Here is a 109,636-nt window from a genome sequence, read left to right as displayed (position 1 = left end):
CATGCAGGCGCTGTGAGCGTCTGACCGGGTTCCTCGATACGGTCAAACGCAAACACCCCGCCTACCATTGCGCGCCGGTCGCTCCCTTTGGTGCGCGGCGAGCCCGCCTGCTTGTAGTTGGTCTGGCCCCCGGCATGCATGGCGCCAATGCCAGCGGGCGTCCCTTCACCGGAGACTATGCGGGCATACTCCTTTACCGCTGCCTGCATCGGCATGGCTTTTCGAATATGGCCGAGGTCACTGGACCGGATGATGGCCTGATCTTGCAAGATTGCCGCATTACTAATGCGGTCAAGTGCCTGCCGCCCGAAAACAAACCCACGGGCGGGGAGGTTGCGACCTGCAATGCCTATCTTGCTGCGGAGCTGCAGGCGCTGCCTCCGCGAGCGCTGATACTGGTGTTGGGTGGCGTAGCGCACAAGGCCACGATCCGTGCGCTCGGATTGAGGCAGGCGGAATACCCGTTTGCCCACGCTGCGGAATACGACCTGCCTGACGACCGGCACTTGCTCGCCTCCTACCATTGCAGCCGCTACAACACGCAGACGCGACGTTTGACCGAATCGATGTTCGATGCCGTCGTGCAGCGGGCGCGCGACTACCTCGATGGACAAGCCTGATCAGCCGGTTTTCGACGCCGCCCGCTTCCTCAAGAGCCTGACCCACCGGCCGGGCGTCTATCGCATGATGGGGGCCGACCAGCAATTGCTCTATGTCGGCAAGGCCAAGGATCTCAAGAAGCGCGTTTCCAGCTATTTCCGCGGGCGCGTGGCCAGCCCCCGTATCCGTGCGATGGTCGCACAAATACAGAGCATGGAGGTCACGGTCACCCACACCGAGGCCGAAGCGCTCCTGCTCGAAAACAATCTCATCAAGGCGCATCGGCCTCGCTACAACGTATTGCTTCGCGACGACAAGAGTTACCCCTATATCTTCGTATCCAAGGATGAAGATTATCCGCGGATCGGTTTTCACCGCGGCCCCAAAAAAGCACCGGGCCGTTACTTCGGGCCTTATCCCTCCGCGCAGGCCGTCCGGGAGACATTGGGCACGCTACAGCGCCTGTTTCGCGTCAGGCAGTGCGAAGACAGCTTTTTCGCCAATCGTACGCGTCCATGTCTTCAGTACCAGATCAAGCGGTGTACCGCGCCCTGTGTCGGCTATGTCGCCCCGGTTGACTACCAGTCGGACATCAACCGGGCCGTGCGCTTTCTCGAAGGCCATTCAGGCGAGTTGATCGAGGAGCTGGTCGGTGAAATGACGCGCGCTTCCGCCGAGTTGGCATTCGAGCGGGCGGCGCGCTACCGCGACCAGATCGATACGCTTAGGCAGATCAGCGAACGCCAGTACGTCAGTTCGGAGAAAGGTGGAGACGTCGACCTGGTCGCGCTCGCACGTGCAGGCGAACATGCCTGCGTTCAGGTGTTCTGCATAAGAGGAGGCCGCAATCTGGGCAACAAGGCGCTGTATCCGAAAATCCCGGCCGATATGGAGGCCGCCGAAGCGATGCAGGGTTTTCTGGAGCAGTATTACCTGGACCGCGAGACGCCGTCGGAGATCATTGCTGCACCGTCACCGGAGGACCCGGCTGTACTGGCCGAGGTGCTTTCCGCGCAGACATCGCGACGCGTCAGCATCACTGGCGCCGTGCGTGGGCAGCGGGCACGTTGGCTTGGGTTGGCGGCGCAGAATGCCGAGCAGGCATTGCTCGCGCGACAGGCGGGGCGCGCCAACGTTTCCAAGCGTCTGGAAGCGCTCCAGTCGGTGTTGGCGTTGGATCAGCCACCCGCGCGCATCGAATGTTTCGATATCAGTCATACGCGTGGAGAGGCCGCCGTCGCTTCGTGCGTGGTATTCGGCCTGGAAGGTCCGATCAAGTCGGATTATCGCCGCTTCAACATCGAGGGGATTACGCCGGGCGACGATTATGCCGCAATGCGTCAGGCGCTCACACGTCGCTACTCCCGCCTCAAATCGAGCGACGGGGCGATGCCCGACGTGCTGCTGATCGATGGCGGAAGAGGTCAGGTACACGAAGCCGAGCGCGTGCTTGAGGAACTCCAGGTTGCCGACACGGCGATCGTCGGCGTGACCAAGGGGGAAGGCCGCCGCCCCGAGCTCGACACGCTCACCTTGAGTCGTCATGGCGCGCCCGTTAGACTGCCTTCGCACCACCTGGCACTGCATCTCGTGCAACAGATCCGCGACGAAGCGCATCGGTTCGCCATCAGCGGTCACCGCCAGCGGCGCGCCAAGGCCCGCACCACTTCACCCCTGCAGTCGATCCCCGGCCTGGGAGTCAAACGCCGTCAACAGCTATTGATGCATTTTGGCGGCATGCGTGGCATCGAGCGAGCGGGGGTCGAGGAACTGGCCAAGGTGCCAGGCATCAGTCTGCACCTGGCCGAGCAGATATATGAACATTTTCATGGCGATACTGGATGATCTTCAACATTCCCATCATGCTTACACTGCTGCGGATTGCGTTGATCCCGGTATTCATTCTGGTGTTCTATCTGCCATGGCATTGGGCGCCGCCCGTGAGCGCGCTGATATTCACGCTCGCGGGCATCACGGACTGGGCTGATGGCTACCTCGCGCGTCGCTGGAATCAGACTTCTCGCTTCGGCGCGTTTCTGGACCCGGTTGCAGACAAATTGATGGTGACCGCGGCACTGGTGATGTTGGTGGAGCAATATGCATCGCCCTGGCTGACCATTCCGGCGATCGTTATCATCGGGCGCGAAATCACCGTATCGGCATTGCGTGAGTGGATGGCGGAGGTCGGTGAGCGCCGCAAGGTCGCGGTCGCCTTCGTTGGCAAATTGAAAACCGCCACTCAGATGGGGGCCTTGGTGCTGCTGCTTTACCAGTGGCCGCTCTTCGGTATCGACATTCGTCAGCTCGGCCTGGTGCTATTGTATGTCGCGGCCTTTTTCACGTTGATCTCGATGATCAAATACCTGACGGCGGCCTTCAGGCCGTGAGCGTCAATGCCGGGTCGTCGCGATCCGATACGCGTAAACCGTTGACGGCTTGATTCGAATGACATATAAATGCGGCCCCGCCACCGAACGACCGGACAGGCTATGTGGCGGGGTCGACGAGGTCTCCGAAACCTGGTTGACATAAAAATACCGGGCCGATAGGATTGTCGCCCTTCGCGGGAATAGCTCAGTTGGTAGAGCACAACCTTGCCAAGGTTGGGGTCGCGAGTTCGAGTCTCGTTTCCCGCTCCAGATTCTCTTAAAACCCCGGCATCGCCGGGGTTTTTCGTGTCGGCGCCGATGATGCTATCATCCGGCGCAACCCAAGGCTGGGTGGCAGAGTGGTTATGCAGCGGCCTGCAAAGCCGTGTACGCCGGTTCGATTCCGACCCCAGCCTCCATTCCCTGAATCATGCATATGCCGGCCCGGATGGCGAAACTGGTAGACGCAGGGGACTTAAAATCCCCCGGCCTTGGCCTTGCCGGTTCGAGTCCGGCTCCGGGCACCACCCCAGTCGGGCTTGCGGCGCATCGATCCGTTTTCCGAGGGCGTTAGGATGGGGCTTGGCCCGGTCATGCTCGATATCGACGGTCCGACGTTGACCGCTGAGGCGCGCCGGAGTCTTACGCACCCGCGTACGGGCGGCGTGATTCTCTTTACCCGCAACTTCGAAAACGTCGCCCAGCTGAGTGAGCTGACGGCCGAAATCCATGCCTTGCGCGATCCGCATCTGCTGATCGCGGTGGATCACGAAGGCGGGCGTGTGCAGCGTTTCCGCGACGGCTTCACGCGCCTGCCGCCTGCCGCCGCTTTGGGCCGCGTGTACGATCGGGACCGCGACCAGGGCCTGCAGCTTGCCGAGCGCGCCGGTTGGTTGATGGCGGCAGAATTGCGCGCCGTAGGCGTGGATTTCAGCTTCGCACCGGTGCTTGATCTGGCGCATGGCTTGAGCGGCGTGATCGGCGACCGGGCGTTTCACCGTCAGCCGGCGGCCGTGATCGCCCTGGCGCAGGCCTATGTCCGCGGCATGCGCGGCGCCGGCATGCAGGCGGTGGGCAAACATTTTCCGGGGCACGGCGGCGTGCGTGAGGATTCGCATCTCACGCTGCCGGTGGATGCGCGCGAGTTCGAGGAAATCGAGGCGCACGACTTGCGACCGTTCGCGCAGCTAATGGATGGCACGTTGGCCGGGATCATGCCCGCGCATGTGCAATACAGCCAGGTTGATCCATTACCGGCCGGCTTCTCTCGGTTCTGGCTGCAAACCGTATTGCGCGAACGCCTGAGCTTCTCGGGCGCGATTTTCAGCGACGATCTCAGCATGGCCGGGGCCGAACACGTCGGTGGATATGCGGCACGTGCCGAGGCGGCGCTCTCGGCCGGCTGCGATATGCTGCTGGTCTGCAATCACCCCGAGGGCGCTGCCGAGATGCTTGAGGCGCTGGAGACACGCGAGCCCGACCCGGTAGCGCAGGTTCGATTGGCTCGGATGCACGGCCAGGGCTCAGCGATGGGGTTGTCTCGCCTGCGGTCGCGACCCGAATGGTCGGCAGCCGTCGCGGTTCTGTCGCCCCTGTTGACGTCGTCCTCGGCAGAGCTCAACGTCTGAATCGTCCTGATCCAAGGGCAAGGGAGTCGCATGGATTGGCATCAAATCGTGCAAATGGCGTCGTCGTTCATGCAACGGCACGACATGGCAGGTTGGGTGTTGCAGGTGTTTCTGGTCGTGTTTGCGGCGGTCACGGCCAACATGCTCGTCGGACGCCTGCTCGACCGGCTGGGTCGGCAGACGGCCAAGACCCGCAATATCTGGGATGACGCGCTGGTCAATGCAGCCAGGAGGCCGCTGCGTCTGCTGGTGTGGGTAATTGGCATCGGCTTCGCCGGCGATATCATTCTCCACGATACCGGCGCCACATTGTTTACCGCCGTCAATCCGCTGCGTACGGTCGGCGTGATCGGATCGCTGGTCTGGTTCGTGGTGCGCTTTGCACAGGAAATAGAGCTGGGGTTGGTGGAACACCGGCAGGCACGCGGCGAGCCGGTCGATCTGACCACGGTCAAGGCCATGGGCCGACTGGTGCGGGCGTCGGTGCTGATCACCGGCGCACTGATCGCCCTGCAAAGCCTTGGGTTCAGTGTTTCCGGGGTATTGGCGTTCGGCGGCATCGGCGGTATCGCCATCGGTTTTGCCGCGCGCGACATCCTGGCGAATTTCTTCGGCGGCCTGATGTTGTACCTCGATCGTCCGTTCGCGGTCGGCGACTGGATCAGTTCGCCCGATCGCGACATCGAGGGCACGGTGGAAGACATCGGCTGGCGGCTGACGCGGATCAGGCGTTTCGACAAGCGTCCCGTGTATGTGCCGAATTCGATGTTCGCCAGCATGGCCGTGGTCAATCCGTCGCGCATGAGCCACCGCCGCATTTATGAGACCATCGGCATTCGCTACGACGACCTTGCTGCAATGGGGCCGATCGTGGCGGAGGTCGAGTCGATGCTGCGCGCACGCGACGATATCGACACCACGCAGACGCTGATGGTCTATTTCAGCGCCTTCAATCAGTCGTCTTGCGATTTCATGGTCTACTGCTTCACGCGCACCACGGCCTGGGCGGAATATCTCGCCGTCAAGCAGGACGTTTTGCTGAAAATTGCTGACATCGTGGACACGCATGGCGCGCAGATCGCATTCCCGACCCGAACGCTGCATCTCGCCAGTGCACCCGCTGGTGTACCGGTAGGGAGCGGAGCGTGAAGCGCCCGCGCATCGGCCTCGCACTGGGCAGCGGTTCGGCACGCGGTTGGGCGCATATCGGCATCATCCGTGCGCTCAAGGCGCGTGGCATCGAGCCGGACGTGGTGACGGGAACCTCCATCGGCGCGCTGGTCGGCGCAGCCTACGTCACCGGCATGCTCGATCCTTTCGGCGAATGGGTGGAGCGATTGACATGGCGGGAGATGGTGAGCCTGCTCGATGTCCGTTTCAATGGCGGCCTGATCGATGGCGCGCGCCTGCTGGATGCCCTTGAGTCGCTGATTCCAGAGCACGAGATCGCCACCTGCCGAGTGCCGTACGGGGCGATTGCCACCGACCTGACCAGCGGCAACGAGGTATGGCTGCGCGAAGGGTCGATTCTCGCCGCTGTCCGGGCCTCGATCGCCTTGCCAGGCCTGTTTTCGCCGATTCAGCGCGAGGGACGCTGGCTGGTCGACGGCGGCCTGGTCAATCCGGTGCCCGTGTCCCTGTGCCGTGCGCTGGGCGCCGATATAGTCATCGCCGTGGACCTGAACTCCGACCTGCTGCGTCGGCACGAAATTCCCGATCCTGAGGCGCCCGATCCGCCACCGCTCGAAACCCAGGTGGAAGAGGGCGCGCTGACCGCCAGTCCATGGATGCGCTGGTTGACACGGCTTGTTCGGCGCTCAGGCGACAAGCGGGAGGTGGAATGGCCGTCGATACTCGAAGTCGTCGCCCGCAGCCTCAACATCATGTCGGTGCGGATCACCCGAAGCCGCATGGCGGGCGACCCGCCGGACGTGCTGCTCGCGCCCAGGCTGGCGCACATCGGTCTGATGGAATTCCATCGCGCGGAAGAGGCCATCGGAGCCGGACTCGAGGAGGTGGAGCGCAATGGCGCAGAGCTCGATGCGCTCTTGGGGCATGCTCCTCGGGATTGAGTGCGCGTCGGTTTGCTTGACGACCCGAAATATTAGTGAGTGCTAAAGGTGGCAAAGCCCAGGGCGCATGCCTATAATGCCGCCTCCTTTCGATGCACTATGGAGTGATCCCATGGCTGACAAGCTGTTGATCGTGATGGTGAACACCGATCCCGCCAATCCCTCTGAGCTGGGTGCGCCCTTCTTCCAGGCCACGGTGGCCGCGGCGATGGAATACGAAGTTGAAGTGATCCTGACCGCCCGTGCCGGCGAGCTGGCCAAGACCGGCGTTGCGGAAAAGCTGTTCGTTCAGGAAGGCAGCGAGAAGTCGGTCTACGATTTCATCAAGGACGCTCACGAGGCCGGTGTGTCCTTCAAGGTTTGCACCCCGACCCTGGATCTGTGGGGCAACGACCTGATCCCGGAGATCGAGGAAACCGTCGGCGGCGCCTACGTGATCAGCGAGGCGATGGACGACGACACCGTCACCTTCACCTACTAAGGAGACGACGATGGGCGGCACTCACTCCGATGAACGGACCGTGCCGTCCGTTGGGCCGGGTCCCGACGACGCGGCCCGCGTTTTGCGCGAAGCCGACTGCCTGCACAGCGCCGAGGAGGTGGAGCGGGCGATCGACGCGCTGGCGGCTTCGGTGAGCCAGGCCTATGGCTCACTGAACCCCTTGCTGCTGGTGGTGATGACGGGCGGATTCGTGTTTGCCGGCCAGCTGCTGACCCGTCTTAACTTCCCCCTGCAGGTCGATTACCTGCATGCGACACGCTATCGAAGCGGCACCCAGGGGCACGACGTGCAATGGCGGGTGCATCCCAAGATTCCGCTCGATGGTCGCCATGTCCTGGTCATCGACGACATTCTCGACGAAGGACACACCCTGCACGCGGTCATCGAGAGCTGCCGCGCGGCGGGTGCCCAGAGCGTGGGCACGGCCGTGCTCGTCGACAAGCAGCATGATCGCAAGTTTCGAGACATCAAGGCCGACTTCGCCGGCCTCGCGGTGGCCGACCGCTACGTGTTCGGCTACGGACTCGACTATCACGAATTTCTGCGCAATGCGCCCGGCATCTATGCCGTGGCCGAAGCCGAGCATTTGGCATGAGCGCGATCGCCATCATCGGCGGCACCGGCCTGACCAGGCTCGGCAGTCTCGAGATCGCCCGCCGAGAGGTGATTCACACGCCCTACGGCGAACCTTCCGGCCCGGTAACCCATGGACATCTGTTCGGGCGCGAGGTGGCCTTCCTCCCGCGTCACGGACCCGGTCACACCATCCCGCCTCACCAGGTGAATTACCGTGCCAATCTCTGGGCACTGCACCACATCGGTGTCGAGCAGGTGATTGCCGTTGCTGCGGTCGGCGGCATCACCGAGCGGATGAAACCGGCTTGTCTGGTGATTCCAGACCAGATCATCGATTACACCTGGTCCCGCGCGCATACCTTTTATGAGGGCAGCCTCAAGCAGGTCACGCACGTGGATTTCACGGAACCCTACAGCCTCGAACTGCGCCACGCCATGATTGCCGCGTGCGCGGCGGCCGGGATTGGGCATGTGGATCGCGGCACCTATGGCGCCACCCAGGGTCCCCGCCTGGAATCCACTGCCGAGATCGACCGCATGGCGCGCGATGGCTGCGATCTTGTCGGCATGACCGGCATGCCGGAGGCGGGACTCGCACGCGAGCTCGGTCTGAGTTATGCGACCTGCGCGGTGGTGGCCAACTGGGCGGCCGGGCGCGGCACGGGTGAAATCACCATGGAAGAGGTGGGGCAGAATCTGGACATCGGCATGCGCGATGTCGCCCGCATGCTTGAGGCCTTAATGCCGCTGCTCTAGCCGCCGGGGCGATCCGTGCCCGCGGGCTTGTCCGACCGTGACGCGATTCCGCCGCGTGGCCCGCCCGTATCCATGTCTCGCCCCATGCCGGGCTGCCAGACATCCGCATGTAGCTGCTCGTCCAACACCCAGCGTCCCGGGCCAGGCTGGCCGCAATAGGCGTCGAGCAACCGCGCAAATGCGCGACGCGCTATTGGGCGCGCGCCGAAGCGCGCGAGATGGGCGGTATCCTGCTGACAATCGATCAGGGGAAATCCCCAGGCATCCAGCTGGCAGGCGAGGGTGGTCAAGGCGATTTTGGAGGCGTCGTTGACCCGGCTGAACATCGATTCGCCGAAAAACACACGCCCGATGGCGACGCCGTACAGTCCTCCGACGAGCACGCCTTGCGCATCACGAACCTCGACCGAGTGCGCGTGCCCGAGCGTATGCAGCCGAATATATGCGCGTTGCATCTCACGAGTGATCCAAGTGCCGCGGGTGTCGCCGCGAGGTGCCGCGCACGCGCCCACGACCGCTGCGAAATCGGTATCGAGGTCGACCGAGAAACCTTTGTTGCGCAAGGCTTTGCGCAGGCTGCGGTGAAGCTTGAATTCATTCAGAAACAGCACCGCGCGCGGATCAGGCGACCACCATAGGATCGGCTGGCCGGTTTCGTACCAAGGGAATATCCCCTGGCGATAGGCGCTGAGCAAGCGCGAAGGTTCAAGCCCGCCACCGGCTGCGAGCAGCCCGTCGGGCTCCTTCAGGGCGGCCTCCAGCGGCGGAAAGGGCTGTTCGGGATCGGCCGGATTCAGCCAGGCCAGTTCACTCATGCCGTGGGATCCGCGTCTACACGATACGGCGAGAGGCTCATCAGTGATTCGCACTCGCGACTCATGGCGGTTTCTTCGCGGCGGCAGAAGGCCTCGAGATGAGGTCTGAAACCGGCATCGGCGATCCAGTGAGCCGACCAGGTGCGGGTCGGCAGGAAACCGCGCGCGATCTTGTGCTCGCCCTGCGCGCCGGGTTCGAAACGCTGCAGGCCCTCGGCAATACAGTAATCGATCCCCTGGTAATAGCAGGCCTCGAAATGCAGATCCTCGATCGTTTCCCGGCAGCCCCAGTAGCGTCCATACAGGGTGTCGTCGCCGCGAAAGTTCACCGCGCCAGCAATCCATTCGCCCCCACGTCTGGCCATGACCAGCACGAAGCGACGTCCCAGCGAATGTGCGATCTTGCGGAAGAAATCGAGGGTCAGCGTCGGCACGCCCATGTGCCGTTCGAAGGTGTTCAGGTAAAAATCGTGGAAGGTTGCGATCAGCGTTTCGTCCACTTCGTCGCCGTGCAGCACATGCAGCGTGACGCCCTGCTCGGATACCCGTCGCCGTTCGCGGTTAACCTTCTTGCGCTTGCGCGAACTGAACGTGCCGACGAAGTCGTCGAAGCTGCCGTAGCCGCGGTTTTCCCAGTGGTACTGGCAGCCGAGCCGGCGCATCAGACCATGGTGTTGCAGGCGTTCGGTTTCGTCCTCCTGCGTGAAAAGCCAGTGCGCGCCCGACAGGCCATTGCGCCGGGCGAACTCGATCGTCTGCTCGATCATGAGGTCGACTAGGGCTTCGGGTTGCGGGGCGTCGGGAGCGATCAGCAGCCGCCTTCCCGTTGCCGGGGTGTAGGGGACGGCGGCGACCAGTTTGGGGTAATAGGACAGACCGTTGCGTTCGTAGGCGCCGGCCCAAGACCAGTCGAAGACGAACTCGCCGTAGGAATTAGTTTTGGCGTACAGCGGGGTGGCCGCGACCAGGCGCCCGTCGTCATGGACGAGCAGGTGATGAGGGTGCCAGCCGTAGGGCTGCAGGCATTCGGTGTTTTCGAGTGCGTGCAGGAAGGCGTGGCTCAGAAAGGGGTCGCGCGCGCCGCCCAGTGCATCCCAGGCTTCGGGGGCGATCTCCCCCAGTCCCTGATGAATGCTGACCTCAAGCGCCACGCGCGCGACTCCCGCCGGGTCTGCCGGTCCTCAGTCTTCCGTATTGCGATGCGCCAGCCGATCCAGATAGCGTTCAGCATCGAGCGCCGCCATGCACCCGGTACCAGCGGAGGTGATCGCCTGCCGGTAGACGTGATCCATGACGTCGCCGGCGGCGAACACGCCGGGCACGCTGGTGGCCGTCGCCTCGCCGTCGAGTCCGGATTTGACGCGGATATAGCCATTGTTCATGTTGAGCTGTCCTTCGAACAGGCTCGTGTTCGGTTGATGGCCAATGGCGATGAACACGCCCATGACGGCGATGTCTTCGTGGCTGCCGTCCTCGGTGTGCCGCAGGCGCAGCCCAGTCACGCCGCTGTCGTCGCCGAGCACTTCGTCGATTTCGCGGTGCCAGAGCAGCCGGACGTTGCCGCTGCGGGCCTTCTCGAACAGGTGCTCCTGCATGATCTTCTCGGCACGCAGGCTGTCGCGGCGGTGGATCAGGGTGACCTCGGCGGCGATGTTGGACAGATACAGCGCCTCTTCGACCGCGGTATTGCCGCCGCCGACGACGGCAACCTTCTGGTTGCGATAGAAGAAGCCGTCGCAGGTGGCGCAAGCGGACACGCCCTTGCCCTTGAAGCTGTCCTCGGAGGGCAAGCCAAGATATTTGGCCGAGGCGCCGGTGGCGATGATCAGCGCGTCGCAGGTATAGGTGCCGGAATCGCCGATCAGGGTGAAGGGGCGTTGCTCCAGCTTCACGGTATGGATGTGGTCGAACACGCATTCGGTGCCGAAGCGCTCGGCGTGCTTGCGCATGCGTTCCATGAGATCCGGACCCTGGACGCCTTCGTCGTCGCCGGGCCAGTTGTCGACGTCGGTCGTGGTCATCAGCTGACCACCCTGTTCGAGGCCGGTGATCAGCAGCGGCTGCAGATTGGCGCGTGCGGCGTAGACCGCCGCGGTGTAGCCGGCCGGTCCGGAACCCAGGATCAGCAGACGGCTGTGACGAGGATCGCTCATGTATAATCCTTGCGTGGTCGAGTGGGTGGGCCGGGTCATCAAAGGTGGGGGCGATCACCTCGGCTTTCAATCGCGCGGATGGTAGCTTGAAACCACCCGCATCGGCAAAACGTGTCAGATTGGGAGGCGCGCAGTGCGCTGCTACGTCGTCTGACGCGGATTTGAAATAAAATGTCCGATCTATCAAACTCATAGAAAGGATATTTCATTCAGGGTATAAAGTTCTTGGTCGATTCCTCCACTTCGAGGCGCAGCTGGCTGCGCGCACTCAATGTCAGCCGCGCACGCGGGCTGCGCGAGGGGGCGCTGTTCGTGTTCGGAGCGGCCGGTCTGTACCTGTTGCTCGCGCTGCTCAGCTACCATGCTGGAGACCCCGGTTGGTCGCAGACCGGTACGGGGCGGCCAGTGGCGAATCTGGCCGGTCGAGCAGGGGCCTGGTTCGCCGATTTCTTCCTCTATTTTTTCGGCTATATGGCCTATCTCGCGCCGCTGATGGTGATCTACAGCGGCTATCTGGTGTTCAGAGGCCGCCCGAGCGACGGCGAATTCGATCCGGCGGCTTTCGCCTTGCGTTGGCTGGGCTTCGCCGTCACGGTGACTTCGGGCTGCGGCCTTGCCTCCGAGCACTTCGCGCCGGGCTACCTGCCGCTGGATGCAGGGGGGGTGCTGGGCGACCTGGTCAGCGGGCGCCTAGTGCCGGTGGTGGGCGGGCTGGGTTCCACCCTCATGCTGCTGGGCGTCTTCCTGGCGGGCGTGACGTTGTCCACCGGGCTGTCGTGGCTGCGCCTGATGGATCTGACCGGCCGGCTGGCGGTCGCCATCGGGCGGGCCATCAGTCGCAGACTTGCGGTCTGGCGCGAGCGCCGCGAAGCGAATCGGGCGCGGCAGACGCGCGAAACCGCCGTCAAGGTGAAAACGGTGAAGCGGGCGCAATTGCCCAAGCCCAAGATCGAGCCGAAGCTGGTCAAACCCCAGATCAGTGCACGCGTCGAGCGCGAACGCCAGATACAGCTCTTCGATGCGGCCGCCGAAGGCGGGCTGCCCTCGCTGTCGCTGCTCGACCCGCCGCAGGCGTCGGATGCCGGGTACTCGGAGGAGGCGCTGGCAGCGATGTCGCGGCTGGTCGAGCTCAAATTGGCCGATTTCGGCATCGAGGTTGCTGTGGTCGCGGTGCATCCCGGTCCGGTGATCACGCGCTTCGAATTGCAGCCGGCTGCCGGCATCAAGGTGAGCCGCATCACCAATCTCGCCAAGGATCTGGCGCGCGCGCTGGCGGTGGTAAGCGTGCGCATCGTCGAGGTCATCCCCGGCAAGTCGGTGATCGGACTGGAGATTCCCAACGAGCACCGGGAAGTGGTCGCACTTTCCGAAATGCTGCGTTCCAAGGCCTACGACGACTCCAAGTCTCATCTGACGCTGGCGCTCGGCAAGGATATCGCAGGTATCCCGGTGGTGGCCGATCTTGCGCGCATGCCGCACCTGCTGGTGGCCGGCACCACCGGTTCCGGCAAGTCCGTGGCCGTCAACGCCATGCTGCTCAGCCTGCTGTACAAGGCGAGCGCGCGGGACGTGCGCATGATCCTGATCGATCCGAAGATGCTGGAACTGAGCGTTTACGACGATATTCCGCACCTGCTCACGCCGGTGGTCACCGACATGAAGGACGCGGCCAACGCATTGCGCTGGTGCGTGGCCGAGATGGAGCGCCGATACAAGCTGATGTCCATGCTCGGCGTGCGCAATCTGGCCGGATTCAATCGCAAGGTTCAGGACGCGATCGACCAGGGACAGCCGCTTGCCGATCCACTTTATAATGCCGCCGCCGCGTTCGATCCGGAAGCTCCGACACCCACCCTCGAAACACTGCCCTACATCGTCGTGGTAGTGGACGAATTCGCCGACATGATGATGGTGGTTGGCAAGAAGGTGGAAGAACTGATCGCTCGTCTCGCGCAAAAGGCGCGTGCGGCTGGTATCCATCTGATTCTGGCTACCCAGCGTCCCTCGGTCGACGTGATCACAGGCCTGATCAAGGCGAACATCCCGACCCGCATCGCATTCCAGGTCTCATCGCGCATCGACTCGCGGACCATCCTCGACCAGATGGGGGCGGAGCAGCTGCTCGGCTATGGCGACATGCTCTATCTGCCGCCCGGCCGCGCACTGCCGGACCGCATACATGGCGCCTTCGTGGCCGATCAGGAGGTGCATCGGGTCGTTGAGGCGCTCAAGCGCAGCGGACGTCCGGATTACATCGAGTCCATCGTCAACGACCCATTGCCCGGCGACGGCATTCCCGGTCTGGAGCAGGGTGGCGACGAAGGGCGTGAAACCGACGCCCTTTACGATCAGGCCGTCGCCATTGTCACCGAGTCGCGCAAGGCTTCGATCTCCTATGTGCAGCGTCGCTTGAAGATCGGCTACAACCGCGCCGCGCGCATGATCGAGGATATGGAGGCAGCAGGCATCGTCAGCCCGGTGCAGTCCAACGGCAACCGGGAAGTCATTGCCGCGCCCCCGCCGGAAGCCTGAACCGACCGGCTCTCCCCGACAGCGCCCGGCGCGGTTAAGATGAGCGCCGGCCTGTCGACTTCCCAATCATCCCACTGGAGCCTTTGACCATGTTGCCTCGTTTTCTGCGGCTGATGCTATTGTCTTGCGGGTTGCTCTGCGGCTTGCCGGCCCATGCCGATGCCATCGCGCAACTGGAGCACTTCTTCCAGCAGGCACACAGCCTCAAGGGGCAGTTCGTGCAGCGTGTCTATGAAACGCAGGGACCGTTGTTGCGCACCACCTCGGGTACGTTCGAACTGGCCCGTCCGGACCGTTTCAACTGGACCTACGCCAAGCCGCACGAGCAGCAGATCGTCTCCGACGGCAAGAAGATGTGGATATACGACAAGGACCTGGCGCAGGCCACGGTCAGTCCGGTTGCCAAGAAGCTCGGCCAGGCCCCGATTGCATTGCTCGGCGGCGGCACGCCCCTGAGCGAATCCTTCAAACTGAGCGATGATGGCGCCCGCGAAGGCCTCGACTGGGTGGAACTGATACCGAAACAACAACGGAACGCGCAATTCGATCGCATCCTGCTGGGCTTGAGTGCCGGTCTGGTTCGCCAGATGGTGCTCTACGATCAGTTCGGTCACCGCACCGTGATCCAGCTGACGCACATCGCACTCAATCCTGCATTGCCGGCGTCCGATTTCAGTTTCTCCGCGCCGCCCGGCGTGGATGTCGTCGACGGCATGTAGCGTCAGCGAATCGATGGCGGATCTGCTCGACAATGCATTCGCGGACCACCGGCCGCTGGCAGACCGCATGCGCCCGGTCGATCTTGGGTCGTTCATCGGACAGCGGCACTTGCTGGCGCCCGGCAAGCCGTTGTGGCGGGCGATCGCCGAAGGTCGCTTGCACTCGATGGTGCTCTGGGGGCCGCCGGGCACGGGCAAGACCACACTGGCGCGCCTGCTGGCGCGCCAGGGCGATGCGCAGTTCCTGAGTCTTTCGGCGGTGCTTTCGGGGGTCAAGGACATACGCGAGGCCGTGTCACAGGCACGTGCCGCACGCGTGGCTTCGCAGCGCGCGACCGTGTTGTTCGTCGACGAGGTCCACCGTTTCAACAAGGCTCAGCAAGATGCCTTTTTGCCGCATGTTGAAGACGGCACCGTTTTCTTCGTGGGCGCGACGACGGAAAATCCTTCCTTCGAACTGAACAACGCCTTGCTGTCCCGGGTTCGCACCTATGTGCTGCGGGCGCTCGATGCCGAGGATATCGGCGATGTGCTGCGCCAGGCACTGGACGACACGCAGCGAGGGCTGGGCGGGCAGGGGCTCGTGATCGCCGACGAAGCCCTTGCGATGCTCGTCGCCGCCGCGGACGGCGATGCGCGTCGTGCGCTCAATCTGCTCGAACTCGCGGCGGATCTGGCGGGCGACGCGGCAAGGCGGGGCTGCATCGACGAAGACGTGGTGCGCGAGGCGGCGAGCCAGTCGCTACGTCGCTTCGACAAGGGCGGCGAGTATTTTTACGATCAGATTTCCGCGCTTCACAAGTCGATCAGAGGATCGAGTCCGGATGCCGCCTTGTATTGGTTCTGCCGCATGATCGATGGCGGCTGCGATCCTCTGTACATTGCGCGACGCTTGCTGCGCATGGCGAGCGAGGATATCGGCAACGCGGACCCGCGCGCGCTGGAAATGGCGCGTGCAGCCTGGGACGCCTATGAGCGCCTGGGCAGCCCGGAGGGGGAGCTGGCGCTGGCCCACACGGTGGTGTATCTCGCCGCGGTGCCCAAGAGCAATGCGGTGTATACCGCCTACAAGGCCGCCATGGCTTCGGTGCGGGCCCATGGCACGCTGGAGGTGCCGCTGCATCTGCGCAATGCCCCGACCGGCCTGATGCGTTCCCTCGATTACGGCAAGGATTATCGCTACGCGCACGACGAGGAGGATGCCTACGCCGCCGGCGAGCGCTATTTCCCCGACGGCATGGCGGAAGAACATTATTACGAACCGAGCACGCGAGGCCTGGAAGCCAAAATTCGTGCCCGCCTGGAAGATCTGCGCGCGCGCGACCAGGCGGCGCGCAGGGCATCGGAAGAGTGAGCGTGCCGGCCGTTCAGGTTGCCGGCGGCGCGACCAGCCCGAGATGGGTGGGCGAAAGCGGCGCGCCGGCGCGTGGGCGCGACGGCAGCCTGATGGGCGCCGCTTTGTCGTCCGCGTGTGTCTGGCCGGCTTCGAGATGCATCCATGCCGCGTCCAGCGCCGCGTAGGCATACGGCAGCAGAGGCAGATAACGCGCCGCCAATGCCGGCCAGCCGAGCAAGGCGTCGAAATGCTGCACGTGTGGCACGTGCCAGCAGATCGGGTGGCGCCCGTGCGCGTGCAGCCAGGCATGGTAGGGCAGGCTGCTGAAGGCCGGAGGAATGAGCCCGTCGTCTTCGCCATGAACGATCCACAGGGGCAGGTCCGCATGCGGTAGCGCAGCCGCAGTGGCGTCGATACCGTTACGTAGCGCGCAGGCATCGGCATCGTCACCGGTTGCCAGGGCCTGCAAGCGCAGAACGGATTCGATCAACGGTTGCCCGGCGACCAGGCTAGTGGGCACCACACCCAGGCTGGGCGGTAATCCGGGGGCGTCCGGCCACCAGCTGGCGCGCAGGGCCGCCCCGCCCGAGTGCAGGCGGCCCTGCGCATCGGGCACCAGCGCTTCGAAACGTTCGTCGCCCGGCAAGCCGCCGGCCGGGCAACGCAGATAAGCGCCGGCATAGGCGGCACCCGCCCCGCGCCAGGTTTCGATATCCCCGGTGAGCAGCGCCGCCTGCAGCGCGGCGGGGGGCCAACCGGCCGCGAGCAGACGTTCCAGCGCCTCTTGCGATCGCGCCTCGGGCGAGGCGGAGGATAGATGGCCGGCATCCGCCAGCGTTTCGCTCCAGGCGAGGTCATCCGGCAGGTTATTGCCATGGCGGGCCTTCGCGACTTCGATCAACGATGGCGAGCCGAGGGCGCTGCCCAGCCACAGGGCGATTTCGCAGGTGTAATCGTAAAAGGCGCGGCCGCCGTCCGCCACCAGGACGTTGGGCGCCGCCGCCACCACTGCATCGAATGCCTGACGCACATCGGCGCCGGCGGCGCGCAGCACGGCCGAGGCGCCGTTGGACAGGCCCGTGGCGATGATGCGGGTGTTTGCCGGGGTGAACGGCGCTGCGTCGGGATAGGCGCGATCAAGCATTGCGAGACCGAAATCCATGGCCTGCAGCACGTGGTCGCCCCATCGGGCCTCTGGATTGTCGCCCGAATGCGCATGCTTGATGGCGATGCCCGCATCCGTTCCGTCCACAGTAGGGGCGAATTCGAGTGCCGCTTCGCCGGCGATCGCGCGGGTACCGTCGAGACGGACGCCGGTGCCGCTTTTGGCATCGAAGTAGCCGCTGCCCGCGCCTTTGTCGGTGTAGACAACGGCGCATCCGCGTGGCAAGGCCCAGGCGCCGGCGAGCGCGATTCCGCCGTAGATCCCGCGTGAACCGGGCGAGGCGGTGACAACCAGGCAGCGCCGTTTATGGTCGAAGTGGTCCGGCGCCTGCAGCAGCACGCGATGACAGGCGCGTGCGCCGGGCAGGCTGGCAAAGGCGTGGTATTCCCGGCCGGGGATATCTGGAACCGTCCCGTAAACGCTGCCGAAACCCCCGTCCGGATCCAGGTCCGCACTCGATCGCCAGCTGGCATGTATCGCGCGCCGGCGTAATTCGCGAGGCGTGGGGCGGGATGGATCGTCGACCGCCGGCTTGCGCGCCTGTCGTAGACCGGCCAGGCCCAAGCCGGCGGTGAGCAGATCGTCGCCCTGGCGGTGATGGGATTCCCGAATGTCGCCCGGTAGTGGGTAATCGTGCATCCAGCCCTCCCCCGTTATCGCCAAAAAATATCTTTTATATACAGCAAGATATAATTATATAGTAATAATTGACATTAGAGTCGATATTTAGCGGCTATCGCCTATGGGCCAGATCTCGAACAGAATTCCGAGCAGAGGCTGGTCGACGTAGTTGAGCACGCGGCTCCGGGTACGGCGGTGTTCGACGATGTGCACGCCGGTCAAGGTGCCGCCGGAAGCAGGCTGTGCGGACGGCTTGTCGATCACGGCGGTATCCTCGACCCAGCGCGTTTGCCCGTCGGGACCGACCAGGGGCTGGCTGGGAACCTGGAGGATCATATCGGTGTACAGGTGAAGGTAGCGACTGAGCACGATCTTGACGGTGCCGGACAGCCGGTAGAGATGCTGCTGCCCGGGTACCTCGATCGACCGTCCGCCCTGGGTGACGTAGCGCGGCGCGGTCAGCGTCGGATACAAGGGCGCGTAATCACGGCCCGCCGTGATGGTGATGGGCACCGCCTGGTTCATCGGCAAGCCGGGCTGCTCCCAGGCCACATGCGCGAGGACCGTATAACGTCCGCTCGCCTGCAACCGCTGCGCAGCCTTGTCCAGCCGGTAGTCGGTGCTCGGCAGCACCTTGAAGCCCGGTGCGTCCTGGCCGGCAAACAGCGCGAGCGCGTGCTGCGTATCGGGGGCGGGCAGATCCTGCGGCCACTGTTCCTGGGTGAAATTGTCGGGATCATCGATCGCGAATAGGATCATTTCGACCCGATAGCGGTTCTGGGTCGTGCCGTCAGCGGCAAAGGCCGGCACCGACACGAGCCCGGCCCAGACCAGCAGGGCGACGGCGAACAGGGTGGGGCGGGCGGCTTTGTTCATGGAAACTCCGTGGTTAATGTCGCGTGACGGCCTCGCCTAGACGCTCGACCAAGGCGTCGATCGCGTCGATTCTTTCCGCCACGCCGGGCAATTCCTGCTGTACGCGCAGCTTGAACTGGCCGTCCAGCCGGTAGCGCTGCGGATCCGATTGCAGCAGTGCGATCAGGCGCGCGGGATCGATCACGGTCTGTTCGGAGAATATCAGGCGCAGGCCCTGCGGGCCCGCCTCCAACTTGCGTACGCCCAGCGTTGCCAGGCTCAGCTTGAGGCGAGTCATTTCGAACAGCGTTTTTGCCGGCCCGGGCAGCAGCCCGAACCGGTCGATCAATTCGACCTGAAGTTCGCGCAGTTCGTTCTCGTTGCCCGCGCTGGCAATGCGTTTGTAAAGAATAAGACGTGTGTGCACGTCGCTGACGTAATCGTCCGGCAGCAGGGCGGGTGCGGCGAGGTCGACTTCGGCGCCATGATCGAGCGGGCGTTCGAGCTCAGGCAGCTTGCCCGCCTTGAGCGCGATTACTGCACGTTCCAGCAGTTCGTTGTAAAGCGTGAAACCGATCTCTTGGATCTGGCCGCTCTGATCTTCGCCCAGCAGTTCGCCGGCCCCCCGGATCTCGAGATCGTGGGTCGCCAGGCTGAAGCCGACGCCGAGCTCGCCTAGCGATTCGATCGCTTCGAGCCGCTTGGTCGCGTCGGCCGTCATCGCCTTGGGAGGCGGCGTGATGAGGTAGGCATAGGCTCGGTGGTGCGAACGCCCCACGCGGCCGCGCAGCTGATGCAGCTGGGCAAGCCCCAGCCGGTCGGCGCGGTCGATGATGATGGTGTTGGCATTGGGGACGTCGATGCCGCTCTCGATGATGGTGGTACAGACAAGTACGTCGTAACGCCGATGATAGAAGTCGAGCATCACCTGTTCCAGTTCGCGTTCGCGCATCTGGCCGTGAGCCACGCCGATGCGGGCCTCGGGCAGCAAGGCGCGCAAACGCACCACGGCGCGCTCGATGCTCTTTACTTCATTGTGCAGGAAGTAAACCTGGCCGCCACGGCTCAGCTCGCGGGCGCAGGCCTCGCTGATCAGGGTATCGCTCCATTCGTGCACGAAGGTCTTGATGGTATGCCGGCGTGGGGGTGGCGTCGCGATGATCGAGAGATCGCGCAAGCCGGCCAACGACATGTTCAGCGTGCGCGGTATCGGCGTCGCGGTCAGCGTCAGCAGGTCGACCTCGGCACGCAGCTGCTTGAGGCGCTCCTTGTGGCGTACGCCGAAGCGGTGTTCCTCGTCGATGATCGCGAGTCCGAGACGCTTGAACCTGATCTCCGGCCCCAGCAGCTTGTGGGTGCCGATGACGATATCCACAGTGCCCTCGGCCAAGGCCTCGAGTACCGAGTCCTGATCCTTTTTGCTGCGGAAGCGGGACAGCGATTCAATGCGGAACGGCCAGTCCGCGAAACGATCGCGAAAATTGCTCAGGTGCTGTTCCGCGAGCAGGGTGGTCGGTACGAGAATCGCCACCTGATAGCCGTTGTGGGCGACCGCGAAGGCCGCGCGCATGGCCACTTCCGTCTTGCCGAAGCCGACATCGCCACACACCACCCGGTCCATCGGTCTCGGCGCCGCCAGATCGGCCAGTACGGCTTCGATCGCCGTGTACTGGTCGGGCGTTTCCTCGAATGGGAAAGCGCCCGCGAAGGCGGCATACTCTTCGCCGTTCAGCGCGAAGGACTGCCCTTGCCGGGCGGCGCGGCGAGCGTTGATTTCCAGCAGTTCGGCGGCGGCATCGGAGGCCTTTTCGGCGGCACGACGGCGCAGACGCTGCCACTGATCGCCGCCGAGCTTGTGCAGCGGTGCCTCGTCGGGGCTGGCGCCGGTATAGCGACTGATGAGATGCAGGGACGTCACCGGCACGTAGAGCCGGTCGCCGCCGGCGTATTCGAGTACCAGGAATTCGGCCTCGATGTCGCCGACGTTCAGCCGGCTCAGACCCTGGTAGCGACCGACCCCATGTTCCTCGTGCACGACGGGTGCCCCCGGATTGAGGTCGGTCAGATTGCGGATCACGGCATCCGCGTCGCGGGTCTGGCGACGCCGGCGGCGGTGTTGTTGCGCGCGCTGGCCGAACAGAGCCTGTTCGTCGATCAGCGTCAGCCCGCGTCCTGGCAAGCGCACGCCGGCTTCCAGTGGCGCCACGCAAAGCGCGAGTGCGTCATTGCCTTCGAGAAAAGCGCTCCAGCCATCGACCACCTTGGGGCGCAGGCCGTGGCTGCGCAGCAGTTCCGCCAGCGCCTCGCGGCGGCCGGCGGATTCGGCGGTGAACAGTACCCGGCCGGGCTGTCCGCGCAGAAAACGCTGCAATGCCGCGGCCGGCTCCGTCGCGCGCGCCTCCAGGCGCAGCGGCGGCAGTGCCTCGGTGTCGGCGCGGACGGCACCCGCGTCCGGCCGCGCGAGAGCCGACCTGTGCAGTTCGAGACAGGGATGAGCGGCCATGGCCTCGCGCAGCTGCCCGATGTCGAGATACAGCTCCTCCGGATCGAGCAAGGGCCGTTCGATATCGTGCCGGCGCTGCTCGTGCCGTTCCGCGACGAGCGTGCGCTGGCGTTCGGCCGCCGGCCACACATCGCCCGCGAGCAGAATCAGCGTATGTCCCGCAAGATAGTCGAATAGCGTGGCGGTGCGTTCGAAAAACAAGGGCAGGTAATACTCGATCCCGCCGGGCGGGTTGCCCTGACTCACGCCACGGTAGATGGCACTGTTTTGCGGATCGCCCTCAAAACGTTCGCGGTAGCGGCGTCTGAAGGTCTTGATGCCTTCGTCGCTCAGCGGGAACTCGTGCCCGGGCATGAGTTCGATGCGCGAGACCCGGTCGCCGGAGCGCTGGGTTTCCGGGTCGAAGTCGCGAATGCTTTCGATCTCGTCGTCGAACAGGTCGAGACGGTATGGGTGCGGGCTGCCCATCGGGAAAAGGTCGAGTATCTCCCCGCGTATTGCGAATTCGCCGTGCGCCATCACCTGGTTGACAGCGCGGTAGCCGCCGGCCTCCAGGGCCTGGCGAAAATCGTCCACGTCCAGACGCTGAGCTTCGGCGTAGCTCAGGCTGTGCCCCTGAACATATTCCTGCGGCGCCAGGCGCAGCATCAGTGTCTGTATCGGCACGACCAGCACGCCACGCTTGAGCTTCGGCAGCCGGCTGAGAACGCCCAGGCGCTGGGATACGATGTCGTCGTGCGGCGAGAAAACGTCGTAGGGTAGGGTTTCCCAGTCTTCCAGGTGGAGCACATCGACCGTCTGCGGCAGGAAGAAACGTAGTGTCTGCTCCAGTTGCCAGGCGGATTGCGTGTCGGGCACGACGAGCATCGCCGGCCCGTCGTGGACGGCCGCGGCCGCTGCGGCGGCCATCGCTAGGGCGGCGCCTTGCAGGTTGTAAAGGGTGGCGGGCGCATCCGGCGACCCGGGCATCAGCGGTTGCAGGGGGTCGATCAGGCCGGCAGCGTGCAGAGGAGGGGCAGCGGGGGATTCGGGCATCGGTTACGCGCGATCAGGACTCAATGGCGCGCCATTCTCCCATAGCTCGCCGCGATCTGCAGCGGCCGATCGCGGCGAGCGGCAAAACTCTAGTCAGCTTTGTTTGTCGAGCGGACAGGTACGGATGCCGAGCAGGGTGTACAGGCCGCACCAGCCGACCACGCCGGTGGCGAGGGGAATGAGGCCGATCCAGCCCCAGGGCGTGTGCAGGCCGACGAACACCTGCGAGATGAGCGCGAGGCCGATGATGACGCGCAGGGCCCGGTCGATATTGCCGACGTTCATGTGCATGGCGGACTCCTCTGTCGGATGGGCGAGCCGCGTTCGCTGTCGCGGCACAGAGAAGATAGCCCATGGAGCCGGCAATGCGGTGCCGCCGGCCTTAATCCATGCCGACGAGGCTGCCGGCGGGGAGTTGCATGGTGACGCAGTGCAGGCTGCCGTACTGCTGGATCAGGGGTACACAGCCGATGCCGATGATTTCGCGGTCTGGGAAGGCTTCGGCCAGGGTGCCCAGTGCGCGCGCATCCGCGCTGGAGTCCTCGTAGGTCGGCACCAGGACCGCGCCGTTGATAATCAGGAAATTGGCATAGGTGGCCGGCAGTCTCTGGCCGGTAGCGTCATGGTGGGCACGCGGCAGCGGTAGCGGTAGCAGTCGATAGGGGGCGCCGCTGGGTTGCCTTAGCGCACGCAGTTCTTCGGCCATGGCCGCCAAGCCCGCGAAGTGCTCGTCGTCGGGATCATCGCAGCTCGCGTAGGCGATGGTGCCGGGATCGCAGAAGCGGGCGAGGGTATCGATGTGACCGTCGGTGTCGTCCCCCGCCAATTCGCCATGGCTGAGCCAAAGTATCCGGGATACGCCGAACAGGGCACGCAGCCGCGCTTCGATGGCGGCTTCGTCGAGTGTCGCATTGCGAGTCGGGGTCATCAGGCAGTGCCGCGTGGTCAGCAGGCTGCCCGCGCCATCGCTGTCGATCGCGCCGCCTTCGAGAATGAAATCGACATGCTCCATTGGGGCGGCAAAGCATCCGGCTTCGGCCAGGTGCGCGTTGATGGCATCGTCGAGTACATAGGCGTGCTTGCCGCCCCAGCCGTTGAATACGAAATCGAGCAGCCGCGGTCGGTCGCGTTCGTAAACGCCGATCGGTCCGTGATCGCGTGCCCAGGTGTCGTTGCTGGGCGCCAGCGCGAAACGGACATGTTCGACGCCATGCGCCTTCAGGCGCCCCGCAATTCCTTCACGGTGCGCCTCGTCGCGGCAGACGACCAGCAGGGATTCGTGGCGGGTGATCGCCTGTGCCAGTTCGGTGTAGACCTGCTCAACCGCGGCCAACTGGGGCGCCCACGCGGTACCCGGATGGGGCCAGGTGAGCATGACGGCATCCTGCGGCGCCCATTCTGCGGGTAGCCGCCTCGTGTTAGGTATGGACATGGATGATGCTTGGGGTCGGTGGACTCGGGAAGCCGTTTCGTTCAGGGCGTCAGGTGGGCGCCGGGGTGTACCACGGTATGAATCACGTAATGATCCTCGAAATAAACCGTGTAGTGGGCATAGACCCAGCGGGTAATCGGCGGATGGTCCACCGGCGCCAGCCGCTCCATCGGCTGACCGAATCGCTTAAGCACCTGCCGCATCGTCATGCCGCGGTGAGGTTGTTCAGGCAGCCGCGCGGCTTCCGGGCGACCGTTGGGCATGATCAGCACCTCGGCCATGGCCGGTGCGGCGTAACCGCCGGCAAGCATCAGGCTCAGCACCAACAACGTGCGGGACATCATGGCGAACTCCAGCATGATCGATAGACCGCACTATAGCATCGGCCCTCGCATGGCGAGAAGTCATGGAGCCGTTCCACTGTCGTGTCCGGGTGTGGTTTAATCCCGCCATGTTTCATCCCCTCGAACTCTTTGTCGGGCTGCGCTATACCCGCGCCAAGCGCCGCAACCATTTCATTTCCTTCATTACCCTGATCTCCATGCTCGGTATCGCGCTCGGCGTGACCGCGCTGATCACGGTGCTGTCGGTCATGAACGGCTTCGAGCGCGAATTGCAGCAGCGCATTCTCGGCATGGCTTCCGACGTCACCATCTCGCCGTTCGAGGGTGGGCTGCGGGATTGGGCGTCTCTCGAAAAGCGCGTTGCCGGCGCGCCCGGCGTGACCGGGGTCGCGCCTTACGTGCAGGGAGAGGCGATGGTCACAGCCGGGCGCGCGGTCAGCGGTGTGCTGCTGCAGGGCATCGTGCCCGCACAGCAGGGGCAGGTGTCCGATGTCGGCAGCCACATGGTATCGGGACACCTGAGCGCGCTCAAGCCGGGCCAGTTCGGCATCGTTCTGGGACGCGATCTTGCGGCCTACCTGGGCGTTGGGCCGGGCGACCATGTCACCGTGATCACGCCCGATACCACGGTCACGCCGGCAGGCATCCTGCCGCGTTTCCGGCGTTTTACCGTCGTCGGTGTGTTTTCGGTGGGCATGTATCAATACGATCGGAGCATGGCCTTCATCGACATGCAGGATGCGTCGCGGCTGTTCCGTCTGAACGGCGTAACCGGGCTGCGGCTGAAGCTCCAGCACGTGATGGCGGCGCCTCAGGTCGCGGCTTCGCTGAGCCGGCAGCTCGGCTCCAAGTACTGGGTGAGCGACTGGACTCAGGAAAACGCCAACTTCTTCCATGCCGTCAAGACCGAAAAGACCGTGATGTTCGTGATCCTGTTCCTGATCGTGGCGGTCGGTGTGTTCAACATCGTTTCCACGCTGGTCATGGTGGTGACGGACAAGCAGTCGGACATCGCCATTTTGCGCACGCTGGGTTTGTCGCCCGGCCGCGTGATGCGCATCTTCATGATCCAGGGGACGATCATCGGTTTCATCGGCGTGCTGATCGGTATTCTCGGCGGTGTCATGCTTTCTCTCAACGTCGAGACCATCGTGCCGGCGATCGAAAAACTTTTTCACGTCCAGTTTCTGTCGCCGAAGGTGTACTACATCAGCCAGCTGCCCTCGCATCTGGAATGGCGAGACGTGCTGCACATTGGCGTCATTGCCTTCGTGCTGTCGATTCTGGCCACGATCTATCCGGCCTGGCGCGCGGCGCGCACCCAGCCGGCCGAGGCCTTGCGCTATGACTGAAGGGGGCGGTTTCAGGTGTTGAGCGACCTGCAAACCGGCGAGCCGGTCCTGCAATGCCGCAGCTTGCGGAAAACCTTCCGCGACAACGGCCTGCAGGTCGAGGTGCTGCGCAATATCGATCTCACGGTGATGCCGGGTGAAAAGCTCGCCATAGTCGGCAGTTCCGGCAGCGGCAAGAGTACGCTCCTCCATCTGCTGGGCGGGCTGGAAACGCCGAGCCAGGGCGAGGTGAGCGTCTGTGGGCGCGACATGGGGCGGCTGGCGGACAACCTGCGCGGTCGTCTGCGCAACGAAGCCCTGGGCTTCGTGTATCAGTTCCACCATCTTCTGCCCGAGTTCACGGCGCTTGAAAACGTGGCCATGCCGTTGTTGATACGCGGCGCACATCCCGCGCAGGCCACGCAGCGGGCCCGCATGTTGCTGGAGCGCGTCGGCTTGCTCGGGCGCATCAAGCACAAACCGGCTGAATTATCGGGCGGCGAGCGGCAACGCGTGGCCATCGCGCGTGCCGTGATCACCGAGCCCAAGGCCGTGTTGGCGGACGAGCCGACCGGCAATCTGGATCGCAAGAACGCCGACCAGATCTATCAGTTGCTGCTCAGGCTGAACCAGGAACTGGGAACCGCCCTGGTCATCGTGACCCACGACGCCCTGCTGACGCGCCGCATGGACCGCGTGCTCAGGCTGGATGACGGCGTGCTGATCGGCGGTGGCTGAGCGCGCGCGCGCCGTTCAGGATTTGTGTTCCGCCCGGTGACGGCGCATACGCTGCTGCCAGCGACGCACCACGTGCATCCGCCAGAATAGGCGTATCCCGAAATACCCCAATACCGAAAGACTGCTGCCGACCACGAAACTGCCCAGGAGCAGGGGGCGCCAGATACGGCTAAACTCGTCCTGGAACCAGGCCGCCGTCAAATGAAAATTGGCCGGATGATGGGCCGGCGCACCAAGCAGCCAGTTGCCGACCAGGTAGGCGAAATAAAACATCGGGGGGATGGTCACGGGGTTGGTCAGCCAGACCAGGGCGACGGAGATCGCGAGATTGACGCGAAAGGCGACCGCCAGCAGCGCGGCGCCGACCATCTGGGCGGGGAAGGGGACGAAGGCCATGAACAGGCCGACCGCGAACGCACCGGCCACCGAGCGCCGGTTGAGATGCCACAGACTCGGGTCGTGCAGCCAATTGCCGAGAAACCGCAAGGCCTTGTGTTCCTTGACGGCATGACGGTTGGGAAACAGGCGTTGGATGATGCGTTTGGCCATCGTGCGCGACCTGATCGAATCTGACGGGCTGGAAATTCGAATGATTATGCCGCGTTTTTCGGGCGCCCGCCTGCACATTTCCATGACAGTGCGGATACGCCGCAGGGCAGGGGTATGAGCCTGACGGGCGCGCTGGCCTTCCTGCTCGGCATTCTGGCCCTGGGTGCCCTGCCGACGTTGCCATCGATGTTCGTGTGGTTGCCTGTCGCACTGTTGCTGGCGGTTTTCTGGCGAGTGCGCCGCCGTTGTCCGTCCGCGCTGGCGTTCGCCTGCTGGTTTGTCCTCGGCTTCGCTTGGGCGTTGACGCGGGCCGATGCCTTGCTCGATCAGCGCTGGTCCGCTGATGACATGCATCGCGATGTGGTGTTGACCGGCGTGGTACGTGGCGTGCCTGAGCGTCAAGACCATTCGACCCGGTTCGAATTTGCCGTGGAGGCGGCCCGTTTGGGAGACCGCCTGCTCACGCAGCCTCCCGCCCGCGTCCGCCTGGGTTGGTACGGTCGCCGCCCCGATCTGCGTCCGGGCGAACGCTGGCGTCTGACGGCGCGTCTAAAGCCCGCACACGGCCATCTCAATCCCGGTGGATTCGACTACGAGGGTTGGCTGTTCTCGCGCGGGATACGCGCGACCGGCTATGTGCGCGAGGGCGGGAAGGCAAGGCGCCTGGGGCAGGCATCCGACCCGGTCAGCCTGGTGGACCGATGGCGCCAGACGCTCGATCGCAGGTTGCATGCCGCGCTAGAAGGCACACCCAACGCGGGCGTGATTTCCGCGTTGGTGCTGGGCATGCGCAGTGGCATTCCGGAGGATCGCTGGCGCGTCCTGCTTGAGACCGGCACAAATCACCTGATCGCCATTTCCGGGTTGCACATTGGCCTCATCGCTGGGCTGGTCTTCGCCCTGGTGCGGCGATTCTGGGCCTTTGTGCCCGCGCTCGCCTTGAGGTTGAGCGCACCGCAGGCCGCCGCCGGCATGGCGCTGGTCGCGGCGGCCCTATATGCCCTGATGGCCGGCCTGTCGATCCCCACGCAGCGCGCTCTGGTCATGCTGGCCGTTGCCTTAGGCGGTATCATGCTCAAGCGGCACTTGAGGCCCTCTCACGCCCTGGCGCTTGCTTTGGTGGGTGTGCTGCTGCTCGATCCGTTCGCCGTGCACAATGCAGGATTCTGGCTTTCGTTCTCGGCAGTCGCCTTCATCCTCTATGCGCTGATCGGCCGCGAACGTCCGCGCCGCGGCGGCACCTGGACCCACTGGCTGCGCGTGCAATGGGCTCTGACCCTCGGATTGCTGCCCTTGAGTATCGCGCTGTTTCAACGCGCCGCGCCGGTCGCACCGTTGGCCAATCTGATCGCGGTGCCTTGGGTGGGGCTGCTGGTGGTGCCGTTGTCTCTGTCCGGCACGTTGCTGCTGAGTGTGTGGCCCGCCGGCGGCGCGGCGGTTCTGCGTCTTGCATCCGGGTTGCTGAATGCCCTGTGGCCACTGCTGGACTGGCTGGCGGAATTGCCGTGGGCTCATTTGCGATTGGGGCTGAGCGATATCTGGGTGTTGCCGGTCGCCCTCGCGGGGGTATTGATCGTGCTCGCGCCGCGTGCGTGGCCGGCGCGCTGGGTGGGGCTGATCCTGGTGGCGCCGGTCTTCGTGCCGGCGGGCGACACGCCAAGACCCGGAGACTGGCGGCTGACCCTGCTCGATGTGGGGCAAGGCCTTGCCGCCACGGTCCAGACCGCGCGCCATGTGCTGGTTTTCGATGCCGGGCCGCGCTATCGGTCGGGTTTCGACGCAGGGGAAGCCATTGTGGCGCCGTATCTGCGCACCCAGGGCGTGACGCATATCGATCGCCTGATCGTTTCGCATCCGGACATGGACCACCGCGGCGGCGCGGCCTCGCTGGCGGCGGCCTTGCCCGTGCATATGCGTATCGACGCCGTCGGACCGAACGCCTGTCGGGCAGGCCAGAGCTGGCATTGGGACGGGATCGACTTCATGTTTTTATATCCTGCGCCCGGAGAGACCGGCTCGCGCAACAACCGCAGCTGCGTGCTCAAGGTTTCCGGGCCCGGCGGCAGCGCGCTCTTGATCGCGGATATCGAACGCGGCGGCGAGCGGCGGCTGGTCAATCGCGGACGCCGCATACTGGCGAGCGACCTGATGCTGGTGCCGCACCACGGCAGCCTGACGTCTTCCAGCAGCGGACTCATCGATGCGGTCGGGCCGCGTATCGCCCTGATCAGCAGTGGTTTCGGCAACCGTTTCGGATTCCCGCGCGCGGCCGTGCTGCAGCGCTACCGCGCGCGCGGCGTCGCTGTTTACGATACGGCCAGCGCCGGCGCGATCCGGGTCGATTTCATTGCCGACGCGCAGGCGGGCATCGAGGTGAAGGCGTATCGTCATAGCCATCGGCGTTTTTGGCAATATTCGGCCGCGGAGCCCGCTGGCGCTCAAAATCGGATTGAACCTATTGGGTTCGGGATGTTCAATAACGCTAACAATAATGATTAACATCTACAGTACGAGGGCGCATGAATAAACCGACCGATGGCGCAAGCCTGACGGCGCGCGTCGAGCCGACACGTACGCCGGGGCGCTGGCGATTGGCCATGATGGTGTTCGGGCCGGGCTTGGTGGTCATGCTCGCGGATACCGATGTCGGCAGTATCATCACCGCCGCGCAGAGCGGCGCTCAGTGGGGCTACCATCTGCTGCCGCTGCAGCTGCTGCTGATTCCGATCCTGTACGTGGTGCAGGAATTGACGGTACGGCTGGGGTTGATCACCGGCAAGGGTCATGGCGAGCTGATCCGGGAGACCTTCGGCCAGGGTTGGGCCTGGCTGTCCGTATCCACCCTGGTGGTCGCTTGCGTGGGTGCCTTGCTGACCGAGTTTTCCGGGGTCGCCAGCGTCGGCCGCCTGTATGGCGTGCCCGGCAGTGTCAGCCTGAGCCTTGCCGCGGGATTTCTGATCCTGGTGGTCTGGACCGGCAGCTATCGCCGGGTGGAGCGCGTCGCCATGCTGATGGGGGGCTTCGAGCTCGCGTTTTTCTGGGTGGCCGCTCGGGCTCACCCGGATGCCGAATCGGCCTTGGCGGGTATCCGCCATATCCCGCTCAACGACACGGGTTATCTATATCTGGTGGCCGCGAACATCGGCGCGGTCATCATGCCTTGGATGGTTTTCTATCAGCAGTCGGCGATCGCCGACAAAGGCCTGCGGCCGCAGGCCCTGCGTTATGCGCGTCTCGATACCGCTGTGGGCGCCGTGGTGACGCAGCTGGTGATGGCCGCCGTGTTGATTGCGGCAGCAGCCACCCTGGGTACGCACCCAGGCGGCCCGCCGCTGGATACGGTGGAGGAGATCGCGGATGCGATGACGCCCTACCTGGGGGCCGGCGCCGGTCGCCTGATATTTTCGATCGGCATTCTCGGCGCCGGCATGGTCGCGGCGATCGTGGTCTCGCTCGCCGCCGCCTGGGGACTCGGCGAGGTGGCGGGTTATCGCCGCTCGCTGCAGGACAGCCCGCAGCGGGCGCCCTGGTTCTATGCGGTATATTCGCTGGTGGTCGCGGTCGGTGCGGTGGTGGTCGGCCTCGCCCACGATCTGGTCGCGCTGAGCGTGGCGGTCGAGGTCATGAATGCCCTACTGCTGCCGCTGGTGCTCGGCTTTCTGTTTTTGCTCGGTCGGCATGCGTTGCCACCGGAGCACCGGCTGCGTGGAGGCTACGCCTGGCTGGTGGCCATCACGATCGTCCTGACCTCGTGTCTCGGCTTGTATGGGGGGCTTTCCTGGCTGTTCGGCGGTCATTGACGGACCGGCGCGCTTAACCTCGTTTGGCGCTAACGTGTATGATTCGGCATCGTTTGCGAACAGCATCACATTACGGGGCATCGACACGTGTTCGAGATCGTCAAGGCGGGCGGTTGGGTCATGGCGCCGATCATCGGCGCATCCATTCTCGCGCTCGCGATCATTCTGGAGCGCTTCTGGTCGCTGAGACGGGCGCGCATCATGCCGGGCGGCCTGCTCGACACCGTGGTCGAGGAACTGCGCCGCGGCGATCTGGCCGCCGACCGTATCCAGGCCATCGCTGCCGGCTCGCCGCTGGGGCGCATTCTCGCCGTCGGACTTGCCAACCGCCGTCAGCCGCACGAGCTGATCAAGGAACGCATTGAGGAGACCGGCCGCCAGGTGGTGCACGAACTCGAACGCTTCCTCAATACGCTGGGTACCATCGCCACGATCTCGCCGCTGATGGGGCTGCTGGGCACCGTGTTCGGCATGATCCAGGTCTTCGGCGTGATCACCTCGGTCGGCGTGGGCAATCCGCACATTTTGGCGGGAGGCATCGCCAAGGCCCTGATCACCACGGCGGCCGGTCTGCTGGTGGCGATTCCCGCGCACATTTTCTACCGTTATTTCCGCGGCTACGTGGACGCGCTCACCGTCGAGATGGAGGACCAGTCCATCCAGCTCGTGGACAGCCTGCGCACCCTCTCGACCACCACGGCGACGGTGCGCAAGTCGAGAACCGGCACATGAATTTCAGCCGCCACGCGCGCGCCAGCCGCCACGGGGAGGGCTCGGGCATCGACATGACGCCGATGGTCGATACGGTGCTGACCCTGCTGATCTTCTTCATGGTCACCACGACCTTCAGCCGCCAGTCCGAGCTCAAGATCCAGCTGCCCAAAGCCGAAAGCGCGGCGACCGTGGCCAAACAAAGCCCGCTGGTACTCTCGATAGACGCGCGCGGCCACTATTATCTGAACGGCCGCGAACTGGTGAATTCGCGTTTCGATACGTTGTTCCGGGCCCTACAGCAGGCCAAGGGCGCGGACGGCGACAAAATGCCCCTGGTGATCCGCGCCGACGTCAAGACCCCCTATCAGGCCGTGGTCACGGCGATGGACGTCGCCGGCCAGCTCGGTCTTTCCCGCCTGTCGATCGCCACCGACAAAACCGCGCCCAGCGGCCGCTGAAATGGCAGGCAAGTCGCAGCCAGTCTCCGGTATCGGGGTCTATCGACGCCTGCTGCGCGAATCGTTGCAGCACTGGCCCTATCTGTTGCTTGCCATCGTGGGCATGACACTCACGGCCGCCACGCAACCGGCCATGGCCGCGCTGATGAAACCCTTGCTCAACGGCGGTTTCGTCGAACGCGACATGCATGCGATCACATGGATTCCGCTGGCATTGGTCGGACTGTATTTCGTGCGTGGCGTGGCAAGTTACGTGTCAGCCTACTTCATGGCCTTCGTGGGTACGCGAGTGGTCATGGATCTGCGCGAACGCATGTTCGATCGCCTGTTGCACATGCCCGTGACCTTTTTCGACAACGCCTCGTCCGGAGAGCTGCTGGCCAAGCTCACCTATAACGTGGAACAGGTGGCCGGCGCCTCGACCAGCAGCTTCACCATCCTGGTGCGCGACAGCATTACCGCCATCGGCCTGATGATCTGGGTGGTATATCTCAGTTGGCAGCTGAGCCTGGTGTTTTTGGTGCTGATACCGGTGATCGCGCTGATCGTAAAGTCGGTTTCGGGCGTATTCAGGCGTTTGAGTCACGGCATTCAGGATGTGGTGGGCGAGGTGACCCATGTTTCCGAGGAAATGATCGAAGGCCACCGCGTGGTCAAACTGTTCGGCGGCATCGATTACGAGACCCGCCGTTTCGGCGAGGTCAACCATCGCAGCCGCTGGCTGCAGCTGCGCTCCACTGCGGCCCAGGCGGCGAGTCTGCCGGTAATGGAGTTCATCGCCTCGATCGGCATCGCCTTCATCATCTATCTCGCCACCTCGGGTACCCTGCTCGAATCGATGAACGTGGGCAGCTTCGTGTCCTTCGTGACCGCAGTGCTGATGCTGATGGAGCCGTTACGCCGCCTCGCCCAGATCAATCCGACGCTGCAAAAGGGCATCGCCGCCGGGGAGACCATATTCGAGCTGATCGACATGCCGCCCGAGCGGGATAGCGGCACGCGTCGGCTCGAGCGGGCAGCAGGCCGCATCGAATACCGTAACGTCAGCTTCCGCTACGATGCGCACAAGGGCGATGTGCTCAAGGGCATCGACCTGCACATCGCCCCGGGCGAAACCGTGGCGCTGGTCGGTCGTTCGGGCAGCGGCAAGAGCACCCTGGTCAATCTGCTGCCGCGTTTTTACGAACTCGAACAAGGCGAAATACTGCTCGACGGCATCCCCATCGGCGAATTGGTGCTCGACAGCCTGCGCCAGCAGATCACCTACGTGGGCCAGCAGGTCACGCTGTTCAATGACACCATCGCCGCCAATATCGCCTATGGCGCACAAGGCGGCGCCTCGCGCGAACGGATCATCGAGGCCGCGCGGGCCGCACATGCTTGGGAATTCATCGAGCAGTTGCCAAGCGGCCTCGACACCCTGGTCGGGGAGAATGGCGTGCTGCTTTCCGGCGGCCAGCGCCAGCGGCTCGCCATCGCTCGGGCGCTGCTCAAGGACGCGCCCATCCTGATCCTCGACGAAGCGACTTCCGCGCTCGATACCGAATCCGAACGACACATTCAGGCGGCCCTGGAGGTGTTGGTCAGGGGGCGGACCACGCTCGTGATCGCCCATCGGCTGTCGACCATCGAGAGCGCGGACCGCATCGTGGTCATGCACCAGGGCGAGATCGTCGAAATCGGCAACCATCGGGAGCTGATCGCACGCGACGGCGTGTATGCCCGGCTACATCGCATGCAGTTCCGCGACGAACCCGTGTCCGATCCGACTGAGGCGGGGCAGGATGCCGCCGGTTGACGCGCAGGGCTATGGCGGCGCCTGGTGGCCGGTGCTGCGCGCGAACTGGCGCGACCGGCGAGCCGGTCGGCAGGCAGCGGCGGCCGCCAGGCTCGGTTATCTGCGACCGCCGCGCGGCGAGGGCAGGGTGGTGTGGATCAAGGCCGGCGGCAGCCCCGAATCCGTACATCTGGCCTGCGAGCTGCTGGGTGCTCTGCGTGAGCGCCGCCTGGATATCCGGCTCGCACTGACATTCGAGCACGATTACCCCGAAATCATCGAACCGCGCGTACGCGGGCTGCGCAAGATCGGCCTCGGCTACGGCCCGAGCGACCGGCCCGCCGCCGTCCGGCGGGTGATGACGCGCCTCAAGCCTTTCGGATTGGTGCTGGTCGATACGCAGCCGCACCCGAACCTGTTGCGCGCGGCTTGCGCCGCCGGCACCCACGTGATCGCCTTCAACACCGGCCCCGCGCCGCTGGCGGTGGAGGCTGCTTATCCCAATGATGCCGATCAGGCGAACGCGTGGAGGGCGGACGACCACGCCACGCCACTGGCGGAACCCGCCGACCCAATGGCGCTGTTCGTGGAGGCGCAGGCCGACACGACCCTGCGCAGCCTGGCGGCCGCTGGCCATGACGGGCTGCACCTTTGGTGGTGGCACGACGACAGCGGCAAGACGCATGCGGACGCCATTGCGCACTGGCGCCAGTCTGGCTTCGTCGATGACGGGATTCTGTTCGTCTCGGGCCAGCCCGATGCGCCGGCCCGGCGGCAGGCCGACCTGACGATCGGCGACTGGGACCGCAGCCCGCTGCCGCCCGGGCGCGTCGTCTGGGTCGACGATTCGCGCTGGTTCGCCGCCGTCGCCAGCGCCGCGACGGCGGGCTATCTCGATACTCAGGTTCGTGCCACGCTCTGGCAGGCGTTGGCCGGCGGCTGCGCACTCGCGCTCGGCGCGGCCACCCGCCGGATGCGTCCGACACTGCCGTTTCTGGACGATGCGCCTTCGCGGCCCGATGACGTATGGGCGGACTGGCGAACGCTGAAGACGGAAACGCTTGCGGCCCGCCGTCGCGGCGATCTTGGACGGCGTTATTTTTGGGACGAGCGCAGGCGGGTGCAAGGCGTGATGGATGATTTTCTTCAGCGTGTATTCGACTGGTAAAACATGGCCTTACAGCAATATATTGAGGCTTTTTGGCACTCGGACGGCCTTGTCTCCCGCCTCATGTTGCCGCTGTCGCGCCTCTATGCCGGCGTGGCTCGCCAACGTCGACAGCGCGCGCTTGAAGCACCGCCGCCGCGCTGGCCTGTGCCGGTGATCGTGGTGGGCAATATCACGGTTGGCGGCACCGGCAAGACGCCGATGGTGATCTGGCTGGTCGAGTGGCTACGGGCGCAAGGCCTGCGGGCGGGCGTGGTCAGCCGGGGCTATGGCGGGCGGGCCGGCCGCCACGATCCTCACCGGGTCATGAACACTGACGATCCCGGAGAGGTCGGAGACGAACCGCTATTGATCGCCACGCGTACGAATGTACCAGTGGTTGTCGGGCGCGCACGCGCGAAGGCCGTGCGCATGCTGCTCTCCGGCGACGCATGCGATGTGGTGGTCAGCGACGACGGCCTGCAGCACTATGCTCTCGCGCGCGATATCGAAATCGCCATGCTCGACGGCCGCCGGCGCCTCGGCAATGGCCGCTGCCTGCCGGCTGGGCCCTTGCGGGAACCCGAAGACCGACTCCAAACGGTCGACTGGGTGGTGGTCAGCGACGGCGCCGCCCAGGCAGGCGAATACGCGATGATGCTGAAGCTGGGCGATGCCAGGCGCATCGATCCATCATCCGATGAAACGCGCGCGCTGGCGGCATTTCGCGGGCAAACCGTGCATGCGCTGGCCGGCATCGGCAACCCGCAGCGTTTTTTCTCCGCGCTTGAGGGCGCCGGTCTGAACATCATTCGCCATCCCTTGCCGGATCATCACCGGATTGCCCCCTCCGATCTCGATTTCGGAGACACACGGCCGATACTCATGACCGAGAAGGATGCCGTAAAATGCCGCACATTCGCATCGAAGCGGGCTTGGGCCGTACCGGTTGACGCCGTGCCGGATCCGGAGTTCGTCGATGCCCTAAGCGAACGCCTCAGGAGTGTCTGATGGACAAGAAATTGCTCGACATCCTCGTCTGCCCGGTCACCAAGGGGCCGCTCATCTACGACAAGAAACATCAGGAGCTGATTTCGCGTTCCGCGCGGCTGGCCTATCCCATTCGCGATGGCATCCCGGTCATGCTGGAGGACGAGGCGCGCCCGTTGACACAGGAGGAAGTGGAAGCGCTGTGACGTCATCGGCCTGTCCTCCCGACCTTGCGCCGCCAGGGTCACGCCCATGAGCTTTCGAGTCGTCATTCCCGCGCGCCACGCCTCCACGCGGCTGCCTGGCAAACCGCTGCTGCCTCTGGCGGGCCGGCCGCTGATCGCGCATGTCTACGATTGCGCGCGCGCGTCGGGCGCGGCGGAAATTCTGATCGCCACCGACGACGCACGCATTGCCGAGGCCTGCACGGGCTTTGGCGCATCGGTCGTCATGACCTCGGCCTCCCACCGCTCCGGCAGCGAGCGGCTGGCCGAGGTGGTGGCCCTGCAGGGCTGGCCCGACGACGAAATCGTGGTCAATCTCCAGGGCGACGAACCGCTGACGCCGTCCTCGGCAATCCGTCAGGTGGCCGAAGACCTGATCGCCTTCCCGGAGGCGAGCGTCTCGACGCTGTGCGCGCCGATCCATTCCGCCGCGCAACTCAACGATCCGCACACCGTCAAGGTTGTGCGCGACGTCGCCGGATACGCGCTTTATTTCAGTCGCGCGCCGATTCCATGGGAGCGGGACGTGATCGGCGCCGAGGCACGGGAGGCGCCGATCGGCTGGCGTCATGTCGGCATGTACGCCTACCGGGCCGGTTATCTGCGTCGCTACGTGGCGTTGCCCGCTTGCGAGCTCGAACACATCGAAAAGCTCGAGCAATTGCGCGTGCTTTGGCATGGCGCGCGCATTCACGTGGCCGAAGCGCTGGAGGTGCCGGGGCACGGCGTCGATACTCCGGAGGATCTCGCGCTGGTGGCAGCACTGCTGGCGCAACGCGACGCAAATGATAAATAACCTTAAAATATATTAGTAATTATTTGATTATATGGTGTATTTGCGCGGGGCTGGTCGCGGCAGGCGTGACCCGGTGCCCGCCGCGACCAGCGTCAAGACCTAATGCGCGGCCTTTTTGAGCAGGCTGTGCATGGCGAGCGCCACATCATGTGCCGCCGCGGCGTCGTCGATGGTCACCCCGACGCTGGCAAGCCGTTCGACCTGATCGAGCAGCTTGCGTTTGGAAGCCGAGGTTTCGTCGTTGATTGCGCCGTTGCCAAGCCCCTTGCAGGGGTTCATGGCATGCGCATCGTAACCCTTGCCGTGTTCTCCCACCATGCAATTGAGTATGTGATGCATATGCATGTGCATGTGGTTCAGGCTATCGGCCTTGATCAGAAAATCCGCATGCATCAGCGCTTTGTCGATCTCCTCGCGGGCGTTGCCTGCCGCTGCACTGGTGCCGGCGGACATCAATCCGAACGCAAACAGCATAAACGACGCCAATACCTTGATTTTTTTCATGGTTTTGTCCTCCGTCTTGGTGGTCCCGAATGGATGCCGTGCTCGGGAGCACTAATCATAGACGCGAAAAACAGGTGCGGTTGCCCTGATTGGGGACCTTCGTCGCGGCGCGTGTCCCGCATGCGGCCGGAGTGAACCCCGCGGCGTTTATCGGGTCCAATCGGTTCGCGTGATGATCCACGCGCAAGTCGAGGCGGAAGGGCAGGGAGGCATGAGACGCGATCAAAACCGCGGTACGCGCGAGGAAGGCCGTTTTTGGCGTATCACGGGGCAGGTGGTGTTGCTGGTCGTCGTGGTCGGCGGCCTGGGTGTCGGCTCCTGGCTGACCTACCTGTGGCAGACACTGCCCTCGGTGGCGGAACTCAAACACTGGAAGCCCGCCACGCCTCTGCGCATCTACGCCGCCAACGGCCAGCTACTGTCCGTCGACGGCCCCCGGCTGCGCGACACCCTGCAGTCGCAGCAGATCCCGGAACAGCTGCGCAATGCCTTCGTCTCGGCCGAGAACGGCCATTTCTGGAGCAACAACCCGCTCTACTACCCGGTCAGTTTCCCCGGCATCCTGCGTGCCGCCTGGATCGACCTGATTCACTTCGCGCCGGTGCAGGGTGCGAGCACGATCCCCGAGCAGGTTGCGCGCAATTTCTATCTTTCGCCGAAAAAGACCATCACCCGCAAGGTGCGCGAAATCCTGTTGGCCTACAAGCTGGCCCGCCATTTCAGTCATCGCGACATCCTCGATCTGTACCTGAACAAGATCTATCTTGGCAATGGCGCCTACGGTGTCGGCGCGGCGGCGCAGATCTATTACGGCAAACCGGTTGACGAGTTGACGCTGCCGCAGATGGCGATGTTGGCGGGCCTGCCGGCGGCGCCGGAATACTTCAATCCGCTGGCCAATCCCAAGGATGCGCGCTCGCGCAGGAACTACGTGATCGGACGCATGCTTGCGCACGGTTACATCACCGCGCAGCAGGCGCGTGAGGCCGAAGCCGCGCCATTGAGCGCCCAATATCACAACGAAGGGCGCAACATTGCCCGCTACGCAACCCAGTGGATCGAACGCTGGCTGGTGTCGCAGTACGGCGCGGACATGACCTACCGCAGTGGACTGCAGGTCTACACGACCATCGTCCCGCGATTGCAGACGGCGGCCAACGAATCCGTGGCCATCGGCCTCGAGAACTACTCGATGGGTCTCGACAGCCTCGATCCCAAGCATTACCGGGGGCCGGTGGGGCATCTCGACAAAGCGCAGATCGAGCAGGCGCTCAACGGCGTGAGGCCGAAGTTGCTACCGCCACAGGATCCCGCGAACCTGCGCTGGGGACTGGTGCTGTCCGCCGATCATGCTCATGCCCAGGTGTCGCTGGAAGGGCAGGAAACCGTCACCCTCGGCCAGCGTGCCGTCGCCTGGACCGCCGGCACGCCCGGCAGCAATGGCGAACAGCATCCCGTCGACATGGGGCGCTTGCTCAAGCGCGGCGATGTCGTCTGGCTGCGCCATTACGTCGACCCGGGCTGGCCCGCGAACGGAGAGGACTGGCGCACCGCCGTGTGGAAGACGCCGGCTCCCGGCGCGGCCGGCTGGCAGCTGACGCAGATTCCGAAAGTGCAGGGCGCGCTGGTGGGTATGGACAACGCCACCGGGGCCATCGTGTCGCTGGCCGGCGGCTTCAGCTACTCACTCAGCCATTTCGACCGCGCGCTGTACGCCTATCGCCAGCCCGGCTCGTCGTTCAAGCCCTTCGTCTATGCCGCCGCCCTGGATGGTCCCGAGCTGCTGGCGCACGGCAAATCGAACTACCTGACGCCGGTCTCGCTGATCGCGGACACGCCGCTCAAGATCAAATTGCCCAACGGTACTTACTACAAGCCGACCAACTACGAAAAAACCTTCTCCAACACGCCGATCCCGCTGTGGAAGGATCTGGCCGACTCGATCAACGTGCCCAGTGTGCGCATCCTGATGCACGTCGGCATCCCATACGCCATCGACTACGCCAAACAGTTCGGCTTCAAGAAATCGCAGTTGCCGCCCGTACCCTCGCTGGTGCTCGGCGCCGCCGACGTTACGCCGCTACAGATGACGCGCGCCTACGCCGTTTTCTCCAACGGCGGCTTCCTGGTCAAGCCCTACCTGATCACCAAGGTCGTCAAGGCCGATGGCGATACGCTGCCGCTCAAGAACTGCGCCCTCTGCGTGACCCAGCCGCCCGCCAAGCCCGCGATCACGCCGGGCGTTGCCTATCTCATGACCCGCATGCTGCAGCGCGTCATCCAGGACGGCACCGGTATCGCGGCCAAGCCGTTGGGTCATTTCCTCGCCGGCAAGACGGGTACCACCAACGACGAGAAAAATGCTTGGTTCGTGGGCTACGGACGGCATTACATCGCCTCGACCTGGGTCGGTTTCGACAACAACCAGCCCATGGGCCATTGGGCGGCCGGTGCCCGCGAGGCACTACCGATCTGGATCCATTACATGAAGACCGCACTGGCGGACGAGGGCAGCTACCCCTTCTTTCGCCCCCAGGACATCACCCAGGCGAGCATCAATCCCAAGACCGGTACGCTGGAGTCGGACGGCGGCGAGACCTTCGATTTTCTTTCCGGATTCCTGCCTCCGGCCAGCGCGCCCGAGATTCCGCTGTTCGGGCCGGGCACCAGCATCGAAATGCCGGCGAACGCAACCACGCCGAGCGCCAGCGGCAACGGCAACGGCGGCAACAGCTTCCTGCAACAGTTCGGCAACTCGCCGCTGCACAATCCACCTGGCAACAACGGCAATGGCGCCAATGGCGGCCAAAATGGGGGCAACGGGCCGCTGTTTTGAGCATGGGCATCCAAATCACGGGCCGACCACTGCCAGTGCCTGAACAGCCTGGGTGTGCCTTCCGGGTCGCGAGTCGCACGCGCGGAAGACCCGGGCCGATGGGCATTTTCAATCCGGAAGGATTGGCTTGGCTTATCTAAAACTCCTTTTAGGTCAAGCGCATGCGAGGTGTTGCCGCCCCATTTGGCGGGCTGTGCTGACGCTGACAGGCGACACATTGCCCCGCCATCGAAAATCCCTAGCATGACTCCAGGAAAGCGACGGCCCGCACCCCGCGGGCCGCACCCACCGCCCTGGGAGGCACCCGATGGCCATCCGTCCCTACGTCGAACTGTCCGGCAGCCACAAGCCCGAACCCGCCGCAAGGCGCATCGCCCACGTTCCCGCAGACGAGATCGTCGAGATCAGCATCTATCTCAAGCCGCACCCTGACGAGGCGGCAGCGGCTGCGCCCGAAGCGCGCCAGGACATGGATCAGCGCCGCACGCATATCTACCGCGCCGAGTTGGAATGCGTGCTCGCCTTTGCCCATGAAACCGGGTTGAGTGTCGTCGCCGTGGAGCCTGGGCGGCGACGGGTACGGTTGTCGGCACCCGCCGAGCGCATGGAAGCCGCGTTCCGCACCCGGCTCGATCATTACCACGATGGCCGGCGGCTGTTCCGTGGGCGTAGCGGCACGCTGCATGTGCCAGAGGACGTGGCCGCCGTGGCGGAAGCGGTACTCGGCCTCGACACCCGGCCGATCGCCGAGCCGCGGCATGTGGTCCCGTTGCTCGATGCGGCCGCCATGCCGGGGCATCTGCCCAACCAGGTCGCCCGATTGTACGACTTCCCGACCGACACCACCGGCGCCGGACAGTGCATCGGGCTGATCGAACTCGGCGGCGGCTACCTCGATACGGATACGCAAACCGCCTTCCAGACGATGGGGCTCAATCCGCCGCAGGTGACCGCGGTCTCGGTCGACGGCGCGATCAACCAGCCGAATCCGAACCAGGGGGCCGACGGAGAAGTGGCGCTCGACATCCAGGTTGCCGGAGGTGCGGCGCCCGGCGCGCGTATCGCCGTCTATTTCGCGCCCAACACCGACGCCGGTTTCGTCGATGCGATCGGCGCCGCCGCTCATGATCGCGGCAACGCGCCGTCCGTGCTCTCCATCAGTTGGGGCAGCCCTGAAAGCACCTGGACACACCAGGCCTTGCAGGCCATGAATCATGCGCTCGCCGACGCCGCACGGCTTGGCGTATCCGTATTCGTGGCCGCCGGCGACAACCTCGCCACCGACGGCATCAACGACGGCCGCGCGCATGTCGACTTTCCGGCCTCAAGCCCCTGGGCCGCCGGCTGCGGCGGCACCGCGATCAGCGTGCGCAATGGCGCCATCGTCGACGAGGTGGTGTGGAACGACGGCCAGCGCGGTACCGGAGGCGGCATCAGCGAGATATTCGGCGTACCGTCGTTCCAGAAGGGGCTCGCCATGCCGCCCAATGTCAGCACCGGACGCAGCGGTCGCGGCGTGCCGGACATCGCTGCCGACGCCGCACCGTCGACCGGCTATCTCGTGGTGGTGCAAGGACAGATGACCACCGTCGGCGGCACCAGTGCGGTCGCGCCGCTGTGGGCGGGACTGACCGCCCTGATCAACGCCCGCGGCGGCCGCCCGCTCGGTTTCTTCCTGCCGCAGCTGTATCAGTCGCCGCAATGGCTGCGGCCGATCACCCAGGGCAACAACATGCCCGCCGGCAGCGACATCGGCTATCGCGCGAACAACGGCTGGAGCCCATGTGCGGGCCTCGGCGTGCCGCGCGGCCAGTTGTTGGCCGACGGACTGGCCAAACCGCCGGCATCGGGCGTCGTACCCAGGCCCGCGGCTAGGCCCGCGCTCGCCGCGGACGACCCGCTGGCGCGCATCGACCACGTCGTCGTCCTGATGCTGGAAAACCGCTCCTTCGATCACATGCTCGGCTATCTCTACGCCGACAGCGGCAACCGCTCGCCCATCGGGCACCCGTTTGACGGCCTGACCGGACAGGAAGCCAACCCCGACGCACAGGGGCGCAGCGTGCCCGTTTTTCCTATCGACCCGCAACGCGATCATGCCTATTTCATGCCCGGCGCCGACCCCGGCGAAGGCTATGCCGCCACCAACGCCCAGCTGTTCGGCAGTATCCATGCACCAACACCGCCCGACGCCACCAACCAGGGCTTCGTGGCCGACTTCGCCTACACCCTGGACTGGGAACAACGCGCCCGACGCTCGATCCTGCCGGGCACCCAGCCAGAAGACATCATGGGCATGTACACGCCCGCCATGCTGCCGGTGCTTTCGGGATTGGCGCGCGGTTACGCGGTCTGCGACCGCTGGTTCAGCTCGGTGCCAACGGAAACCCTGCCCAACCGCGCCTTCGCGAGTGCCGCCACTTCGCAGGGGCACATGAACGACGACACCAAGCATTTCACCTGCCCCAGCATCTTCGGGCGGTTGGAACAGGCTGGCATCGACTGGTCGATCTACGGCTACGACGCCGAACCGCTGACGCGCTACACCTTCGCCGACGTGACCCGTGCCAGCGAACAGCATTTCGGGCGCTTTCGCGACTTCAAGGCCGCGGCCCGGGCCGGCAACCTGCCGGCCTACAGCTTCCTCGAACCCAGCTGGGGGGCGGACGGCAACAGCCAGCACCCCAATTACGACGTGGCCCGCGGCGAACAGCTCATGCTCGACGTCTATCGCGCCCTGCGCAGCGGGCCAGCATGGGCACGCACCCTGCTGATCATCACCTATGACGAGCACGGCGGCTGTTACGATCACGTTGCCCCGCCTACCCACGCAGTCGCGCCCGATGACAGCATCGGCGAATACGGCTTCGATTTCACCCGCTTCGGCCTGCGTGTGCCCACGGTGCTGGTCTCGCCGTTGATCCCCGCCGGTACCGTATTCCGAGCGTCGGAAGAGGGGACACCGCTCGACCACACCTCGATCCTCAGCACGCTCGAACGGCGCTGGGGGCTGCCGCCGCTGACGCGCCGCGATGCCGCCGCACCGCACATCGGCGGCGTCCTCTCCCTCGACACGCCGCGCACCGACGACCCGCTGGCGGGCATCGCCGCGCCGCAGACCTCGGGCAAGCATCCCGCCGCCCGCCAGCCCTCGCATCTGGAGCAGGTGCTGGCCGAACTGGTCTCCGGTCTCGACGTGCCGGACGGGGAGGGCGGCCGCGAACCGCGTCCGTCACTGCGTTCGGCCCGTGCCTGTCGCCGCTACATCAAGCGCCGCACCGAAGCGTGGAAGGCCGCACGTGAGGATCGTTGAGCGCTTCCCAATGGCGCAGGCGATGCAAAAGCACAAGGGCGCGCATGGCCCGGCCCTGTGCGGCGGCATGGATAGACAAACGCACGAACTTTAGGATATGTATCTGGCTGCCCCTTAATGCGAACTAGATCCCGACAAGGCCCATGACCGCCAAAATCGCCTACCAGGGGGAGCCTGGCTCGAACTCCCATATCGCATGTTGCAAGGCACGCCCGGATCATGAACCGCTGTCGTGCAGAACCTTCGAGGATGTATTCGCGGCCGTGCGGAGTGGTCACGCCGAACTCGCGATGCTCCCGGTCGAAAATTCCATTGCCGGGCGTGTCGCGGACATCCATCACCTGCTGCCAGAATCCAGCCTGCGGATGCAGGCCGAACATTTTCAGCCAATCCGGTTTCACTTGATGGCCAGACCCGGCGTCACACTCGACGACGTCCGCGAAGCCCACTCGCATACCATGGCACTGGGACAGTGCCGCATCTTCCTGCGCCGGCACGACATCCTGGCCGTGACGGCCGTCGATACGGCCGGCGCCGCCCGCGAAGTATCGGAATCCGGGCGCCATGACATTGCCGCAATCGCCCCGATGATGGCGGCCGAGGTCTACGGGCTGAACATCCTCGCGCAGAATATCGAGGATCACGCACACAACACCACGCGCTTTGTGGTGATGGGCAAGACGCTTCTGCATGCCGAGCGGATGTCCGCCGAGCAGGATTTCGTCACCGCGTTTCTCTTTCGCGTGCGCAATACGCCGGCCGCGCTCTACAAGGCGATGGGTGGGTTCGCGACGAACGGTGTGAACATGACCAAGCTGGAAAGCTACATGGTCGACGGCTCGTTCACGGCCACGCAGTTCTATGCGGAAGTCGACGGCCACCCTGACGACCGCAATGTGCGGCTGGCGCTCGAAGAACTGGACTTTTTCACTTCGCAGCTCGACATCATGGGCGTCTATCTGGCGCACCCGTACCGTCGTAGCGGGCGTCATGATGACTAAACCGGCCGGCTAATTGCCGGCACCGCGGCCAGTTCATTAGACTTGCGTCTTGTTTAGCCAAGAATCCCTGCATGGCCATAAACACCGCTAGACCTGCCAGGACGGTGAGAAACAGGCTGCGGGTAGCGATCCCGATCAGAAAGTGGCAAGCGTACTGAGTATCACTGTGACGATGAACGCTTTGTTCATATCTCATCTCTCCGTATTCTGGAAAACGAAATCATCAGCGCTACGGTTGCTCCAGCCACCGTCGCCATCAGAATCACCAGATTCGGATCGGCGTGGTGAAACAGCGCCAACGCTGTGCCGCATGCCACCGTGATTGCGATCAATTCATAGCCACGTCGCTTGCTCGCGAAAGCGCTCAAATCAAGACGAGCACTCACCCAGTCAATCAGCATGGGAAGTCCCACCCGTGGGACTAAGTCCATGTGTTACGTATACATGGACTGCTAGGTCGCGGGCATCCACCGGCACGTGGAGGTCTGCATGTTGATTCGCATAATGGATATTATGTTAAATATCGGTCGTGGGTGGGCGTTGACGGCAGCGATGCTGTGTGTCCGTTCATGCCTCGTGGAGCATGGTTGCCAGTTTTTGCACCGTATTGAAGTTTCTGGCCGTGACCGGGATGCCGAGCGCCGATTCGACGGCAGCCGCGAGTTTTGAGCGACCTATTCCGTCTGGTGCGAAAAGATAGAACACCTGTCCCGCGAGCCGATACGACTCTGCTGCCGTTTTCAGCTTGTCGAGGCGTGCAAGATTTGGCTGCTCCGGCGTCGAATCGAGAAAGAAGCAATGCAATGCCTTGCCATCGTCCGTTGGGAACGGATTGTCGTCGATCACCCGCAACCAGTCGTACGCGCTCAGGATCAGGATGTGCGGCGAGAATCCCTTGCTGGCAGCAATGGCCTGGGCGATCTCCGCTGCTTCCGATGCTCCCCAGGTTTTGTCATGCTCGAAAACGACATTGCCGCTTTGGATGTACGTTTGGACGTTGTGGCAGCCTTTCTCATGGAAGTACCCGACCAGTTCGTTCATGGACAGGTTGTTTTTGCCGCCGACATTGATGCCGCGCAGCAACGCGATCTGGGATTCCACCATTGATCCTTTGCGGCCGGCGGCATGCCGAATTCTGACGTTGGCATCATGCGCCGGTCAAGCGGGTGACATGCGCAAGCTAACCTGGCAAGTAGCAAAAATGCTTAGAAAAAATAGATAGTTATAAACATAACATCCCGTGTTTTCTCAAGCGCGTGAGCGTTGGGGGCGCTAGCCAGCCACCCCTTCGCGCGTGTTTCGCGCTTTCGCCAGGTAGGCGTCGGCATCGGCCACGCTGGGTACGCCGACGCCGTATAGCTTACCGTCGATCACCGTGGCGGGGATGCTGCGGATCATCAGGTTGGCGACGATGTCTCGCCCTGGCCTGACGGCCACGTCGAGCACTGCGTAATCGATGTCCTCGTGCGCCGTTGCGACCTGTTCCCAGACACGTTCGGCCTGTGGGCAGCTTGGGCACCATTGTGAAACCAATAATTGGACTTTCATGTTCATGGCAGGCTCCCGTTGAATCCATGCAGATAAGTCTTTGACCTGTGGGTGATTATCGGACCTTGGTCCGGGATGCCGCCTTGATCCACGTCAAGGCGCCAAAGGGCGCGCTGTTGTCTGCTTGTGTCAGGCAACAACAGGAGGATTTTAGGCATATGACACACTTCGATCGTGCATTTCTGGGCGAGCATCGCGAGATGGAGCAGCGCCTAAGGGAGGTCGGCCTGCACGTGTCGCGCGGCGAATGGGATCTGGCGGCGGCAACCGTCGAACGCCAGAAGGCGCATCTCGCGCATCACATAGACGTGGAAGAACGTTTGGTCTATCCGGCGTTCGAGGCGCAGGCCGACGGGGAAGGGTTGCGCACCCTCGCCTTTCTGCGCAAGCGACATCTCGAGCTGCCGGTGTTTTTCGACGAGTTGTCGGACGCTTTGGCCGAGCGCGACTCGGAATTGGCACAGGAGACGCTGGAAACCCTGCTGCGGATCATTGCCGATCACCATCAAAGCGAAGAGAAGGACGTGTTTCCCTGCTTCGAACCGACCGCGTCGCTGGCGGCCGTCGGGCTGCAGGCGGCGCACGCGCTGGAGGACGGCAGATGAGCACCTACCGTGGCTGCGAACTGCCGGAGGATCTGTACTACGATCTCGATTACGTATGGGTGCGAGTGGAGGCTGACGGCAGCCTCACTGTGGGCATTACCGATCCTGCGCAAACCTTCGCCGGTCGCATCCTCCGTGCGCGCATCAAGAAGCCCGGCACCCGAATCGCCGCAGGACGGCATGTGGCGACGCTCGAAAGCGGCAAATGGGCCGGCGGCGTGCCGATCCCCTTCGAGGCGACCGTGATCGAGCGCAACGAGGAGGTGCTCGAGGACGGCCATCTGATCAATATCGATCCCTATCGCGATGCCTGGGTCGCGCGCCTGCAACCGACGGAGGGCGCCGAGATCGCACTCTCGGCGCTGCATACGGGCGCGACTGCCGAGAATGCGCTCAAGGCCTGGATCGAGCGTTACGATATCCAGTGCCTGCGCTGTTCGGACTGAAATGTCCGCCTGCCCGACGCGCCGTCAGCCCATCACGCCCCGCCTCAGCAGGTTGGCGCCCAACAGGGCCAGTGCGACGAGCAGCAGGCGGCGGAAGCGGGCCTGATCGATACGCCGGCGCAAATACTGGCCGAGTGCAAGGCCCAGCATGACGGGGATCAGTGCCAGGGTCGACCACCACAGCTGCGGCAGAGTGACCACGCCGAGCCCGATCAGTGAAGCGCTCAGCGGGACCGAACCGCACAGTGCGATCAGGCCGTAGGCGCCAATGAAATGCTCGCGTTCGAGCCGCAGCGCGACCAGATACAGGATCAGCGGGGGGCCGTTGATCAGCGACACGCCATTGAGCACACCTGCGAACAGGCCCACGAGCGGGCCGGCGCCGCCTTCCAGGCGCGGCGGCAGATGCAGGTGCGGGTTGAGCCACGAGGTCAGGCAGAACCCCAGCACCACGCAGCCCAGCAGCACGAACAGCCCCTCCGTCGGCACGCTGACCAGCAGCCGTGTGCCGGCCCAGGTGCCGAGACCGAAGGCGAGTATAAGCGGCCAGAAACGTGCCAGCGCCCAGCGCAGATGGACGCTGCTCAGGCATTGCCAGAGGTTTGAAACCACGATGGGCACGAGCAGAATGGCGATCACCAGATGCGGCGTCAGAAAGCCGCCCAGTACCGAAACCACGAATACCGGCATGCCGATACCGATGGCGCCCTTGATGAATCCGCCGCAGAACAGCACCAGCGCAATGGACGCGACCAGCCATGCGGTCGCGTCCATTCAGGCCTGACTCGAGGCACGGTTTTTGGCGAGCGGGACCCGGCACGGGCTGCGGTTCACGCCTGCCCCGCACGCCGGCGGATTTCATCGTAAAGCGCGTCGGGCAGTTCGATGCCTTCCGCGCGATGCCGGGCGCGCGCGCTCAGCCTTCGTTCGCCGGGCAGCCGGGTACCCGGCTGCGATACGATGGCTTCGATAAGCCGTTCCAGACGCTGAGGATAGGATTCGCCGCCGAGTCGCACGGGATCGAGCAGTATGAACAGCTGCCCTACCCTCGGCGGATCCCCGTCCGCGGTGAAGAACGAGCTGGCCTCGAAGCCGAAACGCGAGCCGGTCAGGCCGGCGGCCAGAATTTCGACCACCAGGGTCAGCGCCGCGCCCTTGGCGTCGCCCATCGGCAGCATGGTGCCGCCTTCGAGCACCGCGCGCGGGTCGGTGGTGGGGCGTCCTTGGGCATCGAGCGCCCAATCGTCCGGGATCGGCTGGTTGCGATCGCGCGCCACCATGACCTTGCCACGCGCCACCTTGCTCATGGATAGATCGACGACCAGGGGTTCCTGCCCCACACGCGGCGTGGCGAAGGCGATGGGGTTGGTGCCGAAGATGGCCTTCGATCCGCCCCAGGGGGCGATGCCCGCCGGCGAGTTGCCGAAGGCCAGTGCGGCGATGCCGCGTTGCGCGGCATGCTCGACTGGGTGTCCGGCGACGCCGAAATGGTGCGAATTGCGCACCGCGAGCGCGACCACGCCGGTCTCGCGCACGCGCGCCAGCGCGGCTTCGAGACCGGCGGCAATGGCCGGAAACGCGAATCCGCAGCGGGCATCCACGCACAACGCGGCGGTGGCCGGCGACTCGATCGTGGGACGCGCGTGCCCGTCCACCTTGCCGCTCGCGGCCTGATCGGCATAGCTCGGCAGACGCGAGACGCCGTGCGACGATAGCCCGTCGAGATCGGCGGCCACCAGCGCGGCGGCCACGCAGCGGGCATTATCTTCGCGGGTGCCGGCATTGATCAGGGCGCGTGCGACCAGGTCGATCAGGTCTTCATGGGCAAGGCGCGTCATGCGGGATATTCCTCCAGACGTTGGCTGACCGCATCCGCGATCATACGGCTGACGCGGGTATTGGATTCATGGGTGACGCCGGCGATATGCGGCGTCAACAGGACGTTGTCCAGCCCCTCGAACAGCGAACCGGCCGGCAGCGGCTCGACCTCGAATACATCCAGGGCGGCAGCGGCGAGACGACCCTCGCGCAGGGCCAGGCTCAGGGCCGCATCGTCGACCACGCCGCCGCGCGCGGCATTGATCAGGCATGCGCCGGTGCGCATCCGCGCCAGCTCGGTGCTCCCGATCAGGTGACGTGTCTGCGCGTTCAAGGGGACATGCAGGCTGACGATATCGCTGCCGGCGAGCAACGCCTCGATCGAATCGACCGGCTGCACGTTGTGGCGGCGCCACAGCACCGCGTCGGTCGCCAGTGCGGGGTCGTGGGCGAGCAGGGAGAGCCCCAGAGCCTGCGCCCGGGTTGCGACTTCGCGGGCGATGCCGCCGAATCCCACCAGGCCGAGCACGCGGCCGCTGACTTCCCCGCCGATCGCCGCGCCGCGCGGCCAGCGACCGGCCTCGACCTCGGCAGTCATGGCGAAGCTGCCGCGCACCAGCAGCAACATGGCCGCGATCACGTATTCGGCCACGGCGACGTTGTTGGCGCCGGTCGCAGGCAACACCTCGATGCTGCGCAGCCGGCAATGCGCGGTGTCGATATTGTCCAACCCCACACCGAGGCGCCCGACCACGCACAGCTGCGGTGCGGCCGCCAGCAGTTCGGCATCGACCTGCGTGCGGTTGCGGACTATCAGCGCGCGGGCCTCGCGCAGACAGCGTGTCAGGCGCGCCGGGTCGTCCGCAAGGGAGGGGTCGTAGCACACCGTGCGATGCGCACGCAACGATTCGACCGCGCCCTCCTCCATGAATTCGCTGATTACGATATCGCTCATTTCGCTGCCGGTGCGTCCGCCGCCGCGGCCTCATCGATCAGTTCGTGCCCAGGCTGCACGCGCGAAAATACGACCGGCACCGAGGTCACCCTCAGGCCACCACCTTCGTGCAGGCGAATGCGGTTGAACTGCGAGTGCTCCCAGCTGCCCGGCCCGGGGAAATCCTCGCGAAAATGCGCGCCGCGGGAGTTTTCCCGCGCCAGCGCGGAGGTGGCGATGGCGCGGCTGACGAGCAGCAGGTTGCGCAGGTTGAGCCAGTCATGCCAGGCCAGATTGAAGGCCGGTTCGCCGCCGGCGACGCCGGTGTGCGCCAGTTGTCTGTCGAGGGCGTTGAGATGATCGAGTGCGCGGTAAAGGCCGTCGGCATGGCGCAGGATGCCGGCATCGGCCCACATGGTTTCGAACAGCGCTTCACGGATCGATTCGAGGTCACCCGGCGGCAAGGTCAGCGGCATGCGCGCCGCCTCGTTTTCCTGCCGCAGGCGCGCTTCGTCGGGAGCACGCCACTGCGCATCGGGCGTGGTCAGGTAGCGCGCGATGCTGTCGCCGGCCAGCCCGCCGAACACGGTCGCATTGGCCACGCCGTTGCCGCCGAGGCGGTTGGCGCCATGCACGCCGCCGGTATCCTCGCCTGCCGCGAACAGCCCGCCGACCTCGGTGGTGCAGTCGACCGCGAATTCCACGCCGCCCATCATATAGTGCGCGGTGGGGATGACCTCGACCCGTCCGGCCGCCAGATCGAATCCGCAGTCGGTGCAGCGCTTGACCATGCCGCGGAACTGGTGGCGCACCTGTTCCGGTCCCAGGTGCCCCATGCTGAGATACACGCCGCCGTTGGGGCTGGTGTTGCCGTTGCGGATTTCCTGATAGATCGCGCGGCTGACGATGTCGCGGGTCGCACGCTCGCCGCGCAGGTCGTAACGCTGCATGAAGCGCTCGCCGTCGCCGCCGAGCAGGAGGCCGCCCGCGCCGCGCAGCCCTTCTTCGAGCACGGTGCCCGTCATCCGCGTGCCGGGGCCGGCGAGCAGTCCGGTAGGATGGAACTGCACCATTTCCATGTCGCGCAGCGGCAGCCCGAGGCGCAGGGCCATGGCCATGCCGTCGCAGCTCTTGTCGCCCGAGGGAGTGTGGTATTTGTACATCGTCGGGCCGCCGCCGGTGGCCAGCAGCACCGCCCGCGCCTGCACGAAAACGAATTCGCCGCTGCGCATGTCGGTGAGCAGCACGCCGGCAATGCCGTCGCCCTGGGCATCGGGGATCAAGGCCAGCGCGCGATGCTCTTCCAGTCGCTCGATGTCGCGCGCCCAGACCTGCTCCGAGAGGCGATTCATGATCTCGATGCCGGTCAGGTCGCCCTTGTGCACCGTGCGGTCGAAAGTCTGGCCCGCAAAGGCCTTCTGATGCAGGGTGCCGTCCGGATTGCGATCGAAAAAACAGCCGATTTCGTTTTCAAGCTCGCGCAGGCGGATTGGCGCCTGCGCGACCAGTGCCCAGGCCAGATCCTGGTCGTTGAGCCACTTGCCGCCCTCGATCGTATCCATGAAGTGACGCGACACGGAGTCGCCCTCCGCGAGGGCCGCGTTGTAGCCGCCCTGCACCATGCGCGTGCAGCCGCATTTGCCGAGCAGCCCCTTGACGGCGACCGCGATGCGCGCGCCGGGGGCGCCGCGATGTACATGCAAGGCCGCGAACAGACCGGCTCCGCCGCTGCCCAGAATCAGCACATCGGTGCGCACGCGCCTCAAGTGTGAACTCCCATCGTGGCCAGCGCGGCCTCGCGCCGTGCCGCCGCGTCGTCGCGCACCTGGTCGTAAAGGCTGCCGCCGTGACTGTCCATGGCCACCATCAGCGGACCGAAGTCGCGTACGCGGAATCGCCACAGGCTTTCGGGATTGAGATCGTCCAGATCGACATCCTCGATCGCCTCGATCCAGGTGGTTTCCAGCGCGGCGGTGCCGCCGACGATGGCGAGGTAGACGCCGCCCAGTTCGGCGAAGGCCTGTAGCGAATCTCGCAGCAGGCCACCCTTGCCGATGATCATGCGTACGCCGTATTGACCGAGCAGTGGGCGCGTGAATCGTTCCATGCGCGCGCTGGTGGTGGTGCCGATGCAGACCGGCGCGTAGCCAGCGGGGTATTCGGGACAACGCGGCACGCGGCGCACGTTGGGCGCGGTATGTATGACGGCATGGCCGGCGAGGTCGAACCGGGTTTCCCGACCACGATCGAACAGATGGATCTGCGTGGCGTCGCGGATGCCGAACAGGCTGCCGCTCAGGGAGATCGTGTCGCACAGCCGCAGCGCCCTGATTTGCGCCTCGGGCACCGGCGTGTTCAGCTCGAAATGGGCCATATCGCTGCTCCTCAGAATCCGAATGCAATGCCGTCGGGGGTCAGGGTCGCGGAGGCGCGTCGCGCCGAGTGACACTGGATGTTGACCGCGACCGGATTGAGCGTGATGTGCGTGGCGGCCGTTTCGACGTGCACGGCAAAGGCGGTGGCATCCCCGCCAAGGCCCTGCGGACCAATACCCAGCGCGTTCACCGCCGCACCGAGTGCCTGTTCGAGGCGGGCGCCCTCCTCGTCCGCGCACGTACTGCCCAGCGGCCGCGTCGCCGCGACCTTGGCCAGATGCATGCACAGGTCCGAGGTGCCGCCGATGCCGACACCGACGATGGTCGGCGGACATACCTTGCCGCCCGCTTCCAGCACGCGGTCGATCACGAAGGTCTTGATCGCATCCACGCCCTCGGCCGGCAGGCACATGCGCAGCCAGGAACCGTTCTCCGAGCCGCTGCCCTTGGGGATCATCTCGATGCGCACCCGTTCGGGCGCGTCGTCAAAGTCGAAATGGATCACCGGCACTCGGCGGCCGGTGCTGGTGTGGTCGTTGAGTCGGGTGAGCGGGTGCACCACCGACGACCGCAGCGGATGCTCGTGGGTCGCGCGCCGGCAGCCGGTGGTGATGGCGTCCTTGATGTCCACGCCGTCGAACACCACGTCGCGTCCGATCAGGACGTTGTAGATCGGCAGTCCGGTGTCCTGGCAGAGCAGATTGCGGGTGTCCTCCGCGACCTCGATGTTGTGGATCATGGTGTCGAGCACGCGCCGCGCGCCGGCGTGACCCTCTTCCGCGCGCAGGCGCTCGATGCCCTGCTTGACGTCGTCCGGCAGCTGCTTGAGCGCGCGGATGTACAGCGCCCGCGCCATTTCCTCGACGGCCGCCGGATACAGGTTCATCGCTGCATGCCCCACTTGCGGACCGTATGCACCTCGATGGTCCTGAACACGATGCCCTCGACCAGCAGGCCGATCAGAATCACGGTCAGCAGGCCGGCGAACACCGCCGCGGTCTGCAGCTCGTTCTGGTTCTCGAAGATGTACCAGCCGATGCCGCCGGAGCTGGACGTGGCGCCGAACACCAGTTCGGCTGCGATTTCGGTGCGCCAGGCGAACATCCAGCCAATCTTCAGGCCCGACAGGATCGACGGAAACGCGGCCGGGATCAGCAGCCGGATCACATAGCGCCAGCCGCGCAGGCCGTAGTTCTTGCCGGCCATGCGCAGGGTTTCGCTCACCGACACGAAGCCGCTCAGCATGTTCACGGCCACGGCCCAGAGCACCGCGTGCACCAGCACGAACACGATGCTGCCTTGCCCCAGTCCGAACCAGATCAGCGCCAGTGGCAGCAGAGCGATCGCGGGCAGCGGGCTGAGCATTGCCGTCAGCGTGCTCAGCAGATCCTCGCCGAAACGCGTGAGCACGGCCGTGGTCGTCAGTATCAGCGCAATGAACACGCCGAGGCCGTACCCCATCAGCAGGGTGGCGACCGAATTCCACGCGCGCAGCAGCAACGGGCCGGATACCAGTGCCTGCCAGAAGGCCTCGATGGTGGCGCTGAAGGTCGGGAACAGCAGCGGGTTGTGCAGCCACATCGTGTAGCCCTGCCAGATCGCGGCCAGCAGCACGAGGATGAACAGACGGCGCACAATGGTGATGTCCTTGACCCGCTGCCACCACGACAGCGAGCGCGAAATCTCGCCGATTTCGCCCAGCGACTGCGGTTCGCGCTCGAATTCCTCGCGCACAGGCGGCGTATCGGTGACCGGTTTATGCGTCATGCGCCAGCCCCTTCTGCGGCCGGATGCCGGCGATGTGCGCGCTTTCGGCGAACAGCATGTCGTGGATGCGCTGCTGCAGCGCCTTGAATCCGTCGCAAGTCTGATTTTCGTGCGAGTACTCATGCGCATTGATTTCCGCCCGCACCTGGCCGGGATGCGGCGACAGGACCAGGATGCGCGTGCCCAGGATGATGGCCTCCTGGATCGAATGGGTGACGAACAGCACCGTGAAGTGCAGTTCGTCCCAGAGCTGCAGCAGCTCCTGCTGCATTTTCAGGCGCGTGAGCGCGTCCAGCGCCGCGAAGGGTTCGTCCATCAACAGGATGGCCGGCCCCATCGCCATGCCCCGCGCGATGGCGACGCGCTGTTTCATGCCGCCGGAAAGCGTATGCGGATAGGCGTCGCGGAATTTGGACAGATTGACCTTCTCGAGGAAGGTTTCCGCGCGTTCGCGGGCCTCCTCAGGGGTGTATTTGTGGCTGGTGACCATCGGAAACTCGATATTCTCGATCACTGTTTTCCAGGGCAGCAGCTGATCGAATTCCTGGAAGACCATCATGCGGTCGGGTCCCGGCCGATCGACCGCGACGCCGTTGATTTCGATGCGCCCGGAAACGGGCGACAGAAAGCCGCCGACGGCCTTGAGCAAGGTGGATTTGCCGCAGCCCGATGGCCCGAGCAGCACGAAGCGGTCGGCCGGGAACACCTGGAAGTCCACTTCGTAGGTGGCGGTCACGATCTGCCGCTTGGTCTTGTACTGCAGTGTGGTGTCGCACACGTTGAGCAGCGGTTGCGGGATTGCCGCACCGCCGATGCCGCCACGATCGCCACTCCTGTCCAGCATGGTTTCCATACGTCCCTCGTCATTCGGTTAGCGGGTCGTGCCGCCGGTCGCTTGGCGGCCGACGGCATTCGATCGAAACGGCCGAGGATCAGCTGCCCGGCTCGTTCCAGACGTTTTTGAAGAACACGTCCTTCCAGGATTTGGGCAGATGTTTGATGGAGCCGGTTTTGTACATGAAGTCGGCGTACTTCATGATGTTTTTCGGCGTGGTGGTGAATTCGTTTTCGGGGTTGGTGATGATCGAAACGATGAGTTTTTTCGGCAGCTTGGAATGCGCCTCTTCGATGTAGATTTGCGCGGCCTCCTCCGGATGTGCCTTGATGAACCGGTCCGCCGCCTGTAGCGCCTTGAACACCGCGTCGAACATCTTCGGATGCTCCTTGCGGTATTTCGCCGAGGCCCACAGGGTATTGAAGGTCGACTTGCCGCCGAGCACCTGATACGAACTCAGCACGGTGTGCACCTTCGGGTCGGCCAATTCCTCGACCGAATAAGGCGGCGAGGTGAAATGCGCGTCGATCTGGCCGCCGCCGCTGAGCAGCGCGGCCATGGCGTCGGGATGCTTCATCGAGACGGTGAGATGGTCGAGCTTGTCGTAATGCTTGTCGCCCCATTCCTTAGCCGCGGCCATCTGCAGCGTGATTGCCTGGATCGATACCTTGACCGCCGGCAGGGCGATGCGGTCCTTGTCGGTGAAATCGGCGATGCTGTGGACGTTCGGATTGGTGGTGTTGAGCAGGTTCGGCAGACTGTTGAGCGCGGCCACGCCGTGCACGTCGTAGATGCCCTGGGTCTTGTCCCAGATCTTGAGCAGCGGGCCCACGCCGCCGGAGGCGAAATCCAGATTGCCTGACAGCAGCGCCGCGTTCATGGCCGCGCCGCCGCCGAAGGTCGACCAGGTGATCTTGACGTCGTGAATGCCCGACTGCGCGGCGTATTTCTGGATCAGATGGTTGTGGCGCATGACCATCAGCGGCAGGTAGCCGACGCCATACTGCTGCGCGAAACGGACGGTTTCTGCCCCGGATGCGCCGCTCAGGCCCAGCGCGATGGCACCGGCCAAAAACGCCGCCCCCAGCCTGACGGCACGCATGTGCTTCTCCTTCCCATGCTTTTGCATCGCAACTCCTCCTTCTGGTAGTAGGGTCGGTGCTATCGCACTCTCTTCATCTGTAACCGTAGTCGTTTGCGGATCAAACGTCCGCGACGCTCAAAATGCCCTCAGGAGATAGCTCAGGGCGACCAGCACGGACGCGCCCACCGCCACGGAAATCGCGGTTTTCTGCCAATCGCGCCAGGGCAGAAACTCGATCGCCAGCAGGCGAAGCCCGCCGGCCAAATGCATCGACAGCAGCAGGGCCAACCCGCCCTCGCCGAAGCGGACCCAGGGATTGCTCGCCCAGTCCGGCGCATGCCCGCCTGCCGTGGACGCGACGACGCTGGCCAGCACCCAGAGATGAATGGGTAGGAACACACCAAGCAGCAGGCCTGACAGTCGGTGCACGATGAACGCCCGGTAGCTTGCGTGCCGGCGCAATCGGGTGCCGGCGCTCATGCGAACAGGTTCCAGACCGCACGCCATCCGAGGACGGCCAGCAGACAGGCGAATGTCCATGCGATGACGTTGACGCCGTCGCGGCGGATCGACGTCCATTCGATGAGTATGTCGCGCAGCCCGATCGGCACGTGCACGGCCGCGGCGGTGACGAAAATCCCGTACACGGCCAGCCAGGCCAGGCTGCCGCGCGTGCGCGCCAGGACATCAGCCGCCGAGAAGGTCTCGTTGGCCACGTAGATCAGGGTGGCCAGATGGATGGTGACGGTGATCGCCAGCAGGCCTGCGCTGATACGCTGCGCGAGCCACAGCCAGGCGTCGATGCGCGTCTTCACAACTCGCCTCGCAGCAATGCACCCGACACCGCGCGCTTGAGTCCGGCAATGCCGGCAGCAGGGTTCAGGCCCATCGGGCAATGTTTCAGGCAGCCCTGCTGACTGTGGCAGCTCAGACAGCCGCCTTCGGCCGCCACGGCGTGCAGATGCAGATCGCGATGTTCATCGCGTTCGTCGTTTACCAAGGTCCAGGCGCGGTTGAGGGCGGCGGGCCCGAGATAATCGGGTTTCCACGCCACCACGTCGCAGGCGGCATAACAGACCGCGCAGTTGATGCACTCGATGCCTTGATCGGCCTGACGCCGCCGCGGCGAATCCGGGCGCACGCGCGCAAAGGCGTCCTCGCGCGTGGCGGTGGAGATGAAGTAGCCCCGTGCCCGCCGCCACTTGACGAAAAAAGGCCGCATGTCCACGGCCAGATCCTTGATCACCGGCAGGTTGCGCAACGGCGCGATGCGCAGACGAAGATCAGACGCCACGCGGCGGACGTGGGTGCGACAGGTCCATCGCGGTACGCCGTTGACGCTCATCGCACAGGAGCCGCAAACGCCGACTCGGCAGGCGAAGCGGTAGGATAGGCTCGGATCGATGTGGCGCTGAACGTGAGTGACCACGTCCAGCACCGTCTGATTGTCGTGCCGAGGCACGCGATAGCCGACGAAGTCGCCGGCTTCGTTGCCGCGCCAGATCGATACCTCCAGCATGTCCGTTTCAGCCATGGCTCCGCCCCCTGCCGCGCCGTTCGCTTCAGGCGCTCCGATACAGCTTGGTGAGCACGAACTCGCGATGACCCAGGGCTTCGGCCGAGGTCGACCGCCCGTTGCAGGTGCGCAGCATCGTCTCGATCAAGGCGTCGCCGGCCTGATCCAAATTCATTTCACGGCGCAGGATGCCGGAAACGTCGAGATCGATATGTTCGGACATGGTGCGCACCGTGCGCGGATTGGCGCTGAGCTTGATAACGGGCTCGACCGGATTGCCGATGATGTTGCCCTGACCCGTAGTGAACAGATGCACCACGTAGCCCGCGGCGCACTGCAGGGTGATGCATTCGGCCGCCGCCGACGAGGTGTCCATGAAGTACAGGCCAGGTCCCTTGGCGGGCGTCTCGGCGGGCTCCAGCACGTCGATGAACGGTGTGTTCTTGCCGATCTTGGCCAGATTGCCGAAGGCCTTTTCCTCGATGGTGGAGAGACCGCCAGCGATGTTGCCCTTGGTCGGTTGCGATTCGGACAGATCGTCGGTCTTGTGGCGATTGATGAAGTCGTTGTAGTCGTTCCAGGTCTTGAGGAATTTGCGTCTGACCTCGTCATCGACCGCGCGTGCCGCGCAGACCTCCTCCGCGCCGGTCAGCTCCGATGTTTCGCCGAAACAGATGTTGGCGCCGAGCGGTACCAGCTTGTCGACCAGATTGCCCATGGTCGGGTTCGAGGCGAGGCCGGAGGTGGTGTCCGACTCGCCGCATTTCATCGATATCCACAGCTCGTCGATGCCGCAGCGCTCGCGCTGTTTTTCCGTCGCCCATTGCACCATCTCCTTGGCCGTGCGCGAGGCGCGCGCAATGGTGTTGATGTCGCCATGCTCCTCGATGGCGAAACCCTCGACCGGCTTGCCGGTCAGTCGGATGCCCTCGACCACGCGCTGGGTCCAGCCCGGCTCGATGCCGATCACCACCACCGCCGCCACGTTGGGATTGGAGCCGGTGCCGATCAGGGTGCGGAAATGTAGCTCCAGATCCGCGCCGAACTGCAGCCGTCCGTAGGGGTGCGGCAGCGCCATCGTGCCCTTGATGTTGTTCGCCACGGCCTCGCAGGCGGCGTTGGAAAGATCATCCAACGGCAGGATGACGACATGGTTGCGGACGCCGACTCGGCCATTTTCACGCCGGTAACCCATAAAGCTCAGATCGGAATTTGCCATCGTTACCACCGTTTCGTCTTGATGTTGTGCACGTGTACGTGATGCCCCTTGCCGATGCGCGCGACGGCCCGACCGATGTCGTGCTCGTATTCGATGATGGTGTCGTGCTCGTTCACGTCCACCAGTGCGATTTTGTGTCCAAGCGGGATGTCATCCTTGGCTTCGATGTTCAAGGTCGTGTCGTTTTCGAGCAGCCAGCCGGTCAGCGGCTGGCCGGCCTTGACGCCCTCCACCACGACCACGCCGACCCGGTCGGCCTTGTTGTGCACCAGAAAGTGGGTTGCCATGCCTGCTCCTCTTGTCGTTGCCGATCTCCGTTTTAAGTCTTATGTAGTATGTCCTATATAAGACATAATTCAGACTAGTCGGTGATATTCGTACCGTCAAGGCGTAAACTGCGCGGAGACGACGAGCGGTCGGACACGCATAAATGCCGACAGCAGCATGCCGCTGCCGGTTGATATGCAAGTGTTGGAGAACACACAGGAACCCCGATGGGACAAGCCAGCGGACCGGACTTCCGCCCTCTTTACAGCCAGATCAAGGCTCTGCTCACGGAACGCCTCGCCGCCGGCGAGTGGCCGCCCGGGCAGGCCTTGCCCAGCGAAACCGCACTGGCCCAGGAATACGGCGTTAGCCAGGGCACCTTGCGCAAGGCCTTGAACGAAATGGAGGCCGAGCGGCTGGTCGACCGGCGCCAAGGCAAGGGCACCTTCGCCGCCAAGCACAGCGCCGCACGCTCGCTGTTCCAGTTCTTCCTGCTGGTCGGGGAGAACGGCGAGCGGCAGCTGCCCGAAAGCCGTACCCTGGAATGTCTCGCCGGCAAGGCGGATCGTGACGAGCGGGACGCGCTTGAGCTAAAGGTCGGCGCGCCGGTGACGCGCATCATCCGGGTCCGCCATCTCCGCGAGCGGCCGGTCATATACGAGCGCATCACGGTCCCCGGCGAGCTGTTCCCCGACCTGCAGTGCGGCAAGGACGGCGAGGTCACCAATACGCTCTACGACATGTACGAGGCGCGTTACGGCGTGACCGTGGTGCGTGCGCGCGAGCGCCTGCGCGCGGTGGCCGCGGGCGAGAGCGAAGCGGGACTGCTCGGCCTGCCCGTCGGTTCGCCGTTGCTGGAGATCCATCGGGTAGCCTTCAATATCAGCAAACACCCGGTCGAACTGCGCATCAGCCGTTGCAGCACCGCCCATCACTACTATCTGAGCGAGCTGGACTGAGGCGCAGCCCGGCGCGTCCCCAGACCCGCCGCGGGGGCCCTGCCCTCGACAGCTTTCTGTAAGAACACCGCCCGGGCGGCGACTAAGCGTATGTCGACGGCGTGGCCTGCCCCAGCCTGGACCGGCCACGCGGCGACATCCATTCATCGCCGCTTGAGGAGCTTCCATGAGCACGCATCACAAACAGGTATTGAAAATGGCCGTTGCCGCCGTGTTCGCATCCGCCGCACTGACCACCTTCAATACCGCCTTTGCCGCCAGCGGCCCGAAGATGGTCAAATGCTTCGGCGTCAACGCGGCCCACCGCAATGACTGCAAGACCGCCACCGGCTCCTGCGCGGGCACCGATCCGAATGCCCGCGATCCGAATGCCTTCATTCTCGTGCCCCAGGGCGTTTGCGGCATGATCGCCGGCGGCACCACGCACCCCAGCAAGGTCGCCCTCAAACGCGAGCAGGCGTTTCATCACAAACTGATGGAGATGTCACCGGAAAAACGCATGCAGACCGAGCGGATGCTGCACATGAAGCAGGCCCGGCTGCACAAGGAGAGCGGCTCCTGAGCCGCGCCGCATGAACGCGCCCTCGTCCAACGCAGGCGCTCCGATCCCGGCGAAGGCCGGGGTTGGTCTGCGCGCCGAATACGAACGCGAAATCGTCGAGGCGGGCACGCAGGCCGCCTGGCTGGAAGCCCATAGCGAAAACTACTTCGGCCCCGGCGGACGCCCGCTGCGCAATCTGCGGGTGCTGGCCGAGCGCTATCCGATCAGTCTGCATGGCGTCGGGCTCGGTCTCGGCAATGCCGCGCCGCTGGATGACGATCATCTCGAGCGGTTGCGGCGCCTCGTCCGGCTCGTGCAGCCGGCGCTGATTTCCGAACACCTGTGCTGGAACGCCCATGCCGGTCAGCATTTTAACGATCTGTTGCCCCTGCCCTACACCGAGGAAGCCGTCGATCACGTCGCCGCTCGCGTCCGCCAGCTGCAGGATGCGCTGGGGCGCCGGATTTTGGTCGAAAACGTCTCCAGCTATCTCGAATTCGAGGATTCGCGACTGAGCGAGTGGGCATTCGTCAACGCGGTTGCCGAGCGCGCCGACTGCGGCATTCTGCTCGACGTCAACAATCTCTACGTCAACGCCTGCAACCACGGTTATTCGGCGCTCGATTTCGTGAACGCGGTCGATGCCGCGCGCGTGGGCGAAATCCACCTTGCCGGCCATACCCGGCGCATGCTTGACGACGGCCAGGTCATACTCATCGATACCCACGACCAGCCCGTGTGCGAGGCAGTCTGGCAGCTATATCGCGAGACCCTCGAACGGCTGGGGCCGCGCCCCACGCTCATCGAATGGGACGCCGATTTGCCGCCGCTGGCGGTGCTTGAGGCCGAAGCGGCGGTCGCCGAACGCCACCTTTCGGAGGTGCGCCATGCCCAAGTTGGCTGAATGCCAGGCGGCCTTTGCCGCCGCACTCACCGACCCCACGCGCGCGGGCTCGGTCGGCCTGCGCGACGGCGTGCTCGACCCGGCACGGCGCCTTGCCGTCTACCGCAACAATACCGCGATCACCCAGACAGAGGCGCTGGCCGGCATCTATCCCGCGGTGCAGCAACTGGTCGGCGAAGACTTCTTCGCCGCGCTGGCAGCGCATTACCGCGAGCACCACCCTTCCCGCAGCGGCGATTTGCGCGATTTCGGCGCCGAGCTGGCCGATTTCATCGCCCGCTTCGATGCGGCGGCCGGCCTGCCGTATCTGCCGGATGTCGCGAGACTCGAATGGGCCTGGCATTGCTGTTTCCATGCCGCCGAGGCACGCGCGCTGGACCCGGCCGGTCTAGCACGGATCGCCGCCGCCCGCGAGCCGGAGCTGTCGCTGATCCCCGCGGCGCGGCTTCTGCATTCACCTTACCCGGTGGCGGAAATCTGGGGCTTTGCCCTCGACCCGGAACGACGGCAGGGCACTCTCGATCTCGATACATTGCCACCGGCGCATCTGCTGGTCGCGCGGCCGGAGGACGAGGTCTACGTACTCGCGCTGGACCCGCCCGATCACCATTGGCTGAGCGGTCTTGCAGCCGGATCGAGCCTGTCCGACGCCCTGGCGGCAACGCTTGCGGCTCATCCCGGGTTCGACCTCGCCGAACGCCTGCCCGCGCTGCTCGAACTCGGCCTCTTCGTCGCACCCGACGCGGGAGAATCCTCATGATCCTCGACAAGTCCACCGCAGCCTACGCGCGCATCGCGCAGTGGCTCGACAAGGCGGCCCCGCTGGCCGATCTGCTGATCAGGCTCTGGGTCGCCGAGGTGTTCTGGCGCGCGGGCATGGTCAAGATTCAAAGCATGTATTCGACCCTCTACCTCTTCCGGTACGAGTACCACGTCCCGCTGCTGCCACCCGAAGTGGCAGCCTACCTCGCCACCGGCATCGAACTCGGTTTCCCGGTGCTGCTCGCGCTCGGTCTTTTCACGCGTTTCACGGCCGGCTTCCTGTTCGTCTATAACATAGTGGCCGTGATTTCCTACCCCGCGCTCTGGGCGACCGGATTCGTCGATCACAAGATCTGGGGCATCATGCTGTTGGCAACGCTGCTGCATGGCCCCGGCGCACTGTCGGTCGATGCGCTGTTGCGACGCTGGTGGTGCGGCAGCCCGAACCGTCCCCACTCGAACAAGCCGCACAACGCGCCATGACCGAAATCGCACCGATACACTCAATTGCCGTCCGTCGCCACGCACGCCGTTCGTCCGCGGTCTTGTGGATGGCGGCCACGCTCGCCGTGCTGGCGGCTCTGCTCGCCATCCGGCCGGCGAATGCTGCCGGCCCCGAATTTCCCGCGGGCGCGCCCTGGTTCAACGTCAGCCGGCCGCTGACCGCCGCCGACCTCAAGGGGCGTTTGGTGTTGCTGGATTTCTTTACGCCGGGCTGCATCAACTGCATCCACACCTTGCCCGGCACGGCAAGGCTGCAACGCGAATTTGGCGGCAGCCTGCTCGTGATCGGCGTCAATTCGCCCAAATTCAAGGCCTCGCAAGGTGTGGACGCCATTGACGGTTTCATCCGCCGCTATCATCTGGACCATCCCGTGGTCACCGATAAGCAGATGCGACTGTGGCGCCAGTACGGCGTATTCGCCTGGCCCACCTTCGTGCTGCTGGGGCCGGACGGCAAGGTCATCAACAAATTCATTGGCGAGGGCCAGTACGCCCATATTCGCAAGGCCGTGTTGCAGGCCCTGGCGGAGGCCCGCCGCGACGGCAGCCTGAACACCGCCCAATCGTTGCCGCTCAAGCCCCTGCCGGTACCGGATACGCCGCTGCTGCAGCCGGGCAAGGTCGCCGTGGACGCGCAATATGTCGCGGTTTCGGACACCGGGCACAATCGCATCGTCTTGTTCGACCGTGCTGGCAAAGTTGTCCGGGTCGTCGGTAATGGCAAGGCGGGGGCGGTTGACGGCCCGGCCGCTCGGACCAGTTTCGATAGCCCACAGGGACTCGCATTCGACGACAACGCCCTCTATGTCGCCGACACCGGCAACCAGCTGATCCGCCGGATCGATCTGAAGACCTTCGCTGTCACCACCGTGGCGGGCGACGGCCGCCAGGAATACGGCGTCGTGGGTATCCACCGGGCGCGCAGCGTGCCGCTCAATTCGCCCTGGGGGCTGGAGCGGATTGGCGACGAGTTGTATATCGCGATGGCGGGTGACCACCAGGTGTGGAAACTCGACCTGCGCACGCAGCGCATCGGCCCGGTCGCGGGCAGCGGTGCCGAAGGTATCGCCGACGGCCCGGCGGCACAGGCAAGCTTCGCGCAGAGCAGTGGCCTCGCCTACCACGGCGGCCGGCTGTACGTGGCCGACCCCGAGTCGTCCGCCGTGCGTGCCGTGCAGCTGGCGGATCTGCATGTGCGCACCTTGATCGGTCGCGGCCTGTTCGATTTCGGCCTCCGCAACGGCCCCGCGTCCAGCGCCCTGCTGCAGCATGATCAGGGGCTTGCGTATGCGAATGGCAGTTTGTACATCGCCGACACCTTCAACGACGCCATCCGCCGTCTGGATCTCCAGACGCAGACCGTGACCACGCTGGCCACCGGCCTCGCACAGCCCGGCGGCCTCGCGGTACTCGGGCCGCACGAGCTGATCGTGGCCGATACCAATGCCAACCGCCTGGTCGCGGTCGACACGCACAGCGGCAAGGTGACGCGCTGGCCCATTGCCGGCCTGCGCCCGCCGCCACTGCACTGAAGACCGTGCAGCCGCTCGGTGTCGGCCGTCCATGCCTGGACCGGTCGGGTGGCGATCCCGCGGCCGAACAGGTACGCTGCGCAGCCTGATCGGCAACGGCACGGCAACCTTTCCGCATGACACGTCATCCGAGCTTCGGTCTCCTCATCGCCCTCTGCGGCGCACTGGTCCTTACGCCCGACACCTTGTTCATGCGCTGGTCCGGAATGGGTGCGCTGGAAATGGTCGCCTGGCGCGGAATGCTGATGGGTTTCGTATTCATCGCCGCCTGGTTCGTCTTTCGGCGACGCGACTGGCGCAGCGACATGCGCGGACTCTTCTCGAGCGGCGGCCTGACCGTGGTGCTGTGCCAGTTCGCCGGCGCCATTCTGTTCAGCTTCGGCATCGCCGAGGCGCCGATCCCGATCGTCCTGTTCGGCGTTGCCACCGTGCCCGTGTTTTCCGCGATCCTTGCCTTCCTGCTGATGGGCGAGGACACGCACGCGTCCACATGGCTGGCCATGGTGATGGTCATGGGCGGGATCGGCATCGCCGTGCTCGGCGACGCGCCGGAGGCGGTGCTGGGTGGACGCGAGGCACTGATCGGTGCCGTCGCCGGACTGGCCGTGGCCTTGTGCGTCGCGCTCAACTTCGTCTCGCTGCGGCGCAATCCGGCGGTACCGATACTGCTCGCCAACGGCGGCGGCGCGCTACTTGCCGGTGCTATCTCGTTTGGCATGGTCGGTCCCGCCGCCGCATGGCATGGCCACCTATGGGCCGTTATCGTCACCGGTGTGCTCATCCTGCCGGTTTCATTTTTCCTGCTTTCCATGGCCACGCGATATACGGCGACCGCCAACGTCAGCCTGGTCATGCTCGTCGAAACGGTGCTCGGCCCTGCCTGGGTCTGGCTGGGTACGGGGCAAAAGCCTACCGCCGCCATGTTCGTCGGTGGCGCCGTCGTGGTCGGCACGCTGGCGCTCTACATCGGCTATTCGGACCGCCGCAAGCTGCGTGAAGCGCGCACGGCGGTCTGTTCTTCCGGCGCCTGATTGCCGCTGTCCAGAGGGGCGGCATTGACGCGCGGGCGTGCCGACCGCGCTTCAGAGACTCCGCGCGACCCCGCAGCTTCAAGGGCAGCACTTATACCAGGGCGATCGGGTCGAGGTAGAGCTGTCGTTCCAGATGTGCCTGGGGGTGGCGCCTCAGGTGATGGCGCAGGAGGGCGACGGCCACGGCCAGCGGAAGCTGTCCGTGGCGGCAGGCCTCGATGGTTTCGGTCAGCTCGGCGCGATCGGCGGCATCGATGCGGTCGCTGAAGTAGCCCGCCATGTGCTGCAGGGCGTTCGCATGCTCGCCTGGACTCGCGGGAGTCTTCATGGCCGACATGAAATATTCAATGTAATTTTCTGATAAATCATCAAAAGAATCCGTGCTTCCCGCCTGGGAAACCAATCGACCCAGGTGCCGGTAGGCGTTCTGAGCGTGCGCCATCAGCAGGTATTTGTGCCGGGTATGGAAATCGACGAGATCGCGTGGTTGCATGCCGGCGTCCGCCAGTTGCAGCCAGCGATGATAGGCCAGCGTGCGCCAGATGAAGTGCTGGCGCAGGCGCGGATCGTGCAGTTGAGTTTCCTCGGCAAGCGGCAGCAGGGGGGCGAGTCGCGAGAGGGCTGCGGCGAATCCGCCCCGGCCCTCGCGTATCGGCTTGGCGCCTGCGCGGTCGTGCACGCGGACGTCGTGCAAGCCGCAGCTCGGGGACGCCTGCTTGAGTACATAACCGGCCAGCGGGGCCTCCGTCTTAAGGCTGCGCGCGGCCTCTGCGGCCAGTTCATCGGTGACGTCGAGCGCCGGGTCATCGACCGCGACCACGCGTATGCGTTCGCCGAATCGGCGCAGATGTATGGGTGGCCGCGGGGTGCCCAGGCCGATGGCCGTCTCCGGACACAGCGGCACCCACTCGAATACCGAGGCCAACACCTCGCAAAGATAAGGATCGCGCTTGTGGCCGCCGTCATGGCGTACCGCATGACCGAGCAGGCAACTACTGATGCCGACACGGGGACGTGTCATCGCCGGCTCGCGCGGAGGACTCGCGATCAGCCGCGGATCAGGCGCAGGAATTCGGCGCGGGTGTCGGGGTTGCTGCGGAACTGTCCGAGCATCACCGAGGTGGTCATGCTGGAGTTCTGTTTCTCCACGCCGCGCATCATCATGCACAGGTGGCGCGCCTCGACCACCACGCCGACGCCGGTGGCCCCGGTGACCTCCTGTACGGCTTCGGCAATCTGCCGGGTCAGCCCTTCCTGGATCTGCAGCCGGCGCGCGAACATGTCTACGATGCGCGCGATCTTGGACAGGCCGAGCACCTTGCCTTGCGGCAGGTAGGCGACATGGGCCTTGCCGATGAACGGCAGCACGTGATGCTCGCACAGCGAGTACAGCTCGACGTCGCGCACCACCACCATCTCGTCCATGTCTGAGTCGAACAGGGCGCCGTTGACGACCTCGTCGAGGGTCTGGCGGTATCCGCGGGTCAGGAATTCGAAGGCCTTGGCGGCGCGTAGCGGGGTGTCGCGCAATCCGTCGCGTTCGAGCGGTTCGCCGGTGGTCGCGAGTATCTCCCGATAGCTCGCCTCCAGATCTGTCAGGCTCATGCTGGGTCTCCTGTGGACGGCGTCGTGCCGTCTTCCGCTCGTGTGATGGGCGCTGCCGCGCGCGGCTGGATTATACGCCGAGGTGTCGCATATGGGTGACGACCGGCGGCCTGGGCGCCGACGGCATACGTCGTTGCCTGCTACACTGCGGCTTGCCGATTTTCAGTCTCAAGGATTATGCCGCATGAGCAGCGCCAAGCCCCGTTGGCAGACGATTATCGAGAATCACACCCGCAATGCCGCAGGCACCGCCGAGCGCGAGGAACGCCTCGCCCGCTACGCGGCACGCGAAATGGCGCGGGCCGACCATCTGAGCAAGACCCTGGGCGAGGTGGTGGCGACCATCGACAGCAACCTCGGCAAGGATGCCGAGATGGATGAATTTCTCGGCAACATCAAGACCTACATCCTGCATAACATCAACACCGCGAATCAGGTCGCCTTCCGCGCCCAGCGGGAAGACAGCGATCCGGCCTCAAACACCCACTAGCGCCACTGCGCGCGCAAGCGCTCGCGATTGAGCGCCAGCCACTGCAAGGCGATGATGCTCATCGCATTGTCGATCAACCCGCGCCGCATCTGATCGATCGCCTCGTCGGCCGACATCAGGAAGGCCCGGATATCCTCGCCCTCCTCGGCCAGTCCATGGATGCCGCCCAGGCCGTCGCTGTCCATGCGTGCGGCAAACAGACTGACCCGTTCCGTGCTGCCCCCGGGGCTGGAGTAGTACTCGCAGATGGGCTCGATTTCGCGCAGCGTGCAGCCAGCCTCCTCCAGGGCTTCGCGGCGGGCCACCGCTTCCGGCTGTTCGCCTGGCTCGACCAGCCCGGCTACGATTTCCACCAGCCACGGGCCGTGCGGCGAATCGATGGCGCCAATACGGAACTGTTCGACCAGCAAGACCCGGTCGGACACCGGATCGTAGGGCAGTACCGCGGCCGCCTGCCCGCGGATCATCAGCTCACGGGTGATCGGTTGCCCCATGCCGCCGGCGAACAGGGCGTGACGCACACGGTATCGCACCAGTTCGTAGAAGCCCTTGAAACACTGGACCTTGTCGAGAATTTCCCATTTCATCCGCACATCGCCTCGTTGTCCGATAAATCGGGCCCGCCCGGGGGCGAGTTCACGTAAACTAGGCGGCCGACCAAGCACCGCAGAATCATGCCGGACCCGCAACCCACAACGCTCAGCCCGCGTCAGCGCCTGTGGGCATACTGGCACGCGCTGATCCACGAACACGGCTGGGTACGCATCCTGCTCACCACCAATTATCATCGCGTCGGCCAGCGCGCCTTCCGTTCGGGGCAGCTGCCGCCCTGGACGCTGGTCAGGCGCATCCGCCGCGACGGCCTGCGCACGGTGGTCAATCTGCGCGGGCCCATCGATACGCCGACGTTGGCCCTCGAACGCGAGCTGTGCGCACGCGAGGGCGTCAGGCATGTGGATGTGCGCCTGTTCTCGCGCGACACGCACCGCCCGGAAGCGCTGCTGGAGGTCAAGCGACTGCTCGCCGAGATCGAGTATCCCGCGCTGTTCCACTGCATGTCCGGGGCCGACCGCGCGGGTTTCATGGCGACGCTGTATCTGCATTGGATGGAAGGCGTGCCGCTGGACCGTACGCATCAGCTTCGGCTGTGGCCTTACTGGCATTATCGCCATGCCCGTACCGGTCTGCTCGATCACTTCTTCGAGCGCTACGAGGCCGCGCGACGGGTCAGCGGCATCAGCCTCGAAGCCTGGATCCGCAGCGAATATCGCCAGGAAGACATCCGTTCGAGTTTTCGCAGCAATCGTTGGTTCAACACCCTCGTCGACCGCATTCTGCGGCGCGAGTAGCCTCGTCGTTCAATACCAGCCGGCCTCCCCCGGCGGGCGGGTGCGGAACAGCTTCAGCGTCCAGAGGTAGTGGGCCGGATAGCGCGTGATCTGCGACTCCAGCGCCTCGTTCATGCGCCGTGCGTCCAGGGCGGCGTCGCCGCTGGGAAAGTCCGCCAGCGGCGGGTCGAGAATCACGCGATAGCGCGCCATCTCCGCATCGTAGACGGTCATCGTCGGCAGCACCACCGCGCCGCTGGCACCGGCCAGGCGGCCGATGATCGGCAGTGTCGCCTTGATCTGTCCGAACAGCGGCACGAACACCGAGCGTTCCGCACCGTAATCCTCGTCCGCCAGGTAATACAGCACGCCGCCGTCGCGCAGTGCGCGCAACAACCCGCGCAAGCCGGATTCCCGGGAGATCGGGGTGTTGCCGAAACGGCTGCGGCCGTGGTTGATCAGCCAGTCGGCCAGGACGTTGCCGAAGGGGTTGTAGGGGCCGGCCATCGGCACCTCCATCGCCAGCCGCGGCGGCGCGATGTCGAGTGCGGCGGTGTGCGCGACCATCAGAATGACCGGACGCCCGGCTGCACGTGCGCGCTTGAGATGATCGAGGCCCTCGATCGCCACTTCGCGCGCCAGGCGGCGACGGCCGCCGAACCAGGCGAGCGGGTAATCCCAAACCCCCTGCCCCATCAGCCGGAAATGCTCGCGCAGCAAGGCCTCGCGCGCAGCCGTATCCAGATCGGGCCGGCAGCGCTCCAGGTTGGTCAATGCCACGCGGCGCGGGGTGCGGTTGAAATGCCAGGCAAGTCCTCCCAGGGCGCGTCCGGCGGCGCGGCGCAGGCGCCTCGGCAGCAGCCAGTGGCCGAGCTGGATCAGCCCGACGAGCAGCCAGCCGGCCCAGTAGCGCGGCGCCAGCGGCGGCGGAGTGGATTCAGACACGCGGTTCCCGCGCGGCGGTAGCCGCGACGTGCACGGTAGCGATGGACATGGCGCGCGATGGTAGCACAGCGACCGCCGACATCAGCCAGGCTCAGCGCGGAACCACGAAAATCAGGCGCACGCCGACCAGTACCAGCAGGCCACCGAGAAGACGGCTAAGCCAGATTCGGAGGCGATGTCGCTGCCAGCCAGACCCCAATCGCGCGACGGTGATGGCCACGCCGAGATTCCACAGCGTGCCGGTCAGGTTGAACAACAGGCCGAGGAACAGGAAGGCCAAGGCCTTGTTCGGCGCGCCCGGCGTCACGAACTGAGGCAGAAACGCCAGGAAAAACAGAGCGACCTTGGGGTTGAGCGCATTGGTCAGACAACCGTGGGCGAACGCCCGCCACAGCCCCGCCGGTACGGCTGGCCGACCGCGCTCGGTGCCGCTCGGCGCCGGCGCATGCATCAGGTCGATGCCCATGTAGATGAGATAGGCGGCGCCGAGGATCTTGATCGCGGTGAAGGCGGTCGCGGACGCGGCGATCAGCGCGGACAGGCCGATGGCCGCGGCTGTCGTGTGTATCAGGCAGCCGGCGCCGACGCCGAGAGACGCCATTGCGCCGGCACGCCAGCCCTGTTGCAGGCTGCGGCCGCTGATGTACAGCGTGTCCGGCCCGGGCGTGGCGTTCAGCAGCAGGCCGGCAAGCATGAATAGTGCAAGATCGTGTGTACCGAACATCCAGGCTCCGGGTCGCGTGTATCCAGGCCGGTGCCGGACGTCAGGCCGTTTTGCGCGTGACGTCGGACAGCGGCAGGTCGAAGTGAAAGGTGGCGCCCTGCCCCGGGGTGCTCTCGAATCCGATGTTTCCGCCGTGTTTTTCCACGATCGCCTTGGAGATCGCCAGCCCGAGCCCGGTGCCGCCCCGCGCGCGGGTTTCTGAACTGTCCGCCTGCGAGAATTTTTCGAAGATGTGCGGCCGATAGCCGAGCGGCACGCCGGGGCCATGATCGCGCACGCTGACCCGTACCGTATGATCCACGCATTGCGTCGAGACGTTTACCCGGCTGCCCCGCGGCGAGTATTTGACCGCATTCGACAGCAGGTTGCTCATCACCTGGATCAGGCGGTGTTCGTCGCCGCGCACGTAAATCCCGTCCTCGGTCGCGGGCAGCCAAGCGAATTCGACCGCGAATTTTTCGGCATACGGCCGGTTGGCATCCAGGGCCTTGACGATCAAGGCATGCAGGTCGACCGCGTGCATTTGAAACTGCGTCTCGGCGAGCTGGATCTTGTTGATGTCGAGCAAATCATTGACCAGCAGTTCGAGGCGCTGGGTATTGTCGTAGGCGATGTTCGCCATGTCCTTGCCGTCCTGCGTGAGCGTACCCAGGCGGCCGCTCGCCAGCAGTCCCAGCGCGCCCTTGATGGAGGTCAGCGGCGTGCGCAGCTCGTGGCTGACCACGGCCACGAATTCGTCCTTCATGCGTTCGTTGCGCACGCGCTCGGTCACGTCGTTGAAAATCACCACGGCTCCCATCAGGACGCCTTCCTTGCGTATCGGTGTGGTCACGTAATCGACCGGGAAGCTGCTGCCATCCTTGCGCCAGAACATCTCGTTGCCGACGCGATGTACTTGGCCGTCCTCGAGCGCCTTGGACATGGGACATTCTGCCAGCGGATAAGAGGAGCCGTCGCTCCGGTGATGATGTACCAACTCGTGAAACGGCTGGCAGAGCAGTTCTTCGGCGGTGAAGCCGAGCATGTCGCAGGTGGCCGGATTGACGAAGCTTGTCCGGCCTTCGCGATCCAGTCCGTAAATGCCCTCGCCGGCGGAATCCAGCAACAGGCGCAGCTGGCTTTCGGTATCCGTCAGCGTCGCGGCCGTTTGGTTGATCTTCGCCGCGGCGAGCATCACGAAGACCATCAATGCCGCCGCCAGCACCACTGCCATGGTTGCCGTCGAGTAGGCATCGGACTGCCAGCCGCTTGCCGTCAGATAGGTGCCGGCGGTGATGATCAACAAGGGCACGACGAGCACGAAAGGCAAGGCCATCCGCGCGAACTGACTGCCGATGCCGGGGGCCACCAGCACTGCGTAGATGCCATTGCGTGTTCGACGTTCGAACAGCGAAAACACCAGCAGGGTCATGCATAACAAGGTCTGCGGCGATGTGCGGATGGCCGCAGACTGTCCGAAAAACGCGCTGGCATTGAACAGATAGCCGGCCAGAATCGTCAGCGCCATGATCAGCAGTATGCCCACGCATGCGTCGACGATACGGCTGGCGGCGCGCAGCGTTTGCCCCTGCAGGCTCAGCGCCAGCCCCATGATCAGAAAGAACAGCGCCGACTGGATCGACATCGGGCCGGGCACGCCGTCTGCATTGTGTGACATCAAGACGGTGTTCACCCACAGCGGCTGCCCGCTGGCGTGGCCGAGCAGGGCGAACAGCGTGAGCGCGACCACCAGCATGCCGGCCAGCGCCGCGTGGCGGCGATGGCGCCGCGCCAGGGCGATGCCGGCCACGCACAGCAGGACGGCCAGCGCGGGTAATTCCCAGGCCAGCAGGATGACGGCGGCTGTCAGCGCGGCCAGTATTAGGGCTAAGCGCCGTGCGGCCGACAGCAGGGCCGCCCGTCTGGAGGCGGCGGCCTGCGCGTGGACAGCACTGCGGTCGGAAGCGATTAGCGGGGCCCTCCCTGTTTTCGTAGCCGGAGCTGCCTCATAGCATAGCCAGTTCGCGTGGCGACAGTTTGTCCGACCGCGCAGGCAAGTCGCTCACGCATGCCGCCCGTTCCGTACGCACTGCGGCAAGTTCGGCCGACCTCAACCATCATGATGCGTGCCCGGCGCGTAATGGATGAGATTATGGAACACGGCGGGCATCTCCGCGGTATTGCGGTAGCCATGCGCCGCGTCGCCGGCAAAGCGCGCCGTATCCCCTGTCGACAGTGCCACCCAGCGGTCGTCGATCAGCAAGGACAATGTGCCTGCTAGCACCAGCACATGTTCGAGCACGCCGCTCTCGTGCGCCTCAGAGAGATGCGTGGCGGCCGGTGGCAAGGTCAGCTCGAACCATTCGAACCCCAAAGCGGCATCGAATGGGAACAGGGTTTTGATCTGCAGCTGCCCGTCCGACCAGACGGGCAGCGCTCCCTGGCGACCGATATCGGTGCCGGGTATACGTTCGGACGGAGCGATCAGACTCGATATCGAAAGCCCGAAACCGGTTGCGATTTTCCAAAGCGTCGCCAGCGTCGGGCTCGATTCCCCGCGCTCGATCTGACCCAGCATGGCCTTGCTGACTCCGGTCGCGGCAGCCGTCCGGTCCAGGCTCCAGCCACGTTTCCGGCGCAGGTTCCTGAGTCGTCCGGCGATCGCTTCGTGCGCCGCGTGCCCGCCGTCATCCGACATGGCTTGATTCATGCGCCGTCGCCCTCGTCGCAATCCATGTTGTGCGTGATAACGCACAATGTTAGGCTGAAATTGCTATGCGTCATAACGCACATCATCCTGCGAGGTTGCCGTCATGTCCAGACAGATCCGACGCTTGCTACCCGAGCTTTCACATGTCAGCGCCGGGTTTGTCGCCGTCATGGTCGGATTCGCCAGCTCGGTGGTCATCGTCATCCAGGCGGCGCAGGCGGCCGGGGCGAATCCGGCTGAGGTCGGCTCCTGGATTCTGGCGCTGGGTCTGGGCATGGGGGGCACCAGCATCGGGCTTTCGCTGTACTACCGCGAGCCGGTGTTCACCGCATGGTCGACGCCAGGTGCGGCGCTGTTGGTCACGGGGCTCGACGGCCTCAACCTTGGGGCGGCGACCGGCGCCTTCCTGTTCAGTGCGCTGCTGGTGGTGCTGGTCGGCGCCAGCGGCCTGTTCGAGCGCTTGATCCGGCACATTCCCCGCGCCCTCGCCGCGGCCCTGCTCGCGGGCATATTGCTACAGTTCGGCCTGCAGGCCTTTTCCGCGCTGCATCAGGATGTCGCCCTGGTCGCCGGGATGTTTTTCACCTATCTCGTCGGCAGGCGCTGGTTTCCCCGCTATGCCATCCCGTTGGTCCTCTGCGTCGGCCTGCTCGGCGTCGCGATCGGCGGGCAGCTGCACCCCGGCGCGCTGCATCTCGCACTGGCGCGGCCGCATTTCGTGTGGCCGAGCTTCTCGATCCCCGTGCTCGTGAGCGTGGGCATTCCGCTGTTCGTGGTGACCATGACCTCGCAGAATCTGCCCGGGTTCGCCGTATTGCGCGCCAACGCCTATCAGACGCCGATATCGCCGCTGCTGACCGTGACTGGTCTGGCCACGTTGCTGCTGGCGCCGTTCGGCGGCTTCGCATTCAATCTGTCGGCCATCACTGCCGCCATCTGCGTGGGCGAGGAAGCCGGTAGCGACCGAGGCAGGCGCTATCTGGCGACCGTCTCAGGCGGTATTTTCTACATCATCGCGGGCCTGTTCGGGGCGACCATCGCGGGGCTGTTTGCCGCCCTGCCGCACGCCTTCGTGTACGCGCTCGCGGGTTTCGCCCTGCTTGGCACGCTCGGTCACGGTCTTCATGTTGCGCTCGGCGACGATCGCGATCGAGAGGCGGCCCTGGTGACCTTTCTGGTCACCGCATCGGGACTGACGCTGTTCGGAGTCGGAGCGGCCTTCTGGGGGCTGGTTGCCGGTCTGTGCACGCAAGGGTTCATGCGGGCCCGGTCGTCGCGCACGTGTGACCTTGTGGGATGTTTGGCGCACACAAAGGATTAGGGAAGAACCGCGATGAAGCGGGACAAACAAGGATTGGCGCGGGTTTGAGGCATATTTTAGGCTCGTTTGACGGCGCGGGGCCGGAAAAGGGATTTTGCACGGCGCGCCATCAAACGGGGCCGTTTTGCGGGTTGTTTGTCACACTCGGCGCCCGGTCCAAACGACACGCCCGATGATGGCCAGATCATCTGCACCATTATCAAGCGCCAGCTCGAATGGCTGATAAGCCTGGTTATCGCTCGACACCTTCACGCGGCGCCCAGGAAGGCGCTGTAAGCGTTTCACGAGCAGCGAACTATCCATGCGCATTACATAGATGCCATCGTGGGGCACATCGGCTGCAGCGCGACGATCTATGAGGATCACGTCGCCGGCTCTAAGCGTTGGCTCCATCGACTCGCCGGACACATAGATAAGATACAAATCCGATGCCGAAGCGCCAAGTTCTCGGTGCAGCCAAGTTCGCTTAAATGCCAAATAATCAACGACTTTTTCTAGCTCAACCATTGAGCCATGCCCTGCCGCTGCCCGAACATCATAAAGCGGCACAAGAGCGAAATCTCCTGATTCTGAATAACTAGGGACATCCTCTCTAACAGTAAATGTAGAGTCAGGCATCCCTTTCACATAGCCCTCAACGGACCCTTTCCCAGTGGCCAGCCATTCAACTGAAACGCCTGCGGCCTCAGCGATCGCTATGAGGTGCGGCCTGCCCGGCTCTCGCCCACTGAAGTAAGGCCGGATAGTGCTTTGGGCAATCCCGGCAGCCTTAGCTAACGCAGATGGGTTGCCTACCAATTCCGCGCAGAAGTTCATTCGCGCAGAAAAGCTATTTTCAAGCTCTATTCCGTAACTTGAAAGTAGACTTTCAAGTTTCTTGACGTCTTTCATGGCACGTATCTCTTTGTAATAAGAGAAAAAACGCCCTATAAGGTCGTTTACTAAACTTGAAAGAGCTATTTGTGCTTGCTCATAAAGCCTAATAGGGCTATCTTTAAGCCCATGAGCACTTCCAAGCGGTCAAAAAAAGCAGCCCAATTGGACTGGCACCCTGCAGATGTGGTGGCTGCCCTGCGAAAGGCTGGCTGGAGCCTGAGAAGGCTTTCAACACATCACGGTTACGCACCCACCTCTCTCAAGGAAGCGCTCCATAAACGCTGGCCCAAAGCCGAGCGGCTGATCGCCGATGCGATCGGCAAGCAGCCGGCTCAGATATGGCCAAGCCGTTACCCGAATCATAACGCACGCCAATCGAAGGCGGCATAAGCGACGAGTTCAGGAGACAGGGCATGTTCGTTCACCTCCACATCAATGTCGTCAGCCTATCGCGCGCTGTTTCGCTCAACCAGAGCAGGCAGCGCTTCTTTTTGGATGCCCTCCCTACGAGGCGTTTCCAATGAAGGCGCTGAACTGGAAACGAGTCCGCGCCAAGAGCCAGCCGGCAGCGATCCGGCTATGCCTCGACTTCGCCATCGCGCATCACAACCGATCCGTCGCGCGCGTCGCCGAGCTGATGGGCACATCCGAATGGGCGATCTACAAATGGATGGCGAAAGGTTCGATGCCGTCCGACCGTATCCGCCCCTTCGAGTACGCCTGCGATCCGCAAGGCCGCGCGACTTATCTGACGCAATACATCGCCGCTGGTTCCAACAAGCTCCTGATCGATATCCCGCGCGGCAAAGGCTCGACCGAGCAGGAAGTCGGCGACCTGCAGCTGGCTTCGGCCGAAGCCATGTCGCTACTGATGAAGTTCTACCGCGGCGAAGCATCGCCCGAGGATACATCCGATGCCCTGACCGAGCTGCTCAGCAAGCTCGCCTGGCATCGCGAAAACGTTGAGCGCTCGGCGCAGCCCGAACTGGCGCTGTTCGAGGACGACGACGAATGACAGACAGCTGGTACAGCGCGGCGGAGTTGCGCGGACTTGCTGGCCTCCCTGGCACGGTTCAGGGCATCAACACGCGCGCCAGATCAGAAGGTTGGAAGACGCGCAAACGTGAAGGCCGAGGCGGCGGCAAGGAATACGCGATCGCCTCACTGCCGCCGGCAGCGCGCATGCAGCTCGTCGCCCGCGATAGCACCGCCGAACCGAATCAGAAAACGACCGCGATCGCCGTCAAACGCACTGCTGCAATCACCGACGAGCAGCGCGGAATCGCTCAGGCGCGTGTGCGCCTCATCCGCCTGATCGAACGCTCGCTGTCCGAGCAGACCTACAACAGCCTGACCAGCGCCTGCAGAGGCTTGGCCGATCTGTTGAGCCACCGCGCCGCGCAGGATCTGATCGAGGTCGCCCGCGTCGCCAACGATCACCAGAAGGACGGCCACCGCATCAGCGCCCGCACCCTGCTGCGCTGGTATGGCCAGCATCAGACGTTCGGCGAGGCTGGTCTCGTGCCCGGTCGGCGCCAGAAAGACATGGCGGTTCCACCCTGGGCGCCTGCATTCCTGAAATTCTACCAGCGCCCGACCAAGCCCAGCGTCGAGGATGCCTACCGGCAGTTCGTTGCAGCTGCTGCAGCCGATGAGGTGCCGAGCATCCACCAGGTGCGCAGATTCCTGAGCAAGCTGTCCGTCGATGCCCGCGAGAAAGGCCGCATGGGGCCGCGCGAGATCATCAAGAAACTGCCGTTCAAGCGCCGCAAATTCGAGGATCTGCTGCCGAACGATGTCTGGACGGCCGACGGCCATACCTTCGACGCCGAAGTGCAACATCCCTTCTACACCGGGAAGGCTTTCCGTCCCGAGATCACCACATACCTGGACATTCGCACGCGCCGCATCGTCGGCTGGTCGGTCGAGCTGGCGGAGAGCGCCGTGGCCGTCCTCGACGCCCTGCGTTATGGCGTAAAGGACAGCGGCATCCCCGCCGTGCTGTATGTCGACAACGGCAAAGGCTACGACAACGAGGCCGTCGCCGGCGTGCTCGAGCAGCTGGGCGTGGTGTTCACCACATCGCTGCCCTATCGCTCACAGGCACGCGGTGCCATCGAGCGCGTGCATCGCATCTATGTGGATCTCGCCAAGCGGTTGCCGACCTATATCGGCGCCGACATGGACCCGGAAGCCTCGACCAAGATCCACAAGCTGACGCGCGCGGATCTGCAGGGCAAAGGCCACAGCGCCGCCCTCATCACCTGGGACCGTTTCGTCGCCGAGATCGAGCGCACCGTCGCCGAGTACAACGCGCGCATTCACAGCAGTCTGCACGGGCTGTCGCCGGCCGATCTCTGGCAGCACGCGACCGACCAGGGCTGGACGCCCGAAACCCTCGACCCGGAAATGCTCGACCACACCCTGCGCCCGCGCACACTTCGCACCGTCCAGCGCGGCGAGGTGCGCCTCTGGAATCGCCGCTACTTCGCCCTGGCGCTCGGCGCCTACGACGCCGGCACGCAGGTCCAGGTCGGCTACGACGTCCGCGACGACTCGCGGGTGTGGGTTCACGACCTGGAGGGCCGCTTGCTGGCGGTCGCCGAGAAAGACGGCAATGCGACGCCCTACATGCCCGACAGCTTCCTGGCCGATGCCCGCGCCAAGCGCGAGCAGGCTCAGGTCACGCGCCTGGCTCAGAAGATCGAGGCCAAAACCGGCCAGAAGGTCACCCACATCGAGCTGGAGCACCAGCGTGGCGTGACGCTCGACCAGGTGCTGCGTCCCGAGATCCCGGCTCAGCCGGAGCCGGTGCAGCGCGAAGACGTGGCCGAGCTGCAGCGCACGCAGGCGCAGGTCGTCGAGCTGATGCGCGAGAGCGAGATCTATCGCGAGACGGACGACCGCCGCATCCATGCCCACTGGCTGCGCATCGAGGCGCGGATCGATGCCGGCGACGACGTCAGCACAACGGATCGTGAAGGGCTCGCCATCTATCGCCGCAGTCCGCAGCACCAGGCGATGAGCGATCTCTTCGAGAGTTTTGGCCTGACCGAGGCGAATTTCCCGCCCCGGCAGGCCAAAAAAGAGCCCGGCGGCAACCGGGCATAAGTTTTGGAGATTGGAGGCAAAAGCATGAAACACCAGATCGTACCCGTCAAGAATATCAGCCGGCTCAGCAATGCCGCGAATGCGCTGCTGCAGCGCACACCGGGCATGCCGGGCATGGGTCTCGTCCATGCGCCGACCGGCTACGGCAAGACCACGGCCTGCACGTGGCTGGTCAACCAGGTCAACGGCGTTTATGTCCGCGCGCTCGCGCTGTGGTCGCCCAAGACCATGCTCGAAGCGATCGCCCGCGAACTCGATATCGAGCTGCATGGCATGACCCTCGCGGGGATGCTGGAACGCATCATCCAGCGCCTCGCCGAAACCAACCGGCCCGTCTTCATCGATGAGGCCGACTACGTGGTACAGAGCAAGCGCCTGACCGACTCGCTGCGCGATCTGCACGACATGAGCATGACCCCCGTGATTCTCATCGGCATGCACGGCATCGAGCGCCGCATCCGCAGCAACCCGCAGTTCACCGGACGCCTGTCGCAGTGGGTCGAGTTCGAGGGCCTGGACGTCGAGGACGCGATCCTGCTGCGCGACAGCCTGATCGAGGTCGAGGTCGAAGACGATCTGCTGCAGGTCATCTACCGCGCCGCCAGCACCCGCAACAGCGGCGCCGAGGCCAGACGCCTGGTCGTCGGCCTGTCGCAGGTCGAGGGCTACGCGCGTCAGCGCGGCATGGACCGGATCGGCGTGGCCGACTGGCCGAAGGGCCGCGACTTCTTCCTGGGCATGCCGGCCCTGGGAGGTGTCTGATGCGCCCACCAGGAGCACACACCCGCGTCTACAAGCGCAAGCCGCGCGCCCGCGACCGCATCTGGCAGTCCATGCGCATCCTGCGCTCGTTCACGATCCCGACGCTCATGGCCACGGCCGAGGCGAGCGAAACGAACGTCATGCGCTACGTGCGCGGGCTGCTCGCCGCGTCGTACCTGTACGTCGTCAAGCCGCGCGACAGCGGCCGACGCGGTGGCCATGCGGTTTATCGACTCATCCGCGACACCGGCCCGATCGCGCCACGCCTGCAGAGCAACGGCACCACCTACGACCCGAACAAGCACGAGGTCGTCACTGGAGGCGTCGATCAGCGCCCCAAGGAGGCGCGCGATGACTGACTGGATCGAAGTCCTGCGCGAAGCCTGCGCAGATCGCGGGCAGCGCGCCGTCAGCACCGAGATCGACTACTCGACGAGCGTTATCAGCCAGGTGCTCAACGGCCTCTACAAAGGTGATTTGACCCGCGTTCAAGCGGCCGTCGAAGGCGCTTTGATGGGCGCCACCGTCAGTTGCCCCGTCATCGGCGAAATGCCGCGCCAGCGCTGCATCGAATACCAGCGCTCGCCCTATGCGCCCACCAACCCCATGCGCGTGCAGCTCTTCCGCACTTGCCCGACCTGCGCGAACAACACCGAGGGGAAAAAGTCATGAATGCCTGCCAATCCGAATGGCGCGCCGCCCCAGAGCTGCGCCAGCTCATCGCTCACACGTGGCCGCGCGAGTACGCCAACGCCCAGCGCGGCGTCCCCTGCGTCATCCCGCTGTACGACGGTAGCAAGATCCGGCTGCGCGCCGGCGAACCCGTCATCGAGATTGACGCGCCCGACATCGTCGCCCCGCTGCTGCAGGACGACCGCACTCCACGAGGTGATGCATGAGCTATCCCGACGCCTACATCGAACGCTGGGGAAACGTGTTCGTCGCCAGCGGCTTGCACGAGGCCACCGGCCTCACCTTCGAAACCTTCCTGATCGACCCGGAATCGCACCTGGCCGCCCGCGAACGGCTGCATCTGATCGATCGGCAAACGCTCGGCTCGGCCGATTACGAACCGCTGCTGCCGCCGCAGCTGCGCGTGCGCGAACGTCTGGACGAGCTGACCGACGAGCTGGGCGGTCCCGATGCAGTACTTCGCAACGATCGCCTGGTCGAGCCGTGCCGCAGTCATGCCTGGCGCGGTCACCGCACGGCCGATCGCCATCACCGTGGAGGATCTTGAGATGGATGAACTAAAACAGGAATTGCTGCACTGCCTTGAAGGAAATCCAGGCGCTACGCGCCAGGCCTTTTTCGGTCTGTCCGAGCTATTCATTGATGAAGCGCAATGCACAAAGGCGCTTAGAGAGCTGTCTGAAAATGGCCTGATTAGGCGCGACGAGGACGGCGCCTACGAGCGTGTCGAGTCCCAGCCTGAAGCAACTGGTTCATCTGCAGATGAACCAGTTGTTCGTGCCAGCGAAGGATCTACTGCACCGCCGCCATCATTTACCGACCAGGCGCTCACGATCATGGATGAGCCTCGCACCAACGACGACCTGGTGCGCATGCTCGGGCTGACCAGCAAGCAAGCGACGAATGTGATCACCCGTCTGCGCGCTGCCGGCAAGGTGGTCTCTTGCGGATGGAAAGGCCGCAAGCAGCTCTATGCCCTCAACGACGGCAAGACACATGAGGCCGCGCCGCGCAGCCCATCACCGTCCCCAACCATCACGGCGAGCAAAAACCCCTCGGCTGCGGATATCGCCTTCGCCGAGCGCCTGCGTGCCCAGGAGCGCGAATCCCGCGCCCTGCTGCGCCAGTACGTCGAGCAGCTCGACGACGTGACCCTGAGCGCCCTGATCGCAGCCACCGACGCAGCGATCGATGCGCGCGAGTCCTGGGAGAAAACCCATGCAGACTGACCAACAACCCAACGACATGCAGCAGCTGGAGCTGCTGGCCGAAGACGTGCGCAACGCTCGCAACGCGCTCGGTGAAGTGGTCACCGATCTGGAATCTCGGATCTCCGAGATCCGGCGCACCTTCCTTGCCCCGATGCGCGAGCGTGTGTGTGCCCTCAACGATGCCCAGGACGCGCTGCGCGCGGCCGTCAAACAGTCATCCGCCGACCTCTGGAAGCGCCGCCGCACGCGTACCGCGCATGGCATTCGGTTCGGCTGGATGAAGGGCAAAGGCAAGATCACCTGGACCGATGAGGCCAAGGTCATCGAGCGCATCAAGCAGGAGTTCTGCGATCAGGCCGACACCTACGTGCGCAGCAAGGAAAGCGTCGTCAAGGACGCCATCCAGCAGCTCGACGCCAAGCGACTCAAGAAGCTCGGCATCACCGTCACGGACGGCTCCGAAGAGGTGGTCATCAAGGATACCGCCGGCGAGCTGGACAAGCTGATCGACATGCTCATGGGCGACGCCATGGCCGATGAACAGGAGGGCGCGTGATGGACTGGCAGCAACTCATACACAGGATCGAAACCGGCGATGCCACATCGCACGATGCCAGGCAGGTCGAGCGGCTCCTTGAGCAAAACAGAGCGCTTTCCAGGCTGGCGAAACAGGCCGCTGGCGTCATCGAAACGAATGCCGAGGATTTTCGGGTCGTGTTCTGCGACGGCGACGTGTGGGACAGCACAAAGGCACAGACCGAGTACTCGAACGACATCGCACTCGTCGGTGCGTTGCGCGCCAACGCAGAGGAGATCCGCTGATGCGAGAAATGCAACGAGAAACCGACTGGCTCGACGCCGCCAGGCAGGTCACTGAGGTCGAAACCGAACACCGCATCGCCGAGCGCGAACGTCCGCCGGAGCCCTTGAGCGCCGACGTGGCCCTGTCGAGCGACGACCTCAGATGCCCGGCATGCGGCGAGCCGATCCCCGAGGCCCGCGTGCGTGCCGGCTACACGATCTGCGTCGTCTGCCAGGATGCACGCGAGCGCAACTCCTGGTTGCACCGAGGAGGCTGACATGGCCATGCACGCAGCTCGTATCGAAAACAGCCCGCGCCTGCAGCGTGTGGCTCAGGTGCTGGCCGATGGCCAGGAACACAGCACACTGGAGATCGTGGCGCGCGCCCAGGTGATGGCCGTGAGCGCGACGATCGCCGAGCTGCGTGCCAACGGCCGCAACATCGTCTGCCGTCAGGACAAGCGTGTCTGGTATTACCGGGAGGTACAGTGATGGCTGAAACAGCCGCCGGCCTCCGCGAGCAGGCCCATAACCTTCGCGCCAGCGCTCAGCGCGCAGACAGCCTGGACGCCTACGACAAAGACATGCGCCAGGCGGATGACCTGGACGAGCAAGCGCGCCGACTGGAAGCCGCAGCGACCAAGTCGAAACCCAAAGCCAAGCGAGTCGACCGGCGTCGCAACGCCCAGCTCGCCAAGATCCACATCGCCCGGCAGCAGCTCGGCATGGACGAGGAAACCTACCGCGCGATGCTCCAGCGCATCGCAGGCGTCACCAGCGCGAAGGCGCTGACGCCCACCGGGATCGGTCGCGTGCTCGAGCATCTGCGATCGATAGGGTTCAAGGACAAGAACGCACGGCGTCCTAACCCACATATCTCACGCGAGGCGCAGATCGGCAAGATCGAGGCGCTGCTGGCCGATGCCGGGCGCCCGTGGGGTTATGCGGATGCCATCGCCAAGCGCGTGTGCCAAATCGATGCCGTCGCGTTCTGTAACGGCGATCAGCTGCAAAAAATCATCGCCGCGCTGGCCATCGACCAGCGTCGCAGGAAGGCGCGCTGATGAAAATCTACATCGCCGGCCCTATGACGGGCCTACCGGACAACAACTATCCCGCGTTCCATCGCATGGCTGATGAGTTGCGTGCCCATGGCTATCACGTCGAAAACCCGGCCGAGAATGCCAGCAATCCACCGCCTTGCGGCACCTGGACCGGCTGGATGCGCCTGGCGATCGCCCAGCTGATTCGTTGCGATCACATCCTCATGCTCAACGGTTGGCAGAATTCCCGCGGCGCACTGATCGAGCATCGCCTGGCGTGTGATCTAGGGCTGACCGTGCTTACTGAAACCAACATCGATCGGGATATGGAGGTGACGTGATGGATCTTTCTGACAAATATCTGCGATTCCAATGCGGCGATTGTGGAGCGCTGTATGAGGTTGAAGATGAAGCCAGAGAATGCTGCGCGCCAGAGATCCACGAATGTTGGTTATGCCCGGTTTGCTCTAAAGACCATTACGACATGGATGACGCGATTGGCTGCTGCAGTTTTGATCCGGAGAAGGAGCTGGTAGCCACGCCTCTTGAACTGGAGCTTCATGCCGGTCAAATGAGGTTTGTCGATTGATGATCATCATCTGCCCGCACTGCCAGACGCCGACGCCGCTGGAAGCGCACACGGAGGACGGTGCCGCTCGCGAGCTGTTCGCCTTGATGGGCCAGACTTCGATCTCGCCGGCGCTGGTGGCCTATCTCGGACTGTTCAAGCCACGACGCCAGGCGTTGCGCTGGTCGCGTGCGCTGCAGCTCGCCCACGAGGCCATGGCGCTGACCGCGGACGTGCCGCGTCTAGGCGCAGCCATGATCGAAACCGTCGAGTCATTGCGCGCGCGGCGCCAGGCCGAAAATTGGAAGCCGCTCGCCAATCATCGCTACCTGATCAGCGTGCTCGAAAACGTGCGCCACGCGCCGGCTGCAGTGGCGCCTCAAAGCCCCGACAAACCACGTTCGAAGGCCGCGCAAGCGGCTGATGCATTGAGCCGGATCGCACCGCCTGAAGGCGTCCCGACATGGCTGGCGCGCGCGATCCTGGACGGCCTTTCGGTGCTCTGGACGAGCGGCCTGGAAGGTACGCCGGCGCTTGACCTGGTCGAAGTCACCGCGCAGCGCTGGATCGAGTACCTGGCGCCCAAGCGTGAATGGAACCCGGAGTCCCGCTATACCGGAGCCGCGCGGATTCGGTCGGCCTTTTCAGAGATCGCCCAGGGCGGAAAATTCCCGCAGCCGCGGGATGTGCTGGGCATCATCCCGAGAGGATGACCATGGACGCTCGCCTCCAGGAACTGCCGAAGTCAGTGCAGGAACTCGTCGAGCTGATCGGCATCGACGCGGCGCTGGCCATCGTGCAGGAGCGCGGCGGCATCCGACTCTGCGTGCCGCGCAACGCGCGCGAGGATCACTGGCTCGTACCGCTGATCGGTTTGGACGCGCTGCGGGCGCTCGTGGCGCACTACGATGGCGAAGAGATCGACGTGCCCCGCTGCGCTAGCGCCATACGTGCAGCTCGCGAGCGCCAGATCGCCGCCGAGCTGGAACATGATTCCGTCGCGCGCGTGGCCAGGCGTCATGCCTACACCGAGCGCGGCATCCGCAAGCTGCGCCGGCGCCTTGAGGCGCGCGGCGATATCGAGGATGCGCAGGGGGATTTATTCTGAATTTTTGAGAGGTGCAGTGCAGGATCATTCTCTCTCGAGAGCGTCTGCTATTTCCCTCGATGCTTCTTGAATGGCGACAATGAATGCTGCATTGTTGTAGTCGCTTGAACATGCCCGCATAAATGCCGCAATCAGTTCTGGGTGTTTACTTGCATAACCTGATTCAAATTGCTCATCTATGCACCGTATCGCTGCCCGAAAATACGTATCTGCTGTCATGGAAGCTTGATTCAACAAGGTGTCATAGCTTGCGGTGATTGCCACAGTGTTTCCTCCTTTAGCGTGCTACGTAATCACATTTTCAGAATAGCTGAACTTGCATGTATTGTGGTGCCTAGGTAGCCTGTTATCGCTCTAGACCCAAGGACGCCGGAACCGGTTCCGCCTCCTTTACCCCGTGGTCGCGCCCTAGCATGGCGCCATGGATTCCGTCGCCGCCTCCAGTCCCGTCGCCTCCGATCCGTGGGTGCAAACCCTCATCGGCAACATCCTCACGCGCGAGGGTGATACGTACACCGATCGCGTCAGCGATCTGGGCGGCCCGACCAAGTACGGCATCACCCAGGCCACGCTGGCGAAGTATCGCGGCCAGCCCGTCACGCCGGCCGACGTCGAGGCGCTGACGCGCGACGAAGCGTTCGCGATCTACCTCAAGGCCTACATCGACGATCCCGAGTTCGAGCACATCGATAGCGACGATCTGCGGGATCTGCTGGTCGATTCGGGGGTTCAGCATGGTCCGGGCCGCGCAGTGCAGTGGGTGCAGCGCAGCGTCGGCGTGAAGGTCGACGGCATCCTCGGGCCGATCAGCCTCAATGCCATCAATACCGCCAACGCCCGCGCGCTATACGTGCGCACTCTCTCGCAGCGCGTGCGCTTCTATGGCGCCATCATCACCAACACGCCCGACCAGGCCGCGAACGCATCCGGCTGGATGAACCGCATCGCGCCCTTCATCGACCGCGAACCCTTCCTGACGGGGGCGGCATGAAATGGCGCCGCATCGACGACTACGCCATCGAATCGGATGCGGGGTACACCGTCTGCCGCGTGTTCATACATGCCCGCTGGCACTACGAGGCGTGGATTCCGAAAGCGATGGACGGCTGGGATCGGGTGATCCACCGCGAGCCCGATGACGACGCTACCGAAGCCAAGGCCGCATGCGAGCGGCATTACGAGGAGATGCAATCGTGAGCGACTGGTTCAGTCAACTACTCGGTGAGGTTAAGGACGTAGCGCCCACGCTAGTCGGCGCAGCCGGGACTGCCCTTTCCGGTGGCAATGTCGCTGTCGGGGGAGTGCTGGCATCGTTGGTGCGCAAGCTCACCGGCACGGGTGCCGACGGCAACATCCAGGATGCGGCCAAGGCCATCCTGGAGGATAGCGACAAACTCAACCAGTTCAGGCTGCAGGCGCGCCAACTGGAGCTGGACGAACTGAAGCTGAGAACGGCCGATGTCCAGGATGCCCGCAAGACGCTGACCGTCAGCAATGGCGCGATCATCGTTTCGATCATCGTCCTCGTGGCTTACGGCGTTTCGTGCTGGTTCGTGATGTTCCACGCGGTGCCGGTGGGATCGCAGAATCTCGCCTATCTGCTGCTCGGTAACCTCGGCACCGGCTTCGGCATGGTCCTGACCTTCTGGCTCGGTTCCAGCCTCGGCAGCAAGAACAAGGACGCGATCATGGGGCAGTACATCGCCGCGGCCAGGGCCGACCAGACCGCGCGAGCGAAGGGGGCGGCGTGAGCGGTTGGGAGCAGCATCTGACGACGTTCAAAAACATCACGGACATCGTCCAGACCATCGGCATCATCATCATCGGGATCTACACTTTCTCGCTCCGCCATGGCATCGCCAACAAGAAATCGATCGAAGATCTGGAGATTGAACTGGCGACGGCCAAGAGCCGCGTGGTGGCGCTGGAGAACCGCCTCGACTCTGCGCCGACGCATCAAGACCTGGGCAATCTGCACGACCGCATCAACGATCTCTCCGGTGCCGTCCGCGAACTGGTCGGGGTAATGAGCGGCGTGCAGCGCAGCCTTGACCGAGTCGAGGACAAGCTGATGAACGAGGGAGGTAAACGATGAGTCGCTACGCCGATCTGGTCGCCGAGGATCGACGCCTGGTGTTGTTGCAGGCGCTGACCGAGTCGCCGGACTATGCCCTGCGCGAGACCGTCTTGCTGCGCCTCCTGGAAGGTGAACGTCTGGCGATCGGCCAGGACGGCCTGCGCGAAGAACTGCGTTGGCTGGCAGACTGCGGCGCGCTGACCATCGAATACCACGACGGCATCCAGGCCGCGCGCATCACTGCCCGCGGTGCCGATATCGCCGCCGGCCGCACGCGCGTCGAAGGCATCGCGAGGCCGCGTCCTTGAACGGTTACGGAGTCGCGGCCAAAGCACTCGCCATACTTGCCGGCGATGGGATTGCGTGGCTGCTGACGTTGACGGGGATGCGGCCCCTTCTTGCATGCGCTCTCGCGGCCGTGCTGATCGTCGGCAGCTTCAACCTCGGCAACTGGCTATGCGATCGGGCGGAATGACATGCCACGTCGCAACGCTCTCGAATCCCTCTCCCCGCAAACCCGCGCCGCCATTGACCGTGAGCTGATCGCGGCAGGCTTCGGCGGTTATGCCGAGCTGGCCGAACGCCTGGCGGAAGAACACGGCATCGAGACCAACAAGAGCAGCCTGCATCGGTACGGCTCGAAGCTGCAGCGCCGTCTTGCCGCCATCAAGGCCAGCACGGAGGCGGCGCGCGCGATCGCAGAGGCCGCGCCGGACGATGCCGATCACCGCTCGGCAGCCGTCATCAGCCTGGTGCAATCGGATCTGTTCGAGGCGCTGCTGTCGCTGCAGGAAGCTGACGGCGAGGACGTCGACCCGGCCGAGCGCGTCAAGCTGCTGAGCCGCGCGGCGCGTGCGATCGCACAGACCGGCCGCGCCTCCGTCAGCCAGAAGAAGTGGGAGGCCGAAGTCCGCACCAAGGCTGCCGAGGAGGCGGCGAGCAAGGCATCCAAGGTGGCCAAGAATGCCGGCGTTTCCGAGGAGACGATCAAGCTCATCCGCGAGCAGATCATGGGGATCGCAGGATGAAAGCCCGCGGCCGCGCCAAGATCCGGCCCGAGAATCCGGGCGGCATTTTCCTCCCCTACCAGGCGAAATGGGCGGCCGATCAGAGCCGCCTCAAACTGTCCGAGAAATCGCGCCAGATCGGCTTCTCGTGGGCGACTGCGTATGCGGCCGTCGAACGCACCGCGGCCAAGGGCGCACGCTTCGATCAGTGGGTGAGCAGCCGCGACGATCTCCAGGCGCGCCTGTTCATCGAAGACTGCAAGATGTGGGCTGGCGCGATGGAGCTGGCTGCGCAGGATCTCGGCGAGGTTGTGATCGACCCGGAGAAGCGCCTGTCGGCTTTCGTGCTGCAGTTCTCCAACGGCAGGCGCATCCACTCCATGTCGAGCAACCCGGACGCCCAGGCCGGCAAGCGCGGTGGGCGCATCCTCGACGAGTTCGCGCTGCACCCCGATCCGCGCAAGCTATGGGCGATCGCTTACCCCGGTATCACGTGGGGGGGCAACATGGAGTTGATCTCCACGCACCGAGGGAGCGCGAACTTCTTCAACCAGCTCGTGCGCGAGGCACGCGAGAACGGCAACCCCAAGAACATCAGCCTGCACCGCGTCACGCTGCAGGATGCGCTCGACCAGGGCTTCCTGTGGAAACTGCAGCAGATGCTGCCGGAAGACGACGAACGCCAGGCGATGGACGAGGCCGAGTACTTCGACTTCGTGCGCAGCGGCGCGGCCGACGAGGAGTCGTTCCAGCAGGAGTACATGTGCAGCCCCGCCGACGACAATGCCGCGTTCCTCGAATACGACCTGATCGCCAGCGTCGAGTATCAGATCGACTGGCCTTGGAGCGAGATCGAAGACGGCTACCTGTTCTGCGGTGTCGATATCGGCCGTAAAAAGGATTTAACCGTCCTTTGGGTGCTCGAAAAATTGGGCGACGTGCTCTATACGCGCCACGTCGAGGCCATGGAGAAAATGCGCAAGAGCGCGCAGGAGGCAATCCTCTATCCCTGGTTCGAACGCGCCAACCGAGTGTGCATCGATCAGACGGGCCTCGGCATCGGCTGGGTCGACGATGCGCAGGACAAGTTCGGCGAGCACAAGATCGAGGGGGTCAGTTTCACAGTGGCGACGAAGGAAGCCCTCGCCTATCCCGTGCGCAGCGCCATGGAAGATCGGACGGTGCGCATCCCCTACGACCCGCAGATCCGCGCGGATCTGCGCCAGGTCACCAAGCAGACCACCACAGCCGGCAATGTGCGCTTCACCGCCGAACGCACGGCCGATGGCCATGCCGACCGCTTCTGGGCGCTCGCACTGGCGCTGCATGCCGGCAGCGGGCCGGTCAGCGAGATCGCGTTCAAATCCACAGGGCCGCGCCGTTCGGTTGCGCAAACCGACTACATGGGCTCCCGCTCGTTGAGCACGGCGACGGGCTTCGGCGCTGTACGCGGCGGCAACGACTTCCGAGGCTACGATGGCTGACACCAAGGTCAAACCGGATTTTGATCAGATCGCGACAACGCTCGATGGTCGCGATATCACCCGCGGTTATGTCTGGCCGCAGATCCTGCTCATGCCGCAGGATCTGGTGCTCACCATCCGCGGCGGAAACGATCTCAGGGCTTACGAGGATCTGCTGCGCGACGACCAGGTCGCCGCGACGTTCCAGCAGCGGCGCCTGGCGGTCACCTCGGCCGAGTGGACCGTCGACGCCGGCGGCAAACGCGCGATCGACAAGGCCGCGGCCGACTTCATCAAGCAGCAGCTCAATGGCATCGAGTGGGATCGCATCACCGAGAAGATGCTGTATGGCACGTTCTACGGCTACTCGGTCGGCGAATGCCTGTACGCCCGTGACGGCGCGCAGGTCGTGCTGGACGACATCCGTGTGCGCAAGAGCCGCCGCTTCCGTTTCGACGGCGAGCTGCGCATGCGCATGCTGACCTATGACAACCTCATGGGCGAGCTGCTGCCCGATCGCAAGTTCTGGATCTATCAAAGCGGCGCCGACAACGACGACGAACCCTACGGCCTCGGCCTGGGTCACTACGTCTACTGGCCCGTCCTGTTCAAGCGCAACGGGATGCGGTTCTGGCTCATCTTCCTCGAGAAGTTCGGGATGCCCACCGGGGTCGGCAAATATCCGAGCGGCACGACGGCAGAGGATCAGAACAATCTGCTCGCGGCCGTGCAGGCAATCCAGACCGACAGCGGCGTGATCATCCCGGCGAGCATGCAGCTGGAATTGCTGGAGGCGGCGCGCTCCGGTACCGGCGACTACGACAAGCTGCACTCGCGCATGAACGAGGCAATCTCCAAGGCGATCGTCGGCCAGACGATGACGGCCGATCACGGCAGCTCGCGCAGCCAGGCGCAGATCCACATGGTCGTGCGGCAGGATCTGGTGAAGTCCGATGCCGATACGCTGTGTGCCTCGTTCAACAACCAGGTGGTGCGCTGGCTGTGCGACTGGAACTTCCCCGGCGCGGCCTATCCGCGCGTGTATCGCCGGATCGAGGAGCCCGTCGATCTCGGCGCCATGGCGGCGACCGACAAGGATCTCGCGTCGATCGGTTTCCGGCGCAAGCTCGAGGACGTGCAGGAAACCTTCGGCGGACAGTTCGACGACCTCGGGATGCCGGCTCAAGGGCAACCCGGCGCCTCGATCCCATCGACGGCCTTTGCCGAGGGCGCAGATCCGCGCGATCCGGTCGACCTCTCGACCGCGACGCTGGCTCAGTTCGCGCAACCCGAGATCGGCCGCTGGATGGCCAAGATCGAAGCCATGATCAGCCAGGCCGAAAGTCTCGAGCAGCTCGAGGACATGCTGGTCAATTCATTCGCCGAGCTGCCGTCCAACAAGCTGGGCTATCTCATGGGCCGCGCGATGGCTGCGGCCGAGGCCGCGGGTCGCTTCGACGTCCAGCAAACGGCAAATGACTGACCCGCAGCCTTCCGCGATCGGCGGCATTCTCGGTCAGCCGTTTCCGCAGCAGCTCGCCTTCTTTCGCCAGAAGCTCGCCAACCTGGTGCCGACGGCCGCGTGGGATGACATGCTCAAGTCCGCGCACGATCGCGGATTCATGGTCGCCGGCGCCGCGAAGGCCGATCTGCTCAGCGACCTCGCCGCGGCCGTGGAGCGGGCGATCGGCGAAGGCCAGAGTCTCGAAGCGTTCCGCAAGGATTTTCGCGCCATCGTCGAGCGCAACGGCTGGCACGGCTGGACGGGCGAAGGCTCGGCGGCCGGCGAAGCCTGGCGTACCCGGATCATCTACAAAACGAATGCGGCCACGAGTTATGCCGCCGGCCGCTTCGCCCAGCTCAAGGCGTTCCCGCTTTGGGTCTATCGACACACACACGGCGAGCGATATCCGCGGCCACAGCATGAGGCTTGGGATGGCCTGACCCTGCGCCAGGAGGATGCATTCTGGAACGCGCACTATCCTCCCAACGGGTGGGGCTGCAGGTGCTACGTGGTGGGTGCGCGATCAGAGCGTGGCGCGGAACGACTCGGCGGAGATTCGTCCAAACCGCTGCCCGATGGCTGGGATCGCACGGATGCCAAAACCGGCGAACCGCCCGGCATCGACAAAGGCTGGGGTTATGCCCCCGGCGCCAGCGTCAGCGATACGGTCGAGGCGATGGCGGCCAAAACCACGCAGTGGCCCTACACCATCGCCAAGGCTTACATGCAGTCGATGCCGGCCGATGTGCGCGACAGCCTGGCGCGCAGCTATCGCTCGCTGCCCTCGGTGGCCGACGACACCAGGCGTTATGCTCAAGCGGTCGTCGAAGACCGTTCGACGGCGCCTTATCGCACGCTGGGACTGGTCACATCGAAAGATGCTCACGAGATCCAAACGCTCACGGGCAAAAACGTTTCGGGCTTTGACTTCGCGCTGGACCCCTCGGCGATCCGGCATGTGCAGGACAAGCACGGCAATCCCGAAAACGAAGCCGCGCGTGGTCAGCGTCCCGTCACGACAGACGACTATGCCCAGCTGCCTGCCCTGCTGAATGCCCAGGGCATCCTGACCGATGCGGGATTCTCACGAACGACGAAGCTCCCGCTCGTTAAATGGCAGGCGGATATTGACGGGGAACAATGGAGCGCGGTATTTGAGATCCGCAAGGGGCGCCGGATGCTGGCGCTCCAGACGCTCCACATCAGGAATGAGAGGCAGCCGTGACCTTATCCCTACGTCCGAAACGCTCCGTGGTATGAGCACAGCGGTATGTGCCACGGCCTTGATGAGATCATAGCATGACGGTAACGATACGGATCGAGGATCAGGAAGTGCTCGCCGCGCTCCAGGCGTTGATGGATGCCGGCACTCACCTGGAGCCGGCATTCCGGGACATCGGCGAATACATGGTCGATTCCACCAAGCGGCGCTTCGGCGAGGGGATCTCGCCGGATGGCGACCCTTGGGCGCCCAACAGCCCTGTCACGCTTTCGCGCAAGAGCGACCCGCGCCCGCTGCACGGCGAGTCGGGACGCCTGGAGAACGAGATCTACCCGCACGTCTTCGCGGATGGTGTCGAAATCGGTTCCCCACTGATCTATGCGGCCGTTCAGCAGTTCGGCGCGGCCAAGCATGCGTTCGGGGTCTCGCCCTGGGGCGACATCCCGGCAAGGCCGTTCCTCGGCCTGTCCGATTCGGATCGCATGAACGTGCTCGATATCCTCCAGGAACACCTGACGGCTGCGACGCGCTGAGAGCCGTTCTAAGCCGTTTAGTCCCGTGGGGCGCTCCCACCGCACCTCCAAAAAAGAGTTAAACGGTTTGGCGAGGATTTAAACGCCTTCCTGCGCGCGCGGGTGTGCTTGCGTGACCGTATGGGCGTCGGTATCGTGTAATCAGCTCTCAGAGCGTCCCGCCGGAACCCGTTCCCCCGTCATCAGCCATCGCCCCATTCGTAGAGTGGCGGCATGGACATGACCCATCCGCTCAATATCTTCCGCGTCGGCCGGCACACGGCCATGTCCGGCGCCACCCTCAACTTCACCGAGGCTGACCTGGCCGCCACGGCCCAGGCTTACGACCCGGCCATCCACGAGGCACCGATCGTGGTCGGGCATCCTGCCCACGATGATCCTGCCTATGGCTGGGTCAGTCGCGTCGAAGCGATCGGCGACACCCTTCAAGCCCAACCCCACCAGGTCGAAGAGCAGTTCGCCGAACTCGTCAGCGCCGGCCGCTATAAGAAAATCTCCGCCAGCTTCTACACCCCCGATTCCCCGGCCAACCCTGTGCCGGGCGTTTATTACCTGCGCCATGTCGGGTTCCTCGGCGCGCAGCCGCCGGCGGTCAAGGGTCTCAAGCAGGCCGAGTTCGCCGATGGCGAGGATGGCGTCGTCCAGGTCGAAGTGGAGTTCGCCGAAAGCGACGCCGAGGAAGCCCTGTTCGGGCGCTTCGTGCGCTGGCTGCGTGAACGCATCCCGGCCGACGATGCGACCGCATTCGCCGAGGCATTGTCGACCGCGCCCTGGAAAGCCGCGGCATCCGATTACGCCAGCGCCGAGGCTTACTGCAGCGCATGCCTGGTCGACGAAAACAAGCCCGGCCAGCCGAAAACCAAAAGCCAGTGCCACCTGCCCATCAAGGAGCCGGGCGGCAAGGTCAATCGCCATGCGCTGTATGCCGCGCAAGGCGCGCTTGTCGGCGCACGGGGCGGCGTCGATCTTCCCGCCGACGTCAAGCGCGCGGCGGCCAAGAAGCTCGTCGAGCTGTTGAAGGCCCACAAACTCCCCCCTGCGGCGTCGCTCATGCGGCTTGCCGATTTTTCCGAGAACGGAGCCACCGAGACCATGACCCCAGAAGAGATCGCGGCCAAAGAGGCCGAGCAGCAAGCCAGGGAGGCGCAGTTCGCCGAGCGCGAAGCCGCCCTGGTAGATCGCGAGCGCAAGGCGCGCCGCTCCTACATCACCGAATTCGTCGAGCAGCTCGTCAAGGAGGGCAAGGTGCTACCGCGTGACCAGGCCGGTCTGGTCGAGTTCATGGACAGCATCGGCGCGGATGTCGTCGTCGAGTTCGCCGAGGGCGCCACGACCGTCAAGAAGCCAGCCACCGAGTGGCTCAACAGCTTCCTGTCGAATCTGCCGCCGGCGATCGACTACGGCGAGCGCGGCAATCAGCAGTCGCGCGAACGCGTGACCGCGACGGTTCAGACGCCGCCCGGCTATGGCGTCCGCCAGGAACGCGCCGAATTGCACGCCCAGGCTTTGGCCTACTCGGAAAAGCACAGCGTGTCCTATATCCAGGCCGTCGAGGCCATCGAGCGAGGTCAGTAAGCCATGGGACGTCAATCACTTGTCAATCTGTCGCTGACCCTCAAGGCGACCACGGCGATCACGCAACATCGCGGCGTCGGCTTCGACGGCGCGCAGGCCAGCGCGCAGGGCCAGAAGGTGCTCGGCGTCGCCCACTTCGATGCGGTCATCGGCGATGAGGTCACCGTCGACGTCGACGACACCGTCCTGGTCGAAGCCGGCGCCGCGATCGCCATCGGCGACGCGCTGATCATGGATGCGCAGGGTCGCGCCATTCCCAGTACCGGCGAGATCGGCGTGGCGGCGGGCGCCACGGCTGTGACCAGTTCCGCTGCGAATGGCGCCATCCTGACCGGCGGCATCATGCCCGAATACGTCTTCGCGGACGCGCTCGAGGCGGCCACCGCTGCCGGCCAGATCATCGAGGTCATCACGCGCCGATAACCGGCGCCCGATCCCAATCCGTCAGCACGACAGCACTCAAATCCGAGGATATATCGCCATGCTCAGCAAGCTCACCCAACACCAGAAGGCATTCCTGCTGCTCTTTGCCTTCCTCGTATTCGCCGAGATCTGCGGTTTCCTCGGCTATCCCCTCCTGCACCCGCACGATCTGATCGGCATGGGCGCGATCGGCATCGGTATCGGCAATCTCAGCCCAAGCCAGGCGCGCATCATCGACCCGATCGTCACGGAGGTCGTGCAGGGTTATCAGTATCCGCAGCTCGTCGGCAGCGCTTTGTTTCCGGAGGTGCCCGTCTCGACGCGCGGCGGTCAGATCGTGTCGTTCGATAAGACGGCCTTCATGAAGTTCAATCTGCGCCGCGCGCCGGGCGCCGGCACCAAGCGCATCGAGTTCGGGTATGCGGGTCTGCCGTATGCACTGCTAGAAGACAGCGTCGAAGGGAAGGTACCGTTCGAGATCATGCAGGACGCCGAGCGCGTGCCGGGCATCAATCTGGCCGCGCAGTATCTCAAGACCACCATGCAGGTCGTGAAGAAGAGCCTCGAATCCGACCAGGCCGCGCTGGCGCTGAATGCGGCGCTCTACCCGGCCAACAATACCGTGGTGCTGAGTGGTACAAGCAAGTGGTCCAATGCCGCCGGCACGCCCACCGCGGACATTCTCGACTACCGCGAAGCGATCCGTACCGCCATCGGAATGTACCCGAACACGTTGCTGCTGTCGGCTTCTGCCTTCAAAGCGGCTCGCGAGAATCCCAACGTGGTAGCGCGCTTCCAGTACACCTCGCATGACTCGATCACGGCAGAAATGCTGGCCAACCTTTGGGAGGTGGACAAGATCGTCATCGGTACGGACGTGTACTACGACGAAACCACGGGAGCCATGGTCGACGTGTGGGGCAACAACGCGGTCCTTGCCTACGTGCCGCCTGCACCTTCCAGCCAGCAGGAACCGTCCTTCGGCTACACGTACCGCATGGTCGGCGCGCCGTATGCCGAGGAACCCTACCAGGACCGCAACGCCAAGAGCTGGATCTATCCGGTCACGTATGAGCGCGCGCCGGTGGTCACCAGCATCGACTCGGCGTTCCTGATCCAGACGCCCGCATAACCCCCTGCGACGAGGATGGCCATCGCGAGCGTCGGGAACTCGGATGGAGGCAGCGATTGAGCCGGCTCTCCCGACCTTGAGCCGGCTCGCGTCAACCACACGGAGAAGACAATGCCCACCGAAGAGACCACACAGCAGACACCGGCCGCCGCGACCGAGACCGATGCGCCCAAAACGCCGGCGCCGAACGATATCGCGACCGTGACCGTCCTCACCAAGTCGCCCGTCAAACACAGCGGCACGCTGTACAAGATCGGCGGGAAGATCGAGGACGAATTCCAGCACTTCGAAGCCATGATCGAGAGCGGCCTGTTGCGCCTCGAGGGCTTCGTCGCGGGCAAGCCGGCCAAGAAATAAGGACGTAGCCTGTGACCTACACCACCGAACAGGACATGATCGATCGCTTCGGCAACGATGAGCTGCTGCAGCTCACCGACCGGAACAACACCGGAGCGATCGACACGACCGTGCTGGACGATGCGATTGCCGACGCCGGCAACGAGATCGACAGCTACCTCGGTGGTCGTTACACGCTCCCCCTCTCGACGGTGCCTCCCGTTCTCAACCGCGTGTGTGCCGATATCGCCCGATATCGGCTCTACACGTTCGAGGCGCCGACTGAGGTGGCCAATCGCTACAAGGCGAACACGCAATGGCTGACCCAGGTCGCCAATGGCGTGATCCAGCTCGGCGTCGACGCCGTCGGTGCGCAGCCGGCCGACGCCGTCACGCCTCCGAATCCTCCGGCGCGGGTGTTCACCTATGACACGCTCAAGGACTACTGATGTCCTTCGCCGCCACTTACCTCGATGCCGAGACGCAGATCGTGGCGCTCCTGCAAGCGGCCAAGATCGCCAATGTCCGCACTATTTTGACGGCCGGGGATCTCGCCACGGTACAGGAGAACCAGCAGATCACGCCGGCATTGCATGTGATCTACAACGGCGAGTCGGTACCGTCTGCGTCCGATATGCGGGGCACCTACGGATCTCCGCAGGTCGTTTACCAGCAGTGGCTCGTCGTGATCGCCGTGCGCAACGTCAAGAAGATCCGCGAGGGCGAAGGTGCACGCGAGGACGCCGGCCCGATCATGAACGCCGTCATCAAGGCGCTCCAGGGCGTTCAGCTCTCGGCCGATTTCCCGCGGCATCTGCGCCGCGCTACACCTCCGAAGCCCAAGTACACGACCGGCTTCGCCTATTTCCCGCTCGCATTCACGCTTGAGGTAGACACCTGATGCCCCCTGATCAGCCGAAACAGAAACAGTTCGACGTGACCATCGCCATCGAGAACCACAAACACGCCGGCGTCTTGGTACCCAAGGGCGCCACGATCCAGGCCACGCTGCCCGAGGCGCGCTGGCTCGAGGCGCAGGGGATCGGCAAGCCCGCGCAGCCGCTGCCGGCCGATCAGAAACCCGCCGCGCCGACGCCGGCGCCGACCACTCAGACCGGCAAGCAGGAGGGTTAATCCATGCTCACCGAACAGTACTTCCGCGGCCAGGGGCCGATTCTGGTTGCCGGCCTGGATGCCAATGGCAATCCGCTGGAATTCGAGGAAACGGGCGATGCCAGCGGCTGCCTGTTCTCGCCGTCGGCATCGGTCGTCAGCAAGCAGGAGCACAAGTCGGGCCTGTCGCGCGAGGACAACCGTTTTTACCACGGCCTCAAGGTCGATCTGGAGCTGGACTACGAGTCGTGGCTGCCCGATGACATCGCCCGATATCTGTGGGGCGTCTCCACCGCCAAGGTCGCGGGCAGCGTCTCGTCCGAGACGATCAACGGCACCCTCAAGCAGAACGCGATCTATCGCCTGGACAATCCGAATGTCAGCGCCCTGGTGATCACGGACTCGGCCGGCACGCCGAAGACACTCGTGGCCGGCACCGACTATACCGAGAACGACGTACACGGGTCGTTCCAGTTGCTTGCCGACCCCACGACGCTCACCGCTCCCCTCAAGGCTTCCTACAGCTACGGCGTGTCGACTGACGTCGGGATGATGATGAGCGTTCCGGCCGAGGTCTGGGTGCGTCTCGAGGCGGTGAATTCGGCCGCGGGCGGCAAGCCGCAGCTGATCGAGTTCTACCGCTGCGTCTTCGAGCCGGCCAGCAACATGGGCGCGATCTCGGATACTTATATGGCGCCCAAGCTCAAGGGTGGCGCGCTGTTCGCTTCCGCGCGCCCGGTCGACCCGATCCTCGGCCAGTACGGTCGCGTCACGGCCATCGGTTAAGGGGGCTGAATGACCGACAAGACTCAGGAGACCCAGGCGTCGGACAACGAGGCCGAGATCTTGTTCCCCGATCGGCAGATCGAGATCGGGGGCGAGATCGTCACGGTGCGCGAGTTCGGTTTCAAGGAAGGCATGCGGCTGGCACCCATTGCTCAGCCCATCATCGACAGCATGGGTGCGGAGGTAGAGAAGGAAGCAGGCCCATCCATGCAGGCGCTGAACGACGCGCTGTACGCGCATCCCGATCAGATGGTGCAGCTCATGGCGGCCGCCTGCGATCGCCCGGTCGAGTGGATCGACGCGCTGTCGGACAGTGACGGTCTGGATCTGCTTTGGCTGTTCTGGGGCGTCAACGCGCGTTTTTTCACGCGCCGCCTGGTGCTGCGCCAGGCGTTCAGGAAAGCCGAACAGCAGACGGCCGGCGCCGGGTCTACGCCAGGCGACCGAAAGGCCCCAGCCTCGGAGACATCTACGACGCCCTGATCGCTCGCGGTCATCGGCGCTCGGATGTCGATGCAATGACCCGGCGCCAGATGCAGCTGTTCTACCGCAAGGCGCTCAAGGCGAAACAGCGCGATCGCGCCGACAGGGCCGAAGAAGTCGCTGCCGCGTTTGCTGGCGGAGATGGGTTCACGAAGTGGGTCGATAAATTGCGCAATACCGATTAACGGTGATGCCACCAGATTCGGAAGCGGACCACGGCATACCACAGGAAGCCGATCATGATCATGATGCCGCCCAATCCGATGCCTCCTGAACTTGATCCACCACCACTGGAGGCCGCGATCGCAAACACCACGCCAACAAGCAGCAGCAAGATCGACAGCAGCTGCTGTGCCTTCAATCCTTTGCCCGTTTGTTCGATGACGCGGGCAGATGTTGCCGCGGCTGCCAACGGCGTACCGCATGAAGGGCACGATGCCGCTTTGTCAGATACCTGGTGCCCGCATTCCGGGCAACTGATGATGGCCATTCCCACTCCCCTCGGTCTGAACAAACCCCATCGGAGCCTAGCACATGTCCACTGACATGAATTTGCTGATCCGAATCCGCGCCGATATCCAGCAGGCCGTCGGCCAGCTTGAGAAAATCACCGGCGAGGTCAAACGCACAGGTGAATCTGGCGTCACGGCCAGCGCCGGCATGAAGCAGCTCAACAAATCCACCGAGCAGGCCGCGCACGGGGCGTCCATGGCGGCGCGTGCGTTTCGGGATCTGCGCGATTCGTTCCTGCTCTATTACGCAGGCGATCTCATCACTCGATTCACGGGCGGCCTGGTCGAGGCTAACGTCGCGGCGCAGCGCATCCATTACACCTTTGAGAATGTCACGGGATCAGCTGCTGGGGCTAGCCAAGAGATGGCGTTCGTCGGCGAGACCAGCAAACGGCTCGGGCTTGCTCTCCAGTTGACCGCGCAGTCTTACGCGCGCCTGGCGGTCAGCGCCTACAGCGCCGGTCTGACGCAGGAACAATTTCACCAGGGTTTCATCGGCCTGGCAGATACCTTCACCGTGCTCCACACGCCGGCCGAGGACGTGTCCGGATTGCTCATCCAGCTCGAACAGGGCATGAGTCTCGGCAGGCTGCAGATGCAGGACTTCCGTGCGATCGCGCAGCACCTGCCCGGTACGTTCGAGCTGGTCAGCGAAGCCGTTCAGCGCATGGGTGGAAATCTGAACGACATGCTTCAGCATGGCGGAGTTCCGGCCAAGCAATTCTTCGAAGAATTCACCGCACTGCTGCGCGAAAAATACGGCCCGGAAGCCGTTAGCGCATCGCATTCATTGAATGCCGAACTCAACCGTCTGCATACCACCATCTTCGAGCTGGAGACACAGCCGTCCGGCTTCGTCGAGTCCCTTACGCAATCGATCCAAACGCTGAATCATGAGCTGAATGACCCTGCCATCCAGCAAGGCCTGAATAATCTGATTGGTGGATTTGGGCGCTTCATTGACTACATGGTGAAGGCGCTTGCTCTGGTCGGGCGTTTCAGCTCTGACCTCGGTGTTTTGGTTGCCAAGATGAAGGGTTTCGACGCCTCCTACCCGCATCAATTGCGCGTACGAATCTCCCGGCTCAAAACCGAGATTCAACGTCTGCAGGACACCATCAACGCGCCGGCATGGAAAAAATCGGCCATGGCGGCAATGTTCGGGCAACAGATGCCCGAATGGCGTAAGAACTCCGACCAGCTAAAGGCCAAGCTGGCGTCCCTGCAAAAGCAGCTCGCGCAGGCACAGCGCGAACTTCACGACTACTCAAAGCCAACCGGCCCTGCTTCGTCCGGCAATTCGCCGCTGCACCAGGCAGGTAAGGATGCAGTCGGTACCGCGCAGCAGCTAGATCAGCTCAACCAATTCGTCAGCAAGAGCATTCTCGACAGCATCACATCGATGCAGACACCCGAGCAGCTCAAGTCGATCAACGCCATCATCGACTCACTGCGAATGCAGTCGGCAACCTATGGCCAGACGTCGCGCGAGGTGATGCTCTACAAATTGCGCACCGAAGGGGCGACATCGGCACAGATCGCCGAGGCCCGCGTGCTGCTTGATCAGATCGATAAGCTCAAAGCCGTCGCCGACGCGGCAAAAAAGAAGGCCGAGGCAGAGAAACAAGCCGAGGCGCAGGCCAAGCGCCATGCCAAGCAACTCGCCGACGATGCACAACGCGTCAAGGACATGCTCGATCCGACGCTGAAATATCAGCGCGAGCTGCACCAGATCACGCTCGAATATCAGGCCGGGGATCTCAGCGCCGCGCAATATCAGATGGCCGTCGACAAGGTCACCAAGCAGCTCAAGGCTGCATCCGACGCTGCCAAGAAGACCAGCTCATCGCTGAACCAGTTTTTCGTGGGCGCGGCGCGCGGCATCCAGTCCGACCTGGCCAACTTTCTGACCAACCCCTTCAAACAGGGTTTAAAGGGGCTTGAGCAAGCCTTCGCGCAGACCTTGCAGCGCATGGCCGCGCAGGCGGCGGCGGCGCAGATCGCCAGCAAGCTGTTCGGCGCCAATTTCGGCAGCGGCGGCGGCCTCGGCGGCTGGGTGGGCACGCTGGGCTCATGGGCGGCTAAATATTTTCACGAGGGCGGCGTCGTCGGCACCGGCGGCCGCAGCGCGGCCGTCCCTGCGATGGCGTTCGCGGCCGCGCCGAGATTCCACAACGGCGGCTTCCCCGGCCTCGCGGCCGATGAGGTGCCGGCCATCCTGCAGCGCGGCGAGATGGTGCTCAGCCGCAAGCACCTCGCGCAGGGCGCGGCCAGCCAGCCGGTCGTCGTCAACATGACCGTGCACTCGCCGGACGTGGCCAGCTTTAAACGCTCACACGGGCAGATCGCCGCGGACCTCGGCGCCGCGCTGACCCACGGTCTGAGGCGGAATTCGTGAGCGGCGCGCCCTTCGCGGAGATCCTGCTCGACCTCGGCTACGACTATGCCACGGTCGGCGGCCCGCAGTACGACACCATCATCACGGCGACCGCCTCGGGCCGCGAATACCGCACGCGGCGCTGGAGCGCGAGCCGCGGCAAGTGGCAGATCGGGCAGCGCCGCATCAACCGCGCCGAGATCGGCTATCTGCTCGCGTTTTTCCGCGCCCGCAGCGGGCAATACGAGGGTTTCCGCTTCCTCGACTGGCAAGACTACAGCGCCGCCGGCGAAGCGCTCACGCTGACCGGCGCGCCCACTGCGCAGCTCGTCAAGACCTACCAGGACAGCGCCGGCAGTTACCAGCGCACCATCTCCAAGCCTAATGCCGGCGCGACGCTGACCCGCGCCGGCAGCGCCTATGCCTACAGCGCGCTGGACACCACCACCGGCATCCTCACCTTCAGTGCCGATCATCATGAGATCGCCGCGTCGGCCACGCCCGGTGCGACGACCGTCGTCAACGTCGCCTCGGCTGCGGTCTATACCGTCAATAATCTGGTCTGGATCAGCAACCTGACCGGCTATGCCGCCCAGGCCGTCAAGATCACCGCGCGCGACACCACGGCCAACGCCATTACCCTCGCGCTCGACACCAGCGCGAGCGGCTCGCTCAACGCGCCCACGCTCGACCTCTACCCGCAGCCGGGCGAGGCCATACTCTGGAGCGGCAGCTTTCACGTGCCCGCGCGTTTCGACACCGATCAATTCAGCGCGACCTTCGCGGTCGCGGACCCGGATACCGGCGATGCCCTGTTCGACCTCGCGTCGCTCACTGTCGTGGAGATCAGATTGTGACCGTGATCCTGCAAATCATCCTGATGCTATCCGTCATGTTGGCCGGCCCCGCCGCCGCCGCGCAGGCCTACGGCCCCTATCGCGCGACACCCGTCCGGGTGATCGATGGCGACACGGTCGTGATGGATATCGACATCTGGCCGGATGTCACCTACCGCCTTGCCGTGCGCATTTACGGCGTGGACACCGCCGAGCTGCACAGCCGCAACACCTGCGAGCGCGCGCTGGCCATCAAGGGCCGGGCGTTCACAGCGGCGTGGCTCGCGCGCGGCGGCGGCATCACGCTCGATCGCGTGCAGCTCGGCAAATATGCCGGCCGCGTCGTCGCCGAGGTCAAGCGCGGCGGCGACAGCCTCGCAGCCGACCTGATCGCCGCGGGCCTTGGCCATCCCTATTTCGGCGGCCGGCGCGCGGGATGGTGTCTCCCATGATCCGCCTGCGCAAGACCGCCATCCGCATCCTGCTGCTGCTCGTCGCCTTCTGCGCGGCGCCCATCGCGCTCGCCTGGTGGGACGCGCACAAGCCCGAGGGCGGCGCATGAGAGCGCTCGGCGCAGCCCTCGCAGCCGCGCTGGCCGCCGGCACCGCCAACCTCTGCACCATCTGGCAGCTCACGCTGGTCAATGGCGTCGTCGAGCGCTGGACCGATCACGACGAGGATATCCAGTGGGGCGGCTACACCTGGGCGGCCACGGATGCCTATACCCGCACTCAAACCATGGCCCGCGCCGACATGTCCGTGATCACCACCGATATGGACACCGGCGTGCGCACCGGCCTCGATCAGCCCGACATCGATGCCGGCATCTACGACAACGCCCGGATCACGCTCTGGACGCTCGACTGGTCGGCCAGCAGCTACGAGCCCGTCGAGCTGGTCAGCGGCCGCATCGGCAACATCACGATAGAGGCATCGGGCCTCGTCAAGTTCGAATTTAGGAGCCTAACGCAGCAGCTGCAGATCCGCATCGGGCGCACCATCGGCCCCGCCTGCGATGCCGATCTGGGCGATACCCGCTGCGGCGTCAACCTCGTCAGCTACACCGTCACCGGCAGCGCGACGGCCGGCACGAGCGCAAGCCTAACGGACAGCGCCCGCACCGAGGGCGACGGCTACTACACCGGCGGGCGCGTGACGCCGACCAGCGGGCAGAATGCAGGGCTTGAGCGCGAGGTGCAGGACTACACCGCCGGCGTGTTCGCCGTCTATGACCCGTGGCCGTATCCCGTCGCCGTGGGCGACACCTATACCGCCGTCGCCGGCTGCGACAAGACCGACACCACGTGCGCCACTAAATTCGCCAACCTGCCGCGCTTTCGCGGCTTCCCGCAGGTGCCGGGGGCTGATGTGGCGTATTCCGGCAAATGATCAGCGGCTATCCATCAACGCCCGCACAGCGCGCTCGACGATCTCCGTCCGTGTTGCCTCCTGCGCATCGATCCACCGGAGCAGATCGGGGGGCAGTCTCAACTGGACCGGCTGCCGGCGCTGGTCTGGCGGCAGGGGCTTTCGCCCCTGGCCGCGGCCTGCGCCGCCGCGCATCAGTGCCACCTGTTTTCGCCGATCTTGCGGGCTGCAACGACTTCGCCGCGCTCGTCCAGGATGACGATCGTATGAGCGATGAAGCCGTCGCCGAACTCACGGCTGGCCGCGCGTTTGGCCTGCAAAAGTGTCCCGTCGATCTTGATCTGGCGGGCGTTGCTGACGCTGTGATGACTTATTGTTGCTGTGTATCGGCTCATTGTCCCGCCTCCTTAATTGAGGATATCCGCAAGGCTACCCTGATCAACGCGATGGTCATTTACTACTTTTTCGCAGTCTTCGAGCGTCCCGATGAACACGCAGATAGACCCGTTGATCACGTCCCCAACACTATTGCTAATGGCGTAGCAGTTGGGGTTGTAAAAGTAATGATCGCCATCTTTCCAGACCGCATATTGATTGTTTGTGTTCATAGTGATTCTCCTTGCGTGGTGTTTTCCTTAACCTTGATTACAGTATACAGCAATCAACAAATATCGCAATACAAAAATCAAAGATTAGCCAAGTTACCCGACGAACGGTCATATGAGGATGCCGCATGATCCCCGCCGATGACCTCATCGCCGCCGCGCGGGGCATGATCGGCACGCCGTGGGTGCATCAGGCGCGTCAGCCCGGCATCGGGCTCGACTGCATCGGCCTGATCGTCTGCGCCCTGCGCGCCTGCGGCGAGACGCCGCCCGACCGCACGGACTACTCGCGCACCCCGTCAGGGTTGCTGCTGCCGCTGCTCGGTCGGCACTGCGGGTCGCCCACGGCCTGGGCGCCGGGCCGGCTCGCGGTCTATCGCATCATGGCCGAGCCGCAACACCTCGCCCTGATCGGCGGCGAGACCATCATCCATACCAGCCTCGAAACCGGCCGGGTCGTCGAGCATGCCGAGGGCGCGCGCTGGGCTCGGCGGCGCGTGGCGGTGTATGCGATACCCGGAGTGAGCGCATGAGCGATCAGTCGACCGGCTCGCTGATCGGCGGCATCTTCGGCGGCGCCATTGGGTTTTTTTTGGGCGGCAACGTGGCGCTCGGCTATGCCATCGGCTCGGCCATCGGCGGCCAGATCGGCGCGGCCAACGCGCCGCCGCTGCAGGGTCCGCGCTTGCAGGGCCTGGCGCCTCAGGGCGCCGATTATGGCGCATCGATCCCGCGCCTGATCGGCCGCATCCGCGTGGGCGGCGCGACGATCTGGGCCGGCCCGCTCAACGAGCACAGCCACGACAGCAGCGGCAAGGGCGACGGCGGACCCAAAACCCAGTCATACAGCTACACGCGCAGCTTTGCCGTCGCGCTGTGCGAGGGCGAGGCCGACGTGGTGCGGGTGTGGGCCGCCAAAAAGCTGATCTACGACGCCACCAGCCAGGACCCGGCCGTGGTCGTGATGGGTCTGGGCAACGCCCAGGGCCAGGTGCTCACGGTCTATCGCGGCTCGGAATCCCAGGGGCCCGACCCGACGATCCAGGCCTACGAGGGTGCGGCGCCGCCGGCGTACCTCGGCACCTGCTATATCGTCATCCACGAGCTGGACGTCACGGAATACGGCGGCCGGCTGCCGCCGATCGAGGCCGAGGTGATCGCGCGTCCCGGCGGCGCGGCCGTCAGCGTGCAGCATACCCTGGGGCCGTATGCGCTGCCGGCCGCGCTGCACCCGACCGCATCCTGGGCATGGCCGCGTATCTGGCGTGTCAACCAGGGCCTGCTCGATCTGGCGGGCATGGACTGGTACAGCCACGAGCTGCCCATGGCCGCGCAGGTGCAGTCGGGCAATCTCGTCAAGCTGATCGGCCCGTATCCGCTCGACACGATACAGGGCGGTCCCTACAGCTATCAGGCGCCGATCACCGGCACGCCCTACGGATTTGTGTATGCCGCCGGCGAGCTGTACGTGTTCGACACGCGCGCGCCCAGCGTGGTCAAGCATCTGGCGCGTCCGAGCGGATACACGGGTATCTGGGGCGGCTCTCAATTCGCGGGGATCGCCGGCAACGCGATGTTTTTTTCGGCGGGCGCGGCCGGCAGCGGGATCATCCTTGCCAGCACCGTGACGCCCGGCCAGATCACGGACGGGCAGCCCGCTTATGCCGCGCGGCAGATCGGTTTCGCCGGCACCGGCATCGTGATCGGCACGCTTGCCGGCGGCGAGCCGGTGTGCATCACCAATTACGGTGGCGTCAATACCGGCTACATGTGGGATATCGGCATCCAGCAAATCTGGACCGGCACGCTGCCGACCAACTGGCAGATCGGCCACCTGCAAGACGGCGCGCTGACCGTCGTCAATGGCGCCGGCTACCTGGAGGAGTACGACTGGACCGGCAGCGGCTGGTCGCTGGCGTGGACGAGTGCCGCGCCGCTGGCGACGTGGACGTCCACCACGGCGCTGGTCGCGCTCGTCGTCGCGCCCCGGCAGGTCTACGTGATCCAGAAGGCATCCGGCGAGTACTACCAGATCTACACCGAGGACGGCATCAGCCAGTACCCGGCGCTGACCCTGGCCGACCTCATCACCACGCTCGCCCTCGAAGCGCCCGAGATCACGGCGGCCGACATCGACGTGACCGCGTGCACCGGCATCCCGATCACCGGATACAGCCGCCCAGCGCCCAGCACCGCGCGCGATGCCCTGTCGAGCGCGCTGGCGCTATATCAGGTCGACTGCATCGAGTCGGGCGGCAAGCTCATCTTCCGGCCGCGCGCGCAGGCCCAGACCATCACCGTGGACCCGGACGATCTCGGTGCGCACGACTTCGCCGCGCAGGACATCCCCACGCTGACCAGCACGCGCACGCAAGCGGCCGAGCTGCCGAGGCAGGTCAACCTGCATTACCTGGACCCCGCGCGCGACCTGCAGCCCGCGCAGCAGACCGTGCGCCGCCTCGATGCGACCGAGGGCCAGACGATCGATCTGCAATATCCCGGCGCGCTCGATGCGACCGAGGCCGTGCAGCGCGCCGAGATCGTCCTGCGCGCCGCCTGGCGCACGCGCACGCAGCGCAAATTCGCGCTGCCGCACACCTATCTTGCCGCCGAGCCGGGCGACGTGCTTGCCTGGGGCGGCTATCAGATCCGCATCACCCGCATAGACGGCGCGGTGCCCGGCCCGCTCACCATCGAGGGCGTCGACCAGCAGCCCGCCGATTACACCAGCTACCGCACCGGCAGCACGCCGGCGGCGAGCACCACGGTCAGCATCCCCGGCCCGACGGATCTGCTGCTGCTCGATATCCCCGCGCTGCGCGACGCCGATGCGCAGACGCCGGGCCTCTACATGGCCGCTGCCGGCTTGGTGTCGGGCTGGCCGGGCGCGGCCATCGAGCGCAGCGGAGACGGCGGCGCGAGCTGGTCGCAGATCGGCGTCATCGGCCAGACCGCCACCCTCGGCGTCGCCACCACTGCGCTCGCGGACAGCGGCATCACCACGGTATTCGACCGCGGGTCCACCATCACCGTGCGGCTGTACGCCGGCGCGCTGTCCAGCGCGACCGAGCTGCAGGTGCTCAACGGCAGCAATCTCGCCGTGCTCGGCGGCGAGCTGATCGCATACCAGACCGCGACGCTCAACGCCGACGGCACCTACACCCTGAGCAAACTGCTGCGCGGACTCTACGGCACCGAGGATGCCATGGGCAGCCATGCAGCCTTCGAGCGCTTCGCGGCCGTCACGAGCGCCGGCACCGGCTGGCTGCGCCAGGCCGAAAGCGCCAGCCTCGTCGGCGCCACGCTCAACTATCGTGGCACAACGCTCGGCACATACTCGAGTAACGCCGACACAGAGGCGCTCGTCTATGCCGCCCGCGGCCTGTTGCCGTACAGCCCGTGCCACCTCAAGGGCAAGCGCGCAAGCTCGGGCGATCTGACGATCACCTGGGTGCGCCGCACGCGTTACCAGACCAACTGGAAATTGGACTACTGCCCGCTGGGCGAGACCAGCGAGCTGTACGACCTCGAGATCCTCAACGGCGCCACCGTCGTCCGCACCCTTAGCAGCCTATCAAGCCCGACCTACACCTACACTGCTGCCGACCAGACCGCAGATTTCGGCGCCGCGCAGACCGCCGTCAGCATCCGCGTCTATCAACGCAGCGCCGCCGTCGGCCGCGGTACCGCAGCCATCGCCACCGTCTAGGGATCACCGACATGACCACACCGATACTCAAACTCCCCGAAGCCGACCAGAGCCAGGCCACCCTCTACCCCACGCACAACGAGGCCCTGCGCCAGCTCGAAGTGCTGCTGACCCGCGTGCTCAGCATGACGACCACGGCGCAGCCGGCAAGCCCCGCCGATGGCGATGCCTACATCATCCCCACAGGCGCCACGGGCACGGACTGGGCCACCTACACCGCCGGACAGATCGCCTGGTACAGCGCCGGCGCCTGGTCGGCGACCACCGCGCCGGACGGCCTGTCGGTGCTCGTCAAGGACAAAAACGCGCGCTATACCGTCAATGCCGGCGCATGGGCGCTCAGCATCACCGGGGCAGTTTCCATGGCCGATCTGCTCGATGGCGCGCAGGACCTCGGGACCACAACCGGGCTGATCTATGGCTATCAGGGGTTTCGGTTCGGGGCCGCTGGCACGATTGATGTGCCGGGTGGGACCGTCGCGCTGACGGCCAGCGCGACCAACTACATCGAGTATGACAACACGGGGTCGGTGAGTGCCAACACAACGGGATTTACTGCGGGTCTTATGCCGATGGCCGAGGTGGTAACGAGCGCAACCGGCATCACGAGCGTGACGGACAAGCGGGCGTGGCTGCGGGGTGGACTCAATCTCGTTATCGCGTCCGAACTGGGTGGTGCCTATACGACAAGCAGCACGACTTCCTCAAAAATCGGGACTTTAACGTGCACTATTGTTTCGACGGGTAACCCGGTTGAGGTCACATGGAATATTGTAGTGCAAAAAACGGGCATTAATGCTAATGGAGCGGTGCTGCTATATCGAGACGGCGCGTCAACAGGTAAAACAGACTGGATAATTCCAAATAGCAAAACAGATTTTACTTATTTTCAGGGGTCATTCATCGACACCCCACCGGCAGGATCGCATGCTTACGAATATTACTGGAATGTTGAATCAACATCGGACAGCTTGAGTACCGTCTCTTCGGCCGATTCGCGGTTTACTCGGTCGATCAGCGCCAGAGAGTTGTATTAGGGCCGGCGATACCGTCAACGTCTGGTACAACAACAGCGTGGCAGACTCGATCAATCCCGATGCATCGATCAGCTACGTCTGTGTCGAGCGAGTCAAGTGATCAAGCTGGATACAAGTGATCAAGCTGGATAAGGGAAGCGACCTGCCGAGTGTTGCAGCACCCGGCAGGCCATCAACCCGCGGTGTGCTATCCACCGTGAGCCGACCAAGGCCTCCCCGCCGCGATCGCAGCATGGGGGAGCCTAGCACAACAATAGAGGGCTCACGTGAACCACAAACCCGTTATCCCGTGGATAGGTGGCAAGGGACGCCTGGCAGACTGGATTCTGCCGAAATTGCCAAGGCATGAGTGCTATGTCGAAGCTTTTACTGGTGCCGGCGCGATTTATTTCGCCAAGCCACCGGCCGATGTCGAGGTGCTCAACGACATCAACGGCGAGCTGATCAACCTTTATCGGGTGCTCAAGCACCATCCCGAGGAATTGGTGCGGCAGTTCAAGTGGGCATTATCCAGTCGCAAGATTTATGAATGGCAACAGATGACGCCACCCGAAACGTTGACCGATGTGCAACGAGCGGCCCGCTTCTACTATCTGCAGAAGCTAAGCTTCGGAGGGAAGGTCGATGGCCAAGCTTTCGGCACAGCGACGACTTCGCCGCCACGCCTGAATCTGTTTCGCCTCGAGGAGGATCTCAGCCAGGCACACCTGCGCCTGCAATCGACCTACATCGAGCACTTGTCATGGGAAAGAGTCACGAGCAAGTACGACCGACCCCATACGCTGCACTACCTCGACCCGCCTTACTGGCAGACCGAGGGCTATGGCGTCGAGTTCGGATGGGCGCATTACGAACGTATGGCGGAGTTCGCCGAAAACGCCCAGGGCATGGTCGTCATCAGCATCAATGACCACCCCGATATCCGCCGTGTTTTCGGACGTCTCCACCTGGAAACGAGACCGATCAGATACACGGTTGGAGGTGGTGCTGGCAGCGAAGCCACCGAGGCGCTTTTTTGGAATGAGGCTGCTGATCGCGCGCCCAAGATGCACGGCGATCTTTTGAGCCTGTTTTAACGCCTGATTATGTATCCTCTAACCGTGTCAAACATCGCGCAAAACCGTGCCAAACTTCGCGCGACGTTACAGCACGTGAGGAGACCCGAGCGGGGTCATACGCCACGAGGGGATGGCGGAAGAGGTGGGATTCGAACCCACGAACGGTTGCCCGTTGCCGGTTTTCAAGACCGGTGCCTTCAACCACTCGGCCACTCTTCCGGTGCGACCCGGACGGGCGGCTGCAAAAGCTTCGCCGCCTCGATGCGGCGCCAAGGATACCCGAACTGGTTTGCGAGGCACAGGGGCGGTATCCTCGCCGTCCTTGTGCCTTACCACTGCGTTTCGATACGACCGTCGCCGTGAATCC

General features: G+C 64.4%; 125 protein-coding genes and 4 tRNA genes (2 of these 129 running past the window's edge). 90 read left to right on the top strand and 39 right to left on the bottom strand.

Translation table 11 applies throughout. The features are described 5' to 3' along the window. From THPRO_RS03120 to THPRO_RS03065, 12 genes are all read left to right on the top strand, one after another. On the top strand, nt 1–620 hold the 3' portion of the coding sequence (locus THPRO_RS03120; protein WP_407922436.1) for a uracil-DNA glycosylase. The gene continues 25 nt to the left of window position 1, outside the view; 620 of the gene's 645 nt are visible here — the last part of the coding sequence; its start codon lies beyond the left edge, outside the window; the stop codon is at nt 618–620. Beyond that, a complete protein-coding gene (uvrC, locus tag THPRO_RS03115) occupies nt 607–2,445 on the top strand; it encodes an excinuclease ABC subunit UvrC (protein ID WP_065089192.1) in 1,839 nt (612 codons plus the stop codon). The genes THPRO_RS03120 and uvrC overlap by 14 nt, the downstream gene beginning before the upstream one ends. Further along, on the top strand, nt 2,442–2,987 hold the full coding sequence (pgsA, locus tag THPRO_RS03110; protein WP_038086611.1) for a CDP-diacylglycerol--glycerol-3-phosphate 3-phosphatidyltransferase: 546 nt from the start codon (nt 2,442–2,444) through the stop codon (nt 2,985–2,987). Before uvrC ends, pgsA begins: the two co-directional genes overlap by 4 nt. Nucleotides 2,988–3,163: 176 nt before the next feature. Next, a tRNA-Gly gene (locus tag THPRO_RS03105) sits at nt 3,164–3,239 on the top strand. 75 nt (nt 3,240–3,314) lie between these two features. Beyond that, nucleotides 3,315–3,388, top strand: a tRNA-Cys gene (locus THPRO_RS03100). Between the two features lie 23 nt (nt 3,389–3,411). Continuing rightward, nucleotides 3,412–3,496 (top strand) — tRNA-Leu (locus THPRO_RS03095). 48 nt (nt 3,497–3,544) lie between these two features. Next, nucleotides 3,545–4,597: a beta-N-acetylhexosaminidase gene (gene nagZ / locus THPRO_RS03090; protein WP_038086609.1), complete on the top strand. Its 1,053-nt coding sequence runs from the start codon at nt 3,545–3,547 to the stop codon at nt 4,595–4,597. A 30-nt stretch (nt 4,598–4,627) separates the two neighbouring features. Beyond that, nucleotides 4,628–5,746 carry a mechanosensitive ion channel family protein gene (locus tag THPRO_RS03085; RefSeq protein WP_038086606.1) on the top strand — a complete coding sequence of 373 codons (1,119 nt, stop codon included), beginning with the start codon at nt 4,628–4,630 and terminating at the stop codon, nt 5,744–5,746. After that, complete coding sequence (gene rssA, locus THPRO_RS03080; RefSeq protein ID WP_038086603.1) at nt 5,743–6,669, top strand: patatin-like phospholipase RssA; 927 nt, start codon at nt 5,743–5,745, stop codon at nt 6,667–6,669. The genes THPRO_RS03085 and rssA overlap by 4 nt, the downstream gene beginning before the upstream one ends. Nucleotides 6,670–6,781: 112 nt before the next feature. Then, nucleotides 6,782–7,150: a DsrE/DsrF/DrsH-like family protein gene (locus THPRO_RS03075; RefSeq protein WP_038086600.1), complete on the top strand. Its 369-nt coding sequence runs from the start codon at nt 6,782–6,784 to the stop codon at nt 7,148–7,150. A gap of 10 nt (nt 7,151–7,160) precedes the next feature. Then, nucleotides 7,161–7,766, top strand: coding sequence for a hypoxanthine-guanine phosphoribosyltransferase (locus THPRO_RS03070; protein WP_082954392.1), 606 nt, complete (start codon nt 7,161–7,163; stop codon nt 7,764–7,766). Beyond that, nucleotides 7,763–8,503, top strand: a complete 741-nt coding sequence (locus THPRO_RS03065) for an S-methyl-5'-thioinosine phosphorylase (protein WP_065089191.1) — start codon at nt 7,763–7,765, stop codon at nt 8,501–8,503. Before THPRO_RS03070 ends, THPRO_RS03065 begins: the two co-directional genes overlap by 4 nt. Here THPRO_RS03065 and aat read toward each other — a convergent pair. The 3 genes from aat to trxB are packed head-to-tail and all read right to left on the bottom strand — an operon-like array spanning nt 8,500 to nt 11,471. Beyond that, a complete protein-coding gene (gene aat / locus THPRO_RS03060) occupies nt 8,500–9,318 on the bottom strand; it encodes a leucyl/phenylalanyl-tRNA--protein transferase (protein WP_065089190.1) in 819 nt (272 codons plus the stop codon). The genes THPRO_RS03065 and aat overlap by 4 nt on opposite strands. After that, on the bottom strand, nt 9,315–10,469 hold the full coding sequence (locus tag THPRO_RS03055) for a GNAT family N-acetyltransferase (RefSeq protein WP_038086597.1): 1,155 nt from the start codon (nt 10,467–10,469) through the stop codon (nt 9,315–9,317). The genes aat and THPRO_RS03055 overlap by 4 nt, the downstream gene beginning before the upstream one ends. Nucleotides 10,470–10,499: 30 nt before the next feature. Further along, entirely contained in the window at nt 10,500–11,471 is a 972-nt protein-coding gene (gene trxB, locus THPRO_RS03050) for a thioredoxin-disulfide reductase (protein ID WP_065089189.1), read from the bottom strand. A gap of 225 nt (nt 11,472–11,696) precedes the next feature. Between trxB and THPRO_RS03045 the strand changes: the two genes are divergently transcribed. The 3 genes from THPRO_RS03045 (at nt 11,697) to THPRO_RS03035 (ending at nt 16,076) form a co-directional block, all read left to right on the top strand. Then, complete coding sequence (locus tag THPRO_RS03045; protein ID WP_052064008.1) at nt 11,697–14,003, top strand: DNA translocase FtsK; 2,307 nt, start codon at nt 11,697–11,699, stop codon at nt 14,001–14,003. An 89-nt stretch (nt 14,004–14,092) separates the two neighbouring features. Further along, nucleotides 14,093–14,722 carry an outer membrane lipoprotein chaperone LolA gene (gene lolA / locus THPRO_RS03040; RefSeq protein ID WP_052064007.1) on the top strand — a complete coding sequence of 210 codons (630 nt, stop codon included), beginning with the start codon at nt 14,093–14,095 and terminating at the stop codon, nt 14,720–14,722. A gap of 13 nt (nt 14,723–14,735) precedes the next feature. After that, nucleotides 14,736–16,076: a replication-associated recombination protein A gene (locus THPRO_RS03035; RefSeq protein WP_038086594.1), complete on the top strand. Its 1,341-nt coding sequence runs from the start codon at nt 14,736–14,738 to the stop codon at nt 16,074–16,076. Between the two features lie 13 nt (nt 16,077–16,089). On the opposite strand, the gene THPRO_RS03030 is transcribed toward THPRO_RS03035, so the two are convergent. The 6 genes from THPRO_RS03030 to THPRO_RS03005 form a co-directional block, all read right to left on the bottom strand. Continuing rightward, on the bottom strand, nt 16,090–17,862 hold the full coding sequence (locus THPRO_RS03030) for a 3-hydroxybutyrate oligomer hydrolase family protein (protein ID WP_065089188.1): 1,773 nt from the start codon (nt 17,860–17,862) through the stop codon (nt 16,090–16,092). Between the two features lie 87 nt (nt 17,863–17,949). After that, nucleotides 17,950–18,720, bottom strand: coding sequence for a CsiV family protein (locus THPRO_RS03025; RefSeq protein ID WP_038086592.1), 771 nt, complete (start codon nt 18,718–18,720; stop codon nt 17,950–17,952). Between the two features lie 13 nt (nt 18,721–18,733). Beyond that, complete coding sequence (gene mfd, locus THPRO_RS03020) at nt 18,734–22,237, bottom strand: transcription-repair coupling factor (protein ID WP_065089187.1); 3,504 nt, start codon at nt 22,235–22,237, stop codon at nt 18,734–18,736. A gap of 93 nt (nt 22,238–22,330) precedes the next feature. Continuing rightward, nucleotides 22,331–22,528, bottom strand: a complete 198-nt coding sequence (locus THPRO_RS03015) for a YgaP family membrane protein (RefSeq protein ID WP_038086590.1) — start codon at nt 22,526–22,528, stop codon at nt 22,331–22,333. 91 nt (nt 22,529–22,619) lie between these two features. Next, complete coding sequence (locus THPRO_RS03010; protein ID WP_038086588.1) at nt 22,620–23,669, bottom strand: agmatine deiminase family protein; 1,050 nt, start codon at nt 23,667–23,669, stop codon at nt 22,620–22,622. A 41-nt stretch (nt 23,670–23,710) separates the two neighbouring features. Beyond that, entirely contained in the window at nt 23,711–24,013 is a 303-nt protein-coding gene (locus THPRO_RS03005; protein ID WP_082954420.1) for a hypothetical protein, read from the bottom strand. 107 nt (nt 24,014–24,120) lie between these two features. Here THPRO_RS03005 and THPRO_RS03000 point away from each other — a divergent pair, with 107 nt between their 5' ends. Next, entirely contained in the window at nt 24,121–25,365 is a 1,245-nt protein-coding gene (locus tag THPRO_RS03000) for a lipoprotein-releasing ABC transporter permease subunit (RefSeq protein WP_038086586.1), read from the top strand. Between the two features lie 27 nt (nt 25,366–25,392). Then, entirely contained in the window at nt 25,393–26,082 is a 690-nt protein-coding gene (gene lolD / locus THPRO_RS02995) for a lipoprotein-releasing ABC transporter ATP-binding protein LolD (protein ID WP_038086934.1), read from the top strand. A 15-nt stretch (nt 26,083–26,097) separates the two neighbouring features. On the opposite strand, the gene THPRO_RS02990 is transcribed toward lolD, so the two are convergent. Continuing rightward, a complete protein-coding gene (locus THPRO_RS02990; protein ID WP_038086583.1) occupies nt 26,098–26,631 on the bottom strand; it encodes a DUF2062 domain-containing protein in 534 nt (177 codons plus the stop codon). A gap of 114 nt (nt 26,632–26,745) precedes the next feature. Here THPRO_RS02990 and THPRO_RS02985 point away from each other — a divergent pair, with 114 nt between their 5' ends. From THPRO_RS02985 to kdsB, 9 genes are all read left to right on the top strand, one after another. After that, nucleotides 26,746–29,130: a DNA internalization-related competence protein ComEC/Rec2 gene (locus tag THPRO_RS02985; protein ID WP_065089186.1), complete on the top strand. Its 2,385-nt coding sequence runs from the start codon at nt 26,746–26,748 to the stop codon at nt 29,128–29,130. A gap of 20 nt (nt 29,131–29,150) precedes the next feature. Next, nucleotides 29,151–30,431 carry an NRAMP family divalent metal transporter gene (locus THPRO_RS02980; protein WP_201786922.1) on the top strand — a complete coding sequence of 427 codons (1,281 nt, stop codon included), beginning with the start codon at nt 29,151–29,153 and terminating at the stop codon, nt 30,429–30,431. Nucleotides 30,432–30,518: 87 nt separating this feature from the next. Beyond that, on the top strand, nt 30,519–31,163 hold the full coding sequence (locus THPRO_RS02975; protein WP_052064000.1) for a MotA/TolQ/ExbB proton channel family protein: 645 nt from the start codon (nt 30,519–30,521) through the stop codon (nt 31,161–31,163). Further along, a complete protein-coding gene (locus THPRO_RS02970) occupies nt 31,160–31,603 on the top strand; it encodes an ExbD/TolR family protein (protein WP_038086580.1) in 444 nt (147 codons plus the stop codon). Before THPRO_RS02975 ends, THPRO_RS02970 begins: the two co-directional genes overlap by 4 nt. A gap of 1 nt (nt 31,604) precedes the next feature. Then, nucleotides 31,605–33,401 (top strand): lipid A export permease/ATP-binding protein MsbA, encoded by a 1,797-nt coding sequence (gene msbA / locus THPRO_RS02965; RefSeq protein ID WP_052063999.1) that lies wholly within the window; start codon nt 31,605–31,607, stop codon nt 33,399–33,401. Further along, on the top strand, nt 33,388–34,548 hold the full coding sequence (locus THPRO_RS02960; protein WP_038086577.1) for a glycosyltransferase N-terminal domain-containing protein: 1,161 nt from the start codon (nt 33,388–33,390) through the stop codon (nt 34,546–34,548). Before msbA ends, THPRO_RS02960 begins: the two co-directional genes overlap by 14 nt. 3 nt (nt 34,549–34,551) lie before the next feature. Further along, a complete protein-coding gene (lpxK, locus tag THPRO_RS02955) occupies nt 34,552–35,538 on the top strand; it encodes a tetraacyldisaccharide 4'-kinase (RefSeq protein WP_065089185.1) in 987 nt (328 codons plus the stop codon). Next, nucleotides 35,538–35,723, top strand: coding sequence for a Trm112 family protein (locus tag THPRO_RS02950; protein WP_038086575.1), 186 nt, complete (start codon nt 35,538–35,540; stop codon nt 35,721–35,723). The genes lpxK and THPRO_RS02950 overlap by 1 nt, the downstream gene beginning before the upstream one ends. Before the next feature lie 46 nt (nt 35,724–35,769). Further along, nucleotides 35,770–36,537, top strand: coding sequence for a 3-deoxy-manno-octulosonate cytidylyltransferase (gene kdsB / locus THPRO_RS02945; protein ID WP_038086572.1), 768 nt, complete (start codon nt 35,770–35,772; stop codon nt 36,535–36,537). Nucleotides 36,538–36,636: 99 nt separating this feature from the next. Here kdsB and THPRO_RS02940 read toward each other — a convergent pair whose 3' ends face one another. After that, the gene (locus tag THPRO_RS02940) at nt 36,637–37,041 is read right to left on the bottom strand and encodes a hypothetical protein (protein ID WP_038086569.1); all 405 of its coding nucleotides are present in this window, start codon (nt 37,039–37,041) and stop codon (nt 36,637–36,639) included. A 211-nt stretch (nt 37,042–37,252) separates the two neighbouring features. On the opposite strand from THPRO_RS02940, the gene THPRO_RS02935 reads away from it, so the two are divergent. The 3 genes from THPRO_RS02935 (at nt 37,253) to THPRO_RS02925 (ending at nt 44,191) form a co-directional block, all read left to right on the top strand. After that, nucleotides 37,253–39,877 (top strand): penicillin-binding protein 1A, encoded by a 2,625-nt coding sequence (locus tag THPRO_RS02935; protein ID WP_082954418.1) that lies wholly within the window; start codon nt 37,253–37,255, stop codon nt 39,875–39,877. A gap of 307 nt (nt 39,878–40,184) precedes the next feature. Beyond that, nucleotides 40,185–43,190, top strand: coding sequence for an alkaline phosphatase family protein (locus THPRO_RS17145; protein ID WP_201786921.1), 3,006 nt, complete (start codon nt 40,185–40,187; stop codon nt 43,188–43,190). Nucleotides 43,191–43,333: 143 nt separating this feature from the next. Further along, entirely contained in the window at nt 43,334–44,191 is an 858-nt protein-coding gene (locus THPRO_RS02925; protein WP_038086566.1) for a prephenate dehydratase, read from the top strand. Between the two features lie 185 nt (nt 44,192–44,376). On the opposite strand, the gene THPRO_RS02920 is transcribed toward THPRO_RS02925, so the two are convergent. The 3 genes from THPRO_RS02920 to THPRO_RS02910 form a co-directional block, all read right to left on the bottom strand. Continuing rightward, nucleotides 44,377–44,592, bottom strand: a complete 216-nt coding sequence (locus THPRO_RS02920; RefSeq protein WP_038086563.1) for a hypothetical protein — start codon at nt 44,590–44,592, stop codon at nt 44,377–44,379. A 166-nt stretch (nt 44,593–44,758) separates the two neighbouring features. Beyond that, nucleotides 44,759–45,292: a DUF1697 domain-containing protein gene (locus THPRO_RS02915; RefSeq protein WP_038086914.1), complete on the bottom strand. Its 534-nt coding sequence runs from the start codon at nt 45,290–45,292 to the stop codon at nt 44,759–44,761. Between the two features lie 171 nt (nt 45,293–45,463). Beyond that, nucleotides 45,464–45,745 carry a thioredoxin family protein gene (locus THPRO_RS02910; RefSeq protein ID WP_201786920.1) on the bottom strand — a complete coding sequence of 94 codons (282 nt, stop codon included), beginning with the start codon at nt 45,743–45,745 and terminating at the stop codon, nt 45,464–45,466. Between the two features lie 77 nt (nt 45,746–45,822). Here THPRO_RS02910 and THPRO_RS02905 point away from each other — a divergent pair, with 77 nt between their 5' ends. Beyond that, the gene (locus tag THPRO_RS02905; RefSeq protein ID WP_145930673.1) at nt 45,823–46,344 is read left to right on the top strand and encodes a hemerythrin domain-containing protein; all 522 of its coding nucleotides are present in this window, start codon (nt 45,823–45,825) and stop codon (nt 46,342–46,344) included. After that, on the top strand, nt 46,341–46,790 hold the full coding sequence (locus THPRO_RS02900; RefSeq protein WP_065089183.1) for a glycine cleavage system protein H: 450 nt from the start codon (nt 46,341–46,343) through the stop codon (nt 46,788–46,790). Before THPRO_RS02905 ends, THPRO_RS02900 begins: the two co-directional genes overlap by 4 nt. A 24-nt stretch (nt 46,791–46,814) precedes the next feature. Here the strand turns inward: THPRO_RS02900 and THPRO_RS02895 are convergent, their stop codons facing one another. The 14 genes from THPRO_RS02895 to THPRO_RS02830 form a co-directional block, all read right to left on the bottom strand. Next, nucleotides 46,815–47,564, bottom strand: coding sequence for a sulfite exporter TauE/SafE family protein (locus THPRO_RS02895; RefSeq protein ID WP_038086558.1), 750 nt, complete (start codon nt 47,562–47,564; stop codon nt 46,815–46,817). A 56-nt stretch (nt 47,565–47,620) separates the two neighbouring features. Further along, nucleotides 47,621–48,628 (bottom strand): Ldh family oxidoreductase, encoded by a 1,008-nt coding sequence (locus THPRO_RS02890; protein ID WP_052063997.1) that lies wholly within the window; start codon nt 48,626–48,628, stop codon nt 47,621–47,623. Next, nucleotides 48,625–49,563 carry a hydroxyacid dehydrogenase gene (locus THPRO_RS02885; protein ID WP_038086552.1) on the bottom strand — a complete coding sequence of 313 codons (939 nt, stop codon included), beginning with the start codon at nt 49,561–49,563 and terminating at the stop codon, nt 48,625–48,627. The genes THPRO_RS02890 and THPRO_RS02885 overlap by 4 nt, the downstream gene beginning before the upstream one ends. Next, a complete protein-coding gene (locus THPRO_RS02880; protein WP_236717247.1) occupies nt 49,560–51,299 on the bottom strand; it encodes an L-aspartate oxidase in 1,740 nt (579 codons plus the stop codon). Before THPRO_RS02880 ends, THPRO_RS02885 begins: the two co-directional genes overlap by 4 nt. Before the next feature lie 5 nt (nt 51,300–51,304). Next, nucleotides 51,305–51,916, bottom strand: a complete 612-nt coding sequence (locus THPRO_RS02875; protein ID WP_038086546.1) for a fumarate hydratase C-terminal domain-containing protein — start codon at nt 51,914–51,916, stop codon at nt 51,305–51,307. A gap of 11 nt (nt 51,917–51,927) precedes the next feature. After that, nucleotides 51,928–52,803: a fumarate hydratase gene (locus tag THPRO_RS02870; protein WP_038086543.1), complete on the bottom strand. Its 876-nt coding sequence runs from the start codon at nt 52,801–52,803 to the stop codon at nt 51,928–51,930. Next, on the bottom strand, nt 52,800–53,684 hold the full coding sequence (locus THPRO_RS02865; protein ID WP_065089182.1) for an ABC transporter permease: 885 nt from the start codon (nt 53,682–53,684) through the stop codon (nt 52,800–52,802). Before THPRO_RS02865 ends, THPRO_RS02870 begins: the two co-directional genes overlap by 4 nt. Further along, complete coding sequence (locus THPRO_RS02860) at nt 53,674–54,537, bottom strand: ABC transporter ATP-binding protein (RefSeq protein ID WP_201786919.1); 864 nt, start codon at nt 54,535–54,537, stop codon at nt 53,674–53,676. The genes THPRO_RS02865 and THPRO_RS02860 overlap by 11 nt, the downstream gene beginning before the upstream one ends. Before the next feature lie 79 nt (nt 54,538–54,616). After that, the gene (locus THPRO_RS02855) at nt 54,617–55,648 is read right to left on the bottom strand and encodes an ABC transporter substrate-binding protein (RefSeq protein WP_201786918.1); all 1,032 of its coding nucleotides are present in this window, start codon (nt 55,646–55,648) and stop codon (nt 54,617–54,619) included. A 90-nt stretch (nt 55,649–55,738) separates the two neighbouring features. Further along, a complete protein-coding gene (locus tag THPRO_RS02850) occupies nt 55,739–56,083 on the bottom strand; it encodes a succinate dehydrogenase, cytochrome b556 subunit (protein WP_038086540.1) in 345 nt (114 codons plus the stop codon). Then, nucleotides 56,080–56,418 (bottom strand): hypothetical protein, encoded by a 339-nt coding sequence (locus tag THPRO_RS02845; RefSeq protein WP_052063996.1) that lies wholly within the window; start codon nt 56,416–56,418, stop codon nt 56,080–56,082. The genes THPRO_RS02850 and THPRO_RS02845 overlap by 4 nt, the downstream gene beginning before the upstream one ends. Continuing rightward, nucleotides 56,415–57,137 (bottom strand): succinate dehydrogenase/fumarate reductase iron-sulfur subunit, encoded by a 723-nt coding sequence (locus THPRO_RS02840; RefSeq protein ID WP_145930672.1) that lies wholly within the window; start codon nt 57,135–57,137, stop codon nt 56,415–56,417. The genes THPRO_RS02845 and THPRO_RS02840 overlap by 4 nt, the downstream gene beginning before the upstream one ends. 28 nt (nt 57,138–57,165) lie before the next feature. Further along, nucleotides 57,166–58,338: a UxaA family hydrolase gene (locus tag THPRO_RS02835; protein WP_038086537.1), complete on the bottom strand. Its 1,173-nt coding sequence runs from the start codon at nt 58,336–58,338 to the stop codon at nt 57,166–57,168. A gap of 2 nt (nt 58,339–58,340) precedes the next feature. Next, nucleotides 58,341–58,625: an SAF domain-containing protein gene (locus tag THPRO_RS02830; RefSeq protein ID WP_038086533.1), complete on the bottom strand. Its 285-nt coding sequence runs from the start codon at nt 58,623–58,625 to the stop codon at nt 58,341–58,343. Between the two features lie 207 nt (nt 58,626–58,832). Here THPRO_RS02830 and THPRO_RS02825 point away from each other — a divergent pair, with 207 nt between their 5' ends. From THPRO_RS02825 to THPRO_RS02795, 7 genes are all read left to right on the top strand, one after another. Continuing rightward, nucleotides 58,833–59,564 carry a GntR family transcriptional regulator gene (locus THPRO_RS02825; protein ID WP_065089180.1) on the top strand — a complete coding sequence of 244 codons (732 nt, stop codon included), beginning with the start codon at nt 58,833–58,835 and terminating at the stop codon, nt 59,562–59,564. Nucleotides 59,565–59,730: 166 nt separating this feature from the next. Further along, nucleotides 59,731–60,126: a BufA1 family periplasmic bufferin-type metallophore gene (locus THPRO_RS02820; protein ID WP_052063993.1), complete on the top strand. Its 396-nt coding sequence runs from the start codon at nt 59,731–59,733 to the stop codon at nt 60,124–60,126. 10 nt (nt 60,127–60,136) lie between these two features. Further along, the gene (gene bufB, locus THPRO_RS02815) at nt 60,137–61,009 is read left to right on the top strand and encodes an MNIO family bufferin maturase (protein WP_038086528.1); all 873 of its coding nucleotides are present in this window, start codon (nt 60,137–60,139) and stop codon (nt 61,007–61,009) included. Continuing rightward, on the top strand, nt 60,993–61,769 hold the full coding sequence (locus tag THPRO_RS02810) for an HvfC/BufC N-terminal domain-containing protein (protein ID WP_038086523.1): 777 nt from the start codon (nt 60,993–60,995) through the stop codon (nt 61,767–61,769). The genes bufB and THPRO_RS02810 overlap by 17 nt, the downstream gene beginning before the upstream one ends. Further along, nucleotides 61,766–62,254: a DoxX family protein gene (locus tag THPRO_RS02805; RefSeq protein ID WP_082954389.1), complete on the top strand. Its 489-nt coding sequence runs from the start codon at nt 61,766–61,768 to the stop codon at nt 62,252–62,254. Before THPRO_RS02810 ends, THPRO_RS02805 begins: the two co-directional genes overlap by 4 nt. Beyond that, complete coding sequence (locus tag THPRO_RS02800) at nt 62,251–63,807, top strand: thioredoxin-like domain-containing protein (RefSeq protein ID WP_082954388.1); 1,557 nt, start codon at nt 62,251–62,253, stop codon at nt 63,805–63,807. Before THPRO_RS02805 ends, THPRO_RS02800 begins: the two co-directional genes overlap by 4 nt. Before the next feature lie 116 nt (nt 63,808–63,923). Then, entirely contained in the window at nt 63,924–64,838 is a 915-nt protein-coding gene (locus tag THPRO_RS02795; RefSeq protein WP_038086520.1) for a DMT family transporter, read from the top strand. Nucleotides 64,839–64,929: 91 nt separating this feature from the next. On the opposite strand, the gene THPRO_RS02790 is transcribed toward THPRO_RS02795, so the two are convergent. Both THPRO_RS02790 and folE read right to left on the bottom strand, forming a co-directional pair. Then, nucleotides 64,930–65,859 (bottom strand): YbgA family protein, encoded by a 930-nt coding sequence (locus THPRO_RS02790; protein WP_065089179.1) that lies wholly within the window; start codon nt 65,857–65,859, stop codon nt 64,930–64,932. A gap of 26 nt (nt 65,860–65,885) precedes the next feature. Beyond that, nucleotides 65,886–66,443 (bottom strand): GTP cyclohydrolase I FolE, encoded by a 558-nt coding sequence (gene folE, locus THPRO_RS02785; RefSeq protein WP_038086515.1) that lies wholly within the window; start codon nt 66,441–66,443, stop codon nt 65,886–65,888. Between the two features lie 184 nt (nt 66,444–66,627). Between folE and THPRO_RS02780 the strand changes: the two genes are divergently transcribed. Further along, nucleotides 66,628–66,933 carry a hypothetical protein gene (locus THPRO_RS02780; protein WP_038086513.1) on the top strand — a complete coding sequence of 102 codons (306 nt, stop codon included), beginning with the start codon at nt 66,628–66,630 and terminating at the stop codon, nt 66,931–66,933. Here THPRO_RS02780 and THPRO_RS02775 read toward each other — a convergent pair. After that, a complete protein-coding gene (locus tag THPRO_RS02775; RefSeq protein ID WP_038086510.1) occupies nt 66,930–67,520 on the bottom strand; it encodes an NUDIX domain-containing protein in 591 nt (196 codons plus the stop codon). The genes THPRO_RS02780 and THPRO_RS02775 overlap by 4 nt on opposite strands. Before the next feature lie 87 nt (nt 67,521–67,607). Between THPRO_RS02775 and THPRO_RS02770 the strand changes: the two genes are divergently transcribed. Then, nucleotides 67,608–68,282 carry a tyrosine-protein phosphatase gene (locus THPRO_RS02770; RefSeq protein ID WP_038086508.1) on the top strand — a complete coding sequence of 225 codons (675 nt, stop codon included), beginning with the start codon at nt 67,608–67,610 and terminating at the stop codon, nt 68,280–68,282. 9 nt (nt 68,283–68,291) lie between these two features. On the opposite strand, the gene THPRO_RS02765 is transcribed toward THPRO_RS02770, so the two are convergent. The 4 genes from THPRO_RS02765 to THPRO_RS02745 all read right to left on the bottom strand — a co-directional run bounded on the left by THPRO_RS02765 (nt 68,292) and on the right by THPRO_RS02745 (nt 72,619). Then, a complete protein-coding gene (locus THPRO_RS02765) occupies nt 68,292–69,206 on the bottom strand; it encodes an LpxL/LpxP family acyltransferase (RefSeq protein ID WP_065089178.1) in 915 nt (304 codons plus the stop codon). Between the two features lie 91 nt (nt 69,207–69,297). Next, on the bottom strand, nt 69,298–69,930 hold the full coding sequence (locus THPRO_RS02760) for a LysE family translocator (protein WP_038086505.1): 633 nt from the start codon (nt 69,928–69,930) through the stop codon (nt 69,298–69,300). Nucleotides 69,931–69,970: 40 nt separating this feature from the next. Beyond that, complete coding sequence (locus THPRO_RS02755) at nt 69,971–71,719, bottom strand: PAS domain-containing sensor histidine kinase (protein WP_065089177.1); 1,749 nt, start codon at nt 71,717–71,719, stop codon at nt 69,971–69,973. 300 nt (nt 71,720–72,019) lie between these two features. Then, nucleotides 72,020–72,619, bottom strand: a complete 600-nt coding sequence (locus THPRO_RS02745; protein ID WP_236717235.1) for a helix-turn-helix domain-containing protein — start codon at nt 72,617–72,619, stop codon at nt 72,020–72,022. A gap of 103 nt (nt 72,620–72,722) precedes the next feature. On the opposite strand from THPRO_RS02745, the gene THPRO_RS02740 reads away from it, so the two are divergent. Further along, nucleotides 72,723–73,940 carry a benzoate/H(+) symporter BenE family transporter gene (locus THPRO_RS02740; RefSeq protein WP_065089175.1) on the top strand — a complete coding sequence of 406 codons (1,218 nt, stop codon included), beginning with the start codon at nt 72,723–72,725 and terminating at the stop codon, nt 73,938–73,940. A 138-nt stretch (nt 73,941–74,078) separates the two neighbouring features. On the opposite strand, the gene THPRO_RS02735 is transcribed toward THPRO_RS02740, so the two are convergent. Then, entirely contained in the window at nt 74,079–74,831 is a 753-nt protein-coding gene (locus THPRO_RS02735; protein ID WP_065089174.1) for a S24 family peptidase, read from the bottom strand. Nucleotides 74,832–74,942: 111 nt separating this feature from the next. Here THPRO_RS02735 and THPRO_RS16190 point away from each other — a divergent pair, with 111 nt between their 5' ends. From THPRO_RS16190 to THPRO_RS02655, 18 genes are all read left to right on the top strand, one after another. Continuing rightward, nucleotides 74,943–75,206 (top strand): helix-turn-helix domain-containing protein, encoded by a 264-nt coding sequence (locus tag THPRO_RS16190; protein WP_082954386.1) that lies wholly within the window; start codon nt 74,943–74,945, stop codon nt 75,204–75,206. Nucleotides 75,207–75,336: 130 nt separating this feature from the next. Further along, on the top strand, nt 75,337–75,831 hold the full coding sequence (locus THPRO_RS02730; RefSeq protein ID WP_038086495.1) for a hypothetical protein: 495 nt from the start codon (nt 75,337–75,339) through the stop codon (nt 75,829–75,831). After that, complete coding sequence (locus THPRO_RS02725; protein WP_065089173.1) at nt 75,828–77,927, top strand: DNA-binding protein; 2,100 nt, start codon at nt 75,828–75,830, stop codon at nt 77,925–77,927. The genes THPRO_RS02730 and THPRO_RS02725 overlap by 4 nt, the downstream gene beginning before the upstream one ends. A 24-nt stretch (nt 77,928–77,951) precedes the next feature. Next, nucleotides 77,952–78,689 (top strand): AAA family ATPase, encoded by a 738-nt coding sequence (locus THPRO_RS02720; RefSeq protein WP_038086492.1) that lies wholly within the window; start codon nt 77,952–77,954, stop codon nt 78,687–78,689. Continuing rightward, entirely contained in the window at nt 78,689–79,048 is a 360-nt protein-coding gene (locus tag THPRO_RS02715; protein ID WP_052063985.1) for a hypothetical protein, read from the top strand. Before THPRO_RS02720 ends, THPRO_RS02715 begins: the two co-directional genes overlap by 1 nt. Then, on the top strand, nt 79,041–79,361 hold the full coding sequence (locus THPRO_RS02710; protein WP_038086489.1) for a hypothetical protein: 321 nt from the start codon (nt 79,041–79,043) through the stop codon (nt 79,359–79,361). The genes THPRO_RS02715 and THPRO_RS02710 overlap by 8 nt, the downstream gene beginning before the upstream one ends. Continuing rightward, complete coding sequence (locus THPRO_RS02705) at nt 79,358–79,588, top strand: hypothetical protein (RefSeq protein ID WP_038086486.1); 231 nt, start codon at nt 79,358–79,360, stop codon at nt 79,586–79,588. Before THPRO_RS02710 ends, THPRO_RS02705 begins: the two co-directional genes overlap by 4 nt. Further along, nucleotides 79,585–79,929 carry a hypothetical protein gene (locus THPRO_RS02700; RefSeq protein ID WP_065089172.1) on the top strand — a complete coding sequence of 115 codons (345 nt, stop codon included), beginning with the start codon at nt 79,585–79,587 and terminating at the stop codon, nt 79,927–79,929. The genes THPRO_RS02705 and THPRO_RS02700 overlap by 4 nt, the downstream gene beginning before the upstream one ends. Next, nucleotides 79,832–80,611, top strand: a complete 780-nt coding sequence (locus THPRO_RS16590; protein WP_161489921.1) for a hypothetical protein — start codon at nt 79,832–79,834, stop codon at nt 80,609–80,611. Before THPRO_RS02700 ends, THPRO_RS16590 begins: the two co-directional genes overlap by 98 nt. Beyond that, complete coding sequence (locus THPRO_RS02690) at nt 80,601–81,149, top strand: host-nuclease inhibitor Gam family protein (protein ID WP_038086476.1); 549 nt, start codon at nt 80,601–80,603, stop codon at nt 81,147–81,149. The genes THPRO_RS16590 and THPRO_RS02690 overlap by 11 nt, the downstream gene beginning before the upstream one ends. Next, the gene (locus tag THPRO_RS02685; RefSeq protein WP_065089169.1) at nt 81,149–81,415 is read left to right on the top strand and encodes a hypothetical protein; all 267 of its coding nucleotides are present in this window, start codon (nt 81,149–81,151) and stop codon (nt 81,413–81,415) included. The genes THPRO_RS02690 and THPRO_RS02685 overlap by 1 nt, the downstream gene beginning before the upstream one ends. Further along, on the top strand, nt 81,415–81,672 hold the full coding sequence (locus tag THPRO_RS02680) for a TraR/DksA C4-type zinc finger protein (protein WP_038086469.1): 258 nt from the start codon (nt 81,415–81,417) through the stop codon (nt 81,670–81,672). Before THPRO_RS02685 ends, THPRO_RS02680 begins: the two co-directional genes overlap by 1 nt. A 1-nt stretch (nt 81,673) precedes the next feature. Continuing rightward, nucleotides 81,674–81,886, top strand: coding sequence for a hypothetical protein (locus THPRO_RS02675; RefSeq protein WP_201786917.1), 213 nt, complete (start codon nt 81,674–81,676; stop codon nt 81,884–81,886). Then, nucleotides 81,886–82,458: a gp16 family protein gene (locus tag THPRO_RS02670; RefSeq protein WP_201786916.1), complete on the top strand. Its 573-nt coding sequence runs from the start codon at nt 81,886–81,888 to the stop codon at nt 82,456–82,458. Before THPRO_RS02675 ends, THPRO_RS02670 begins: the two co-directional genes overlap by 1 nt. After that, a complete protein-coding gene (locus THPRO_RS02665; RefSeq protein ID WP_052063984.1) occupies nt 82,458–82,778 on the top strand; it encodes a DUF4406 domain-containing protein in 321 nt (106 codons plus the stop codon). Before THPRO_RS02670 ends, THPRO_RS02665 begins: the two co-directional genes overlap by 1 nt. Then, nucleotides 82,778–83,026: a hypothetical protein gene (locus THPRO_RS16585; RefSeq protein ID WP_145930670.1), complete on the top strand. Its 249-nt coding sequence runs from the start codon at nt 82,778–82,780 to the stop codon at nt 83,024–83,026. The genes THPRO_RS02665 and THPRO_RS16585 overlap by 1 nt, the downstream gene beginning before the upstream one ends. Beyond that, nucleotides 83,026–83,718, top strand: coding sequence for a hypothetical protein (locus THPRO_RS16930; RefSeq protein WP_065089168.1), 693 nt, complete (start codon nt 83,026–83,028; stop codon nt 83,716–83,718). Before THPRO_RS16585 ends, THPRO_RS16930 begins: the two co-directional genes overlap by 1 nt. Nucleotides 83,719–83,720: 2 nt before the next feature. Then, on the top strand, nt 83,721–84,113 hold the full coding sequence (locus tag THPRO_RS02655) for a Mor transcription activator family protein (RefSeq protein ID WP_038086462.1): 393 nt from the start codon (nt 83,721–83,723) through the stop codon (nt 84,111–84,113). A 24-nt stretch (nt 84,114–84,137) separates the two neighbouring features. Here the strand turns inward: THPRO_RS02655 and THPRO_RS16580 are convergent, their stop codons facing one another. After that, entirely contained in the window at nt 84,138–84,377 is a 240-nt protein-coding gene (locus tag THPRO_RS16580; protein ID WP_145930669.1) for a hypothetical protein, read from the bottom strand. 157 nt (nt 84,378–84,534) lie between these two features. On the opposite strand from THPRO_RS16580, the gene THPRO_RS02650 reads away from it, so the two are divergent. The 21 genes from THPRO_RS02650 (at nt 84,535) to THPRO_RS16925 (ending at nt 97,952) form a co-directional block, all read left to right on the top strand. Beyond that, on the top strand, nt 84,535–85,104 hold the full coding sequence (locus THPRO_RS02650; protein WP_052063981.1) for a glycoside hydrolase family 108 protein: 570 nt from the start codon (nt 84,535–84,537) through the stop codon (nt 85,102–85,104). After that, nucleotides 85,101–85,310: a hypothetical protein gene (locus tag THPRO_RS02645; RefSeq protein ID WP_038086459.1), complete on the top strand. Its 210-nt coding sequence runs from the start codon at nt 85,101–85,103 to the stop codon at nt 85,308–85,310. Before THPRO_RS02650 ends, THPRO_RS02645 begins: the two co-directional genes overlap by 4 nt. Continuing rightward, nucleotides 85,307–85,864, top strand: a complete 558-nt coding sequence (locus THPRO_RS02640) for a hypothetical protein (RefSeq protein WP_145930668.1) — start codon at nt 85,307–85,309, stop codon at nt 85,862–85,864. The genes THPRO_RS02645 and THPRO_RS02640 overlap by 4 nt, the downstream gene beginning before the upstream one ends. Continuing rightward, nucleotides 85,861–86,208 (top strand): DUF2730 family protein, encoded by a 348-nt coding sequence (locus tag THPRO_RS02635; protein ID WP_038086457.1) that lies wholly within the window; start codon nt 85,861–85,863, stop codon nt 86,206–86,208. Before THPRO_RS02640 ends, THPRO_RS02635 begins: the two co-directional genes overlap by 4 nt. After that, nucleotides 86,205–86,498 carry a VpaChn25_0724 family phage protein gene (locus THPRO_RS02630; RefSeq protein WP_038086454.1) on the top strand — a complete coding sequence of 98 codons (294 nt, stop codon included), beginning with the start codon at nt 86,205–86,207 and terminating at the stop codon, nt 86,496–86,498. The genes THPRO_RS02635 and THPRO_RS02630 overlap by 4 nt, the downstream gene beginning before the upstream one ends. Next, on the top strand, nt 86,495–86,665 hold the full coding sequence (locus THPRO_RS17210; RefSeq protein WP_236717234.1) for a hypothetical protein: 171 nt from the start codon (nt 86,495–86,497) through the stop codon (nt 86,663–86,665). Before THPRO_RS02630 ends, THPRO_RS17210 begins: the two co-directional genes overlap by 4 nt. Before the next feature lies 1 nt (nt 86,666). Continuing rightward, entirely contained in the window at nt 86,667–87,218 is a 552-nt protein-coding gene (locus THPRO_RS02625; RefSeq protein ID WP_038086451.1) for a DUF3486 family protein, read from the top strand. After that, complete coding sequence (locus tag THPRO_RS02620) at nt 87,215–88,681, top strand: phage terminase large subunit family protein (RefSeq protein WP_065089167.1); 1,467 nt, start codon at nt 87,215–87,217, stop codon at nt 88,679–88,681. Before THPRO_RS02625 ends, THPRO_RS02620 begins: the two co-directional genes overlap by 4 nt. Continuing rightward, entirely contained in the window at nt 88,674–90,143 is a 1,470-nt protein-coding gene (locus THPRO_RS02615) for a DUF935 domain-containing protein (RefSeq protein ID WP_038086448.1), read from the top strand. The genes THPRO_RS02620 and THPRO_RS02615 overlap by 8 nt, the downstream gene beginning before the upstream one ends. Next, a complete protein-coding gene (locus THPRO_RS02610) occupies nt 90,136–91,389 on the top strand; it encodes a phage minor head protein (protein WP_065089166.1) in 1,254 nt (417 codons plus the stop codon). The genes THPRO_RS02615 and THPRO_RS02610 overlap by 8 nt, the downstream gene beginning before the upstream one ends. A 74-nt stretch (nt 91,390–91,463) precedes the next feature. Beyond that, nucleotides 91,464–91,919 (top strand): phage virion morphogenesis protein, encoded by a 456-nt coding sequence (locus tag THPRO_RS02605; protein WP_065089165.1) that lies wholly within the window; start codon nt 91,464–91,466, stop codon nt 91,917–91,919. A 213-nt stretch (nt 91,920–92,132) separates the two neighbouring features. Continuing rightward, complete coding sequence (locus THPRO_RS17140; RefSeq protein WP_038086445.1) at nt 92,133–93,494, top strand: hypothetical protein; 1,362 nt, start codon at nt 92,133–92,135, stop codon at nt 93,492–93,494. 3 nt (nt 93,495–93,497) lie between these two features. Beyond that, nucleotides 93,498–93,917, top strand: coding sequence for a DUF2190 family protein (locus THPRO_RS02595; RefSeq protein WP_052063976.1), 420 nt, complete (start codon nt 93,498–93,500; stop codon nt 93,915–93,917). 58 nt (nt 93,918–93,975) lie between these two features. After that, nucleotides 93,976–95,049 carry a major capsid protein gene (locus THPRO_RS02590; RefSeq protein ID WP_236717233.1) on the top strand — a complete coding sequence of 358 codons (1,074 nt, stop codon included), beginning with the start codon at nt 93,976–93,978 and terminating at the stop codon, nt 95,047–95,049. Between the two features lie 111 nt (nt 95,050–95,160). Next, nucleotides 95,161–95,406: a hypothetical protein gene (locus THPRO_RS02585; protein WP_038086442.1), complete on the top strand. Its 246-nt coding sequence runs from the start codon at nt 95,161–95,163 to the stop codon at nt 95,404–95,406. 11 nt (nt 95,407–95,417) lie between these two features. Beyond that, entirely contained in the window at nt 95,418–95,834 is a 417-nt protein-coding gene (locus THPRO_RS02580; protein ID WP_065089164.1) for a gp436 family protein, read from the top strand. After that, nucleotides 95,834–96,286, top strand: coding sequence for a phage tail terminator protein (locus THPRO_RS02575; RefSeq protein WP_038086439.1), 453 nt, complete (start codon nt 95,834–95,836; stop codon nt 96,284–96,286). Before THPRO_RS02580 ends, THPRO_RS02575 begins: the two co-directional genes overlap by 1 nt. Next, a complete protein-coding gene (locus tag THPRO_RS02570; protein ID WP_038086436.1) occupies nt 96,286–96,519 on the top strand; it encodes a DUF7210 family protein in 234 nt (77 codons plus the stop codon). The genes THPRO_RS02575 and THPRO_RS02570 overlap by 1 nt, the downstream gene beginning before the upstream one ends. A 3-nt stretch (nt 96,520–96,522) precedes the next feature. Next, nucleotides 96,523–97,284: a phage tail tube protein gene (locus THPRO_RS02565; protein WP_052063974.1), complete on the top strand. Its 762-nt coding sequence runs from the start codon at nt 96,523–96,525 to the stop codon at nt 97,282–97,284. A 9-nt stretch (nt 97,285–97,293) separates the two neighbouring features. Further along, entirely contained in the window at nt 97,294–97,767 is a 474-nt protein-coding gene (locus THPRO_RS02560; RefSeq protein WP_065089163.1) for a DUF6631 family protein, read from the top strand. A gap of 35 nt (nt 97,768–97,802) precedes the next feature. Next, nucleotides 97,803–97,952: a hypothetical protein gene (locus tag THPRO_RS16925; RefSeq protein ID WP_161489920.1), complete on the top strand. Its 150-nt coding sequence runs from the start codon at nt 97,803–97,805 to the stop codon at nt 97,950–97,952. Here THPRO_RS16925 and THPRO_RS16185 read toward each other — a convergent pair. After that, nucleotides 97,949–98,257 carry a zinc-ribbon domain-containing protein gene (locus THPRO_RS16185; protein WP_082954382.1) on the bottom strand — a complete coding sequence of 103 codons (309 nt, stop codon included), beginning with the start codon at nt 98,255–98,257 and terminating at the stop codon, nt 97,949–97,951. The genes THPRO_RS16925 and THPRO_RS16185 overlap by 4 nt on opposite strands. Before the next feature lie 44 nt (nt 98,258–98,301). Here THPRO_RS16185 and THPRO_RS02550 point away from each other — a divergent pair, with 44 nt between their 5' ends. The 9 genes from THPRO_RS02550 to THPRO_RS02505 all read left to right on the top strand — a co-directional run bounded on the left by THPRO_RS02550 (nt 98,302) and on the right by THPRO_RS02505 (nt 109,287). Beyond that, the gene (locus tag THPRO_RS02550; RefSeq protein WP_082954381.1) at nt 98,302–100,677 is read left to right on the top strand and encodes a tape measure protein; all 2,376 of its coding nucleotides are present in this window, start codon (nt 98,302–98,304) and stop codon (nt 100,675–100,677) included. Then, nucleotides 100,674–101,513 (top strand): DUF2460 domain-containing protein, encoded by an 840-nt coding sequence (locus THPRO_RS02545; RefSeq protein ID WP_065089162.1) that lies wholly within the window; start codon nt 100,674–100,676, stop codon nt 101,511–101,513. The genes THPRO_RS02550 and THPRO_RS02545 overlap by 4 nt, the downstream gene beginning before the upstream one ends. Then, nucleotides 101,510–101,944 (top strand): thermonuclease family protein, encoded by a 435-nt coding sequence (locus THPRO_RS02540; protein ID WP_052063970.1) that lies wholly within the window; start codon nt 101,510–101,512, stop codon nt 101,942–101,944. The genes THPRO_RS02545 and THPRO_RS02540 overlap by 4 nt, the downstream gene beginning before the upstream one ends. A 106-nt stretch (nt 101,945–102,050) precedes the next feature. After that, nucleotides 102,051–102,881 (top strand): DUF2163 domain-containing protein, encoded by an 831-nt coding sequence (locus THPRO_RS02535; protein WP_052063969.1) that lies wholly within the window; start codon nt 102,051–102,053, stop codon nt 102,879–102,881. A 245-nt stretch (nt 102,882–103,126) separates the two neighbouring features. Next, nucleotides 103,127–103,597 carry a hypothetical protein gene (locus tag THPRO_RS16570; protein ID WP_145930667.1) on the top strand — a complete coding sequence of 157 codons (471 nt, stop codon included), beginning with the start codon at nt 103,127–103,129 and terminating at the stop codon, nt 103,595–103,597. Further along, complete coding sequence (locus THPRO_RS02520; RefSeq protein ID WP_038086428.1) at nt 103,594–103,998, top strand: C40 family peptidase; 405 nt, start codon at nt 103,594–103,596, stop codon at nt 103,996–103,998. Before THPRO_RS16570 ends, THPRO_RS02520 begins: the two co-directional genes overlap by 4 nt. Next, the gene (locus tag THPRO_RS02515) at nt 103,995–107,174 is read left to right on the top strand and encodes a phage tail protein (RefSeq protein WP_065089161.1); all 3,180 of its coding nucleotides are present in this window, start codon (nt 103,995–103,997) and stop codon (nt 107,172–107,174) included. Before THPRO_RS02520 ends, THPRO_RS02515 begins: the two co-directional genes overlap by 4 nt. Before the next feature lie 11 nt (nt 107,175–107,185). Beyond that, a complete protein-coding gene (locus THPRO_RS02510; RefSeq protein WP_065089160.1) occupies nt 107,186–108,211 on the top strand; it encodes a DUF2793 domain-containing protein in 1,026 nt (341 codons plus the stop codon). Between the two features lie 266 nt (nt 108,212–108,477). After that, nucleotides 108,478–109,287, top strand: coding sequence for a DNA adenine methylase (locus THPRO_RS02505; RefSeq protein WP_038086421.1), 810 nt, complete (start codon nt 108,478–108,480; stop codon nt 109,285–109,287). A 113-nt stretch (nt 109,288–109,400) separates the two neighbouring features. On the opposite strand, the gene THPRO_RS02500 is transcribed toward THPRO_RS02505, so the two are convergent. Continuing rightward, nucleotides 109,401–109,488, bottom strand: a tRNA-Ser gene (locus THPRO_RS02500). A gap of 140 nt (nt 109,489–109,628) precedes the next feature. Between THPRO_RS02500 and THPRO_RS02495 the strand changes: the two genes are divergently transcribed. Further along, on the top strand, nt 109,629–109,636 hold the 5' portion of the coding sequence (locus THPRO_RS02495) for a class I SAM-dependent methyltransferase (protein WP_161489919.1). It continues 778 nt past the right edge of the window; the window shows 8 of its 786 coding nt (coding positions 1–8); it begins with the start codon at nt 109,629–109,631; its stop codon lies beyond the right edge, outside the window.

It is taken from the genome of Acidihalobacter prosperus, from assembly GCF_000754095.2.
GTDB classification, from domain to species: domain Bacteria; phylum Pseudomonadota; class Gammaproteobacteria; order DSM-5130; family Acidihalobacteraceae; genus Acidihalobacter; species Acidihalobacter prosperus.
Note: the sequence above shows the minus strand (reverse complement) of the source record. Positions and strands in the feature narration are given on the sequence as shown.

Excerpts from the sequence above, each read along its gene's own strand:
- uvrC (WP_065089192.1), top strand. The coding sequence starts at position 607 with ATGGACAAGCCTGATCAGCCGGTTTTCGACGCCGCCCGCTTCCTCAAG.
- pgsA (WP_038086611.1), top strand. The coding sequence starts at position 2,442 with ATGATCTTCAACATTCCCATCATGCTTACACTGCTGCGGATTGCGTTG.
- nagZ (WP_038086609.1), top strand. The coding sequence starts at position 3,545 with ATGGGGCTTGGCCCGGTCATGCTCGATATCGACGGTCCGACGTTGACC.
- THPRO_RS03085 (WP_038086606.1), top strand. The coding sequence starts at position 4,628 with ATGGATTGGCATCAAATCGTGCAAATGGCGTCGTCGTTCATGCAACGG.
- THPRO_RS03075 (WP_038086600.1), top strand. The coding sequence starts at position 6,782 with ATGGCTGACAAGCTGTTGATCGTGATGGTGAACACCGATCCCGCCAAT.
- THPRO_RS03070 (WP_082954392.1), top strand. The coding sequence starts at position 7,161 with ATGGGCGGCACTCACTCCGATGAACGGACCGTGCCGTCCGTTGGGCCG.
- THPRO_RS03065 (WP_065089191.1), top strand. The coding sequence starts at position 7,763 with ATGAGCGCGATCGCCATCATCGGCGGCACCGGCCTGACCAGGCTCGGC.
- aat (WP_065089190.1), bottom strand. The coding sequence starts at position 9,318 with ATGAGTGAACTGGCCTGGCTGAATCCGGCCGATCCCGAACAGCCCTTT.
- trxB (WP_065089189.1), bottom strand. The coding sequence starts at position 11,471 with ATGAGCGATCCTCGTCACAGCCGTCTGCTGATCCTGGGTTCCGGACCG.
- lolA (WP_052064007.1), top strand. The coding sequence starts at position 14,093 with ATGTTGCCTCGTTTTCTGCGGCTGATGCTATTGTCTTGCGGGTTGCTC.
- THPRO_RS03035 (WP_038086594.1), top strand. The coding sequence starts at position 14,736 with ATGGCGGATCTGCTCGACAATGCATTCGCGGACCACCGGCCGCTGGCA.
- THPRO_RS03030 (WP_065089188.1), bottom strand. The coding sequence starts at position 17,862 with ATGCACGATTACCCACTACCGGGCGACATTCGGGAATCCCATCACCGC.
- THPRO_RS03025 (WP_038086592.1), bottom strand. The coding sequence starts at position 18,720 with ATGAACAAAGCCGCCCGCCCCACCCTGTTCGCCGTCGCCCTGCTGGTC.
- mfd (WP_065089187.1), bottom strand. The coding sequence starts at position 22,237 with ATGCCCGAATCCCCCGCTGCCCCTCCTCTGCACGCTGCCGGCCTGATC.
- THPRO_RS03015 (WP_038086590.1), bottom strand. The coding sequence starts at position 22,528 with ATGCACATGAACGTCGGCAATATCGACCGGGCCCTGCGCGTCATCATC.
- THPRO_RS03010 (WP_038086588.1), bottom strand. The coding sequence starts at position 23,669 with ATGTCCATACCTAACACGAGGCGGCTACCCGCAGAATGGGCGCCGCAG.
- THPRO_RS03005 (WP_082954420.1), bottom strand. The coding sequence starts at position 24,013 with ATGATGTCCCGCACGTTGTTGGTGCTGAGCCTGATGCTTGCCGGCGGT.
- THPRO_RS03000 (WP_038086586.1), top strand. The coding sequence starts at position 24,121 with ATGTTTCATCCCCTCGAACTCTTTGTCGGGCTGCGCTATACCCGCGCC.
- THPRO_RS02990 (WP_038086583.1), bottom strand. The coding sequence starts at position 26,631 with ATGGCCAAACGCATCATCCAACGCCTGTTTCCCAACCGTCATGCCGTC.
- THPRO_RS02985 (WP_065089186.1), top strand. The coding sequence starts at position 26,746 with ATGAGCCTGACGGGCGCGCTGGCCTTCCTGCTCGGCATTCTGGCCCTG.
- THPRO_RS02980 (WP_201786922.1), top strand. The coding sequence starts at position 29,151 with ATGAATAAACCGACCGATGGCGCAAGCCTGACGGCGCGCGTCGAGCCG.
- THPRO_RS02970 (WP_038086580.1), top strand. The coding sequence starts at position 31,160 with ATGAATTTCAGCCGCCACGCGCGCGCCAGCCGCCACGGGGAGGGCTCG.
- msbA (WP_052063999.1), top strand. The coding sequence starts at position 31,605 with ATGGCAGGCAAGTCGCAGCCAGTCTCCGGTATCGGGGTCTATCGACGC.
- THPRO_RS02960 (WP_038086577.1), top strand. The coding sequence starts at position 33,388 with ATGCCGCCGGTTGACGCGCAGGGCTATGGCGGCGCCTGGTGGCCGGTG.
- lpxK (WP_065089185.1), top strand. The coding sequence starts at position 34,552 with ATGGCCTTACAGCAATATATTGAGGCTTTTTGGCACTCGGACGGCCTT.
- THPRO_RS02950 (WP_038086575.1), top strand. The coding sequence starts at position 35,538 with ATGGACAAGAAATTGCTCGACATCCTCGTCTGCCCGGTCACCAAGGGG.
- kdsB (WP_038086572.1), top strand. The coding sequence starts at position 35,770 with ATGAGCTTTCGAGTCGTCATTCCCGCGCGCCACGCCTCCACGCGGCTG.
- THPRO_RS02940 (WP_038086569.1), bottom strand. The coding sequence starts at position 37,041 with ATGAAAAAAATCAAGGTATTGGCGTCGTTTATGCTGTTTGCGTTCGGA.
- THPRO_RS02935 (WP_082954418.1), top strand. The coding sequence starts at position 37,253 with ATGAGACGCGATCAAAACCGCGGTACGCGCGAGGAAGGCCGTTTTTGG.
- THPRO_RS17145 (WP_201786921.1), top strand. The coding sequence starts at position 40,185 with ATGGCCATCCGTCCCTACGTCGAACTGTCCGGCAGCCACAAGCCCGAA.
- THPRO_RS02925 (WP_038086566.1), top strand. The coding sequence starts at position 43,334 with ATGACCGCCAAAATCGCCTACCAGGGGGAGCCTGGCTCGAACTCCCAT.
- THPRO_RS02920 (WP_038086563.1), bottom strand. The coding sequence starts at position 44,592 with ATGCTGATTGACTGGGTGAGTGCTCGTCTTGATTTGAGCGCTTTCGCG.
- THPRO_RS02910 (WP_201786920.1), bottom strand. The coding sequence starts at position 45,745 with ATGAACATGAAAGTCCAATTATTGGTTTCACAATGGTGCCCAAGCTGC.
- THPRO_RS02900 (WP_065089183.1), top strand. The coding sequence starts at position 46,341 with ATGAGCACCTACCGTGGCTGCGAACTGCCGGAGGATCTGTACTACGAT.
- THPRO_RS02895 (WP_038086558.1), bottom strand. The coding sequence starts at position 47,564 with ATGGACGCGACCGCATGGCTGGTCGCGTCCATTGCGCTGGTGCTGTTC.
- THPRO_RS02890 (WP_052063997.1), bottom strand. The coding sequence starts at position 48,628 with ATGACGCGCCTTGCCCATGAAGACCTGATCGACCTGGTCGCACGCGCC.
- THPRO_RS02885 (WP_038086552.1), bottom strand. The coding sequence starts at position 49,563 with ATGAGCGATATCGTAATCAGCGAATTCATGGAGGAGGGCGCGGTCGAA.
- THPRO_RS02875 (WP_038086546.1), bottom strand. The coding sequence starts at position 51,916 with ATGGCCCATTTCGAGCTGAACACGCCGGTGCCCGAGGCGCAAATCAGG.
- THPRO_RS02870 (WP_038086543.1), bottom strand. The coding sequence starts at position 52,803 with ATGAACCTGTATCCGGCGGCCGTCGAGGAAATGGCGCGGGCGCTGTAC.
- THPRO_RS02865 (WP_065089182.1), bottom strand. The coding sequence starts at position 53,684 with ATGACGCATAAACCGGTCACCGATACGCCGCCTGTGCGCGAGGAATTC.
- THPRO_RS02860 (WP_201786919.1), bottom strand. The coding sequence starts at position 54,537 with ATGGAAACCATGCTGGACAGGAGTGGCGATCGTGGCGGCATCGGCGGT.
- THPRO_RS02855 (WP_201786918.1), bottom strand. The coding sequence starts at position 55,648 with ATGCAAAAGCATGGGAAGGAGAAGCACATGCGTGCCGTCAGGCTGGGG.
- THPRO_RS02850 (WP_038086540.1), bottom strand. The coding sequence starts at position 56,083 with ATGAGCGCCGGCACCCGATTGCGCCGGCACGCAAGCTACCGGGCGTTC.
- THPRO_RS02840 (WP_145930672.1), bottom strand. The coding sequence starts at position 57,137 with ATGGCTGAAACGGACATGCTGGAGGTATCGATCTGGCGCGGCAACGAA.
- THPRO_RS02835 (WP_038086537.1), bottom strand. The coding sequence starts at position 58,338 with ATGGCAAATTCCGATCTGAGCTTTATGGGTTACCGGCGTGAAAATGGC.
- THPRO_RS02830 (WP_038086533.1), bottom strand. The coding sequence starts at position 58,625 with ATGGCAACCCACTTTCTGGTGCACAACAAGGCCGACCGGGTCGGCGTG.
- THPRO_RS02825 (WP_065089180.1), top strand. The coding sequence starts at position 58,833 with ATGGGACAAGCCAGCGGACCGGACTTCCGCCCTCTTTACAGCCAGATC.
- THPRO_RS02820 (WP_052063993.1), top strand. The coding sequence starts at position 59,731 with ATGAGCACGCATCACAAACAGGTATTGAAAATGGCCGTTGCCGCCGTG.
- bufB (WP_038086528.1), top strand. The coding sequence starts at position 60,137 with ATGAACGCGCCCTCGTCCAACGCAGGCGCTCCGATCCCGGCGAAGGCC.
- THPRO_RS02810 (WP_038086523.1), top strand. The coding sequence starts at position 60,993 with ATGCCCAAGTTGGCTGAATGCCAGGCGGCCTTTGCCGCCGCACTCACC.
- THPRO_RS02805 (WP_082954389.1), top strand. The coding sequence starts at position 61,766 with ATGATCCTCGACAAGTCCACCGCAGCCTACGCGCGCATCGCGCAGTGG.
- THPRO_RS02800 (WP_082954388.1), top strand. The coding sequence starts at position 62,251 with ATGACCGAAATCGCACCGATACACTCAATTGCCGTCCGTCGCCACGCA.
- THPRO_RS02795 (WP_038086520.1), top strand. The coding sequence starts at position 63,924 with ATGACACGTCATCCGAGCTTCGGTCTCCTCATCGCCCTCTGCGGCGCA.
- THPRO_RS02790 (WP_065089179.1), bottom strand. The coding sequence starts at position 65,859 with ATGACACGTCCCCGTGTCGGCATCAGTAGTTGCCTGCTCGGTCATGCG.
- folE (WP_038086515.1), bottom strand. The coding sequence starts at position 66,443 with ATGAGCCTGACAGATCTGGAGGCGAGCTATCGGGAGATACTCGCGACC.
- THPRO_RS02780 (WP_038086513.1), top strand. The coding sequence starts at position 66,628 with ATGAGCAGCGCCAAGCCCCGTTGGCAGACGATTATCGAGAATCACACC.
- THPRO_RS02775 (WP_038086510.1), bottom strand. The coding sequence starts at position 67,520 with ATGAAATGGGAAATTCTCGACAAGGTCCAGTGTTTCAAGGGCTTCTAC.
- THPRO_RS02770 (WP_038086508.1), top strand. The coding sequence starts at position 67,608 with ATGCCGGACCCGCAACCCACAACGCTCAGCCCGCGTCAGCGCCTGTGG.
- THPRO_RS02760 (WP_038086505.1), bottom strand. The coding sequence starts at position 69,930 with ATGTTCGGTACACACGATCTTGCACTATTCATGCTTGCCGGCCTGCTG.
- THPRO_RS02745 (WP_236717235.1), bottom strand. The coding sequence starts at position 72,619 with ATGAATCAAGCCATGTCGGATGACGGCGGGCACGCGGCGCACGAAGCG.
- THPRO_RS02740 (WP_065089175.1), top strand. The coding sequence starts at position 72,723 with ATGTCCAGACAGATCCGACGCTTGCTACCCGAGCTTTCACATGTCAGC.
- THPRO_RS02735 (WP_065089174.1), bottom strand. The coding sequence starts at position 74,831 with ATGAAAGACGTCAAGAAACTTGAAAGTCTACTTTCAAGTTACGGAATA.
- THPRO_RS16190 (WP_082954386.1), top strand. The coding sequence starts at position 74,943 with ATGAGCACTTCCAAGCGGTCAAAAAAAGCAGCCCAATTGGACTGGCAC.
- THPRO_RS02730 (WP_038086495.1), top strand. The coding sequence starts at position 75,337 with ATGAAGGCGCTGAACTGGAAACGAGTCCGCGCCAAGAGCCAGCCGGCA.
- THPRO_RS02725 (WP_065089173.1), top strand. The coding sequence starts at position 75,828 with ATGACAGACAGCTGGTACAGCGCGGCGGAGTTGCGCGGACTTGCTGGC.
- THPRO_RS02720 (WP_038086492.1), top strand. The coding sequence starts at position 77,952 with ATGAAACACCAGATCGTACCCGTCAAGAATATCAGCCGGCTCAGCAAT.
- THPRO_RS02715 (WP_052063985.1), top strand. The coding sequence starts at position 78,689 with ATGCGCCCACCAGGAGCACACACCCGCGTCTACAAGCGCAAGCCGCGC.
- THPRO_RS02710 (WP_038086489.1), top strand. The coding sequence starts at position 79,041 with ATGACTGACTGGATCGAAGTCCTGCGCGAAGCCTGCGCAGATCGCGGG.
- THPRO_RS02705 (WP_038086486.1), top strand. The coding sequence starts at position 79,358 with ATGAATGCCTGCCAATCCGAATGGCGCGCCGCCCCAGAGCTGCGCCAG.
- THPRO_RS02700 (WP_065089172.1), top strand. The coding sequence starts at position 79,585 with ATGAGCTATCCCGACGCCTACATCGAACGCTGGGGAAACGTGTTCGTC.
- THPRO_RS16590 (WP_161489921.1), top strand. The coding sequence starts at position 79,832 with ATGCAGTACTTCGCAACGATCGCCTGGTCGAGCCGTGCCGCAGTCATG.
- THPRO_RS02690 (WP_038086476.1), top strand. The coding sequence starts at position 80,601 with ATGCAGACTGACCAACAACCCAACGACATGCAGCAGCTGGAGCTGCTG.
- THPRO_RS02685 (WP_065089169.1), top strand. The coding sequence starts at position 81,149 with ATGGACTGGCAGCAACTCATACACAGGATCGAAACCGGCGATGCCACA.
- THPRO_RS02680 (WP_038086469.1), top strand. The coding sequence starts at position 81,415 with ATGCGAGAAATGCAACGAGAAACCGACTGGCTCGACGCCGCCAGGCAG.
- THPRO_RS02675 (WP_201786917.1), top strand. The coding sequence starts at position 81,674 with ATGGCCATGCACGCAGCTCGTATCGAAAACAGCCCGCGCCTGCAGCGT.
- THPRO_RS02670 (WP_201786916.1), top strand. The coding sequence starts at position 81,886 with ATGGCTGAAACAGCCGCCGGCCTCCGCGAGCAGGCCCATAACCTTCGC.
- THPRO_RS02665 (WP_052063984.1), top strand. The coding sequence starts at position 82,458 with ATGAAAATCTACATCGCCGGCCCTATGACGGGCCTACCGGACAACAAC.
- THPRO_RS16585 (WP_145930670.1), top strand. The coding sequence starts at position 82,778 with ATGGATCTTTCTGACAAATATCTGCGATTCCAATGCGGCGATTGTGGA.
- THPRO_RS16930 (WP_065089168.1), top strand. The coding sequence starts at position 83,026 with ATGATCATCATCTGCCCGCACTGCCAGACGCCGACGCCGCTGGAAGCG.
- THPRO_RS02655 (WP_038086462.1), top strand. The coding sequence starts at position 83,721 with ATGGACGCTCGCCTCCAGGAACTGCCGAAGTCAGTGCAGGAACTCGTC.
- THPRO_RS02650 (WP_052063981.1), top strand. The coding sequence starts at position 84,535 with ATGGATTCCGTCGCCGCCTCCAGTCCCGTCGCCTCCGATCCGTGGGTG.
- THPRO_RS02645 (WP_038086459.1), top strand. The coding sequence starts at position 85,101 with ATGAAATGGCGCCGCATCGACGACTACGCCATCGAATCGGATGCGGGG.
- THPRO_RS02630 (WP_038086454.1), top strand. The coding sequence starts at position 86,205 with ATGAGTCGCTACGCCGATCTGGTCGCCGAGGATCGACGCCTGGTGTTG.
- THPRO_RS02625 (WP_038086451.1), top strand. The coding sequence starts at position 86,667 with ATGCCACGTCGCAACGCTCTCGAATCCCTCTCCCCGCAAACCCGCGCC.
- THPRO_RS02620 (WP_065089167.1), top strand. The coding sequence starts at position 87,215 with ATGAAAGCCCGCGGCCGCGCCAAGATCCGGCCCGAGAATCCGGGCGGC.
- THPRO_RS02615 (WP_038086448.1), top strand. The coding sequence starts at position 88,674 with ATGGCTGACACCAAGGTCAAACCGGATTTTGATCAGATCGCGACAACG.
- THPRO_RS02610 (WP_065089166.1), top strand. The coding sequence starts at position 90,136 with ATGACTGACCCGCAGCCTTCCGCGATCGGCGGCATTCTCGGTCAGCCG.
- THPRO_RS02605 (WP_065089165.1), top strand. The coding sequence starts at position 91,464 with ATGACGGTAACGATACGGATCGAGGATCAGGAAGTGCTCGCCGCGCTC.
- THPRO_RS17140 (WP_038086445.1), top strand. The coding sequence starts at position 92,133 with ATGGACATGACCCATCCGCTCAATATCTTCCGCGTCGGCCGGCACACG.
- THPRO_RS02595 (WP_052063976.1), top strand. The coding sequence starts at position 93,498 with ATGGGACGTCAATCACTTGTCAATCTGTCGCTGACCCTCAAGGCGACC.
- THPRO_RS02590 (WP_236717233.1), top strand. The coding sequence starts at position 93,976 with ATGCTCAGCAAGCTCACCCAACACCAGAAGGCATTCCTGCTGCTCTTT.
- THPRO_RS02585 (WP_038086442.1), top strand. The coding sequence starts at position 95,161 with ATGCCCACCGAAGAGACCACACAGCAGACACCGGCCGCCGCGACCGAG.
- THPRO_RS02575 (WP_038086439.1), top strand. The coding sequence starts at position 95,834 with ATGTCCTTCGCCGCCACTTACCTCGATGCCGAGACGCAGATCGTGGCG.
- THPRO_RS02570 (WP_038086436.1), top strand. The coding sequence starts at position 96,286 with ATGCCCCCTGATCAGCCGAAACAGAAACAGTTCGACGTGACCATCGCC.
- THPRO_RS02565 (WP_052063974.1), top strand. The coding sequence starts at position 96,523 with ATGCTCACCGAACAGTACTTCCGCGGCCAGGGGCCGATTCTGGTTGCC.
- THPRO_RS02560 (WP_065089163.1), top strand. The coding sequence starts at position 97,294 with ATGACCGACAAGACTCAGGAGACCCAGGCGTCGGACAACGAGGCCGAG.
- THPRO_RS16925 (WP_161489920.1), top strand. The coding sequence starts at position 97,803 with ATGACCCGGCGCCAGATGCAGCTGTTCTACCGCAAGGCGCTCAAGGCG.
- THPRO_RS16185 (WP_082954382.1), bottom strand. The coding sequence starts at position 98,257 with ATGGCCATCATCAGTTGCCCGGAATGCGGGCACCAGGTATCTGACAAA.
- THPRO_RS02550 (WP_082954381.1), top strand. The coding sequence starts at position 98,302 with ATGTCCACTGACATGAATTTGCTGATCCGAATCCGCGCCGATATCCAG.
- THPRO_RS02535 (WP_052063969.1), top strand. The coding sequence starts at position 102,051 with ATGAGAGCGCTCGGCGCAGCCCTCGCAGCCGCGCTGGCCGCCGGCACC.
- THPRO_RS16570 (WP_145930667.1), top strand. The coding sequence starts at position 103,127 with ATGAGCGATGAAGCCGTCGCCGAACTCACGGCTGGCCGCGCGTTTGGC.
- THPRO_RS02520 (WP_038086428.1), top strand. The coding sequence starts at position 103,594 with ATGATCCCCGCCGATGACCTCATCGCCGCCGCGCGGGGCATGATCGGC.
- THPRO_RS02515 (WP_065089161.1), top strand. The coding sequence starts at position 103,995 with ATGAGCGATCAGTCGACCGGCTCGCTGATCGGCGGCATCTTCGGCGGC.
- THPRO_RS02510 (WP_065089160.1), top strand. The coding sequence starts at position 107,186 with ATGACCACACCGATACTCAAACTCCCCGAAGCCGACCAGAGCCAGGCC.